This window comes from Rheinheimera sp. (assembly GCF_030824435.1).
GTDB lineage: Bacteria > Pseudomonadota > Gammaproteobacteria > Enterobacterales > Alteromonadaceae > Pararheinheimera.
In genome coordinates this window covers 1-90,491 of record NZ_JAVBXS010000008.1, presented here as the reverse complement: position 1 = coordinate 90,491, position 90,491 = coordinate 1, and the positions used below count along the sequence as shown (strand labels likewise).

The following is a 90,491-nucleotide window of genomic DNA, read 5'->3' as shown; positions in this document are numbered from 1 at the left end:
AAAGAGCGTGCTTCGACTTCGAAGCGGGAGGCGTATGTTACACTTCCCAGATTTTAAGTCAAGCAGAGAATTTTACTATTTAAATAAGCTTCTCTGCTTAACCTGACTTACTTCAGAAACCACTTCTGATTTCTGCTTCACTACAACTTTCAGAGCTTAGAGCCTGTCGTCGCTGCGAGGCGGCCATTTTAGTCAGTTTTCATTTCGTGTCAAGCGTCTTTTTATCGACATTTTCAACTTATTTCAAACTTACCCGGCTTGCTGCTTTCGCACCACCCCGTCGGCATGTGGCGCATTATAGAGACTTTCGCAGCACTGGCAAGCGCAAATTTGAGAAAACTTATGCTTTTGAGTGCGACAGCTTCTTTTTCAGCCGAAAGGTGCTTTTTTCCAACAATTGCCGCATACTTTCCACACAGCACAGGAGATCCATATGACAATTCGTACTTATAAAGGTATCAAACCCAGCCTTGCCCAAGGGGTTTATATAGATGAAAGTGCGGTAATAGTCGGAGATATCACTTTAGACACTGATGTCAGCATCTGGCCACTGGTTGCTGCGCGTGGTGATGTAAACAAAATCCGTATTGGTGCCCGAAGCAATATTCAGGACGGTACTGTTTTGCATGTGTCCCGCCCGAGCGGGAAGAACCCGGCAGGCTCACCTCTGATTATTGGCGAAGACGTTACTGTAGGCCATAAATGTATGTTACATGGCTGCACCCTGGGAAATCGTATTCTGGTGGGTATGGGTGCCATCGTCATGGATGATGCAATCATTGAAGATGATGTAATCATAGGCGCAGGCAGTTTAGTACCGCCTGGCAAAACTTTGGCTTCTGGTTATTTATATGTGGGTAGCCCGGTAAAACAAGCCAGAGCACTGAACGAGGCAGAACGAGCTTTTTTAGCTATCTCAGCCGCCAACTATGTGGTGCTGAAAAACGACTATCTGGCTGAAGGCTAGTTCGAAGGAACAAAGCAACCGCCTTTATATAGCTACCTTATATAAAGGCGCAGCCCCCACTCTATATAGCAGCAGAGAAAAACGACAAAGTCGCTTTTACAAACTGCCATCCAGCCTGACAATACCGTCCTCACCAAAAAGTTCAGCGGCAACAGCAGCTTCTATTTGTTCTTCCCAGAAAAAACAGTCTTCTTTTACCTGATACAGCCAGGCCTCTTTTTGCCAACCTTCCGGCATAAGGATCAGCACCTGAAGTCGAAGGCCTGCCTGCAATACGCTACAGGACACCGCCTGATGAATGGCATCAAAGTGATAGTCATCGTTAAAGATAAGCTGCTGATTCATGTTTTCACCAAAGCCGTCAGTTGTTCCAGCACAGGCTCAAGTTCAGGTTTGACACCACGCCAGATGGCAAAACTCTCAGCGGCCTGTGCCACCAGCATACCTATACCATCAGCACACTGGGTTACACCTTGTTGCTGACACCAGCTTAAAAAAGCTGTGGGTTCTTTGCCGTACATCATGTCATAGGCCAGTTCGCAGTGTTGTAAATGCAAAGCGCTGATATCCGGCCGCTGCTGGCTTAAACCCGACGATGTTGCGTTAATAATCAATGACCAGGACTGAGGCGGAATATCAGCAAAGCCAGAAGCCGTGACGCGGGTATCAAAAAGCCCGGCTATAGCTTGTGCTTTTTCTGCTGTGCGATTGGCGATATGAATTTGTCTGACTCCGGCTTCCAGCAAAGGCCCAACCACACCACGGCTGGCGCCACCAGCCCCTAACAACAACAGCTGTGCCTGATTGAGCTTTACACCCAGCCGGTGTAAATCTGCCACTAAACCAAGGCCATCGGTGTTGTCACCACAAAGCAGGCCGCTGTTATCTATATAAAGTGTATTTACCGCCCCGGCCTGTTTTGCCCTTTCACTGAGCTTTGCGGCCAGTGCAAAAGCCACTTCTTTAAAAGGCACAGTGACATTAGCGCCGCGTCCGCCAGAGGCGACAAACTGCTGCCAGCTGTCGGCAAAGCCATCGACCGGTGCTAGAATGGCGTCGTAACTCAGCTGCTGCGCCGTTTGTTCGGCAAAACAGCGATGGATCAGGGGCGATTTTGAATGCCCTATCGGATTTCCAAATACAGCGTAACGGTCCACACTACCACCATGATTAAGTTGCTGAAAAAGATGTTTAAAACCGACGATAGCAAGAGCCATCCGACACCACAAGTCACGCCTTATCAATTGATTGGCGGTGAAGAAGCTACCCGCAAGCTGGCCAATCGTTTTTACGACATTATGGCAACAGCACCGGAGGCGGCCGAATTGTACGCCATTCACCCTTTGCCACTGGATATGATCCGGCAGAAATTTTTTGAGTTTTTATCCGGCTGGTTGGGCGGCCCTTCTTTATTTGAAGAAAAATACGGCCATCCACGCTTACGCGCCCGCCATATGCCATTCCCTGTCAGCCCACAGTTGCGGGAGAAATGGATGTTTTGCATGAACAAAGCTCTGGAAGAAGTGGTGCAGGATAAAATGTTACGGATGGGATTAAGTGAAGCTTTGGGCCAGCTGGCCAGCCATATGATTAACCGCGATAACTAAAGCGCCACTGCGCAACCACTGATTTCAACAAGAAGGGGCCCTTTGGCCCCTTCTCTTTTAATTGTTTGATGTGTTTATTATTACTACTGTGGCAATGCCCGCTGCAAAATCTGCTGTAAAAACAAACCAAACTGATGACCATGATGTGCCAGCATTTGCGGGAACATTGAAATGGAAGTCATGCCAGGGAAAGTATTAATTTCGTTCAGTAAAATTTCGCCATCTTCGGTCAGGAAAAAATCCACCCGCGATAAATGCCGTAGTTTCAGCTGCCGGAAGGCTTTTAACGCCAGCTGTTGCATAGTGACAATCTGAGTTTCGGTTAAACCTGCGGGCTCCAGACTGGTGGTGGTGTGGCTGGCGTTGCTGTATTTTTCTTCATAAGAATAAAACCTGTCCTGCGGCACGCAAATTTCGCCGGGACGGGTGGCAATCAGCTCGTCGCCATATTGGTACACCGCCACTTCCAGCTCACGCGGTTTTAATGCTTTTTCTATCAGCACTTGCTCTGAATAACCAAAAGCATCATGAATTGCCTGCATCAGCTCAGCTTCGGTACTGGCCGCATAACACCCCACAGAAGAACCCTGACTGGCCGCCTTCACAAACACTTTGCCCCAATTGGTAAGCGCCTGTTTGGCTTGTTGCAGGCTGTCAGCTGAAGCTTCAGTTAAAAACAAATAAGGGGTATTTGGAATGCCCACTGCCGACAACCATAATTTGGTGCTGATTTTGTTAAAACACAAAGTGCTGGCTTCCGGCCCACAACCTAAATAAGGCAAACCGGCCAGCTCCAGCATAGATTGCAGATCGCCGGTTTCGCCCGGATAACCGTGAATACAAGGCACCACATAATCGACTAAACGGGTTTTGTCGCCCACCAGCAGCTGACGGTTTAAACCTAAACTGCATTCAGCACCATCCGCTGTCAGCCAACGATCTTTGTGCATCTCGACCCTGGTCACTACAACACCTGGCAAAGCGGTTAATTGTTGTTCGAGAAAATTAGCGCTGCGCAGCGACACTTCGTGTTCAGCACTACCACCACCACACAACAACAATACATGGATATTTTTCATTTCATTTTTCCTGAGATACAACAAGCAGACTCTAAACAGACCCTCTAAGTGGTTATCCGTTCAGGCCAAGCCAATCTTGTGGTGTTAAATAACGTTGATATAACAGCGCTTCCGGCGAACCTGCTTGCGGCTGATAACCATATTCCCAACGCACTAAAGGTGGCATCGACATTAAAATAGATTCAGTACGGCCACCACTTTGCAAACCAAACAGGGTGCCACGGTCAAATACCAGATTAAACTCAACATAACGGCCACGGCGGTACAACTGGAACTGCCGTTCATGTTCACCATAAGGAGTGTTTTTACGTGCTGCAACAATAGGAATATAAGCCTGGCAAAAGCCTTCACCGACGCTTTGCATAAAAGCAAAACTGCGGGCAAAACCCCATTCGTTGAGATCATCAAAAAACAAACCGCCCACGCCACGGGTTTCCTGCCGGTGTTTTAAATAAAAGTATTCATCACACCATTTTTTATATTCTGCATAAACCTCTGCGCCAAAAGGGTCACAACAATTTTTCGCCACCTGATGCCAGTGCACTACGTCTGCTTCTACCGGATAAAAAGGCGTCAGGTCAAAACCACCGCCAAACCACCAGACCGGCGCTTCACCTTCTTTTTCGGCAATAAAAAAACGCACATTGGCATGACTGGTTGGCACATGCGGGTTATTCGGGTGGATCACCAATGAAACACCCATGGCCTCAAAACCACGACCGGCCAGTTCAGGCCTGTGGGCAGTGGCCGAGCCCGGCATTTTATCGCCAAACACATGGGAAAAGTTCACGCCAGCCTGTTCAAAAACAGCACCATGGGTCAGAACCCTGCTGCGGCCACCACCACCTTCAGCACGCTGCCAGCTGTCTTCGACAAACTGCGCTTTGCCATCGGCTGCGGTTAACTGAGCACAAATCTGGTCTTGCAACGCCAGTAAAAAGGCTTTTACCTGTGCTTTATCAACCTGTTGCATTGCTGCTTGCATCAAACACTCCTGTTCTGCCGGCCTTGTGTATCCACCGGCATGTTATTTAGCCAGCACGAAAAATATGGCCGGTCTGAATATCACGAATTTCACTTGGATTTAACCGGCCACCGGTCGGTGCATCAATAATCACCTCCAGTTGCGACCCTAACTGAGCCTGCACATCAGCTGCACTTCTGCAGGCGGGCTGGCCTGATAAATTGGCGCTGGTGGAGGTAATGGGTTTGCCATAAGCCCGGCATAACTGCTGCACCAAAGGGTGATCGGATACACGGATAGCAATGGTGCTAAATTGCCCGGTCAGCCAGTCGCTGAGTCCGGCTTTTGCCGGTACCACCCAGGTGACAGCACCAGGCCAGCTCGCCAGCATCCGTTGTTTTTGTTCGGCATTAATCGCTGTTTCATCAATATAAGGTTGTAACTGGGCATAATCTGCCGCTATTAAAATCAGCCCTTTGCTTTTTTCCCGTTGTTTAATCTGCAACAACAAGGCGATAGCCTGCTGATTATCCGGATCACAACCCACACCAAACACAGCTTCTGTTGGATAAGCAATTGTTTTGCCTTCAGCTAAGGCATTGACAGCATTTAATATTTCAGTCTGATTCATCGTCTTTTCTATAGTTAAGCGACGCAATGAAGCGTACAAATGTTTTCCTGCCACCGGCCAGATGGCTATAATAGCCGCCTATTATGCCAGCAGCTGGCGGTTTTGAGGAAACAGCAATGAAAGTCGGTATCATTATGGGTTCAAAATCTGATTGGCCCACCATGAAAAATGCAGCAGAGATGTTAGACAAATTTGGCATCAGTTATGAGACCACTGTTGTTTCTGCCCACAGAACTCCACATTTGCTGGCTGAATATGCCGGCAACGCCGCCAGCCGAGGTTTAAAAGTCATTATTGCCGGTGCCGGTGGTGCAGCCCACTTACCTGGTATGGCCGCCGCTTTTACCAGTTTGCCGGTACTGGGTGTGCCTGTGCAATCCAAAGCACTGAAAGGTCTGGATTCTTTGTTATCTATAGTGCAGATGCCAAAAGGTGTGGCAGTAGGCACTCTGGCCATTGGTGACGCAGGCGCCGCCAACGCTGGTCTATTAGCAGCACAAATTCTGGCTACTTCAGATGCTGATTTAATGAAAAAAATTGACGCTTTCCGCCAGGAACAAACCGACTCAGTGCTGAGCCAGCCAAACCCGGCTGAGGACGCATAATGAAAAAAGTTCTGGTGATGGGCGCAGGTCAGCTGGCAAGGATGATGGCGTTGGCCGGCGCTCCGCTGAATATCCAAGTGCTGGCTTATGACGTAAACACCAACACTGTGTTGCATCCGGTCACCCAACAAACATTTGTGCTGACACTGGCAGAAGCCGTGGCTGACGCCGATGTGGTCAGTTCTGAATTTGAACATATTCCTTATCCGGTACAGGACATTTGTCAGGCCAGTGGTAAGTTTTTCCCCAACAGCACCGCCATTAAAGCAGGCGGCGACCGCCGTCAGGAAAAACAGCTGCTGGATGCGGCCGGTGTGGCCAATGCCGGTTATCGTATTGTCAGCACTGAAGCTGAGTTTCACGCTGCTATTGCCGCTTTAGGTTTGCCGCTGGTACTGAAAAGTGCACTGGCAGGCTACGATGGCAAAGGCCAGTGGCGGTTAAAACATGCTGAAGATGCAGCTGCCATCTGGGCTGATATCGCAGCTTTTATGGCGGGAGCCGACCACACTTTGCCTCAGGCGATAGTGGCCGAGCAGTTTGTACGTTTTGACCGCGAAGTCAGTTTAGTGGGTGCCCGCAACGCCAAAGGCGACACTGTGGTCTATCCGCTGACCGAAAACCACCATGTCAATGGTGTGCTGGCCGTATCTTTGGCACTGCCGGGTGAACAGCAACTGCAACAACAAGCCAAACAAATGTTTGATGCTGTAGCCGCCAAACTGGATTATGTTGGTGTATTGGCGCTGGAGTTTTTTCAGGTTGGCGACAAGCTGTTGGTCAACGAAATAGCGCCCCGCGTGCACAACTCTGGCCACTGGACCCAACAAGGCAGCGACACCTGTCAATTTGAAAACCATCTGCGTGCCGTTTGTGGTTTGCCGCTTGGCAGCACTGCTTTAGTGCGCCCTACTTTGATGGTGAATATTCTAGGTGAAGATGTGGTAGACCCTGCTGTATTGGCGCTGCCGTCCTGCCATCTGCATTGGTATGGTAAAGGCAAAAGGTCTGGCCGAAAAATGGGCCATATTAATTTGTCCGGCGAAACAGTGGCAGAACTGGCTGAACGTTTTGTGGTGCTGAGCAAGTTACTGCCAGAGCAGAGTTTCCCTGAAGTGGCCGATATGGCCGCCAAGCTGGCGGAGAGAGTTTAACTTTGCTCTTTCCACACTCAAAATAGCAAAAGGCCCATACAGGGCCTTTTTTATGTCGTGCTGTTATCAAATGGCGCTATTCTGCCTGCGGCAACTGGCACTTTTTGCTGGCACAAATCAGTTTGACTCCTGCAGCCGTTGGCTTTTCAGCCAGCAAAGCAAAACCACAATGGCGGCAGGTTCCGGCAACAGGTTTGAGATTCAGCACAAAATCGCAAACCGGGTACCCATCACAACCATAAAAGGTTTTGCCAAATTTGCTGGTGCGCTCCAGTAACTTGCCTTTGTGGCAGAGCGGACAGGAAACATCCGCCACTTCAGGCGCTTCTTCATGCACAATAAAATGACAAGACGGAAAGTTACTGCAACCGATAAACATGCCATAACGGCCGTTTTTTACCGCTAGCGGTGAACCACAGCTGGGGCAAGGTGTGTCCGTCAGCAGCTTCACTACTGTACTTTCATGTGGATGTAAATTCTGAATATAACCGCAGGCCGGATAATTGCTACAACCCAAAAAAGGTCCGTGTTTGCCCGACTTCATTACCAGTTCATGCTGGCATAAAGGGCAAATTTGTTTGTGTTCAGGAATGGCAAATAATGGCGCTTCAGACATTCAGTGGCAACCGACTAACAGAATAAATGGATTATCGCATAGTCCGAGGCTGCTGTAGCGACAATTCAATAGCGCTGAAATGCACAACGCTGTGCCGCAACGAACGTCAGAGCCGGGTAGAAAAAGGCCGCTAATGCAGCGGCCCTGTAGGTTCTTCAAAAATTAAATCTTCCATCTGGGCATAAGCGGTTTCATGGCCTGGTGCGTTAAACAACACCATCAATACCACCCATTTTAAATCTTCCAGATTTACTTCTTTACTGTCCAAATCCATCACCCGGTCTAACACCATTTCGCGGGTTGGTAAGTCCAGCACATTAATTTGTTCAAGGAACAGCAGGAATCCGCGGCACTCCGCATCCAGCTTACGTTGCTCATCAGCAGTAAAAATACGCACTGCCGTTGAATTGGTTTTGGTTAAGTAAGGTTTGACATGGCTTTCCTGCAACTTGGACAGATTTTCCAGCCAGCGCAGGGCTTTAAAAATATCATCATCATGAAAACCAGCTTTGACCAGCTCGCGGGTCAAATCGGCCTGATTTACATAAATTTCTGATTCATTATGGATATAGTTTTCGAACAGGTAGACGAGGATATCAAACATAATCAGGCCCTCCTCACTCGAATGTAGCCACCAGGTACTACAGCCACCTCACCGGACAATTCCAGCTCCAGCAGCATAATGGTTACGTCAGCGACCGCCATGCCAGCGCGTGATGCAATAACATCTATTGCAGTCGCCTCATCTCCTACGTTAGCCAACAAGCTGTGTTCGAACAAGCCTTGCTGACAATTATTTTTACGTTTTGCGCCTTTCGCTGGTTTGGTTGGCAGAAAAATCGCTAACTCTTCTATGATATCGGCCACTGAGCGGGTTAATTTAGCACCCTGTAATATTAATTGATGGCAACCGGCCGCCATTGGATTAAAAATAGAACCAGGCACCGCAAACACTTCCCTGCTGTATTCAGCCGCATAATTGGCGCTGATTAAAGAGCCGCTTTTTTCCGCCGCTTCCACCACCAGGGTGCCCAGACTGAGCCCCACCACAATACGGTTTCTCAATGGGAAAAACATAGTGCGTGGCTCTTCATCCGGCAGATATTCAGACACCAGGGCGCCACTTTCCCGCACCTGCGCCGTTAATTTGGCATGTTGTTTTGGATAAATGTGCGACAAACCATTACCAAGCACTGCCACCGTACTGCCGTTGACTGACAACGCGCCCTGATGAGCACAACCGTCAATACCCCGGGCCAGACCACTGACAATACCAAGGCCGGCACGACAAAGCCCGGCGGCAAATTCAAATGCAATTTGCCGGCCTGTTGGCGTTGGTTCCCGGCTGCCCACCATCGCCAGACTTGGTTTTGTTAGGGCTTCAGGGTTACCTTCGACAAAAAGTGCTAAGGGCGGCTGTTTAATTTGTTTTAATAAGGCTGGATAGCGCTGATCGAGGCAGGAAATAAAATGGCGGTTTGGCTGTTGTTCCAGCCAGCACAAAGCGTTGTTGATACGCTGGTGCTCTGGCGCCAGCAACATCTGGCTTTGTAGTTCAGTGAGACCAAAACTTTGCAATTGCGCCGGACTGGCGCTGAAGAATTCGGTAAAAGGTATCGACTGGATCAGACGTTGGTACCGCAGCAAATCCATGCCTGGTACCGACGCCAGAGCCAGCCATTGGCGCAGATCATCCATGATCCCCCCACTGGCTGTATTGGCCTGTTAAATATCGCCTATTAAGTCCCCAACCCGTATTGGCTGACGGGTTCCTGTGACAATGGCAAAACTGACGCGGTCTGACACTTTAAACACCATCAGATTACCGATTTTTTCTTTTGGCATTTGCAACACTTCACCATCAATACCACCGGTCAGCTTTTCATATTTGCTGGCGTCGGTCAGATAAACCGGACCCCGTTTGGTATCAACCACTGAAGGTGAATTGCGGTAAATTGAGAACATATGGCCTGGTGCAACATCGTCAATCAGCCCTTTGTTCAGCACAACAATGTCCCACTTGGAAAATTCACGCAGATCTGAAGTGGTGTCGATAATGACACCTTCAATCGATTTTTCCGGTTTTTTCATCACAAAAAACGCTGGTAAGGACTGACCTTCGGCCGCAGGTAACAGTTTGTCACCCTGACGAATTTCTTGTTTTACATCGATAACCTGCACAGAAGCTGGCTCATTATTTTCTTTGCTGCCCGGCCGGAAAACTTTAGCCGTTGCGACCAGAATGGTTTCGTAACCCAATAAGTCTTCAGTTTGCGGGTCGATATAAGCTTTACCCTGACGGTAGATACCATAACTGGCACCTAACTCAAGCTCACCACGCACATACAGAATATGTTCTTTAATCGAATTTTTAATCTGATCGTTGGCACCTAACACATAAGGCAGTTTGTTAATTTCACTTTCGCTGAGCGCTTGTTCATAAGTCAGGAAAGGCCGAATCATCTTCAGTGGCAAGGTTGTCACTGCTTTGGTCGACTTCATTGTTTTGCGTTGTTGCGGCGACAGTTTTTTATAACCTTCAGGCCGGCTCATAGCGGTGCTGTCTTCGCTGGCCGTCACTTCAGGCTCAGCTACCGGGGCGCTGGTGTCAGGAGAGATTTTTACCACTTTGCTGTCGTCATTGACTTCCAGCACAGGGTTGCCATCTGCGTCAAAAGTTAAACTCAATACATCACCAGGGTAAATCAGGTTCGGATTATCAACCTGTGGATTGAGTTTCCACAACTGTGGCCACAACCAGGGTTGCGACAAATACATACCGGAAATATCCCAGAGCGTATCACCTTCCTTCACAGTATAATTTTTCGGTGCGTCAGCCTTGAGCACTAATTCTTCCGCTGTTGATAAACTTGTATAACAAAGCAGCAAAGCGGCGAGTGAGGTTGTTATTGTTTTGAGCATGCCAGCTTCCTTGAGCCCGAACTTGTGGTAATTATTGCAGACTAAGCTGTTAATACAGCTGATTAATGGCTAAAATTAGACCATATCACAGATACTTAAACAAAGCATATTTTTGTAGGTGCCATGACAGTCTTAACCGTATTACATTATCCCGACGAGCGTTTGCGTACTATTGCCAAACCTGTTGCTGAAATAACAACCCAAACCCGTCAGCTGGTCGCTGATATGCTCGACACCATGTATGATGAAAATGGTATAGGCTTAGCCGCGACACAAGTCAATGTACATCAGAGGGTTGTTGTTATTGATGTCTCTGAAAGCCGCGATCAGCCACAAATTTTTATCAATCCGGAAATTATCGCTAAAAGTGGCGACACCACTTACGAAGAAGGTTGTTTGTCGGTACCACAAAGCTACGCCAACGTGGAACGCGCCGCTGAAGTCACAGTAAAAGCGCAGAACCTTGAAGGTGAATGGTTTGAACTGAACGCCGATGGTTTATTGGCCATTTGCCTGCAACATGAGCTGGACCACCTGCTCGGCAAACTTTTTATTGATTACCTGTCGCCATTAAAACGCGACCGCATCAAGAAAAAGCTGGAAAAAGAAGCCCGCAACGCGGCTCGTTAAGCCATCACAGGAATAACAGTGACTCCATTACGCATTATTTTTGCCGGTACGCCGGATTTTGCCGCCCGCCATTTACAGGCTTTGCTGAATTCAGAACACGAAGTGGTTGCAGTCTACAGCCAGCCGGACAGACCCGCTGGTCGTGGTCAGCAGCTACAAGCCAGTCCGGTCAAACAGCTGGCGCTGCAACAGGATATTCCGGTCTATCAGCCCAAGTCACTGAAAAAAGCCAAAGCACAGGCCGAGCTTGCTGCCTTAAATGCCGACCTGATGGTGGTGGTGGCTTATGGCCTGATTTTACCTGCTGTGGTGCTGAATACCCCTAAACTGGGTTGTATTAATGTGCATGGTTCTTTGTTGCCGCGCTGGCGTGGTGCTGCCCCTATTCAACGGGCTTTATGGGCAGGTGATGCCCAAACCGGCGTCACCATTATGCAAATGGACGAAGGCCTGGATACCGGCGCTATGCTGAGTATCGCCACTTTACCTATTGAACCTAACGACACTTCCGCCAGCCTGTACAACAAACTGGCTGAGATTGGCCCTCAGGCTTTGCTGGATGCCCTGAAGGATTTACCTGCATTACAACAACAAGCCGTAGCGCAGGACGATAGCCAAGCCAATTACGCCGAAAAACTCAGCAAAGAAGAAGCACAACTCGATTTTACCAAACCAGCAGCAGCACTGGAGCGGGAGATCCGTGCTTTTAATCCATGGCCGGTGAGTTACCTGCAACTGGGCAACCAGCAATTAAAAATCTGGCAAGCCAGGGTTGAACCTCTGACAGAAACAGCAACGCCGGGCACAGTGCTGAAAGTGGATAAAAAAGGCATTGTGATTGCCACCAGTGAAGGCGCTTTAGTGCTTGAGCAGTTACAACCACCAGGTAAAAAAGCCATGGCAGTGGCCGATTTTATTAATGGCCGCGCCGACTGGTTTCCTGTTGGGCAAAAATTGGGTGCTACAGCATGAGCGCTAACCTGCGAGCGGTAGCCGCCACTTGTTGTTATCAGGTGGTGGACCAGGGCAAATCTTTGTCTGATGTATTGCCCAAAGCCCAGCTGCAATTTGATAACCCGGCCGATAAAGCTTTGTTGCAGGAAATTTGTTTTGGTGTGCTGCGCCATTTACCTTTGCTGGATTTTGTCTGCCAGCAGCTGATGGCAAAACCACTGATTAAACAATTAAGACCGCTGCAATTCTTAATTTATGTCGGTATTTATCAGCTGAAGTTTTTACGGATACCAGACCACGCCGCAGTGGGCGAAACTGTAGAAGCCGCCCGTTATTTAAAAGGTCAGTCAATGACCAAACTAATTAACGGTGTGCTGCGTTCAGTACAACGTAAACCAGAGCTGTTTGATGTCAGTCAGGCGCCTATGCCGGTGCAAACCAACCACCCATCCTGGTTGGTGACGTCTTTGCAGAATGCTTATCCGGAACAGTGGCAACAAATTCTGGCGGCCAATCAGCAAAAAGCACCACTCTGGCTTAGGGTGAATGTGCAGCGTTGTAGCATTGAAGCATTTTGTCAGGCGTTAACGGCTGAAGGCATAGAGTTCAGCCAACCAGAACCCACTTTGCCACAAGCTATTTTACTGGCTCATGCCACTGATGTAGTGCTGCTGCCCGGTTATCTGGATGGCTGGTTTGCAGTACAGGATTTAGCGGCCCAATATGCCGCTGTTTTTCTGGCGCCGGAAAACGGCGAACATATTTTGGATGCCTGTTGCGCCCCGGGTGGCAAAACCGGTCATATCCTGGAAATTGCGCCAAAGGCTCAGGTATTGGCACTGGATAAAGACGCCAAACGGCTGGACAGAGTGCGCGACAATCTGGCGCGCCTTGGCCATCAGGCTGAGATCAAAGCCGCGGACGCCGCCACCCCACGCCAATGGTGTGATGGCCAGCAGTTTGACCGCATTTTGCTGGATGTGCCCTGCTCGGCTACCGGCGTGATCCGCCGCCATCCGGATATCCGCTGGCTTCGAAAAGCCGCTGATATTCAAGCGCTTGCCACCTTACAACAACAAATTCTGATCCAGATCTGGCCGTTATTAAAACCGGGCGGCACGCTGTTATATGCCACTTGTAGTGTATTGCCAGCGGAAAACCAATTACAAATCAGTCAGTTCCTGGCGCACCACTCTGACGCCGAAGCTGTGGCTTTAGGTGCCGGTATCAACAACAGTCAAATGCAAATTCTGCCGGGCGAACAACAGGCAGATGGCTTTTTCTACGCAAAACTCAGCAAAAAGGCAAATGGATGAAAATTATCATTCTGGGCGCTGGTCAGGTTGGAGCCACTTTGGCGGAAAACCTGGTCGGTGAAGAAAACGATATTACTGTGGTGGATATCAACGCCGAAAAACTGCGGGCATTGCAGGATAAATTTGATTTGCAGGTAGTGCATGGCCACAGCGCTCATCCGGATATCTTAAAAAAGGCCGGTGCTGAAGACGCCGATATGATTATTGCGGTCACCAACAGCGATGAAGTGAATATTGTCGCTTGCCAGGTGGCTTACAGTATTTTTAATACGCCAACCAAAGTGGCGCGTATTCGTACCAACCAATACATCAAATACCGTGACCAGTTGTTTAATAAAGACGATATGCCGGTCGACCACTTTATTGCGCCTGAAACTCTGGTGACCGACTATATCCGCCGTTTAATCGACTACCCGGGCGCCTTGCAGGTAGTGGAATTTGCCGGTGGCAAAGTCAGTTTAGTGGCGGTTAAAGCTTATTATGGTGGTTTGCTGGTAGGTCATGCACTTTCCACGCTGCGTGAACATATGCCACATATTGATGCCCGGGTGGCGGCTATCTACCGTCGTGGTCATGCCATTAAACCTATAGGCACCACTATTATTGAAGCCGACGACGAAGTGTTTTTTGTCGCGGCCACCAAACATATCCGCGCTGTGATGAGCGAACTGCAAAAGCTGGAAAACAGCTACAGGCGCATTATGATTGCCGGCGGTGGTAACGTGGGTTTTGGCTTGGCCAAAGCTTTAGAAAAAACTCATAGTGTGAAGCTGATAGAACGCAGCAAAGAGCGCGCCGAATATTTATCCAGCACCCTGGAAAACACTGTGGTGTATGCCGGTGATGCGTCCGACCCTGAGTTGTTGCAGGAAGAAAACATCGATCAGGTTGACGTGTTTTTAGCTGTCACCAACGACGACGAAGCCAACATTATGTCGGCCATGCTGGCCAAACGGATGGGCGCACAAAAAACCATGGTGCTGATTAAACGCGGCGCTTATGTAGATTTGCTGCAAGGTGGTGAAGTAGATATAGCGGTGTCGCCACAACAAGCCACTATCTCGGCCTTGTTAACCCACGTGCGTCGTGGTGACATTGTGAATGTGTATTCCTTACGCCGTGGCGCCGCTGAAGCTATTGAAGCGATAGCGCATGGTGATAAAACCACGTCAAAAGTTGTAGGTCAGGCCATCGGCAAAATTAAACTGCCGCCAGGCTGCACCATTGGCGCCATAGTGCGCGGTGATGAAGTGATGATTGGTCACGACGCCACAGTGATTGAAACCGACGACCATGTAATTTTGTTTTTGGTTGATAAAAAGTTTATTGGTGAAGTGGAACGTTTGTTCCAGGTTAGCGCTATTTTTATCTAGTTGTTTTAAAACAATATTTAAATTTTAATGCCGGGTTAAAACTAATGTTTAATCCGGCATTTTTTATTGCTGTTGGCTCATGCTTGTTCCGGTATTTAGCAGCTAAATGGCTGTAACAAAACATGGTTATGTTGCAGCAGCTGACACGGCAGCCTGATACAAAGCCGGCGTCAGGTAATAATGCACTTTATATTCGGTTTCACCGGCCGCATTGATATCTTCGACCTGATGCGAAAATACCCCACCAATTTTCTCGACGGCACGACGCGAACGGATATTGTCTGCACCAATATGCAACCAGACTTTATCGACATGCAAAAAAGCATGTTGCAGCATCAGTTGTTTCATTTCACCATTCACAACCCCGCCCCAATGGCTGCGCGCTAAAAAGCTATAACCTATCGCCAGTTCACGTTCTGGCAAATTGATATCGTAATAACGGCTGGAGCCAATGACTAAACCACTTTGGTTATCAATCACCTTAAAAGCGCTGCCGGAGGCTATGCCGCTGTCGAAAAAACGCTGAAATACCTCCCGCTGATAACGATTGGGTTCTGGGTGTAGCTGCCAAATCAAAGGGTCGCTGGCGGCAAGGTATAAGGCCTCAAAATCATCGGCTTGCAGCGGTAACAAACTGATTTGTGTACCGGTTAACAGCGGCTGTAATACAAAATCTGCCATTTTTATGCTTTTCCTATGCACCTTTTCCCAACCAGTTTTGCTGATGGCAAAAGCTCAAACTACCATTGGCAACGTCGTAATTATCATATCAGTCAATATGTTAGGTTTGTACTAAATACTGTTTAGCCGTCTGCTCTACCCGCTGTCGCAACAGTTGCAGCAGCGGGCTTTCACTTTGCCAATAATGCCAATACAAAGGGGTATCCAGAAAATAACCGGGCGATAAATCAATAAGTTGCCTTGAATCCAACAAATGTTGGCTTTGCAGCTCTGGCAATAAACCAAAGCCTAAACCCGCCAGCACAGCTCGGACAAAACCTTCAGAAGATGGGCATAAATGCACCCGCTGTGGTGTGGCGCCGGCAATATCGGCCAGATACTGATGTTGCAGCTGATCATGCTGACTAAACACCATACAAGGCAAAGCCGCTATTTTGGCCGGCAGGTTTTGCTCAAGCTGATGCCTTTTCACAAAATCCAAACTTGCTACAGCCCTATACCGCAGCGCACCCAGATACAACACTGCACCACCATTCACTGGCTGGGCAGCGTCACAAACACAGGCCATCACGTCGCCCTGCTTCATGCGCTTTAAGCCAACAGATTGATCTTCAACCACTAAATCAAACTGCACACCGGGGTGGTCCGGTAGCACCAAAGCCTGTGGCAACCAGGTTGCCAAAGAATCGGCATTAGTCGCCAACCGCACTACTAAATGCTCCGGGTCGTCGGTAAGCCCAAGCGCCGCTTCCATTTGCCGCACTTGTTGCAGATGATTCAGCAAACGTTGCCCTGCCACAGTAGCAACAGGTGGCGAGGTGCGCAGCAATACCGGCTGGCCCAATAAAGCTTCCAACTGTTTAATTCGCCGGCTAATAGCCGACTGGGTTAAACACAACTGCTGCGCCGCTTTTTCAAAACCCTGTTGTTCAATCACTGCCGCCAAAGCTTGTAACAGCCGATAATCAATCATGATTAAAACTCATGCAGGATAAAAATTATTCGTTGGATTCATTGTAGTGCGGTTCTTTACACTCTGACCAGAGTTGACTGACAGAGCTGAAACTGGCTTTTAGCTAGCCAATCGCAGCTTTTGCTGCAGTTGCCGCTACGACTTTTCACCCCGATATCAGCTTTGCTTTGCCCACGGCTTTTTTGAGGAACACCCTATGTTGTCATTTTTTACCGGTTTTACCGTGGGCCTGAGTTTAATTGTGGCCATTGGCGCGCAGAATATTTGGGTACTGAGCCAGAGTATGGCCGGCGCCAACCGGCTAGTAATAGCGCTGGTATGTATCAGCTGCGATGCGCTGCTGATTATCACCGGCGTTTACAGTGTGCAGTGGTTACAACAAATAATGCCACCGCTGGTGCCGGTGCTCACCTGGTGTGGGGTGTTGATGTTGTTGTGGTTGGCTTATGGCGCCGCCCGCCGTGCCTGGCAAGGCAGCCAAGGTTTACTGGCAAAACAACAAGTGCAGGTGCAGCCCTGGCCAAAAACCGCGCTCACAGCGCTTGCTATCACTTTGCTTAACCCTCATGTGTATCTGGACACTGTGGTGCTGATTGGTGGTGTTGGTACTTTGCAGCCACAACCGGGCTGGTTTACGGTTGGCGCTTGTCTGGCATCTTTTATCTGGTTTAGCAGCCTGACCGCTTTGGCCCCCAAGCTTAAAACTGTGCTGAGCTCCCCAAAACGCTGGCGGGTATTTGATGCGCTGGTGGCACTAACTTTGGCAGGTATAGCGCTGAAATTGGCGGTGGTATAACGCTGGCGGGTGTTTGATAAGGGGTGATGATATGACGACGATTGTGTTAAAGCTTGCCGTGGCGCTATAGCGCGCCACTTCATTGCAACTTGATGCAACATTCGCATTCGTCGCTGTTTATGATCGTTCACTGGATACATCACCTGCCGTTTTTGATCACGGGGTCGGTCCGGCATGCTGGCGCAAGCTCTTGATCAAAGTAGCATCGGCCGCCAACACCATAGTGTTGCAGCTTTCTATGCAAGCCAAAATAGCGGCCCGTGGCCCATTTTGCCAGGCGGCACTGGCATAAAACGCCTGCTGGCGTTGCTCACAATCCGCGAAACTGTGATAAGCCCGCACCAGCATGTAGGCGTCTGGCGTTTGCAAAGAGGCGGTGGCGAGAACCACATCAATCCCTGCGGCGGCCAACAGTGGCAAGGATTTTTCATGTAACAATTGATGGAACTGTGACCCGGTGCCTGGTTTTAATTGGTAACTGCGGATTTCAATGATATTTTGCATCGATGAGCATCTGCTAAAGTGGCAATAACAAGCCACTATGGTAAGTGGAAACCTTGTACCGACACAGTGCAAATCCCAGGCATTTGCACTGTTATAACCACTGAATTAAAGGTATTTCACCAGGTTTACTATGGCTTTTGAACTTGATAACTACGATCGTAAAATTATCGCTCTGCTGCAAAGCAATGCGCGCATCAGTTACACCGAAATTGGCCGGCAAGTCCATCTCACTGCGCCAGCAGTAACAGAGCGGGTGCGGCGTTTGGAAGAAGCTGGGGTAATTACGGGCTACCAGACGCGAGTCAATTTGCGCGCCTTGGGTTATAGCTTTGAAGCCTTTATCAACATTGTAGTGGATTCACATGCCGCCCTGGATGCCTGGGCCGCAGCACATCCCGAGGTGTTAGCCCTGCACGCGACCACCGGCAACCACTGCGCGCTGATGCACATCGGTGTCACCTCGCCGGAACATTTACAAGAGGTGTTAATGTCGTTGGGTAAACTTGGCAAAACCAGTACCTCGATGGTGCTGTCATCGCAGTTTGAAAACCGTCCGCGCTGCCATGGTGATCAACTGCCGAAATCCTCTTAACGCGCGCCTCAAAACTGGCGTCTGCCAACGGCAATTTGCAGCATCAGCGCCGCCTTGGATCAACCACTGCGCAATAAATGCGCAGCGTTTTTTCTAACTTAAATCCTGTACTTGCGGGGCAATTTAGCAAGCTCCTGCCGCTTAGGTGAAATCCAAAGTAAAACCGGTTTAAATCTGTGAAATCCGTGGTTCACCCAGGCCAATTTCTTGGTTTTGTCTATGTGCTGATAGAGGCCGGCGCCTTATGATCTCATTCGGCATTTGCCCTGCTGCACCATCTCTCAAGCAAGGAAAACAAAGTTTGAATAACCCTCAACATGATTTTGATTTTTTCGTCGGCCGCTGGCGGATAGAAAACCAACGGCTGCGTCATCGTTTGCAACAGTCCAACGACTGGGAGCACTTCGAAGCGAGCCAGGAGATGCGATTGTTGCCTGGTGGCATCGGCAACTACGACGATTTCCTCGCCCCCTGCTGGCGCCCGGGTTTTGTCGGCATGTCGCTGCGTTTGTTTAATCCGCAAACACAATTGTGGAGTATTTATTGGCTCGACAATATCAACGCTGGTCTTAATAGCGCCGGTAGTTTAATGCCACCCGTCGTAGGTAAATTTGAAAATGGCATTGGCATCTTCGAATGTGATGATGAACTGGACGGCAAACCTATTCGGGTTCGTTATAAATGGTTTGATACCGACACCGAAACCCCACGCTGGGAGCAAGCGATGTCAGCTGATCAAGGCAAAACCTGGGAAGTGAATTGGCGTATGCAAATGTTCCGGCAATAAATGTTTTGGCAACAACCCCGAATCTTCAAGGATGATGGGTATACCACCCACCGCTCTGGCACTCAAAAATTTAAGGAACATCATGTTAAGCACTAAATTAAAAAACAAAATCACGACATTCCGCCAGTTACACAGCCAAGGCGGTTTACTCCTCAATAATGTATGGGATCTGATGACTGCGCGGCTTGCCGAAAAAGCCGGTGCGACCGCAATTGCAACCACCAGCGCTGGCGTTGCATGGACAATGGGCTATGCCGATGGCCATACCATCCCACGCAAATGCGTGATGCAACATGCGGCTGCAATTGTAGCCAGCACCGAACTACCTGTGTCGATCGACGTTGAAAACGGCTTGCTTAGCGCCGGTGAAAGCATGAGCGATTTGGCGCAAGATCTGTTGGCAGCCGGAGTGGCGGGTGTAAATCTGGAAGATACACAGGACGGCAATATGCTCGATGTTGTTCGCGGCGCACAACGCATTCAACAATTGCGTGAAGCCTGCAAAGCATTGGACTACCCGTTATTTATTAATGCAAGGATGGATGTATTGCTTCGCGGCGGCAGCAAGGATGCCGACAACTTAATCAACCGGGCTCAGGCTTATATTGCGGCTGGTGCAGATGGGGTGTTTATTCCCGGTTTAATCGATTTGGCACTGTGCCAGCAAGTGGCCCGTGGTATCGATGGGCCCTTGAGTGTGATGGCATTACCAGGTGCGCCGAGCGCCAACGAAATATTCGCCACAGGAGTCAAACGTTATAGCGCAGGGTCCTTTATGGCTGAATCCGCATACGGCCATGTATTGGCTCAGATGCAAATATTTCAGCAAACCGGTTCTTTGCAACCAGCGGTGAGTCATTTGAGTTATGGCGAGATGAACCAGATGATCGACTGATTGCCGGTGTTGGCACTTTGCAAGCGCAGCCAGCCTGGTTTACGGTGGGCGCGCTTGTCTGGAATCCTTTATCTGGTTGAGCAGCCTGACCGATTTGGCGCACAAGCTAAAGACTGTGCTGAGTTCACCCAAACGCTGGCGGGTATTTGATGGCCTGGTGGCTATGACTTTAGCTGGGATTGCGGTGAAGCTGGCGGTTGCTTAAGGTCGCTTCTTTATCGTTGAATCTCTTGGCTTGTCACTTTCTATAAGTTTCCCGACCGGCTTGGGCGGCACGGGTAACAGCAACGCAGACACGCCGTAAATACATCCCTGTAGGCTCGATTGCGGCATCCATGCCGCAAACGGTCTGCTTTTGCTGTCACCCGGCCGCTTCAGTAACTTTAATGGCTTGTTCCGGTATTTCGCAGGCACAACATTCCTGTACCCTTAACTGAAATGTGTTATTGAACATAAAAACAAAAGCAGATAGTTTGAATCCCATTAAAGGCAATCAATGTAAGCCAATTAGAGGATATGCATGTCTCACAACATGATGCAAAAGGTAAACAGTTTTGCTCTGAGAGCTTATCGAGATACAGCTGATAAAGATTATATTCTCGCCCGCATCGCATATAAGACCGATCTATTCCCGCAGTTCCATTGGTCTGCGCTTCATGCTCTTGAAAAATATGCCAAATGTATTGCAATTCTCACCCGCATCCCAAAGCCTAAAAAAGATTATATAAAGCACGAAGTAAACCGGAGCTTGGAGCTTATTTCCGAGAAGCTAGATATAGCGCTATCGGAGCAAACAAAGAAATTCATAGCTCGTCTTGAAGAATATGGCGCAAGATTTCGGTATTTAGAGATCTCCTGGTTTATAAACGACTGTGAACTAGCAAAGCTAGATCGTGCTGTTTGGGAATTGCGCCGCTTTTGTAATGCTGAGTTATATGTTTATTCTGGAGACCATTTTGTTTCGGTATGCAACGACAAACACGAAGCTATTAGATCCATCGAAAAACCGAACAAAATAAATACTCTCGTGCCGGGCGGGTATCTTGAAAAAACACTGGAGAATCGAAAATCCAGGGCAAGACCTGATTTAGTTTGGTGCAACCTCTACTACACAAATTCCAACAGAAAGTCAGTACTTATGAAAAGTGGCAAAATGGCTGAAAATTCTCCGTTTTCTCTGCACCCGGAAATTATCGAGGAAGTGTCGAAATATACATTTGTCCCAGATGAAATAAAAAATGTATACAAAAGCGGCTAGCAACCATTGGATATCTGATGATTAGAGAAATTCCCCAACCTACAACCGGGAGCTGCGGAGTGAGCATTCAAGAGTGAGCGCGGGAGGCGCGAACGGGCGAACGCAGTAGCTGCCGGTGGTTGGTTGTCGGCAGCCCCACGGCACATGCCGCAACCAAAGCTGCTGAAAAAAATAACTCCCCCGGCGTACTGCCGCTTTGCGGCGGGTACGCCCTACCCATAAATAGCCACCTACTGAGGCAACGGTTTTAAATTGACCAATAAAAAAGGCTGATCAATCATCAGCCCTTTTTCGTTTCACCGGATAAAAGCCTAAACCCCTTATCCGCCAGCGCGTCTGCTAGTTAAGCATCAACGCGCTCAAATACAGTCGCAATACCCTGGCCTAAACCTATACACATAGTGGCTAAACCGTATTTGCCGCCTTTGCTTTCCATCACGTTCAGCAAGGTGGTGGAAATACGCGAGCCTGAGCAGCCCAGCGGGTGACCCAGTGCAATAGCACCACCGTTTAAGTTTACTTTGGTTTCTTTCACTTCCAGCAAACCTAAGTCTTTCATTACCGGCAGCGCCTGGGCAGCAAAAGCTTCGTTCAGCTCGAAGAAGTCGATTTGACCAATGTCTAAGCCAGCGGCTTTTAACGCTTTTTTCGATGCTGGTACAGGGCCGTAACCCATAATAGACGGGTCGCAACCGGCCACACCCATACCAATAACACGGGCACGGATCTTCAGGCCTAAAGCGCGGGCTTTGTCTTCACTCATCACCAGCATGGCAGAAGCGCCGTCTGATAAGGCTGAAGAAGTACCGGCTGTTACAGTACCGTTGGCCGGGTCAAATACCGGACGCAGTGCCGCCAGCGACTCCACTGTAGTTTCAGGACGGATCACTTCGTCAGTATCAAACAGCTTCAGCACGCCATCAGCGTCATGCCCTAAACACGGCAGAATTTCGTTTTTAAAACGACCTTCCAACGTAGCTTCATGGGCTAAACGGTGTGAACGGGCACCAAATTCATCCTGGTCCTGACGGCTGATGCCGTGCATTTTACCAAGCAATTCAGCAGTTAAGCCCATCATGCCGGCAGCTTTGGCCACTGAAACACCCAGGCCAGGGTGGAAATCAACACCGTGGGTCATAGGCACATGGCCCATATGCTCCACACCACCAATTAAATACACTTCACCCATGCCCATGGCGATAGAACGCACAGCGTCATGCAACGCTTGCATTGAAGAACCGCACAGACGGTTTACGGTAACGGCCGGCACAGAATGCGGAATACCGGCCAATAACGCCGCGTTGCGCGCTACGTTAAAACCCTGCTCCAGCGTTTGTTGTACACAACCCCAAATCACATCGTCGATGTCGCTTGGGTTCAGGCCAGGGTTACGTTCTAAAATGCCGCTCATCACATAAGCAGACAGTTGTTCAGCACGGACATTACGGAAAATACCGGCTTTGGAGCGACCCATTGGGGTCCGGATGCAGTCGACAATCACAGCTTGTTTCATGGTAATTCTCCGCAATTAAACCGGGTAAAACACCTGGCCGCTGGCAGCCATGGCGCGGGTTTTATCAGTCACCTGGTAAATTTCACCTAAGTGCGCGTATTGGTCAGCCAAAGCTACAAAGTTGGCCAGACCCATGGTGTCCACATAACGCAGCGGGCCACCGCGGAACGGAGGGAAACCTAAACCGTAAATCAGGCCCATATCAGCTTCCGCCGCTGAGGCCACTATGCCTTCTTCTAAACAACGAATGGCTTCGTTAATCATTGGGATCATAGTGCGGGCAATAATTTCATCGGCTGAAAAATCTTTGGCCGGAGCTGCTACGCCAGCTAACAAAGCTGCGCTTGCTGCGTCCAGGTCTTTTTTCGGTTTGCCTTTAGCGTCTTTGCTGTAAGCGTAAAAACCAACACCGTTTTTCTGACCAAAACGCTGAGCGTTATACATAGCGCTAACCGGGTCGTTATCGACTTTTGCCATGCGGGTTGGGAAACCAGCGGCCATCACGTCGGTACAATGATGCGCAGTGTCTAAACCCACTACGTCCAGCAAATACGCCGGGCCCATAGGCCAACCAAATTGTTTTTCCATCACTTTGTCGACTTTGGCAAAATCGGCACCATCCAGCACTAATTTGCTAAAACCAGCAAAATACGGGAACAACACGCGGTTGACGTAAAAACCAGGGCAGTCGTTCACAACAATTGGTGATTTACCCATTTTGGCAGCATATGCCACCACAGCTGCGATGGTTTCGTCTGAAGTGTCTTTACCTCGGATAATTTCTACCAACGGCATCTGGTGCACAGGGTTAAAGAAGTGCATACCGCAGAAACGACTTGGGTCTTCTAAATTCGCCGCTAAGGTATTGATAGAAATTGTTGAAGTGTTGGAGGTGATAATAGCGTCTGGGCCAACCACAGTTTCAATTTCTTTCAGCACAGCGCCTTTGATTTTTGGGTTTTCCACAACGGCTTCTACCACAATGTCGACACCTTTGACGGTTTCGTTCGACAGCGTAGGTGTAATAGAAGCAATCACTTTGGCCATACCGGCAGCGTCTAAACGTTTGCGCTCCACCAGTTTGCCCAACAGCTTAATGGCTTCACCCATACCCAGTTGCAGCGCTTTGTCGTTGATGTCTTTCATCACAACAGGCACGCCTTTAGAGGCTGACTGGTAAGCGATACCACCACCCATAATGCCGGCGCCTAACACAGCCGCTTTATTGATGGCTTTTTTCGCCATTTTGCCGGCTTGTTTGGCTTTGCCTTTAATCAGCTGGTCGTTCAGGAATAAACCAATTTGTGCAGTGGCAGCGTCAGTTTTTGCCAGTTTGGCAAAACCGGCATTTTCCAGCGCTACTGCACCGGCGCGGTCTAAACGTGCAGCTTTTTCAATGGTTTCTACGGCCAGCATAGGCGCAGGGTAATGTTTACCAGCGTTGGCAAACACCATGCCTTTGGCAGTGTTAAAGCTCATGATGGCTTCGGTTTTGTTCAGTTTCAGTGGTGCTAACTTGGCTGCGCGTTTCTGACGCCAGTTCAGCTTGCCGGCAATGGCGTCCTGCACCATCGAAAGAGCCGCCTCTTTTAATTTAGCCGGTGCCACTACGGCATCAACAGCACCTTCTTTTAAAGCTTGTTCGGCGCCACGTTCTTTACCTGTGGTGATCCACTCCATCGCAGTATCTGCACCGACAATACGAGGTAAACGGGCTGTACCACCAAAACCTGGCATCAGGCCAAGTTTTACTTCAGGTAAACCAATTTTGGTGCTGGTGTCGGCCACACGGTAGTCGGCCGTTAAAGACCACTCACAACCGCCGCCTAAAGCAAAACCATTTAATGCAACTACTGTTGGAACTGGCAAATCTTCAGCGAGGTCGAAGATGTCTGACGCTTGTTTAATCCAGGGGATTAAATCGGCTTCAGGTTTTTGGAAAGTGGCTAAAAATTCAGTAATATCAGCGCCAACAATAAAAGTTTCTTTGGCACTGGTGTAAATTAAACCTTTGAGGTTTGCATCTTTGTGCAGGATTTCCAGCGCTGCACGGCAATCGGCCAGCGTTTGCTGGTCAAATTTGTTTACCGAGCCGGCTGCGTTAAAGGTAAACTCGGCAATACCGTCGGCAATGTATTGCACGGTAATGCTGGAACTCTGGTAGATCATGGATGTTCTCCTTCGTCGCGTAGGTGACAAATGCTTTTTTATCGCAACAGGTCAGATGAGTCTTGTGCGGGTCCAGTGTGTCGCGGTTCAGAAAAAAATTCAACCGTTATTTAAACGCTTGTTTGAATTCGCCGTCGACAACTGTGTAACTATAGGTGGTATTTATACAGATGTGGCAACCGAAGTTCGGCATATCAGGAACAACTCTTTTAGCGTCGCTGCTGCTGACGTTCAGCTGCAACACTTTGGCAGCACCTTCTGATCAGGTGCTGCGTGAACGTTTTCTTAAAGCAGAAAAAAACATTCAAAAAGCCAGTCCACAACAGGCAGAACGTATGTTGCGGGACTTGCATCATTACCCGCTCAAACCTTATGTAGAGCTGGAGTATTTAAGCCGTTCCCTTGGCAATACGGCAGACGTGAAAGACTTTTTAAAACGCCATCAGGGCACTCCGCTGGAATGGCCAATGAAAAAACGCTGGTTAATGTATTTAGCCGGTGTTGGTTTAACCCAGCCTTATCTGAAAAACTATCAGATGGGGACAGACACAGTGCTGGACTGTTATGCGCTGCAACTGCGACTGATCAATGAACCGGCAAAAACCATCTGGCCTGAAGTTGCCAAATTGTGGACTGTCGGCAAATCTTTGCCCAAAGAGTGTGACTCCCTATTCAGCCGCTGGCAAAAAGCCGGCCAGCGCACGCCTGAAGTGGTCTGGGCGCGTTTAACCAAAGCCGCTGATGGTGGTGATGAACGCATTATTCCGTATTTACGCACCCTGCTGCCAAAAAACCTGCAGTACCTTGGCGATAAATGGAAACAAGTGATTGAAAACCCGGGCCTGGTGCAAAGACAAAAATTTCTGCCGTTAAAACACCGTTGGGAAAGGGAAATTCTGGCGTATGCGCTGAAAAAAATGGTGTGGAAGCAGCCGGAGCAAGCACTGCGGGTATGGCAAAGGTTTGAAGCTGACGCCCAGTTTACCAAAGCGCTGCGTACTGACGTCGCCCGCCAGTTTGCTATTGCACTTGCCAGTAAAGACGACCCACGAGCCGCCAAATTTATGCCGATGGTACCGGTGGAGCTAAAAGACGATTTATTTATTCAGTGGCAACTGGCCTGGCTGCTGCGGCAAAGCCAGTGGGAAAAAGTAAAACAAATGCTGGAGGAGTTGCCGGAAGAAAGCCGCAATAAAGATAACTTACGTTATTGGCAGGCCAGAGTGTTACAGGAGCTTGGGCAGCAGGAACAAGGCAAACAACTGCTGAGCAAACTGGCAGAAGAGCGCAGTTATTATGGTTTTATGGCGGCTGCTAAATTAGGGTTAAAACCCAGCCTGGCGCATAAACCAGTGCCTGTTACGGCCGAACAATATCAGGCCTTTAAAAAGAGCGCCGCTATAGCACGGATGTATGAATGGCAGGCCATTGGCCGGCCTAATGCCGCCAAACGTGAACTGACCTTCCTGCAAAAATACGGTACTGAACCAGAAAAACTCAGCGCCGCCAAATATGCTTATGACAAAGGCTGGTATGACAGAGCCATTTTTGCTTTGGCCGATGCCGGTTATTGGGATGATGTAGAAATGCGTTTTCCTATGGTGTTTAACCAGGAAATTCAAAAACATGCCAAAGCTGCTCAGGTAGACCCTGCCTGGGCCATGGCCATTACCCGGCGCGAAAGTACTTTTATTCCAACGGCAAAATCCCCTGTTGGCGCTCATGGTTTAATGCAAATTATGCCGCAAACCGCCAAACACATCACAGGGCGACGGGTTGCGGTACAAACCTTGTATAACCCCAATGTAAATATTGATATGGGCACCGACTATCTGAATTATTTAATGCGGCAAAACAACAATAATCTGGTGTTTGCTACCGCTTCTTATAATGCCGGTTACAGTAGGGTCAAAACCTGGTTGCCCAAAAACCGGCAGATGCCGCTGGATATCTGGATAGAGACTATTCCGTTTAAAGAAACACGGGAATATGTTAAAGCAGTGCTGGCTTATTATCAGATTTACAATATCAGGATGAACCAGAACCGGGATGTATTTGTGCCGTTAAGCAATATGCAGGTAGGTCAGGCAACCTGAAAGGCTTAAACACAGTTGGCTATATTGCAGCCGCTACAGCGGCTGATGTAACTTAAATTAATGAATCATCATAGGAAAAGCCATGCGACCAGCTTACCAATCTTTGTACGCCGCTCACCTGTTTGAACTGCAACAACGCACCAAAGCCGTGCTGGCACGGGAAAATCTGGATGCGCTGGTGATTCATTCAGGCCAGGCCAAAAGGCAGTTTCTGGATGACATGGATTACCCTTTTAAAGTAAATCCGCTATTTAAAGCCTGGTTACCGCTGGTCGACAACCCACATTGCTGGCTCATCGTCGACGGCGTCAATAAACCTAAACTGGTGTTTTATTTGCCTGTTGATTTTTGGCACAAGGTGCCGGATGCGCCTACCGACTTCTGGGCTGGTTTTTTTGATATTCAGCTTATTGATAAAGCAACCAAAGTTGAGCAAATTCTGCCGTACGATAAAGCGCGTATGGCCTATTTGGGTGAACAGCTGGAGCTGGCCAAAGCTTTAGGTTTTACCGAACTGAACCCTGAAGGTGTGCTGAGTTACCTGCATTATCACCGCGCTTATAAAACCGATTATGAACTGGCTTGTATGCGCGAAGCCAACCAGATTGCAGTGCAGGGGCACAAAGCAGCAGAAGCTGCCTTTCGTGCTGGCGGCAGTGAATTTGATATTCAGCTGGCTTATCTGGCTGCCGTTGGTCAGGGCGAAAACGAAGTGCCTTATGGCAATATTATTGCGCTCAACCAAAACGCCGCTATTTTGCATTACACAGTGCTGGAGCGGCAAAAACCACAACAACATCATTCGTTTTTAATAGATGCCGGTGCGTCTTTCCATGGATATGCCGCCGATATTACCCGCACTTACAGCGCCAAAAACGACGAATTTGCTGCGCTGATCCAGGCGATGAATGCCATTGAATTACAGCTGGTCGACAGCTTAAAACCCGGCATTAAATACACTGAAGTGCATTTAAAGTCCCATCAGCTGGTTGCCAATATTCTGGCCGACTTTGATTTAGTGCAGCTGGGCGCCGACGCTATAGTAGAAACCGAAATCAGCCGCACTTTTTACCCACACGGCATTGGCCATCATTTGGGGCTGCAGGTGCATGATGTGGGTGGTTTTATGGCGGACGAGCGTGGCACTCATGTTGCGGCACCGGACAATCACCCTTTCCTGCGTTCTACCCGTTTGGTAGAGCCCGGCATGGTATTTACCATAGAACCCGGTTTGTATTTTATTGATTCGTTGTTGGCCACGCTGAAACAAAGCGAAAACGGCAAATACGTGAACTGGCATAAAGTAGACGCCATGCGCAAATTTGGCGGTATTCGTATTGAAGACAACGTGATAGTGCATCGTGATCGTAATGAAAATATGACCAGGGATTCAGGTTTGGCCTAACTGCAGTTTCTGCATCTGGTGATATAAAAAGACGGCCTTGATGGCCGTTTTTTATATTTTGAATATCAGCAGCGGAGCCGTTACCATAAGCGCCTCTGCCACCACACCGGAACTGACGATGACTGACTTGTTTGCCAATGCCGATCAACAACTGGATGCTTTGGGTTTACGTTGCCCTGAGCCTGTGATGATGGTGCGGCTGACAATCCGCAAAATGGCTACAGGCCAGACCTTGTTAATTCTGGCTGACGACCCGGCGACTACCCGTGATATACCGGCTTTTTGCCGCTTTATGGATCACGAATTGCTGGCAATGGATACTTCAGAGTTACCTTATCGTTACCTGCTGAAAAAAAGCGCCGGTTAAACTTGTTATTTCAGCGATCCGGTCGCAGACTCTTTATTATTCAACAGCTTCGGAACTGCCGTTTTGCCACTGTCGCAAAGCCATCATAAAGCCGCTTCTATCGACCAACTCAGACGGCGTTATATTCTGTTGTTTGCCAGTTATATCAGCTCTTTCACTTTGCTGTTGATAGGCTTCCACCATTTATTCAGTGCCGATTTGTCGTTACAGCTGTTGTTATTCAGTGGTGCTTTGTTATTGCTGCTGATTGCTATCTGGTTTCAACGTTCACAACAACTGCAGCTGGCCTGCACTTTAGTGTCCATTTTTGCGTTATTTTTTGTCATCTTGCTGGTGTGGCACGGCGGCTCACAAAACACGGCTTTATATTGGGCTTTCCCTTTTCCGCTGATTGTTTTTGGCCTGCTGGGGTCAAGAACTGGCATCTTTATGAACTTATTGATGTTATTCGGATTGGTATTTTTATTGTTTGGACCAGAACTACAACAAGCACGTTACCAGACTGCAGAAGTGGCGCGTTTTCTGGCGTCTTTTGCCACTGTGTTGGCGGTCGGCTGGATCAACGAACATTTTCGCGAACGCAGCCACCATTCAATGAGTCTGCTGCAACACAGCAAAGAACAACAAGCCAATACCGATGTACTCACCAATCTGGCCAACCGGCGTTTTCTGGAAGAAGTGTTGCCAGAGCACGCAGAGCGGCAACCTGAGCTGTTCTTCCCTATGGCGGTGGTGATGACGGATATCGACCACTTTAAACATATCAACGATAGTTTTGGCCATGATCAAGGTGATTTAGTGTTACAACAGGCTGCGCTGTTATTCCGGCAAAAACTGCGAACTCAGGATATTTGCTGCCGTTATGGTGGTGAAGAGTTTTTATTATTGCTGCCCAAAACCAACCTGCAGGACGCCAAAAGAGTAGCCGATAAAGTCCGCGCCAGCATAGCGCAACAAAGGTTATTACCGCAGCACCCGGACCTCGTCATCACAGGCAGTTTTGGCGTTGCCGAAGCCGGGTCTGTGCCCGACATTCAGGCTGCTATTAAAAGAGCCGACCAACAGCTGTATACCTCCAAAGCCAATGGCCGTAATCAGGTGAATTAACCCCCCCCAAAAAAAGCAATAAAAAACCCGACAAAGCCGGGTTTTTCTATTTTATTTCAGTACCTTAATTATTGCAGCACAGAAATATCAGCCACATGCAGGAAAGCTAAACGCAGCTGATTGAGTAGCGCCAGCCGGTTTTGCCGTACGGCCACATCATCAACGTTGACCATCACTTCATCAAAGAACTGGTCAATCACCTGACGCAGTGACGACAAAGTACTTAAGGCAGTGTTGTAGTCGCCTTTGGCAAACAGTGTTTCCAGCTCAGTTTGTTTAGCTGATAAAGCCGCAAACAAGGCCTGCTCGGCGCCAGGCTGCAATAAAGCTGTATTCACCTGTTGTGGTAATTCACCTTCCACTTTCGCCAGAATATTGGCAACCCGCTTATTGGCAGCAGCCAAAGCTAAAGCAGCGTCTAATTTGCGGAATTCGGCAACAGCTTTGACTCTGCGGTCAAAATCGGCCGGATTGGTTGGACGACGCGCTAACACCGCCTGAATCACATCCACCGCATAACCTTCGCCTTCATACCAGGCACGGAAACGCGCCAGCATAAATTCCAGCACTTCGTCAGCAACAGTGGCTTGGGTCAACTTGTCGCCAAAAGTGCTTTGTGAATACGCAATGATATCCAGCAAATCTAACGGCAGCTGTTTTTCCACCATAATACGCAAAGCACCAATGGCTGCACGACGCAGTGCAAAGGGGTCTTTATCGCCTTTTGGCGCCTGACCAATACCAAAAATACCCACTAAAGAATCGAGTTTATCAGCAATGGCCACTGCACAGGCTTCCAGCTGGCTTGGCAGGCTGTCACCGGCAAAACGCGGTTTGTATTGTTCGTTCAGCGCAACTGCAACAGCCTCTGGCTCGCCGTCGATACGAGCATAATGCATGCCCATAATGCCCTGAGTTTCAGGGAACTCACCGACCATGTTGCTCATCAGGTCGGTTTTCGACAATAAACCAGCGCGCTCAGCGTGCTGCACGTTCGCGCCGATTTTGCCGGCTATATAAGCCGACAGTTTGGCAATTCGCTCTGATTTTTCACGTAAAGTGCCGAGCTTTTGCTGGAACAACACAGTACCTAAACTTTCCAGGCGCTCAGCCAGTTTGGTCTTTTTATCGACCGTAAAAAAGAACTGGGCGTCTGTTAACCGTGGCCGCACTACTTTTTCGTTACCCGAGATGATCTGGCTTGGGTCTTTGCTATTGATATTGGCCACAAAAATAAATTTATTCAGTAACTTGCCGTTGCTATCCAGCAGCGGGAAGTACTTTTGATTGTCTTTCATGGTGGAAATTAACGGCTCAGCCGGCACTTCGAGGAAACGCTCTTCAAAAGAGCCCACCAGTACCACTGGCCATTCCACTAAAGACGTCACTTCATCGAGCAGCGCTTCGTCAGTTGCCACCACACCATTCAATGAAGCTGCAGTTTTTGCCACTTCAGCAGCAATAAAAGCACGGCGTTTGGCATAATCGGCCACCACAAAAGCTTGTTCCAGTGTGCTTAAGTAAGCATCGGCATTGGCAATTTCTACCAATGCGGGGGCATGGAACCTGTGACCATGAGTCGCACGGCCTGAAGTTTTACCCAGCACAGTTGCCGGCACTATGTCGTTGCCATAAAGCATAACGATCGTATGCACAGGGCGGATAAATTCAGCAGTGGAATGTCCCCAGCGCATTGGCTTGGCAATAGGCAATTTAGCCAGCGCGGAGTTAATCACCTCAGGTAATAAACTAACAGTGGTTGCGCCCAGCACTTTGGCTTTATGTACCAGCCATGCGCCTTTGTCGGTTTCCAGCCGTTCAGCCTGATCAACACTAATGCCGTTGGAAGCAGCCCAGGCTTGCGCCGCTTTGGTCGGCAGACCTGCAGCATCAAAAGCACCAGAGAGCGCCGGACCACGTTTTTCCACCACTTTGTCGGCTTGTTGTGCCACCAGCTGATTCACGCGCACCGCTAAACGGCGTGGCGCCGCGTACCAGTTGGTGTTGCTGAATGACAAACCAAGTTTATTCAGCTCATCTACAATATTCTGTTCAAAAGCCGTTGCCAGGGTTTGCAGCGACTTTGGTGGTAACTCTTCAGTACCAATTTCTACAATAAAATCCTGTACCACTTAAGCCTCCTGCTGCGCTTGTTGGTTACGGCATAACGGGAAACCCAGCTTTTCGCGGGCGGCATAATAAGCTTCAGCACAGGCTTTGGCCAAAGTACGGACCCGTAGAATATAACGCTGGCGTTCCGTCACAGAAATGGCGTGGCGCGCATCCAGCAGGTTAAAGGCATGCGAGGCTTTCATTACTTTTTCATAAGCCGGCAACGGTAAACCCAGCTCAATCAGTTTGTGGCTTTCGGCTTCGTATTGGTCAAAAGCGGCAAATAAAGCAGGCACATCGGCGTATTCAAAGTTGTAGGTCGACTGCTCTACTTCGTTCTGATGGAACACATCACCATAGGTGACACGGCCCATAGGGCCATCGGCCCACACCAGATCATAAATACTGTCGACACCCTGGATGTACATGGCAAGGCGCTCTAAACCATAGGTAATTTCGCCTGTGACCGGACGGCACTCTAAGCCACCCACTTGCTGGAAATAAGTGAACTGCGTCACTTCCATGCCGTTTAACCACACTTCCCAACCTAAACCCCAGGCACCCAGCGTTGGCGATTCCCAGTTGTCTTCAACAAAACGGATATCGTGCACCAGGGTATCAATACCCATTTCGCGTAAAGAGCCTAAATACAGCTCCTGAATATTGGCCGGCGACGGTTTTAAAATCACCTGAAACTGATAATAGTGCTGCAAGCGGTTTGGGTTTTCGCCATAACGGCCATCGGTTGGACGACGGCACGGCTGCACATAAGCCACATTGCTTGGCTCTGGGCCTAATGAACGCAGGAAAGTCATAGGGTGGAAAGTACCGGCCCCAACTTCCATATCCAGTGGCTGAACAATAACGCAACCCTGACGGGCCCAATAATCCTGTAATGCCAGGATCAAACCCTGGAATGTTTTAATATCGTAATTGTGCATAGAAGGCGCACCTGTTCGCTGAATGACATACATGCAAAAATGACCGAAAAGTATACCCATTTACGTGACGTTTCTGTAGCGCTAAAGCGCGTTTTTTCTGGGTTTTTTCCGGTAGTTCCTGTCATTAAATTTGTTTATCTGCATTTGCTGTAATGTACCGTCGCATGCCGGACACAATACAGCTGCGATGTTATGGGCTGGCTTTATTTTGTTATGCAGCAAGGCTGTTTCAGCACAGACAGTGTTGTTTGTCGGATCTCATTTAGAGTTGATCAGGCCTAGACGCGGCAATCCTAGCTGGTTCATCATTAACGAGATTTTGCGTCAGATTGAATCTCTCATATGCCGTAGACTAATCCAGTGGTTATCTCGTTATCTCTGGATTAGGCAACTTAATTTTATGCGTGATTCGGGAGCTTTAAGTCGGTATAAATTTTAGTTAAGTTGCATTTTGGGCTTTTAACTCAAGTTTCCCCATACGGGGTAGCACACTTCACTTAGACTCTAATTTGCCCACTCCACACACTCATTTTTCAATTTGCCACTAGATAAAGAGTTAAAACCGCTGCGCCAAAACTAGTCGGGCACAGCAACCGTAACTGATTCAGAAACAGAAACCAAAGCGGCGGAAGAAGTGTAGGAAAAACAAAACAAGCGGCAATTTGACAGCATAAGATTGCAAAACGACATTTTCCAATAGAAAAAGGCAGCTTAACCTAGCTGCCTTTTTTGTCCGACAAGAATGCCCATTTCACTCACTGCCTAGTTTTGTTTACCTTCGTTTTTTTCGGGCAATTGTTCTTCCGCCTCCAAATCAGTAACAGTCACAGCTCCCTCTTGGTTTTGGCGGCGCATATTAAGCTCTTTAATTTTTAGCGCCTGTTCCGGAGAAAATCTTCCAAAACTGATCGCGCGATCAGCCAAGGTATTGCTGAGCATTCCCACATTCGCAACTTCGTTATTACTTCCCGCTTCCGAACTTCCCTTATGAATTCCCCCAACCGGCATTAAATTAGTACCATCACTAAGACCACTGGAATCTCGATCCATTTGTGCAAACGCATCCAAAAGTGCCGCCGAATTGACCGCCGCAGCGCTGCCAAAATTACGGGTAGTTCCGTAGATATCGGTAATAGTAAAGTCATCAATATTCGCAATCAATGTTGGCGCTTCATCCAAAGCCATTTCTTCACTGTCCCGGATGTGCTCCAATAAATGTTTTTTCAGATCCTCTTCGAATTCAGGAAAGAATGCAGCACTTCGCTGGTAAAAACTTGATACCCGATAACCACGTTTACCCGCCATATAGGTACCACGATTCGAGTTAACAAAATCATTGGCATTATTTGCCAAAGCCCGGAACACGTTTTCGCCTGTATAAGCATTTTTCCTGATATTCGGACTCCCGATATACCCTTGATGCAAACCATAAATAACTTCAGGTTGGTTCGGATAGTTTTTCAGTAAAATTTCAAATTGGATGTCATTCAGGCTAAGCTGAACTCCGGCGACTTTTAATAATTTTTTCTGCAACAGACCATCATCTTCATCGGTAATAAAATCTTCCAGGTTTTTCTTTTGAGGATAAATTTTAATAATTTCATCAATGACAGTGGCATTATAAAGGTTCAACCAATACGCCAGTTGTTCGCGTCGATTAAAATCAGACAAGGGTACTTCGCTCGGCAAATTTTCTAAGCTACTGCGAACACGACTGACAATCAGCTTCATTTGATCATTATTTTTAAATTCTTCATAAGCAAATCGATTACCGCCGGCAGCAGTCAACGGATTGCTGTTATTTTTCATTCGTGTGCCAACAACGGCAGTACTGACTGCGGCTTTTTTACGGCTTGGAAGTCCTGCAGGTAATACCGATGCCTTTAGGATCGCGTCCAGATCGTCATAATTGATTGTTAATGTTGAATCCGGCGTTTCCCCGAAAAAACTTTCTGGTAAGGCTGTTTGTGCCCAAGTCGCAAAACTGAGCGTTAATAAGGTCAGACTTACTGAAAAAAAAGCTGTTGCTCTAACTTTCATACATTCTCCTTGTATTCATTGTTATGTAGTTGTTGGCGGAAATTAGAGAGCATTTTCAATAATGCAACTTTTAATCTCAAAATTGATTTTAATACCGATTCTCACAACGGCAAGTTGTATCGTCAGTTAGATTTTTTTTCTATCGCCTGCGACAGCAATTCTGTGACTACCACAGTCCCCATTTGTTTTAGTCTGCGCAGATTCAGTTTCTTTAGTTGTTTGATTTGCTCAGGACTGAACGTGGAAACAGCGACAACTTTATCCATCGCCATAGATTCAAGGGCGGCGGGATTTGCAATTTCTTCCACCAGATGATGGGTCAAACCTATCCAGCAGCGCTGCCGCATTACTTGCTGCACCACCGCCAAATTTCCGTTCTGAGCCATAGACATCGGTCACCCGCCAATTGGCAATGTCGACCGATAACATCGGCTACGATACTTATTAAGGAATCTATGACTAACAAATCAGTTCAAAACTAACAAAAAAGCCCAGTCAATTGACTGGGCTTTTGCTTTTAGCTCACCTTAGATGAGAGGTAATTCACGAGGTTGAAACGCCGTGTCATCCTAAATGAGATCCGATAACTTACACGTCCAGGTTAGCAACCCGCAGCGCATTTTCTTCGATAAAAGCACGGCGTGGTTCTACGTCGTCACCCATCAGGGTATTAAACAGCTGGTCGGCGCCGATGGCGTCTTCAATGGTCACCCGCAACATACGGCGGGTGTTTGGATCCATAGTGGTTTCCCACAGCTGTTCAGGGTTCATTTCACCTAACCCTTTATAACGCTGGATATACAGGCCTTTTTTCGACTCTGTCATTAACCATTCCAAACCTTCAACAAAGTTGCTGATTGGTTTGATTTTTTCACCACGACGGATATAACCACCTTCTTCAATTAAATCGCGGATAGCATCGCCCAAAGCAGCAATACGGCCGTAGTCAATAGAAGTGATAAAGTCGTAATGCAACACGTATTCGTTGTCGATACCGTGTTGACGTATAACAATTTTTGGCAAGGTCAGGTTACGTTCACGGTCTTCAGTCACATCAAAGGTGTAACTTGAGCCATCACCTTCTTTGTCTTGCAGACGTTTGGCAAGTTTGGCAACCCACTCTTTGGTCAGAGTCGCGTCTTTTAACATCTCAACCGTAATACCAGGCACATACACCAGCTCGTTCAGCAGGTTCAGTGGGATTTTGCGGCCTAAACGTTCAATGGTGTTTTTGCACTTATGATATTGACCAACCAAAGCTTCCAGTGGTGCACCACCAATACCCGGCGCATCTGCATTGACATGCAAAGTTGCTTCGTCCAGCGCCAGCGTGGTCAGGTATTCAGTCATGGCAGAATCATCTTTGATGTACTGCTCTTGTTTACCTTTTTTCACTTTATACAAAGGTGGTTGGGCAATATAGATATAACCACGTTCAATCAACTCTGGTGTCTGACGATAGAAGAAGGTCAACAGCAGCGTACGAATATGCGAACCGTCGACGTCAGCATCCGTCATCAGGATGATGCTGTGATAACGGGTTTTGTCCGGATTATATTCTTCGCGGCCAATGCCACAACCTAAAGCTGTGATCAGAGTGCCAACTTCCTGAGATGAAATCATCTTGTCGAAGCGGGCTTTTTCCACGTTTAGGATTTTACCTTTCAGTGGCAAAATTGCCTGGTTTTTGCGGTTGCGACCCTGCTTGGCAGAACCACCCGCAGAGTCACCCTCTACCAGGTAAAGTTCTGATAATGCTGGATCTTTTTCCTGACAGTCGGCCAATTTACCTGGCAAACCAGCAATATCCAACACACCTTTACGACGGGTCATTTCACGGGCTTTACGCGCAGCTTCACGGGCACGGGCAGCATCAACAATTTTAGTGACAATGATTTTAGAGTCGTTCGGGTTTTCCAGCAGATATTCGTTCAGCTTTTCATGCATCACGCTTTCAACAGCAGATTTCACTTCGCTGGAAACCAGCTTGTCTTTGGTCTGAGAGCTGAATTTAGGGTCCGGCACTTTAACGCTGATAACAGCCGTTAAACCTTCACGGGCGTCGTCACCTGTTGCTGAGACTTTCATCTTCTTGGCATAACCTTCAGCATCGATGTAAGTATTCAGTACACGGGTTAATGCCGAGCGGAAACCTGCTAAGTGAGTACCACCATCACGTTGCGGAATATTGTTGGTGAAACAATAAATGCCTTCCTGGAAGGAGTCATTCCACTGCATCGCCACTTCAACCGAAATACCGTCTTCGCGGGTTGCAGAAAAATAAAATGCTTTAGGGTGAATCGCAGTTTTAGTGCGGTTTAAATACTGCACAAAAGCTTCAATACCACCTTCATATTTAAAGTGGTCTTTTTTATCGTCGCGTTCATCAACCAGAATAATGCTGACACCAGAGTTTAAGAACGACAATTCGCGTAAACGTTTGGCCAGAATATCGTAGTGATAATTGATGTCGGTAAAAATGGTGCCACTAGGCCAGAAACGAATTTCAGTACCAGTGCTGTCGGTTTCACCTATGACTTTAAGTGGTTCGTCCGGTACACCTAAACGGTAAATCTGGTTATGCACCTGGCCTTTACGGCGAATGGTCAGTTCCAGTTTGTCCGACAAAGCGTTTACCACAGACACACCTACACCGTGTAAACCACCTGACACTTTATAAGAGTTGTCATCAAATTTACCACCGGCGTGTAGTACCGTCATAATAACTTCAGCAGCAGACACACCTTCTTCGTGCATATCTGTTGGAATGCCACGACCGTTGTCGCGCACTGACACTGAGTTGTCGCTGTGAATAGTGACAAAAACATCACTACAATAACCCGCTAAAGCTTCGTCGATGGAGTTATCCACCACTTCGAATACCATGTGGTGCAAGCCTGAACCATCGTCAGTGTCACCAATATACATGCCCGGTCTTTTGCGGACTGCGTCTAAACCTTTCAGTACCTTGATACTGGAGGAGTCGTAATTATGTTCTTCGGCCATTGTCATCCGTCCGTACTATCTGCCCATGTTCCACGTGGAACAATCCAACCTCAGCGCCTGACACTAATGGCAAGACCTGAGCAGCTTCAATTGCAGTAATAAACACCTGCGAATTGATATGATGTAAAAAACTAAAAATATGGCGTTTGGAATGATCATCCAGTTCCGACGCCAGATCGTCAATAAGCAGCAGCGGCTGTTTATGGCCCCTGCTAAAAATCACGTTGCTTTGAGCAACCTTTAACGCAAACAACAACATCTTCAACTGGCCACGCGACAAAAACTCGTCAACATATTCACCACCAACTTTAATACGCAAATCGGCTTTTTGTGGCCCCAGCTGGGTGTAACCAAACTTTAAGTCACTGGCAAAATTAGCATTAAGCTGATTGAGCAGCTCTGTTGCATCACCTTGTTTTAACAACCAACCCGGCACCAGTTCCAGCTCCAACTGTTGCAAAGACGGAATGTCCTGCAACAGCGGTTGTAAAGCAGCACTCAGCTGGCTTATGTAAGCTTGCCTTAGTTGTTGCAAGCTTATGGCGGTATCGACCAGCTGTAAATCCCAAAACTTATAAGCTTCGCTATAAGGCTGTTTGCTTTTTAATAAGGCATTACGCTGTTTTAAAACCTTATTAAACAACACCCAGAGTTCAAAAAAGGAAGGTTCCACGTGGAACAATCCCATATCAAAAAATTGCCGGCGCTCTTTGGGGCCACCAAAAAACAACCTGAAACTCTCAGGTGTAATCAGTTGCACCGGCAACAAAGTGGCGATGTCGGCAACTCGTTGCACCTTCTCGCCATTTAGTTTTAACTGCCATTCGCCAAGCCGGTCGCGCAACATGCCCACACTCAGCAACTGTTGCGCCCACTGCACTTTGGCGTGTAACACCAGCTGTGTTTGCTGATGCGTTATTATTTTTTGCGCTTTGTTGGTGCGGAAAGACCGGCCATGCGCTAACAAATAAATGGCTTCCAGCAGACTTGTTTTGCCGCTGCCATTTTCACCATAAATAATATTCAGTTGAGGTGAAAACTGTACCGAAGCGTTTTCTATATTGCGAAAACCAGACAGCTGTAACAGCGCCAGCGCCATAACAAAAAAACTGTTACAGCCGCATTGGCATCACGACGTACAAGGCGCCCTGATTACCAACACCTTCCACCAGCGAGCTGGAATTGGCATCACTTAAATGCATAATCACCAGATCTGTGCCTAAGGTATTTAATACATCCAGCACATAACCAACGTTAAAACCAATTTCTAAAGTGTCGCCTTGATACTCTACTTCAATCACTTCTTCGGCTTGTTCGTGTTCTGGGTTATTGGCAACAATCTGTAACTCGCCGGAACTTAAAGTAAAACGTACACCACGGTATTTTTCGTTCGACAAAATAGAAGCACGCACACAAGCGTCTTTTAACACCGAGCGATGGGCTGTGACTTGTTTGGAACTGTTACGTGGCAACACGCGGCGATAATCCGGAAAACGGCCGTCAATCAATTTGCTGCTAAAGCTAAACTGGCTATCGAGCAAACGGATATGGTTTTGGCCAATAGCCAGGCGGATCATCTGGTCATCGTTGACCAACAAACGCATCAGCTCCAACACACCTTTACGCGGAATGATCACTTGTTTCTGCTGACCTGCTGTGACAGCCAATTCCATTGAACTGAGTGCCAGACGGTGACCGTCAGTAGCAACTGTGCGCAAAGTGCCGTTATCCACTTCAAACAACAAACCATTGAGGTAATAACGCACATCCTGGTTGGCCATCGAAAAAGCGGTGTCGTCTAATAACTTACGCAGTTGAGCTCTTGTTAAGTCAAACTCAACTTCACCTTGCCAGGATTCCAGATTAGGGTAATCGTTGGCACTTAAAGTAGATAAGGTAAATTTGCTTTTGCCGGTGCTAACAATACAGTTATCACCTTGCAGAGAAATATGCAGTGGTGATCCTTCAGGTAAAGAGCGGCAAATATCGAGTAACTTTTTCGCCGGAATAGTCACCCGGCCTGGCACCTGAACCTGGGTTAACGGCACTGCTGCCACCAGTTCAATTTCTAAATCTGTACCTGTTAACGACAAAGCGTCCGGTGTTACATCAAGCAACACGTTCGACAAAATAGGCAAGGTATGACGGCGTTCTATGGCACCAGATACCATTTGCAGTGGCTTCAGCAGCGTGTCACGGTCAATGAAAAATTGCATAACCTTTCCCTATTAAGACGACAATGTCCGAATTAAATTCTGAAAATCTTCTTTAATTTCATGAGTTTCTTCTTTCAGAGACTCAATTTTACGGCAAGCGTGCAACACTGTGGTGTGGTCACGTCCGCCAAAAGCGTCACCAATTTCCGGCAAACTGTGGTTGGTGAGTTCTTTTGAAAGTGCCATCGCCATTTGCCGTGGTCTGGCGACAGAACGGGAACGGCGTTTTGATAACAAATCTGCCACCCGGATTTTGTAATATTCAGCCACTGTTTTCTGGATGTTTTCAATGGTGACCAGTTTGTCTTGTAACGCCAATAAATCGCGCAAAGACTCCCGGACAAAATCTATAGTGATAGGCCGGCCGGTAAAATTGGCATTGGCGGTAATACGGTTTAATGCACCTTCTAATTCACGCACATTAGAACGCAGTCTTTTAGCGACAAAAAACGCCACTTCTTCCGGCAGGCGGATATTATTTTCCTGGGCTTTGCGCATCAGAATGGCAACCCTGGTTTCCAGCTCCGGCGGTTCAATAGCAATGGTTAAACCCCAGCCAAAGCGGCTTTTTAACCGCTCTTCCACACCGTCAATCTCTTTTGGATAACGGTCAGAAGTTAAAATAATTTGCTGATTACCTTCAAGTAAGGCATTGAAAGTATGAAAGAATTCTTCCTGAGAACGGTCTTTTTTCGCAAAAAACTGAATGTCATCTATAAGCAAAGCGTCGACAGAACGGTAATAACGTTTAAATTCTTCAATGGCGTTATTTTGCAGCGCTTTGACCATATCCTGTACAAAACGCTCTGAATGCATATAAATAACTTTGGCGTCGGGCTTTTTTGCCAGAATGCCATTGCCTACCGCATGCAATAAGTGAGTTTTACCTAAACCAGTTCCACCGTATAAAAACAGCGGGTTATAAGCAGTACCAGGATTGTCAGCCACCTGACTGGCGGCCGCACGCGCCAGCTGGTTTGATTTACCTTCAACAAAGTTATCAAAGGTGTAGTTAGCACGTACATTACTGCGCACTATGGTTTTTGGTGCAGGTTCCGGCACTTCTGGTGCAGAAACCGGCTGAGCTGGTGCGCTGTGGTTACGACTCACAGGCATGGGCGCGGATTTTAATGCTTTTTGGCTGCTGCCCACTTCAAAACGCAGACGCGGGGCATGATCACCACAATAATCGTGGATCAGCTCGTTGATCCGGTTTAAATATTTATCCCGCACCCAATCCAGCACAAAACGGTTTGGGGCGAATAATGTGAGAGCGTCATGGGAACTATCGGCCTGCAAAGGGCGGATCCACATGCTGAATTGCTGCGCAGGCAATTCTGACTGCAGTGCTTCTAGGCAATTTTGCCAGACTGACTGATACACCATATCTCCAACAGCCCCGAATAATTAGTATTTAGCAAGGCAGGCGTTTTTTAGCAAAGGTTGGCATTATGGGCTGATCTTATCCACAACTGCAATATTGACTTTCTTAAAAAAGCCTCATTTGCACAAAAAACAACGTATCCACATGTTTTAATTGAATTAATATCCATTATTCAAATTAATAATACCGCGAGTTTCAGCAAGGCAATTCGGAAATATCAAGCCCTTTGCGACCAATTCATGCACATTTTATTCACGAAAATTATTTTGCCTGTGGAAAACTCTGGCTGATCAGGAATATTTCGAGGATCGGATGGTTATTTAACCAAGGATCGCATTGACAAGCGTGTACTTAGTCCTTAAAATTCGCGCTCTTTTGAAATCGCTGCGTTTTGGTTTTTACTAAAACACAGATTACCTTAGTAAATATCGACCGGACGGACGAAGTTATGAAAAGAACATTTCAACCTAGCGTGTTAAAACGTGCTCGCGTTCACGGTTTTCGTGCACGTATGGCTACTAAAAATGGCCGTGCAGTATTAGCACGTCGCCGTGCTAAAGGCCGCAAGCGCTTAACAGTCTAGTCAGATTATAAAGCGCTGCGTGGTCAGCTATACCTTCAGCAGGGAGTTACGTCTGTTAACTCCCCGCGAATTCGACAATGTGTTCCAGAACCCTTTCCGGGTTGCGTCTCCCCTGTTTACCATCCTCTGTAAAGCTAATTCTTTAGCCACTCCGCGTATTGGTCTGACGATCGCGAAAAAACGTGTTAAATTAGCCACGCAACGCAACAGAATCAAACGTTGTGCCCGCGACAGCTTTCGTTTACATCAACATGATCTGCCTCCGGTAGATTTGGTATTGATGGTGAAAGGTGATATCAGCAACACGGATAATGCAGAGTTACATAAACAACTGGAGCGGTTATGGAGCAAGATCTCCCGCCAATACAACGCTATCCAGCCCAAGCCTTAATTAAGGTTGTAAAAGGCTATCAGCAATGTATCAGCCCTCTGTTCGGTCCAAGTTGTCGTTTTTATCCCAGCTGTTCGCATTATGCGGTAGAAGCCTTAACACGTTTTGGTCCGCTAAAAGGCAGTTGGTTAACAGCCAAACGTCTATTAAAATGCCACCCCTTACATCCGGGTGGAGATGATCCCGTTCCGGAAAAGCCAAAGAGATAAGCTCACACATGGAATCGCAACGCAGTTTTTTAGTTATTGCCCTGGCCCTGGTCAGTTTTTTAATGTGGCAACAATGGAATGTCGACTACGGTCCTAAACCTGTAGTGCCGGCCGCCACCAGCCAAACAACAACCAGCTCTGCTGATTTACAACTTTCTGCGGCAGGCAGCACCACAACTGCTGCGCCTGAAGTAAAAGCAGCGCAAGCACAATTAGTTGAAGTAAAAACCGATGTGCTGACAGTCAAAATTGACAGCCGTGGTGGTGACATTGTCGCACTGGAGCTGCCAGGTTTTACTGTATCTCAGGAAAACAAAGCCGCTTATCAGCTGATGCGTCAACAACCTGGTTTTGAATATGTTGCCCAATCAGGTTTATTAGGTGATGGTCCGGACGATAAAAAAGCGCCACGCCAAATATACCAGAGCGCCCAAAGCAACTATCAGCTGGCCAATGGTCAGATTGAACTGATTGTGCCTTTGACCATGACCCACAAAGGTTTAGTCATTGAAAAACGGTTTATTTTTACCGCAGGCAAATATGATGTCCGGGTAGAATATTCTGTCACCAACCAAGGTGATGGCAGCAAGGTAGTTCAACCTTATTTCCACTTTGCTCAGACCATCGACAACGGCGAAGGCACCAATATGATGATGCCGGTATACCGTGGTGGTGCTTATTCAACTGCAGACCAACGCTACGAAAAACTGTCATTTGATGACATGAAAGAAGCCAATCTGAACTTGGGCACTCAGGGTGGCTGGGTCAGTATGCTGGAACACTATTTTGTTGCCGCCTGGGTGCCACAAGGTGAAGGCAATAACCAGCTGTATAGCATGGTTGCCGACAACTTAGGTGTGATCGGGGTACAAGGCCCACAACAAAGTATTGCTGTTGGTGAACAAAAGACCTTCGGCGCTACTTTTTATGCCGGCCCGAAAGATCAGGATAACTTAGCGCAAATTGCCAATGGTCTGGATCTGACCGTTGACTACGGCATGTTGTGGTTTATTTCTCAGCCATTGTTCTGGTTATTGCAGCTTATTCACGGTGTAGTAGGTAACTGGGGTGTGGCCATCATTGCCATCACCTTGTTAGTGAAAGGTTTATTATTCCCGCTGACCAAAGTGCAATACGAATCTATGGCCAAGATGCGCAATCTGAAGCCAAAAATTGACGAACTGCAGGCCCGTTATAAAGACGACCGTCAGAAGATGGGTCCGGCCATGATGGAACTGTATCGCAAAGAAAAAGTGAACCCTATGGGTGGCTGTCTGCCGATGCTGATCCAATTGCCAATTTTCCTGGCTTTATACTGGGTATTTGTCGAAAGTGTTGAGTTACGTCAGGCGCCATTTATGCTGTGGATCACCGACCTTTCAGTGAAAGATCCATATTATGTATTGCCGGTGTTGTACGGTATCAGCATGTTTATCATGCAGAAATTAACGCCAATGACAGTAACAGACCCAATGCAGCAGAAAATTATGTTGTGGATGCCGGTAGCATTCTCAGTATTCTTCCTGTGGTTCCCAAGTGGTCTGGTGTTGTACTGGGTGATCAGTAACCTGATTTCACTGGCACAAATGCTGTATATCTACCGCGGCATGGAGAAAAAAGGCCTGTACGTGCGTAGCGCATAACAGCTCTTTGACGTATTGCCCAACAATGCCCATTCTTCCAATGGGCATTTTTTTATGACAAAACAGCACAAGCTGCTGCACAGAATTCGAGGTTCAGATGTTCGCCACAGATACCATAGCTGCACAAGCGACAGCACCAGGCAGAGCAGGCGTTGGCATTTTGCGGGTGTCAGGCCCGGCGGTGAAGGCGGTGGCACAAGCCATTTTGCATAAATTGCCTAAAGCCCGTTATGCCGAATATCTGCCTTTTTATGCCGCAGACGGTTCTGTGCTTGACCAGGGCATAGCCTTGTATTTCCCTGGCCCCAATTCTTTCACCGGTGAAGATGTGCTGGAGCTGCAAGGCCACGGCGGCCCTGTGCTTTTGGATATGCTGCTGCGCCAGTTATTGCAACTTGCAGATGTGCGTATTGCCAGACCAGGTGAGTTTTCCGAACGGGCTTTTTTAAATGACAAACTGGATTTAACTCAGGCCGAAGCTATTGCCGATTTAATAGATGCCAGCTCTGAGCAAGCCGCCCGCTCTGCGATGCAATCTTTGCAGGGTGAATTTTCCCGCCAAATCCACGATTTAGTGGAAAAGGTGATTTACCTGCGTATTTATGTTGAAGCAGCCATCGACTTTCCCGATGAAGAAATCGACTTTTTATCCGACGGTAAAGTGTCAGGTGATTTAGCCGACATCATCAGCGATTTAGCCGGTATTCAAAAACAAGCCACCCAAGGCAGCATTTTGCGTGAAGGCATGAAAGTGGTGATTGCAGGGCGCCCTAACGCCGGTAAATCCAGTTTATTAAACGCTTTAGCCGGCCGGGAAGCCGCTATTGTCACAGATATCGCAGGCACCACCCGCGATGTACTGCGCGAACATATCCATATTGACGGTATGCCGCTACATATTATCGATACCGCAGGTTTGCGTGAAGCCACCGACAAAGTGGAGCAGATTGGCATAGAGCGCGCCTGGCAAGAGATTGAACAAGCCGACCGGGTGCTTTTTATGGTGGACAGCACCACCACAACAGCTATTAGCCCGGCACAAATCTGGCCGGAGTTTATTGAACGTTTACCTAAAACTCTGGGTGTCACTGTAGTTCGCAACAAAGCTGATTTAACAGGCGAACAAATTGGCGCCAATAACGAAGGTGAAACGCCGGTGTTTCATATTTCCGCCAAAACCAATCAGGGCATTGACGCTTTGCGTGAACACCTCAAAGCCTGTATTGGTTTTGAAGCCAGCACTGAAGGCAGTTTTATCGCCCGTCGCCGTCATTTAGATGCGCTAGCGCGCGCTATGGAACATCTGGAAATTGGTGAATATCAGCTGCACAACCATCTGGCTGGTGAGCTGCTGGCAGAAGAGCTGCGTTTAACCCAACAACATCTGAATGAAATTACCGGTGAATTTAGCTCAGACGATTTGCTGGGGCGTATTTTTAGCTCCTTCTGTATCGGTAAATAACAGCTGCCGATAAAACACAACAACACTGCTATTCACAAAAACAGCTAAAAATAAAGCCAGCGCTAAAGCTGGCTTTATTGTTTTAACACCAGGCAATTATCAGAGCCTGTTAAGGCCTGAGTTTATCGGGCGTAAGTTGCGGTGATGGTCTTTTTCGCCAGCGCTTTGGCATTGAGTGTATAACCAACTACTGCCGCATTGGCATTGTCTGGTACCGGCAACTTAGCGTCAGGCAGAGCCCACACAGTAAACTGATACCTATGCATACCATGGCCAGCCGGTGGGCAGGCGCCACCAAAGTCTTTAATGCCATAATCGTTGGTAAAACTGCGGCTGCCAGCCGGCATTTTGCCACCGGCAGAACCAGCACCTTGTGGCAGACCGGTATTGTCCACTGCAATATCAGCCACTAACCAATGCCACCAGCCAGAACCTGTTGGAGCGTCAGGGTCATACACTGTGACGGCAATACTTTTGGTGCCTGCCGGTAAGTCTTTCCAGTTTAACGCCGGAGATTTATTGTCACCGCCACAACCAAAACCAGAAAATTCAAAGGTTTTGGCCATAAAGTGGCCTTCTTTGATATCAGGGCTGCTAACATCCAGTGCCAGTACCGGCATGGCCATTAATAAAGATCCTGCGATACAGAGTTGTTTTAACATAATTTTTCCTTCTTTTTATTGCAGTTAAACACGCACTTTCCAAATACTATAAAACCCAGCCGAACCATACGGCAAGGGAGTAAAAACCATCAGAACTGATAACCCAGATTCAGCCAGAGCGCAGTGTCTTTTGCTGCATCTTCAGCTGCCAGCCGGAACAAACCTAAATCGAGCTGTACATCATTCAGGCTAACAGGCCCCATACCAAAATTCAGCGGCAACTCCAAAGCGACACCATAACTATCAAGGGCAGCTTGGTTGGCAAACTGATGACGACGATACAATAACTGTAAAGGTTGCAACCGGCGGTGCGACAGGCTGAGCTGATAACGGCGATAATCCTGCCCCACCAGCTGCGAAAAAGGCAGCTCAGGCGAAACTATCCGGTTTGGATCAATAGCAGCCATCATAGCTGCAGAGCTAAAACCGCCTAACCTGAGCAAAGCGTCTTGTTGCCAGCGCCGCTGAAAACGCCCTTCCAATGCCAAAGTCCAGGCTTGCCAGCGACCTTGTAACTCAGGTGAAAAATCGATACCGCGCCAGCTATGACCGGCACTTTGATGGTAACCGGCGCTGTTGCTAAAACCCAAACCCCAGCTATTACGCTGATGTTGCCAGCTTTGTTGTAATACCAGACTGGCACTGCTGTTGTGATCTGCCGGCAGTGCATTGCCACTGCCAGGTTCGCCTGTTAAATCCAGCTCACGCAGTTGTAATAGTTGATCAAATTGCCAATCGCCAGCGTGCCACGGGTAACTGAACTGCAACAAAGCAGATCTTTGTTTTTCATTGCCCTGGTGGAAATTCCTTTGGCCACTCAATTCCAGCCTGGATTGTTGCAAAGCCAACATGGTTTTTACCGGCCAGCCCTGATAACGCACAGCGGCAAAAGCGGCACTAAATTGGTTGTGGCTGATGTCTTGTTGCACACCCAGCTGGTAATCCAGCCTTTTGATCGGATCACCGCCTTTTAAACCAATACCTATAACATCGGGCGCAAAGTTACTGATGTTGTAATGCAAAGTCAGACTTTGTTGTTGTGGTCCTAAACCATAAGGCTGTTGCCTGCCACCGACAATAGCAGCCGAGTGCACTTGTGCCTTAGGCATCGATAGCGGCTTTTGTGCAACTTTAACACCCATTGTTCTATTCAGATGAGTCTGGCTGACCACAGAACCGACTGCGGACTCTGCCGATACTGCAGCAAGTAACCAGGAACCTTTGGTAGCTGTTTTAGTGGCAAAGTGCCGCACTGGCACCGCTTTCATTTGATCAACTTTATATAAATCAGGCCCTTGTTGATTGACTAACTGCAATAACAAAACACCATTTTGCATCGGCACAGGCATTTGTACCATTTCAGCGCCTTGCGTCAGCTGCCACAAAGTTTTGTTTGGAAAATCATAACGATACAAACACAAACGGCCTTGCTGGCTGGCGACAAAAAACAAAGACCGGCCATCAGGACTCCAATTTGGATAAGACAAATATTGATAACCTGCAGGCATCGGCACTTGTTGTAGCAGCTGTCCAGCTAAATCACGCAACTGCAATTTCCAGCCGTTTTGCGGCGTAAAATACAGCACAGCCAATTGTTGTTGGTCCGGTGAAATACGCGGAAAATCAAAAATTTGTTCCAGCGCAGCTTCGGTTAAAGGCTGAATATCACCACTTTTAATATCAAGCCTGACCAACTCGGAATAACCGGCTTTTTGGCGTTCGGCAATAATAAACTGACCATCGGGGCTGACATCAAAACGGCGCAAAGACGCATTTTTACTTAAAGTTGTGACTTTTCCAGAAGGTAAATGCCACTGAAATAAATCCTGCTGCGAATTGCCATGTTCGTCTTTGCTATTGGCGCCAAAAATCAGCGTCTGGTTATTCAGCCAGCGTGGGTCACGAATACCGCTGAAATTACGTTGCTCCAGCACATACTTTTGTTCCGGGTTAAAACTGCCGGGTTCAGTGTCGGCAATATCTTGTTGATCCTCTGCCAGCAGCTCTTTTTGAGTTTGCTGAAACTTGTCACGGGCTTTGTGGTTTTCTGCCGTAGCAAACACCGCTAACAGATTTTGCTCCAGACTGTCTTCTGTGATCACTGCCAGCAAAGTTCCGTCCGGACTTAAAGCCGGACTTTGCTGGCGGCCTTTGCTATTGAGCCAGAGTTTGGCTTTTACAGGTGTCAGCTGTTGTTGCTGCTGCATACTGTAAAAACTATATTCAGCGACAAAACGCTGATACAAGATGCTGGCGCTGACACCATAGACCCCTTCAAAAGCTTGTTCAAAACTACGGTTTTTCAGTGCAACCTGGCGGGTCCAGACGCTGTCCAGTTTGTCGACGCCATAATTCTGTTCCAGCCAGGCCAAAAAACGGGCTCCAACCAAATAAGCAAAACCACGTGCCTGATAACGACCTTCAGCAGCATTCAGCTCGTTATAACCCGGTATTGCACCTTCTTGTGCTAATTGTTGCAACCAAGCTTCAGCATAAGCACTGTAAAGCCGGCCTTTGCCTGTCAGTTTGGATTCCTGCAAAGTGGCGTAACCTTCGGCCACCCAACGTGGGCTGTCGAGCCGGGATAAATCTGACCATTGTGCCAGCTGATTGAGTTTGTCGCGCCATGGGCTGCGATCCGGTTGTGCCAGATGCACCAGGTGGATGTATTCATGCAGCGCCACCAGTTGCATCCAGCCGGATAAATTATGTAAAGCGCTATCAGACTGAGGCGCAGTGGCAAAAAGCGCCATGGTGGGTCTGTGACTTAGCGGCAATGCAAAGCCATTTGGCGAGTTGTCGGGATCTATCAATACCACATCGGTTTTAGCAGCAAGGCTACGTTGTTGCTGTTTTAATACCAGAGTCCGGCTCTGTTCCAGCTCATGGCTGGCATTTTGCGCCAGTCCCTGAAATTCTTTGGCAAACATGAGTCGGAAATGTTCCGTTTCCAGCAACTGCCAATTCTGCTCCTGGGTTGTAGCTGCCTGACCATTGAGGCATACCAGCAGTGCTGGCCATACTAACCTTTTCATTTGTTATCCAGATCTAGTTTGTTGTAAAAACAACGGTCACTTTACTGCATCAGGACATCATGGCTCCACGCAAAAAGCTCTGGGTTAACATTTGAATTGTAAGCAGAATTTACCTGTTTCTTTATTCGGTTTTTTTCAGTTTTGGCATTTGTTGTTGCAACCACTGGTAAAACTGCTGCTTTGGTAAAGCACCGGATAACTGTGCTATCAGCTCACCTTGCTGAAACAACATCAGTGTAGGAATAGAACGGATCTGAAATTGTGCTGCCAGTTGTTGCTGTTGTTCGGTATTCACTTTACCAAAACGGAAATTTGGCTCCAGTTCACGCGCCGCCTGACTAAACACAGGCGCAAAATTCAGGCAAGGACCACACCAGCTGGCCCAGAAATCCAGCACTATCGGCAGTTCTGATTTTTGTACCAGATTGGCGAAATTGGCACCGGTGATCTCGACCGGCAAACCGGCAAATAACGGCGCTTTACATTTTCCACAAACAGGCGCGGCCGAAGTTTTATCAGCAGCAACCCGGTTCAGGCCAGCACAATGAGGGCAAGCAATAATCATCAGGATCTCCAAGCACAAGCGGTTTTATACTTCGGGATCTGAGGGGGTGTGACGGCAGTTTCAAGGGCACAACATCATCAATAAAAGCTAAGCAGCTGCAAACTTCATATTTGGCTGCACCGTCATCCAACTTTGGTCAAACCTGGTGTGCTGAAAAACTGCCTTGCTTGTGTTGGAGACCATCATTCAACGCCAGCACAGTAAAAATGAGCAAGCTGTTACAGGGCGCTCAGCATTTTTAGTCATAAAAAAACCACCCGAAGGTGGTTTTTTACAAACTAGCTGGTTTTTATTCGCGGGTACGGCGTTTTGGCGCTGCACCAGGACGTGGACCTGCACCAGCTGGCGCTGATGATGGACGACGATCACCGGCCGGACGTTCTGCACGTTCGCCGCCTGAGTTGCCGCCGCTGCTATTACCGCCAGTATCAACACTGATATTCAGCTTTTGCTTACGCACATACACTTTTTTCAGGTGCTGGAAGATTTCCGTTGGGATATCTGCCGGCAGCTCAACCGTAGAGAAATGATCAAACAGTTTGATATTACCGATAAACTGGCTGTCGATATTGGCTTCATTGGCAATAGCACCAACGATGTCACCGGCACGAACACCATGTTCTTTACCTACTTCAATACGATACGTATTGTAGTTGCCCTGCATTTCACGGCGCGGACGTGGCGCACGTTCCGGACGGTCGCCTGAACGCTCCGGACGATCACCACGTTCAAAACGGGCTGGACGCTCGCCTGAACGCTCCGGACGATCCGGTCTGTCACCACGGGCATGAGGTTCACGGATTTCCGGGAACTGTTTAGCCACATTTAACGGCTGATCTTTTTGCGCCAGGAATAACAACGCCGCAGCTAAATCTGCATCTGTTGTTTCCAGCTTTTCACGCCAGTCGTTAATTAAGTCCTGGAAGAAACTTAAGTTTTTCGCTTCGATGGTGTTAGCAAGTGAAGCACGGAATGACTCGATACGACGTTGTTCAATCACTTCACCTGTTGGCAACGACATTTTTTCAATCGGCTGACGGGTAGCGTGTTCGATAGTACGCAATAAACGACGTTCACGTGGCGACACAAACAAAATAGCTTTACCTAAACGACCGGCACGGCCAGTACGACCGATACGGTGTACATAAGCTTCGCTGTCGTAAGGAATGTCATAGTTGATAACCAGGCTGATACGTTCAACGTCCAGACCACGGGCAGCAACATCAGTTGCCACAATAATATCAATCTGACTGGCTTTTAAGCGGCGAATAGTTTGTTCGCGGTTGGCCTGGTTCATATCGCCATTGAGGCAAGCTACAGCATAACCGCGAGCACCTAATTTTTCGGCAATTTCCTCAGTGGCACTTTTGGTACGAACAAAAATGATGCTGGCATCATATTCTTCACCTTCCAGGACACGGGTCAAAGCATCAAGCTTCTGATTGCCATCCAGCATCACATAACGCTGAGTAATACGCTCAACTGTGCTGGTTTTTGATTCAATTTTGATTTCCTGAGCGTTTTTCAGGTGCTTCTGTGCAATAGCACGGATTTGTGACGGCATAGTGGCCGAGAACATTGCAACCTGACGGCCGGCTGGTGTGGCATCCATAATGGTTTGCACATCATCAATAAAGCCCATACGCAACATTTCGTCGGCTTCATCCAGCACTATGGCACGCAGTTTATCTAACTGCAGAGTGCCACGGTCTAAGTGATCCAGGATACGACCCGGGGTACCAACGATCACCTGAGAACCACGTTTTAATGATTTCAGCTGATTGGTATAACTCTGACCACCATATAAAGGCAGTACATGGAAAGCCGGCATAAAGCGGGCATAAGCCTGGAATGCTTCTGCAACCTGAATCGCCAGTTCACGGGTTGGAGCTAATACCAGAATTTGTGGTTCGTTTTGTGCCGGATCAAGCCGGGCTAACAGTGGCAGCGCGAAGGCAGCAGTTTTACCTGTACCAGTTTGCGCCTGACCCAGTAAGTCTTCTCCCGCTAACAGTTTTGGGATGGCCGCCGCCTGAATTGGCGATGGAGTTTCATAACCCAATTCCGTTACTGCACGTAACAAGGGTTCCGGCAGCGCTAGCTGGGAAAAAGTCAGGGACTCAGACATATATTGTATAAACCTCAATAACACGCAGGCGATAGGTGGTTGTGCTATTGTAGTTTTACAGAGCCTGCTTTGCTGTAAAAATACCCCAAACGTGCAAAAAGCGTGGCTTTGCACGTTTTTATTCCAGTAGTATAGCCAATCATTTTTCCTGACAAAGGTTTGACAGATGATTGAGATCCTCGTGGGCAGCCAAATGGGCGCAGCTGAATACACTGCTGAACAAGTAGCTGATACACTGGTACAAGCGGGTTATGAAGTCAGGCTGCATCTGACACCCGAATTAGAACAACTGACCAGAAACGCTATCTGGTTAGTGATCACCTCGACCTACGGTGCGGGTGATCTGCCCGACAATATCCAACCCTTTGCGGATCAATTAGCACAAGATCGAAGTGATCTTACCACAGTTTCTTATGCCGTGATCACTTTAGGTGACTCCAGCTATGATACTTTTTGTCTGGCGGGTCGCAAAATGGAAGCTTTGTTGCAGAAAAATGGTGCTCAGGCACTGGGTCTGGCATTAAATATTGATGTTTTAACAGCAGAGTTACCAGAAGATCAGGCATGTGCCTGGCTCACGGAGTTTATCAAAAAACTCAGCTGATTATTCGCCAGCTTCTTTAATACAAGTTTGTTTTTTTAATCTAAAAAATAACTAAAACTTAAATTGTCACTCTTCAGGCATAAAGATCCTGAGTGTAAAAACTCTCCCCTTAACTTTTTTATCTGAAAAAAAAGGCGGGCATTTCAGCCCGCCAACTACACAAGTCACTGTCCAGAAACTGGATATCTAACGTACTTCCATGTTGGCATCAGCAATGAAAAACCAACAAAACCAAGTATCTACATTTAAAGTATGCAATTCTTAATATCAATCTGATAAAAGCATGATAAAGCTCAGATCTGAGTTATGATCCAGCTATACAGTGTTATACACAATTTAGTCATTAAAAATCACACAGTGTGCATAAGTGCCGTATAAGCCGGTTAATAAGATGGTATTATCCTCTGAATTAAATAAACGCATTGGTGACCTGTGGATAAAACAGCTAGTTGATCACAGGATCAAGGTGGGTAGATCCGGATCAGATCACAGTTTAGATCTTCTGTAAGATCTTGATCCTTTTAAGCAAAAATTGGTTATCCACCTAAAAGTCTCTGCTTAGTAGTAAGAGTAATAAGAAGATCTCTTTAAAGATCCTTATATATATTTAAGCAGTGATAAGGATCCGGATTAGATTTTAGTCATTCCGTTTCAGGGGCGATCCAGTTACAATACGTGCCCTTTTTTCGCGTTATCCTTGAAGTTACAGAGGCAGATATGTTGTTCCAACAAAGTTACGATGTGATTGTAGTCGGAGGTGGCCATGCCGGCACCGAAGCCGCATTGGCGGCCGCACGCATGGGCATGCAAACTTTGCTGTTAACCCATAACGTTGAGACACTAGGCCTGATGTCCTGTAACCCGGCTATTGGTGGTATCGGTAAAGGCCATTTGGTCAAAGAAATTGACGCCCTTGGTGGTGCTATGGCCAAAGCAACAGATCTCGCGGGGATCCAGTTCCGTACTCTAAACAGCTCTAAAGGTCCTGCAGTACGTGCAACCCGAGCTCAGGCTGACCGTCAGCTCTATCGCGCTGCTATTCGTAACATTCTGGAAAATCAGCAGAACTTACAGATTTTCCAGCAAGCATGTGATGATCTGATTGTTGAAAACGATCAGGTTTGTGGTGTTGTTACCCAAATGGGCCTGAAATTTACCGCCAAAACAGTGGTGCTGACTGTCGGCACTTTCCTGGGTGGTCAAATTCATATTGGGTTGGAAAATTATTCAGGCGGCAGAGCCGGCGATCCGCCATCTGTCGCTTTGGCTAACCGCTTAAGAGCATTGCCTTTCAGAGTTGGCCGGTTAAAAACCGGTACTCCACCAAGGATCGACGCCCGTAGTGTTGATTTTGGCAAAATGCAGCCACAACCTGGTGACACACCACTGCCTGTGATGTCTTTTATGGGAAAAGTCAGCGATCATCCACAACAAATCCCTTGTTACATCACCTACACCAATGAAAAAACACACGATATTATTCGGGGTGGTTTAGACAGATCACCAATGTACACTGGTGTGATTGAAGGTATTGGCCCACGTTATTGCCCTTCTATTGAAGACAAGATCAACCGTTTTGCCGACAAAGACAAACATCAGATCTTTATTGAACCAGAAGGTTTAACCACCCACGAGTTGTATCCAAATGGTATTTCCACCAGTCTGCCTTTTGACGTGCAGCTGGCATTGGTACAGTCAATTCCAGGTTTGGAAAATGCCCATATCACCCGCCCTGGTTATGCCATTGAATATGACTTTTTTGATCCAAGAGATCTGAAAACTTCATTAGAAACCAAATTTATCAAAGGTTTATTCTTTGCTGGTCAAATCAACGGCACTACAGGCTACGAAGAAGCCGGTGCCCAGGGTTTGTTAGCAGGTTTAAACGCTGCACTTTTTGTGCAGGAAAAAGAGGCATGGGTACCAAGCCGCGATCAGGCTTATACCGGTGTATTGGTTGACGATCTGACAACAATGGGAACCAAAGAACCCTACCGTATGTTCACCAGCCGTGCTGAATATCGCCTGATGCTGCGTGAAGACAACGCCGATTTGCGTTTAACAACCAAAGGCCGTGAACTTGGTTTAGTGGACGATGCGCGCTGGGCGGCATTTAACATTAAAATTGAGCAGATTGAGCTTGAACGCCAACGGCTGAAGCAAAACTGGATCCACCCGCAACATGCAGCTCTGGCTCAAGTGAATACACTGCTGAAAACGCCTTTAAGCCGTGAAGCCAGCCTGGAAGATCTGATCCGCCGTCCTGAAGTGAATTATCAGGATTTGATGGCGATTGAAGGTGTTGGCCCGGCGCTTATCGACCCTGCAGCTGCAGAACAAGTTGAAATCCAGATCAAATACGAAGGTTATATCAACAGGCAGCAGGACGAAATTGCCAAGCAGGAGCGTAACGAGAGCACCCGTTTACCTGCCCAGTTTGACTATAGCGTTGTCAAAGGTTTGTCCAATGAAGTCATCGTCAAATTGAATCAGTCACAACCTGAAACTGTTGGCCAGGCATCACGGATTTCCGGTATTACACCAGCGGCGATTTCATTGTTATTGGTATTCCTGAAAAAACAGGGTTTGTTACGCAAGTCTGCCTGAGCAGACCATTATCAACTGATTTTACAGGATAAAAATGCTCGCAAAACTTAAAAAACTGGTCGCGCAGACCAGCCTGCAATTGTCAGAACAGCAACTTCAGCAGTTAGTGCAGTACGTACAGTTGCTGGATAAATGGAACAGTGCTTACAACCTGACGTCGGTGCGTGATCCGATGGAAATGTTAGTAAAACACATTATGGACAGCCTGGCCGTAGCACCTTTTATCAAAGGCCAACGTATTATTGATGTCGGCACTGGCCCTGGTTTACCTGGGATCCCACTGGCCATTTGTTTTCCCGATAAAGAGTTCACTTTGCTGGATAGCCTTGGCAAAAGGATCCGCTTTTTAAATCAGGTGAAATTACAGCTGGGCTTGAAAAACGTCACGCCATTACAAAGCCGTGTCGAAGAGCATCAGCCAGATCCTGGTTATGATGTGGTACTCAGTCGTGCTTTTGCTTCGTTAAGTGATATGATCGGCTGGTGTGCTCATTTGCCTGCCAATAACGGCCAGTTTCTTGCGATGAAAGGTGCTCAGGCTGCAGAAGAAATTGCAGCTTTGCCGGATTTTGTTAAAGTTGTCGCCAACGAGACTTTATTAGTACCGGAACTGACCGGGCAACGCTTTTTGGTCGTAGTGGAAAAAGTGCCAACCTGATTTACTTTTCGAGGGAATGCTGTGGGAAAAATCATCGCTATTGCGAATCAGAAAGGTGGTGTTGGTAAAACCACAACCGCAGTCAATCTGGCCGCTTCGATGGCGGCAACCAAACGTAAAGTATTACTGATTGATTTAGATCCGCAGGGCAATGCCACTATGGGCAGTGGTGTTGATAAATACGAAGTGCCGGCAACTGCCTACGAGTTGCTGGTTGATGAAAAGCCCTTGTCTGAAGTCGTGGTCAAAGAAACTGCCGGCGGATATCACCTGGTTGCTGCTAACTCAGATGTGACAGCAGCCGAAGTACGTTTGCTGGATGTATTTGCCCGTGAACTGCGACTGCGTAATGCACTGAAAAATTACCGCGACCAATACGACTTTATTTTTATTGATTGTCCGCCTTCTCTGAATATGTTGACGGTGAATGCCATGGCTGCTGCAGATTCAGTTTTGGTGCCGATGCAATGTGAATATTATGCGCTGGAAGGTTTAACGGCACTGGTGGAAACCATCAATAAACTGGCCGCAGTGGTAAATGCCGATCTGAAAATCGAAGGTATTTTGCGGACCATGTACGACCCGCGCAACCGTTTGGCCAATGATGTTTCTGAGCAGCTAAAACGGCATTTTGGTGAAAAAGTTTATCGTGCAGTGATACCCCGTAATGTTCGTTTGGCGGAAGCGCCAAGTTTTGGTACCCCTGTGATGTATTACGACAAAAGCTCAACCGGCGCAAAAGCTTACCTGGCACTGGCCGGTGAAATATTGCGTCGTTCGGATAAAAAACAAATAAAAACAGCAGCTTCTGTCTGAAATTTTTAAGGAATTAAGGCGCAATGTCGGTAAAAAAACGTGGTTTAGGACGGGGTCTGGACGCTTTGTTAACCTCAGGGCGGCCAAATGCCCAGGTGCAGGACGCTGATGTTGTTCAGCTTGAAAGTCATCCACACGAATTACAAAAATTACCGATAGAATGGTTAAAACCAGGTAAATATCAGCCACGTAAAGACATGTCACAAGAAGCGTTGGATGATTTAGCCAGCTCTATCCGCGCTCAGGGCATTATTCAGCCGATAGTGGTGCGCCAGCTGGCTGCAGAGTCCTTTGAAATTATTGCAGGTGAAAGGCGCTGGCGTGCTTCACAAATTGCCGGTCTTGCTGAAATTCCTTGTATTATCAAAAACGTACCTGATGAGGCCGCTGTTGCTATTGCGCTGATTGAAAATATCCAGCGGGAAGATCTCAATGCAATGGAAGAAGCCATTGCGTTGCAACGTTTGCTCACTGAATTTGAACTGACACATCAGCAAGTTGCTGATGCTGTTGGTAAATCCCGCACAACTGTCACCAATTTACTTCGTTTAAACCAACTGGCTGATGATGTAAAAACCCTGCTGGAACACGGTGATATTGAAATGGGCCATGCCCGCGCTTTGCTGGCGTTAACCGAGCAGCAGCAATCTGACGCCGGCCGTGTTATTGCTGCTAAACAGCTGACAGTACGTGAAACCGAAAATCTGGTGCGCCGTCTGTTGGAACCCACACCTGAAGTTCAGCCAAAGGTCAAAGACCCGGATGTCGCTGCACTTGAACAGCGTTTAAGTGAACGTTTTGCCGCGCCTGTCAGTATCAGTTACAGCAAAAAGGGCAAAGGTGAATTGGTGATCGGATATAGCAATCTGAATGAACTGGATGGCATTTTGGAAAAGCTTGGTCTGGCCTCGGCTGAAAACTAAGCAGTTGGATTACCAAAATACCGACAAATCAAGCCTTAGCGCCGCTTTTGGTTGCAAAAATAAGGCAGTTAAGTATACTTGCGCGAGTTTTTTGCGCTGTAGTTTGAGCATTCTACAGGTGGTATTCGTTGACTTTAACCACAACAAAACAGCGCTTTAGACTGATTTTTAAGACTTTTATCTGGCAATTTGTTGCTGCATTGTTAGTTGCAGCAGGCGTTTATGTGGCTTTTGATGCCTTAGGCGCTAAATCTGCCTTGTATGGCGCGTTATGTGTAGTTGTGCCCCATTGTGTCTTTACGTGGTATGTGTTTCGTTTTCGCGGGACTGATCAGCTGCAGCTGATTCTGAAGTCCATTTACCGTGGCGAAACCTTCAAATTTTTATTGATGGCATTGCTGGTAATGGCAGTGCTTAAACACGCTGTAATAGTCGATTGGCTATTTTTTGTCGGAATCGTTTCCGCTTTGATATTACAGGTGTTTTTACCGATTTTGATTAACTACGATAATTGGGACTAACGATGGCATCTGGTGCTGAGCTTACAAGCAAAGAGTATATTACCCACCACTTGACCAACTGGAGTGTCGGCGAGGGTTTTTGGACCTGGCACGTTGATACTTTAGGCTGGTCAATTCTTATGGGACTTGTGTTCCTGTTCTCCTTCCGTGCAGTGGCAAAAAAAGCCAACGCCGGTGTCCCGACCAAATGGCAATGTGCTGTTGAAATGGTCGTGGAGTTTATCAACGATACCGTCAAAGGTACCTTTCATGGCAAAAGCGATGTTATTGCGCCTTTAGCTCTGACTATCTTTGTCTGGGTATTCCTGATGAACCTGCTGGACTTAGTGCCTGTCGACTTTATCCCTTACGCTGCCCAGTTAATTGGTGGTGCTATGGGTTACGACCCTGCACACGTTTATATGAAAGTGGTACCAACCACTGACTTAAACCTGACTTTTGCACTGGCTATTGGTGTGTTTATTTTGATGATTGGTTATTCCATCAAAATCAAAGGCATCGGCGGTTTTATTAAAGAATTAACCACCCAACCATTTAACACCCCCTGGTTGTACTGGTTCAACTTCATTCTGGAAATTGTGGCATTACTGGCTAAGCCACTGTCACTGGCGCTGCGGTTATTCGGTAACCTGTATGCCGGCGAACTTATTTTCATTCTGATTGCTCTGCTGGGTGTATGGCAGTTACCACTGCACTTCCCATGGGCGATGTTCCACATTCTGGTTATTACACTGCAAGCCTTTATTTTTATGGTGCTGACAGTGGTTTACCTGAGTATGGCGCACGAGCATCATTAATATCGATTTCGTTTTAACTTTAACTTTAACTTTAACTTTAGAAACTCGGAGAAAATCATGGAAATGGTATTAGGTTTAAAATACATCGCTGTAGCTCTGTTAATCGGTTTCGGTGCTTTAGGTACTGCAATTGGTTTCGGTACTTTAGGTGGTAAATTCCTGGAGTCTGCTGCACGTCAACCAGAATTAGCTCCTTCTTTACAAGGTAAAATGTTTATCGTTGCTGGTCTGATCGACGCCATCGCGATGATCGGTGTTGCTATCGGTCTGTACATGCTGTTCGCTATCTAATTGGCAGCCAACAGAACATTTACTTTTTGTAATTAAGGAGAAGCGTTCGTGAATATTAACGCCACTCTCATTGGTGAGTTAATCGCGTTTTTGGTGTTTGTCATTGCCTGTATGAAATGGGTATGGCCACCAATTATCGGCGCCATTGAAACTCGTCAGCAAAAAATTGCAGATGGCCTGGCCGCAAGTGATCGCGCCGAACAGGATCTGCGTTTAGCGCAAGAGAATGCAAAAAAACAGCTGATTGAAGCTAAAGCTCAGGGCGCAGCCCTGATTGACCAGGCTAAAAAACGCGAAGCGCAGATTATTGAAGAAGCTGCGGTTAAAGCGCAGGCTGAGCGGGAAAAAATCCTGACTCAGGCCAAAGCTGAAGTCGACGCTGAACGCATCCGTGCGAAAGAAGATTTACGTAAGCAAGTTGCTGCTTTAGCAGTAGCTGGCGCTGAACGTATTCTTCAACGTGAAATTGATGAAGCTGCTCACAGCGACATCCTGGAAAAACTGGTAGCTGAACTGTAAGAGGAAGAGCCATGTCTGATTTGACGAATGTAGCTCGTCCTTATGCCAAAGCGGCGTTTGACTTTGCTGTTGAACAAAACGCTTTGGCGGCCTGGGCTGATATGCTGTTTTTTGCTGCTGAAGTAGCAAACAACGCTGTTGTTGCCGAGCGCTTACAAAGCAACGCTGGTGCAGAAGCACAAGCAGAGTTTTTTATCCAGGTTTGTGGTGCGCAACTCAATGAACAAGGCCAGAACTTCATTAAAGTGATGGCGGAAAACAAACGTTTATTGGCGTTGCCTGCTGTGCTGGAAGCTTTCCTGCTGTTAAAAGCTGAGTTTGAGAAAGAAGCAACAGTTGATGTTGTATCTGCAACTGTACTGAGCAAAGCACAACAGGAAAAGCTGGTCACAGCTTTATCACAGCGTTTAGCACGCAATGTTAAGTTGAACTGTAGCGTAGACCCGACAGTTGTCGGTGGTATGTTAATCAAAGCCGGTGATATGGTTATTGATGGCTCAGTTCGCGGTAAGTTAGACCGTTTAGCCACTGCGCTGCAGTCATAATTGGGGATTAGAGCATGCAACTGAATTCCACTGAAATCTCTGAACTGATCAAACAACGTATTGCTCAGTTTGAAGTTGTCAGTGAAGCTCGTAACGAAGGTACTATCGTGTCTGTTACCGATGGTATTATCCGTATCAATGGCCTTGCTGACTGTATGCAAGGTGAGATGATCGAGCTTCCTGGTAACCGTTACGCTATCGCACTGAACTTAGAGCGCAGCTCTGTAGGTGCCGTAGTTATGGGTCCTTATGCGGACCTGCGTGAAGGTATCAAAGTAAAAGCCACTGGCCGTATTTTAGAAGTGCCGGTAGGTCCAGCCCTGTTAGGTCGTGTGGTCAACACTTTAGGTGAACCAATCGACGGCAAAGGCCCAATTGCAGCCACTGCATTTGCACCGGTAGAAAAAATTGCACCAGGCGTTATCGACCGTCAATCGGTAGATCAGCCAATGCAAACCGGTTACAAATCAGTGGACGCGATGATTCCAATCGGCCGTGGCCAGCGTGAGCTGATCATCGGTGACCGTCAGACTGGTAAAACAGCGCTGGCCATCGACGCCATCATCAACCAGAAAACTTCTGGCGTGAAATGTATTTACGTTTGTATCGGTCAGAAAGCTTCGACCATCGCCAACGTAGTACGTAAGCTGGAAGAGCACGGCGCTTTAGCACACACTATCGTTGTTGTTGCTTCTGCTTCTGAAGCTGCTGCCCTGCAATTCCTGGCGCCATACTCTGGCTGTACCATGGGTGAATACTTCCGTGACCTCGGCGAAGATGCGTTGATCGTATACGATGACTTGTCAAAACAAGCTGTTGCTTACCGTCAAATCTCTCTGTTGCTACGCCGTCCACCAGGACGTGAAGCTTACCCGGGCGACGTATTCTATTTACACAGCCGTCTGTTAGAGCGTGCATCTCGTGTAAACGAGCATTATGTTGAGCGTTTAACCAATGGCGCAGTGAAAGGCAAAACCGGTTCTTTAACCGCACTGCCAATCATTGAAACCCAGGGTGGTGACGTTTCTGCATTCGTACCAACCAACGTGATTTCAATCACAGACGGTCAGATCTTCTTAGAATCTAACCTGTTTAACGCCGGTATCCGTCCAGCAGTAAACGCTGGTATTTCGGTATCCCGTGTTGGTGGTGCTGCTCAGACCAAAATCATCAAAAAGCTTGGTGGTGGTATCCGTCTGGCATTAGCTCAGTTCTCTGAACTAGCGGCATTTGCTCAGTTTGCTTCAGACCTGGACGACGCGACCCGTGCGCAGTTAGACCATGGTCAGAAAGTAACTGAACTGATGAAGCAGTTACAGTACGCACCAATGGGCGTAGCTGATATGGGCGTGTCGATTTTTGCCATCGAAAAAGGCTACATGAAAGACGTTGAAGTTGCGAAAATTCTCGACTTCGAAGCTGCCCTGCTGGCTTACATGCATGCAGAGCACGGCGCATTCATGGCTGATCTGAACAAAACCGGTAACTACAACGACCAAATCGAAGCCACTATTAAAGGCGCGATTGAGAAGTTTAAAGCGACTCAGACCTGGTAATTCAGGTATTGGCATCGGGTGGTGGTAACACCACCCTTCGTTGAAATTTTCGGAGATTAGTCATGGCCGGCGCAAAAGAGATAAAAAGTAAGATCGGGAGTATTAACAATACTCGTAAGATCACCAGCGCTATGGAAAAGGTTGCAGTCAGCAAAATGCGCAGAGCGCAAGAGCGGGTTGCACAAAGCCGTCCATACGCTGAAGGTATGCGCAAAGTGATCGGTAATATCGCTAATGGTACCCTCGAATATCGCCACCCGTTCTTAACAGAACGTCCGGTGAAAAACGTGGGTTACATTGTGATATCAACAGACCGGGGTCTTTGCGGCGGCTTGAATACCAACGAATTTAAACGTGTGATGATCGACCTCAAAGCGTGGAAAGAAAAAGGCGCCAATGCTGAGTTTGCCGTGATCGGTAACAAAGCCACTGCCTTCTTCAAACGTTTTGGCGGTAAAGTAGTTGCACAACAAGTGGGTTCAGGCGATACACCACGTTTGGCTGATGTCATTGGTACTGTGCGGGTGATGCTGAATGAATATTCTGAAGGCAAAATTGACCGTTTGTTCCTGGTATACAACAACTTTGTAAATACCATGAAGCAAGAGCCAGTGATTGAGCAACTCTTACCTTTGCCAAAAGCAGAGCTGTCAGCCAGAAGTCACAGCTGGGACTACATTTACGAGCCAGATCCAAAAGCTATCCTCGAGAAGTTATTGGACCGCTACGTAGAGTCTCAGGTTTATCAGGGTGTTGTGGAAAACGCAGCCAGTGAACAGGCAGCGCGGATGGTGGCAATGAAGGCCGCTACCGACAACGCCGGCAACCTGATGGATGACTTGAAACTGGTTTACAACAAAGCCCGTCAGGCAGCTATTACGCAGGAACTGAGCGAAATCGTCGCCGGTGCTGCCGCTGTTTAACGCTTAGGTTTACAGGTTTGAGAAATTAGAGGAATTAACATGAGTCAAGGTAAGGTAGTCCAAATCATTGGCGCCGTTGTGGATATCGACTTTCCACAAGAATCGGTACCTGGTATCTATGACGCGTTAAACGTAACAAACGGCGACCTGGCTGGTTTAGTACTTGAAGTACAACAGCAGTTAGGTGGCGGTACTGTTCGTACCATCGCGTTAGGTTCAACTGACGGTCTGCGTCGTGGTGCTGAAGTGGCAAACACTGGCAAAGCGATTCACGTACCAGTAGGTAAAGCAACACTCGGCCGTATCATGAACGTGCTGGGCGAGCCAATCGACGAAGCGGGCCCAATCGGTGAAGAAGAGCGTATGCCTATTCACCGTGCTGCACCAAGCTACGAAGATCAGGCTGCTTCAAATGCACTGTTAGAAACAGGTATCAAGGTTATCGACCTGGTATGCCCGTTTGCTAAAGGCGGTAAAGTTGGTCTGTTCGGTGGTGCCGGTGTAGGCAAAACCGTAAACATGATGGAACTGATCCGTAACATCGCAATCGAGCACAGCGGTTATTCAGTTTTCGCCGGTGTAGGTGAGCGTACCCGTGAAGGTAACGACTTCTACCACGAAATGAACGACTCTAACGTTCTGGACAAAGTATCACTGGTGTATGGCCAGATGAACGAGCCGCCAGGAAACCGTTTACGTGTAGCTCTGACCGGTCTGACCATGGCCGAGAAGTTCCGTGACGAAGGTCGTGACGTATTGTTCTTCGTAGATAACATCTACCGTTACACTCTGGCCGGTACTGAAGTATCAGCACTGTTAGGCCGTATGCCATCTGCTGTAGGTTACCAGCCAACGCTGGCCGAAGAGATGGGTGTACTGCAAGAGCGTATCACTTCAACCAAAACAGGTTCTATCACTTCTGTACAAGCGGTTTACGTACCAGCGGACGACTTAACTGACCCGTCACCAGCCACTACGTTCTCTCACTTAGATGCGACAGTAGTACTGAGCCGTAACATCGCTTCTCTGGGTATTTACCCGGCGATCGACCCACTGGACTCAACTTCACGTCAGTTAGATCCACTGGTTATCGGTAAAGAACACTATGAAGTGGCTCGTGGCGTGCAGTCAGTACTGCAACGTTACAAAGAGTTAAAAGACATCATCGCGATCCTGGGTATGGACGAACTGTCTGATGAAGACCGTACTACTGTATTCCGCGCTCGTAAAATCCAGCGTTTCCTGTCGCAGCCGTTCTTCGTTGCTGAAGTATTCACTGGTTCGCCAGGTAAATACGTTCCGCTGAAAGAAACTATCCGTGGTTTCAAAGGCATTCTGGAAGGTGAATTTGATCACATGCCAGAACAAGCCTTCTACATGGTTGGTTCTATCGACGAAGCAATCGAAAAAGCGAAGAAGCTGTAATTTTACAGCTTTAGGAGAGCGAAATGGCGATGACAGTACAGTTGGACGTAGTAAGTGCCGAAGAGAAAATTTTCTCTGGCCTTGTTGAGTCCATTCAGGTTACTGGTAGCGAAGGTGAACTGGGTATTTTACCTGGTCACATTCCACTGCTGACTGGCATCAAGCCAGGTATGGTTCGGATTGTTAAACAGTTTGGCGAAGAGCACCTGATTTATGTTGCCGGTGGCGTGCTGGAAGTTCAGCCGCACAGTGTGATAGTGCTTGCCGACGTAGCAGTCCGTGCTGAAGACCTGGATGAGCAAGCCGCCCTGGCTGCCCAGAAACAGGCACAGGAAGCGATGCAACATGCCGGCGCTGACTTTAACTACGCAGAAGCTGCGGCTCAATTGGCCGAAGCTATTGCTCAGTTACGTCTGATCCAGAAACTGCGCAAAAAGTAATTTTTGCTGAGTCTGAAAAAGCCACCGCAAGGTGGCTTTTTTTATGCTTTTTTATCATCCAGATCACTAACAGCAAGCAGTAGCTGCCGGACTGGCTGCTATTTTATAGCCGTTCAGTTAAAATCGGCCAATAACCACAAAAGGATTGGCAGATATGGCTTTAAACGTAGTGATCCTGGCGGCCGGTAAAGGCACGCGGATGAAATCCTCCCTCCCGAAAGTACTGCACAAAGTGGCCGAGAGGTCTATGGTGCAACATGTGATTGATACCGCCAATTCGCTTGGCGCAGCACAAATTAATCTGGTGTACGGTTATGGCGCTGAGCAGCTCAAAGCTGGCCTGGGTGAACAGCCATTACATTGGGTGTTGCAGGCCGAACAGCTGGGCACTGGCCATGCTGTGCAGCAGGCTGTGCCTCATATTGCTGACGACGACACTGTGCTCATTTTATATGGGGATGTGCCGTTAACCCGTAAAGAAACGCTGGAAAAACTGCTGGCGGCGCGCCCTGCCCATGGTTTGGCTGTGCTGACAGTGCTGCTGGACAACCCAACAGGTTATGGTCGTATAGTACGGGACAATGGTCTGGTGGTGGGCATCGTTGAACAAAAAGACGCCACACCTGAGCAGTTAAAAATTCAGGAAGTGAACAGCGGCATTATGGCGGTGCCGGGCAAACAGCTGAAACACTGGCTGGCCAACTTACAAAATAACAATGCGCAGGGTGAGTTTTATCTCACCGATATTATTGCCATGGCTCACCGGGACGGTGTGGAAATAGCAACAGCCCATCCGGCCAATGCAATTGAAACTGAAGGAGCCAACAACCGTGTACAACTGGCACAGCTGGAGCGGGCTTATCAGCTGCGTAAAGCTGAAGAGCTGATGTTAAACGGCGCCAATTTACGCGACCCGGCCCGTATTGATGTGCGTGGTGAAGTGACAGTCGGCAGCGATGTGATGATCGATGTCAACGTCATTTTTGAAGGCAAAGTGGTGCTTGGCAATGGCGTGGTGATTGGTGCCAACTGTATTCTGAAAGACGTGACTATTGGTGACAACACCGAAATTAAAGCCAACTCCATGCTGGAAAGTTCAGTTGTGGGTGCTGACTGTTCAGTCGGGCCTTTTGCCCGTATCAGACCGGATTCAGTACTTGCTGACGACAGCCATGTCGGCAACTTTGTCGAGCTGAAAAAAACCAAATTAGGCAAAGGCTCCAAAGCCAACCACTTAACCTATTTAGGGGATGCGGTAATTGGCAGCAAAGTAAATGTGGGTGCAGGTACCATTACTTGTAACTACGACGGCGCCAACAAATTCCAGACCACGATAGAAGATGGTGTTTTTGTTGGTTCCAACAGCTCGCTGGTGGCGCCTTTAACTTTGGGCGAAAACAGCACAGTTGGTGCAGGTTCAGTGGTGACCAGCAGTGTAGCCGCCAATGAACTGGTGGTTGCCCGCACTAAACAACGTCATATCACCGGCTGGCAAAGACCGGTTAAACAGAAAAAACCAGACTAAAACACTACTACAACAGTCCATCCGGGTGTTGTTGCAGTCAGATAGCCGCCTGATGTGGTTAAGGTTAAAACATCAGCGCGGCTTTTTAGTTGCAAGGCCTACCAGATAAACAAGGAGTTGGTTGATGAATATGCTCAAGTTCAGTCTGCTGTTATTGCTGCTGTGGCAAAGCCAGGTGTTGGCAAAAACCTCGGTGTGGCAAGTGAAAAAAGGTGATGATCTGGTGCTGCTGGGTGGCACTGTGCATTTATTGCCTGCCGCTGAGTTTCCGCTGCCTGCTGAGTTCGAAACCGCTTTTGCGCAAAGTTCAGTGTTGTATCTTGAAGCGCCGGTGCCGGATGCGACTGACAACAAAGCGATGCAGGCCATGATGCAACAGCTGCAATATCCTGCCGGTTCAGGATTAAAGCAGAAGTTGTCGGCTGCTGTGTATCAACAGCTGGTGGACTATTTAAAAAAGTTCGGCACTGACGCCGCGACGCTGGATAAATTTAAACCCGGTTTTGTTGCAGTGCAGTTAAGTTTGCTGGAAATGAGCGCAACCGGCATTTCCGGTGAAGGGGTGGACGCTTATTTTGCCAACAAAGCAAAACAACAGAATAAATCAGTGCAGTATCTGGAAACGCTGGATTTTCAAATTCAGCTGATTGCCACTATGGGCGAAGGTTATGAAAACGACTTTATCCGGCAAAATCTGGAAAACACTGCTGAACTTGGGCCTTTAATGCATCAGTCGATTAAAGCATGGCGGCTGGGAGATCTGCAGCAAATAGATGAGCTACTGCTCAAAGATGCCAGGGCAGAAGACCCTAAACTGTTTCAGCAGATGTTCACACAACGTAATCAACACTGGTTGCAACAGATTCAGCAGATGTTTGGTAACCAGCACAAAGAGCTGGTGCTGGTGGGGGCTGGTCATTTGCCAGGCAACGATGGTTTGCTGCAACTGCTACAGCAAGCCGGATATGAGGTGACGCAGCTGTAAAAGCTGCCGCTGTGTGATTCATGTTAAACAGGATTTTGTTGATGTTTAGTCGTTTGCGTTTATGCAGTCTGTTGTTGGTTTTTGTTGTGGTGAGTGGTTGCAGCCACACCAATCAGTTGGCGTTTTATCGTCTCAGTGATGCTGAATTAAATCAGCAGCTGTCTCAACAAATTCAGCAGCTTGCACAAAAGGTCACAGTTGCAGGTTTACCGCTGAAGTTACAGGTGAATCAGCTGGATGTGCAGATAGCGCCACAAGGCAAACCAGATGTTCAGCTGACGTTGGATACCGGCGCTCTGGTGCAGTTGGCTATGGTGCAGTTGCCGGTGCAGCTGAAGCTGTCATTAAGTGCCGAACCTTATTTTGACCAGCAGCGTCAGGCTGTGTATTTGCGCCGTTTTCAGTTATTAAATTCAGAAATGGCGGCCGGTGGGTTACAAGGGAAGTTACGGCCATTATCGGCTGAAGTGGCCCGGTTGTTACAACAACAGTTGGCTCAGATGCCGGTATATAAACTGGATCCGAATAAACTAAGTCACCGTATGTTGTTAAATATGCCGCTGCAGTTGCAGTTGACGCCCGGACAAATAAGGTTATCGCCGGCTTATAAAAGTGGCAATTAACCCAAAAGTTTACTTAATAACGGGAACTGGCTGAGCTGTTCAGGGTAATAATAACTAAGCAAACCTACTTTGCTTTCCAGTAATAACAGAAAAAAATGACTGAGCACCATCACCAATAAAAACCAAAACAACATTTTGCCCAACTGTTGCAGGTTGGGCAGTGTGATAAGGTCGTTTTGTTCACTGTTGTTCATTCGTTTTCTCCGTCAGGGCTGGTTATTAAGTTAAGTCGTAACCAGTTGCCAAAAAGTTTAACCTGCTTTCAGATTTTGCTGAGCACTTTGTGATAAACGGTGCTTTTGTTGTGAGTAACGGAGCTTTTTGGCGGGTGAGTCATAAAGGAAAAAATCAGATGTTACGTTGGTTACCCAGTTTTATGTTAATGGCCTTTGCCGGTTGGATGATTTATCAGGCCGACCGTGGTATTCCGAATCTGTTTATTCAGTTTGCCGATCAGTATGTTTATGGTGACAAAATTGGCCACGCCATGTTGTATGGAGGCCTGGCGTTGTTACTCACTGTTGCAACCCGGTTCCGGCAGTGGCGTATTGGCGGCAGGCGGTTTTTTATGGGGGCTGTGCTGGTGTTGATTGCCGCTTTACTGGAAGAAGGCAGCCAGTATTTTCTCAGCACCCGCAACTTTGATTTATGGGACGCTTTTGCCGATGTAGTTGGTGTTGTGTTGGCGCAGTTATTTTGTTTTTTATGGCTGGGCACAGGCAACAGATATCGGCAAATGCGGCGTAAATTGCGTTGAGTGTGGTCAGGCTGGCCTGAGCATCAAGGGCTTGAATCTTACAGCAGGCCAATAAAAACGCCGCTATTTAGCGGCGTTTTTGCATGTTAAAACATCAAGTTACTTAAAACATCAAGTTACTTAAAACGTCAACTTACCAGCCGCAGGTGCGGCCTTTGTTTTGTTCATCCAGATAAGTTTTCAGCGGCGCAAAATAATCCAGAATGGCAGACGAATCCATTTCCGGTTTGCCGGTGATTTTTTGCAAGGCATTTTGCCAAGGCTGGCTGGCGCCCATTTCCAGCATACTGTTTAGCGCAGTGCCGGCTTCTTTGCTGTTGTAAATAGAACAACGGTGAATAGGGCCATTGTCTTTGGCAATTTCACACAAAGCTTTGTGGAACTGGAACTGCAGAATATGCGCCAGGAAATAACGGGTGTATGGCGTATTGCCTGGTACATGGTATTTAGCGCCGGCATCAAAGTCGGTTTCAGTACGGGCAATTGGTGCTGCTACACCCTGATATTTTTCGCGCAGTTGCCACCAGGCCTGGTTATATTGCTCAGGTGTTACCTGACCGGAAAACACCTGCCAGCGCCATTGGTCAACCAATAAACCAAAAGGCAGGAAAGCGACTTTTTCCAACGCCATTTTCATTAACAAACCAATGTCTTTCGACTCGTCAGGTACCTGCTCCAATAAACCAATTTGTTGCAGATATTTTGGTGTCACAGATAAAGCGATAGTGTCGCCAATGGCTTCATGGAAACCGTCGTTGGCGCTGTCCTGATAAAACACCGGCTGGTTTTTATACGCGCGCTGGTAGAAGTTGTGCCCCAGTTCATGGTGAATTACCGCAAATTCTTCACCGGTTTTCTGGATACACATTTTAATGCGTAAGTCGTCTTTGCTGTCTAAATCCCAGGCGGAGGCGTGGCAGACTACATCTCTGTCGCGCGGTTTTACAAATAAAGAACGGCTCCAGAAAGTGTCCGGCAAAGGCGCAAAACCTAAAGAGGTAAAAAAGCCTTCAGCGCCCTTCACCATTTTCAGTTCGTCGTAACCTTTGTCGGCCAAAAGTTTAGTGACGTCATAACCCGGATCAGAGTTTTCCGGTGCCACTAAATCGTAAATATTGCCCCAGCCCTGTGCCCACATATTGCCAAGCAAATGGGCTGGAATAGGTTTATCCAGCGGCACTTTGTCGGCACCGTATTTTTCTGACAACTTGGCGCGCACGTGGCAATGCAAAGCTTCGTATAAAGGTTTTACTGCGCTCCACTGTTTATCCAGCTCAGTGGCAAAAGCATTGGCGTCCATATCGTATTTAGAACGCCACATAGCGCCTGTGTCGGCATAACCCAGTTCACGGGCACCTTCGTTAGCAAGCTCCACCTGACGCTGATACAAAGGCCGCATAGGCGCAGCTGTGTCGTGCCAGCCTTTCCACATTTCTAACTGTTCGTTGTAGTCGCGTGAGCTGGCCATTACAGACGACATTTCACCTAAGTCCATACACTGGCCTTCGGTTTTGCAATATTTGCCTTTGCCATACATGGCATTGAGTTTGGCAACCAGTTCCGCCAGCTCGGCGGTTTTGGCTTTGTCCTGTGGCGCGGCCAGCGTTAGTGCCAGTTTTAATTTATCCAGTTGACGTCTGGTGTCGGCGTCTACTGTGGTTTGATTAAAGCGGGCAGCTTCATTGGCCAGCCGTACCACAGTTTCAGTCATTTTCTGGCCTGCGGCTGCGGAAAGTGCTTCGGTATCTTCGGTAATAAAGTTGCTGGCGATCCAGTCGGCGCGGTTGACTTCCAGCAATAAAGTGGCCATTTCATCCGACGCTTTTTTCACAAAAGCAGTGGCTTCTGCGGCTGTCGGCGCACTAACGGCTGCTGCGGTGTTGTTTTCGACTGGTTTTTCGGCGGCTGGCTGGCAGGCGCTCAGTAAAAAGCCACCGGCAATCAGGGTTGCCAGTAAAGTTGGTTTAAATTGAGGTTTCATCTGAGGTTCCGGGCATTGTTATGGTTGTAAGGTGTGAAGTGCAGTTGATAGTGGCTGCACTTCACAATGCCCGGCTAGTATTGTCAGCTTGTAAAGGATTTGCAAATCAGATGAGTGCGCATTGGCTTAGATAAATTCCAGTGCCTGCGCTAAATCGGCAATTAAATCATCGGCGTCTTCCACACCCACACTTAACCGCACCAGTTTGTCAGTGACACCGGCTTTGGCTCTGTCTGCTGCTGTCATAGCGGCGTGGGTGGTGGAGGCCGGATGGCAAGCCAGACTTTCTAAATCACCTAAACTCACGGCCTGGGCAAATAATGTCAGGTTATCTAAGAACTTAGCGCAAGATTCAAAACCACCGGCCAACTCCAGCGCTACCATGCCACCAAAACCAGCGGCGGTGTCTTTAATCACCTGATGACCAGGGTGGGAAGCTAAACCAGGGAAAAACACTTTTTCTACTTTAGGGTGACTTGCCAAAAACTCCGCCACTTTGTGGGCAGCAGTTAAATGCGCGTCCATCCGCAGTGGCAGGGTTTTGACACCCCGTTGTAATAAATAAGCTTCCTGCGGGCCCATAGGGGCGCCAATATGTTTTAGCGCTATAGTGCGGATGCGCTGAATAAGCGGGCCATTGCCTGCCACCACACCGGCAATAATGTCACCATGACCACTCAGGTATTTAGTGCCGCTGTGCATCACAATATCTACCCCAATCGACAACGGCTGGAATAAATAAGGGGTTAAAAAGGTATTGTCACACACAGTGATGGCACCAATTTGCCGTGCCACCGCCACTATTTTGCGGCTGTCGATCACTTTTAACGTTGGGTTGGTAATAGGCTCCCACAACACCAACCGGGTGTTTGGGTTGTGATTGGCAACAAAATCATCGTCGCTGCTGTAGCTTTTGACAGTGACACCGGCGCGTATCAGCGTATTACGTAAAAAGGCATCTGTGCCACCGTACACAGGGTCAATAAAAGCCACTTCGTCACCCTGCTGGGTTAAGGCGTACACAATGCTACTGATGGCGGCCATCCCACTTGCCACTACCACAGCCTCATCAGCACCTTCCATGGCGGCCAGCTTTTGCTCCAGCGCCGTTGAGGTTGGGTTGCCAAAGCGGCTGTAAATAAAACCCGGGTTCTGGCCGGCAAATCGGGCCTGGCCTTCAGCGGCGGTGCCGTAGCTAAAAGTGCTGGTCAGATACACAGGTGTATTTAAAGCGCCTGTGCTGGCATCCGGCGCCTGGCCGGCGTGAATGGCTAAAGTGCGAAATTTCATCAGAATACCTGTTAATAAAGCGCTGCAGGCAGCGCCAGTGCTAAACAATGTCAGAAAAGAGTAGCGCTTTGCGCCGGAAAAACAGAGCCTTCCGGACGCTCAGCGTTATGGCGTGCTGGGCCTTTAACCACAGCAGGTGTGCTGGTAAAAACAGCGGTTAGCTGGCCACGGCCAAATCGGCATAGTGGCTGGCGGCCACGTCTTTATGTGAGCGTAAGCGGCCTTTTAATACGTTTTCTCCCACCTGATAAAACAATGGGTTGAGTGGGTCTGAAGCCGGGCCTTTGGCTTCTTGCGCCAGATGGGCCGGTAACTGCAATAAGGGCACAGTGGCGTCCAGCTGCGCAGCCATAAAAAAAGCACAGGAAAAGCGTTCTATACCGGCTTTGGGGCTGACCACTCTGTGTAAAGTGGCTTTGAGGTAACCGTTGGAGGCCAGCTCCAGCAGCTCACCAATATTCACTACAAAAGAGCCTGGTAAAGGTTCGGCGCTGACCCAGCCATCGTCGGTGAGTACTTCCAGACCTGATTGTTCACCCTGCAGCACCAACGTCAGATAACCCGGGTCTTTATGGGCGCCTACCCCTTGTTTGCTGTCGGTTGCGCTCTGTCCTGGGTAACGGATCAGTTTCATATGCTGATAAGGGCCCGCCTTGATGGTGTTCTGCAGTGCATCAGCCGGCAGTTCTAACGCCTGCATAAAAGCGCTGAGTAAAGTTTCGGTTAAATTAGATAACTGCTGTTGCCAGCTTAATAATTCGGTTTTCAATTCTGGCATAGCGGCCGGCCATTGGTTGGGCCCTATTAAGCGGCGCCACGGCTGTTTGGCTGTAGGCAAACCTGTGGCGATATCTTCGCGCATAATATCAAACTGTTCGCGCTGATCCGGCTGACCCAGCGTCAGCTCACCGGCCACGCCGGTATAACCACGAAAATGCGGTGAGTGGATCATCTGAATTTGTTGTTTGGCGGCAGCTGGCAACGCAAAAAACTGACGGGCTAATTGCAAAATTTGTTGCTGGCGGTTTTCACTGATGCCATGGCCAACCAGATAAAAAAAGCCAACATCACGCGCTGCAGCACGCAGCTGTGCAAAAAACTGCTGTTGTTGCTCTGCATTCCCGCCAAGCTGGCTTAAATCCAAAACGGGTAACTGCAATTGTTGTGGTTGGCTCATGGTTAAACTCCGGTATTGCTGCACGCTCTTTAGCGAATGTGCGCATTTAACCAGCAGTTATGAACATAAAACATGACTGAAACGCTCTTGTTCAGATGATTTGGTTATAACCGGATGTCTAGATTTTTAGCCGTTTTGAATTTGAAAGGGAATAAAAGACAGATTGATAATTTTTGGCCGGTAAAAAGCCGTTTAGTTGATGGCTGATTTTAATGATGAAGCTTTATCTGTTTGATATTTATAGTTAAAAATGAAAATCGTCGCTGATGTGGCAGATGTTCAGCGTGCTGGATATTTAGACTTCCGCTTACAACATTCAGATCTGAGATAGATAAAAATACTGCATAGCATAAAAATGGTTTTGTGCTGGATTGCGGCAAAACCACAGCCTTGTAGCCCACAACTTTCTTTTGCCGTTGAAAAGGCACCAGCGTTTAAATTGGCTTTTCTATATAAAAAAAGGCCCCGCTTTTTATGGCGGGGCCTGATTTTTTAACTCGCAGCTGATAAAGCCGGAGTTTTACATTTTGTAAGAAACAGTCGTATAGAAGAACTGACCTACGTTGTCATAACTGGCGCCTTCAGTGCTGGTGCCTGTGCTGACGCCCGGTAAACCACGGTCAAACAGGTTGTCGATACCTACTGACCAGTTCACGCCATTTGCAAACTGGTAACCCAGGCTGATATCTGTGATGACATAACTGCCATAACGCATTAAATCACGTGGATCCGGGTTTTTCGCCAGTTCCTGTTCAGTGTACAGGCTCACCCCATTGATATGACGGGTTTTCCAGCTGGCGGTCCAGGCGTCATAACTGTAGCTTAACGACAGGTTTTCCTGCCACTCTGCTTCACCTTCAGTGCCGGCACGTTGTTCAAACTGTGACGGATTGTTCTGGAAAGAGAAGGTTTTGCGTGAACCTAAATAAGTGCCGATTAACTTGGTTTTTAAGCGGCCACCCAGCAGATCCAGATCATAACCTGCTTCAAAATCCACACCTTCAGCAGTTTGAGCTGCCACGTTTTGCGAAGTTGAAGTAATCAACTTCAGCTCATGGCTGATTGGGTCCCGTTGAATAAGGTTACAGAACTGCGCAGATAAACCGTTGGTTGCATCCACACATTTGTTCAGGATGTCCTGCGCCGAAACTGTGTTAATGGCTTCATCAATTTCAATCGACCAATAATCTACAGTGACTGTGAAATCTTCAATCCATTCAGGTTGGTAGACAAAACCTACAGTGTGGCTGTCTGACTCTTCAGCTTGTAAGTTTGGATTACCGCCAGAGCGGCCTTCAATGCTGGCGCCTGTTGCTTTTGCTACAAAGTCAGCCGGAATTCCCAGTAATTCACAGTTCGCAGCCCAGATGGCGTTTTGTTTATAACGAATGTCACAAGGGTCCTGCAGCCGTGAGAAATACGTCTGGTTCAGTGGACGATACAGTTCACTGATATTGGGTGCCCGCAGCGCTACTGAATAGGTCGAACGAACACGCAGTTCATCGCTCAGAGTCCAGTCCAGACCGGTTTTCCAGCTGGTGGCATTGCCAATAGTGCTGTAGTCCGCAACCCGTACTGCAGCGTCAAAAGCTAAGTCCTGTACCAGCAGCATGTCGGTCAGCAGCGGCACTGACACTTCAGCAAAAGCTTCTTTGACGTTAAATTTGCCGTGAGTTTCCTGCAATGCGTTCAGGAAAGTGGCGCCAGTGGCGGCAAAAGCATCAGGCACACTGTCACTTTGTTCACGACGGTATTCCACACCACCTGCAACACCCACGCTACCGGCCGGTACATCAAATAAAGCGCTGTTGGATACACTGCCGCCAGCAACCTGTTGTTCAATGGCACTGGTGGAATACGACGAAGTATTAAACCAGTTGATGGCAGCCTGATTCACTGCACCATAACCAAACACCGAAGTTGGTACACAACCGGCAGCGCGCGCTGCTACATCGCGACAAACAATGTTGCCGTTTTGGTCTTTTACCGCGTCAATCGACTGGGCAAAGTTTTTCCGGATCAGGTTGTTGTGGTTGACCTGCTCCAGTCTGGTGCGGCCATGAGTTGCAAAAGTTTCAAAACTCCATTCGTCCGTCAGCATACCGTTTAAGCTCAGGTTGAACTGGTCGGTAATACGGCTGTTTTCTTCCAGACGACGGCCGGCATCTTTGTTAAAACGGTGAATGGCAATACTGTTTTTACCATTGGCATCCATTAAAGCGGCCAGATCTTGCCCGACATAAGCATTGTCACGCTTAATTTGTAAGGCGCTGCCGTATTCAAAAAAGCTCGGCTGACGCACTGAATCTGCTTTGCTGACCACATGTTTGGCCGAAGCGGCCAGATTCAGATCGGCGCCCAGATCGTAGTCGCCTTTCAGGTTAAAACTGTAACGGTCAAAAGCTGGTTGTAAGTCGGTGTATTCACGCAGGTTTAAAAACTCACAATCCACACAGGCGACGTCCATCGGAAACACTGTGCCCATATTTTGTGGTCTTACCGAACCGTCCGGATTAAAGGTGTACCAGACTTTATTCAGCAGGAAGTTACCGTTCACTGAGCTGTCGTAATAACCGGCATTGCCAAAAGTAATTTTGTCGGCGATACCGTCATGAATGGTGTTGCCATTGGCATCTTTGCTGTCTTTGCTGGCCGGGTTGGTCAAAGACATAAAAGAGTTACGGGTCTGGCGACGTTCAGTGGCATTAATGTCGTTTTGCGTGGCAAAGTCGGCGGCAAAAGCAATGTTGCCATCGCCATTGGCAATGTCCTGACCATAAGAGAAAGTGTATTTCTGGTTGGCCAGCGGGTTGTCATTGGCTTTACCCGCAGTGGCGCTCAGCTCCAGACCCTGAATGTCTTTTTTCAGTTTGAAATTCACTACACCTGTTACAGCGTCAGCACCATAAATGGCCGAAGCGCCGCCGGTGATAATTTCTACCGACTCAACCCATGCCGTTGGAATGGTGTTGGTGTCAACCGAAGCTGTGCCTGCGCTGCTGGACACATGACGTTTGCCATTGACCAGAACCAGAGTTCGGGCGCTGCCCATACCGCGTAAATCCAGCAGGCTTAAACCGGCAGTACCGATGGAGTTGCCAGAATTCGCCAGAGAATAAGTAGAAGCCAGCGCCGGCAGTTCATTTAAAGCTTCACCAATGTTGGTGGCGCCGGTGTCGATTAAATCAGCACCACTAATTGAGGTGACAGGAGAAGGCGCTATGGCACCTTCACGCAGAATACGTGAGCTGGTGACAGAAATACGTTCAACAGCAGCTGTGTTGTCGGCACTGTTTTGTTGAGCCTGTAACTGAAAACTGGTGAGTGCAGTGGCAGTAAGCACACTTAAGGTGACCGCCTGGGTCAATAATGAACGACGAAACATCTGTACCTCGAATTGCAGACGCTGAACCAGCAGACTGGAGCGCGCCATCGGTGTCGGATAAAAAGCGAATAAACCCCCCCAGCTGGCGGGGCGGCGCATTCTATAGAAAGAAAAGAAAAATCGGCACAAAAATCGGCAGAAAATGGACGTTTAGATAGCTAACTGCATATTTAGTCACCAATCTGGCGACAAAACAGTCAATAAAGCAGGGCGTGCTGCTGAAAACTCAGTGTGCTGCGCACCGTTGTCTGATGTGCTTTGATGCTTCTCAAATGCACAAAGATATCAATGCCAGGCTGGCTGCTGGCCAACTTGCGGTGTGGTTGATTCTGTGTAATTATTGTTTTTGAAACCGCTTACATTTTTTGTTGCTTGTGCTGTGTTGTACCTTGCTGATTTGGTGTAGCTGGCAATAGAAAGATGCTTTGTTGCTTTGCAGCAAGGGTTTCACGTGAAACTTTGTCCGGGTGTAACGAGCTTTGTTGGCGTTTCAACTGCTGATCCTGTGACCGTCTGGCTGTGGTGGCCTCTGGGGCGGTCGGGTAGCGGGATCAGCATTTTTCCGGATAAAACATGACTCTCCCACAGCTGCACTGTCGCCGTTTGTCGTCCTCGGCCGGCAGTTGCGGCTGGTTTTCTAGAATCGCAAAATCATCTCTGCCGCTGAGCAGTGGCAGTCAAAACCACAAAGTACACAGGCATAACCGTTCAGGCTGTCTTGCCGCCATTTATCCGGATGTTCTTTCACCAGCACACCACCGTGCTGACTAAAATATTTTACTGCGGCATTACCAGGGCTTTGTTGCCATAAATGGGCGACCCCGGCGCGGGCACCTTGTTGTTTTAACGCCGCTATAGATTGCAACAGCAACTGGCCGCCAATCCCTTGTCCCTGAAAATCAGGCGCTACCGTATTACATTTAAAATAGGCCACTTCTTCAGGCGACAGTTGCCATAACTCTGGGCTGCACCAGTTATCCGGCTGCCATTGGCCGGCGGCAAACGCCAGTCTGAAACCGGCCAGACTTTTACCACTGCGGGCGACCCAACCGGCATTGATGCCACCGGCGATGCCTTGCTGGTAATATTTTTCCAGCAGCGCCGCTGTTAAATAACCCTCACCATGCACCAGATTGCCAAGGGTAATCACTTCATCAAAATCAGCAGCTTGTAACGGTAAATATTGCATATAAATTTGGTTCACCCCGGACTCTGGATGGCTTGGCAACAAAGCCATATCTTGCCATGATGCAGCCAGAGAGCGCCAGTTGTTGCTGGTTTGCGGTTTTAGATGAGGTTTTTTATGTACGATCCGCTGCATGATGCTTTTGCCGGCCAGGGCGAACCTTACCCTGACAGTTATTGGGCACACAATTCAGGGCCTGCGCCTATGGATGACGGTGTGCTTCACTGTGATCTGGATGTTGACGTTGCCATTATTGGCGCCGGTTACACTGGTTTATCTACCGCTTATCATCTGGCCACTGAACATGGGGTAAAAGCCGTTGTGTTGGAGGCCAACCAGACCGCCTGGGGTTGCAGCGGCCGTAATGCCGGTTTTGTGCTGAAATCCAGTGGCCGTAAACCTTATGCCCAGATGCAAAAACAATGGGGTGATGAGGTGATGCGGGGCATTTATCGCGAATTTTGTGCTGGTGTCGACACTGTTAAAACACTCATTGATAAAGGCATTGACTGTGAAGTGCAGGCGCCGGGTTATTTACGCATGGCGCATAAACCAGCCATGGTCAAAGTCATTCAGGCACAAGCGGCGTTGCAACAACAAATGTTTGGTTATCAGGTGGAAGTTTTAAGCCAACAACAGGTGCGGCAGCACTATGTGGATGACCAGCAAGCTTTTGGCGCCTTGCGTTATGCCGACGGTTTTGGCGTGAACCCGCTGAAACTGGCCTGGGGTTATCAGCGGCTGGCGCGGGAAGCCGGCGCCCGCATTTATACCGGATCTCCTGTGCTCAGCATTCAGGGCGCCGCTGGCAAACAACAATTATTGACTCCGCAGGGCATAGTGAATGCAAAAAAAGTGGTGATAGCCACTAATGGTTACACCGCCAAAAATTTTCACCCCGGCATTTCGTCCCGCACCTTACCTGTGCTTTCGCAAATTATTGTCACTGAACCTTTAACCGAAACCCAGCTGGCCGCCTGTAACTTCCTCACCAGCCATGTGGTGATGGATACCAGAGCGCTGAAATATTATTACCGCAAGTTACCCGACAACAGGCTGCTGTTTGGCGGTCGCGGTGCCATTACCGGCAAAGATGCTGAAAACCCTTATTATGCTGAACGTTTATTGCAGGTACTGAAATTGAGTTTTCCGGCATTACAGCACATTCGTTACCAATATAAATGGGCGGGCTGGGTTTGTATGGCGCTGGATGATATGCCGCATATTTATCAGGCGGATGAAGCTGGTGATGTGCTTTATAGCATGGGCTATTGTGGCAGCGGCTTGTCGTTTTCAGTGCAGGCCGGCAAAAGGTTGGCCGAAAGGGTGATGGGTTTGCCGCAACCCGATTTACCTTTGTACCAAACAGCTTTGCCAAAATTTCCGTTGCCTGCTTTGCGCCGTTTGGGTCAGTGGGGTTATTTCCATTATGGAAAATGCAAAGATCGTTGGTTTTAACAGCAAATTAGGTAAATTTGTATAAATTATGTTTATTTATTTTGTTACATCATATTGATATTTTTGTTGTCCTTGCCTACCATTCCGCCGTCTGTCCAACAGGAATGGAGCAAGGACAAAAATGGAATTATTACCGGACTTTAATGCGATATTGGTGGCTATTGGGGTGTTGTATTTTTGGTATGCCCCTTTGTTATTTATTTTCAGTCGTGTCGACCTGAATTTGCGACAACGATTGTGCTGGAGCTGTGTTTGTTTATGCAGTTCCTGGTTTAGCTATTTATGGTTAAAACAGTATTATAAAAACAACAACGCGGAAAATTTAACCAATTAGTAGTCAAACTGACTGCTGGTGGTTTTTCTATTATGTATAAGTTGTTGATTTTGCTTTGTTTGACATCTGGCATCAGATTTGCTCTTTTGATTGATATCTAGTCAAAAGGACGAACAAACTGATGCCAAACTTTCCTGCTTTAGCCAGTCATTGTGTGTTACTGGCCCGTTTTGAACTGTATCGCCTGATTGGTAGCCCGCGTGGTTGGTTTGCGTTGGGTGCTTTTGCTGTCATTTGGTATTTCCTGCTGCGTTACCCCATTTTTGAAGCCAGTGTTCAGCTGCAACAACCTGATATTCAGGGCATGTTGGGCCGGGTTTTTGGCATGGTGGGTTTATATAACCTACTGAACTGGCCAGTGGCTGAACTGAGTGTGTATTGGCTTATTACTGTGTTGTTATTGCCTTTAGTTGCGGTGCTGACCAGTGCTGACCAAACCGCCGGTGATCGCTCCCGTGGCACCTTAAGGTTCCTCACCTTAAGAACCAGCCGCACAGCTATAGTGTTGGGTCGTTTTGCCGGTCAAATGCTGGTACAGGCGCTTCTGGTGTTGTTGTCTTTGCTGGCAACCCTGGCGCTTGCCTGGTGGCGGCTTGGATCTTTGCCTTTAGCTGCTGTTGAACATGCGTTGATTGTCTGGCTGAATCTGTTGATTGTACTGGCACCTTTTACTGCCATGATGGCTTTGTGCTCGGCCCTGGTTCGCTCTTCCAAGTTAGCCATTAGCCTGGCTATTGTAGGTTCAGGTGTGCTGGTTGGTTTATTAAGCACGCTCATCTGGTACCAACCGGACTTCCTCTGGTTGCTGCAATATCTGCCAGGCGCACAATTGCCGCTGTTGCTGGGTGAACAAGGCTGGGCAACATTCCAGCACGCCGGCTTGCCGCTGGCACAAACAATGGTGTTTCTGGTATTGGCCTGGTTAGTGATGAAAGGAAAATCGTTATGACACATTTAATTCAGGCCAAAGCTTTATGCAAAAAATTCGGCCAAAAAACAGTATTGGATCATCTCGATTTTTCTCTGGAAGCAGGTGAGCCTATCGCCTTGATTGGCCCGAACGGCGCAGGTAAAACCACCTTGTTTAGTTTGTTGTGTGGTTATTTAAGCCCAAGTTCAGGCCAGATTGAAATTCTGGGCCATAAACCGGGCAGCGACAGTTTGTTTGGCCGGGTCAGCGCCCTGCCACAAGACGCGCAGCTGGACCCGAACTTTTCAGTGCAAACCCAGCTGGAGTTTTACGGCAGGTTGCAGGGCATGAATAAAAACACCGCCAAAGCTGAAACTGCCCGGGTACTGGCGTTGGTGGATTTAGCCGAAAACGGCCAACAAAAAGCCACGGCGCTCAGTCACGGTATGCGTAAAAGAGTGGCGATTGCTCAGGCCTTGTTGGGCCAGCCTGAGCTCGTGATGCTGGATGAACCCACAGCAGGTTTGGATCCGGTGAATGCCATGCAGGTGCGTAAGCTGATAGCACAGCTCTCCGGCGAAGCCACTTTTGTCATCAGCTCCCACAATATTTTTGAACTGGAAAGGCTTTGCGGCACAGTGCTTTATCTGGAAAACGGTCGTTTGCAACAACAGCAGCCGAGTTATCAGCAAGGTGCTGCCGGTTATCTGGCATTGCAACTGGAACAAGGCGATAGTCACAAAGTTTTGGCTTTATTGGCGCAACTGGCCGGCGTGCAAAAAGTGGAACAACTGCAAAAAAATGAATATGGGCTGTTTTACGACCGTGAACTTTGCCCTGACATGGATTTAACAGTGCTGGCGATGTTACGCACTGAAGGTCTGGCGTACCGCCAACTGACGCAAGGGCGTTCGCTGGAACAACAGTTGTTTAGTGTGGTGAATGGTTAAGGCGGTTACACAGCGGGCGCTTGCCGGGCGTTTTAATCGGTTTGCAGATATTGCAACTTGTCCGGCACGCCGTTCCACTGATCAGCATCGGCAGGGGCGGCTTTTATTTCGGTGATATTAGGCCAGACCAGCGACAGTTCGGCGTTCAGTTCAACAAATGGAATTTGTTCAGCGCTTAAAGCATCTTGCTGAAAAATAGCATTGGCCGGGCATTCTGGTTCACATAAACCACAATCGATACAGTCGGTTGGGCTTATCACCAGAAAGTTTGGCCCTTCATAAAAAGCGTCGGCCGGACATACAGCCACACAGTCGGTGTATTTGCATTTGATGCAGTTGTCTGTGACTACAAAGGCCATGCGGTGCTCCGTTCTGAGGTTGTGGCTAAAATGAGTCGCGGATTGTACTGAACAACACTGAAATTACAAGATAGCGTGGATTTTTTGTGCAATTGCTTATTTGTCGCGCCAGTTTCAGCTAAATAACGTAAAATGGCCACCCAAAAACCATCTTGTGAGCCGGCAACGCTGTTGTTGGCTAAGACACCGATAGGAACCCGGCATGATCCGTTTAACCGAAATTAAGTTACCACTCAATCACGACGAAGCAGCTTTGTCCGCCGCTATTCTGAACAAACTAGCCATTTCTGCTGCCCAGCTCAAAAGTTTCAGCATGTTTAAGCGTGGTTACGACGCCCGCAAAAAAACCGATATTCAGCTGATTTACACTTTGGATGTTGAAGTAGAACAAGAAGCCGCTTTGCTGCAAAAATTTGCCAAAGACCCCCATGTAAAAGTGTCCCCTGACACCAGCTACAAATATGTGGCGCAAGCACCTGCCGTGCTTGCCCAAAGGCCGGTGGTGATTGGCCTTGGCCCTTGTGGTTTATTTGCCGGTTTATTGCTGGCGCAGATGGGCTTTAAACCCATTATTCTCGAACGAGGCAAAGAAGTGCGGGAACGCACCAAAGATACCTTTGGTTTTTGGCGGAAAAAACCGCTGAATACTGAATCTAACGTGCAGTTTGGTGAAGGCGGTGCCGGTACTTTTTCTGACGGCAAATTATATAGTCAGGTCAAAGATCCAAAACATTATGGCCGTAAAGTTTTGACAGAGTTTGTGGCGGCCGGTGCGCCCGACGAAATTATGTATGTCAGCAAACCCCATATCGGCACCTTTAAACTGGTGACTATGGTGGAAAAAATGCGCGCCCGTATTATTGAGCTGGGTGGTGAAATCCGTTTTAGCACCCGTGTGGATGATGTGCTGATTGAAAACAATGAAATCAAAGGCTTAACCTTATCCACCGGCGAAGTGTTACATAGCAATCATGTGGTATTGGCGGTGGGCCACAGCGCACGCGACACCTTTGAAATGTTGTTTAACAGAGGTGTGTATATTGAAGCCAAGCCGTTTTCAGTGGGTTTTCGCATTGAACACAAACAGTCGATGATTGACGAATGCCGGTTTGGCCCTAACGCCGGTAACCCTATTTTAGGTGCCGCCGATTATAAACTGGTGCACCACTGCAACAATGGCCGCACCGTGTACAGTTTTTGTATGTGCCCTGGTGGCACTGTGGTGGCTGCGGCTTCGGAAGAAGGCCGGGTGGTTACCAACGGCATGAGCCAATATTCGCGCAATGAACGCAACGCCAACAGCGCCATAGTCGTGGGGATAGATCCGCAGCAGGATTACCCTGGTCATCCGCTGGCGGGCATTGAGTTGCAACGTAAACTGGAAGCCCAGGCTTATGAACTTGGCGGCAGCAACTATGACGCACCGGCGCAGTTAATTGGTGATTTCCTTGCAGGTAAAGCCTCCACTGAGTTTGGTGACGTTGAGCCTTCTTATACGCCGGGCGTGAAACTGACTGATTTATCTAAAGTGCTGCCGGATTATGCGATAGCCGCTATCCGCGAAGCTATTCCGGCTTTTGACAGCCAGATCAAAGGTTTTGCCCGGCCTGAAGGTTTGTTAACCGGGGTAGAAACCCGCACTTCATCACCTATTTGTATTAAACGTGGCGCAGACTTCCAGAGTGTGAATATCAAAGGTTTGTACCCGGCCGGTGAAGGTGCAGGTTATGCCGGTGGCATTTTATCGGCCGGTATTGATGGTATTAAAGTAGCGGAAGCTGTTGCGCTGGCCATCACTGCGCAGGCAAACGCCTAAAGCCTGGTGAGCACAGCTTGTTCTGTGCACAGATGCTGGTTAATATGACGTAAATTATTGATAACAAACAGGGTCTTCAGACCCAATTTTGCACTGCAAAGACTCAGGTCTTGCAATGACCAACAGGAGTGGAAAATATGCGTAAGACCCTTATTGCAGTTGCCGTTGTTGCCGCCGGCGCTTTGGCTTATTACCAGTTTGCCGGTAAATCAGCGGCCGTACCTGAGCTGGCGGAACTGGCTTATGTACCGGCCGACACCGTTTTGTTTTCAGGCCAGTTTACCCCTATTGATTTGGGCAGTTACCTGACCAGCCTTGGTATGGGGCCACAATATTACAACGCCGATATGCAACAGGCTTTTGCCGATTTACTGGCAGAAAGCACTGAAGCACAAAGCAAATTTGTGCTGGCGCTGGCGCAGTCTTATATGCAGGCTTTGTCAAACCCGGCAACGCTGAGTTCAGGCACAGGTATTAAACCTCAGATGCGCAGCCTGATGTATATGGTCGGTATGTCGCCTGTGGTCCGCATTGAACTGGGTGATGAAGCTGCGTTCTGGCGTTTATTTGATGAAGCTGAAAAAGCCAGTGGTTTTAGCCATGTGGCGCAGCAAATTAATGACGTGAAATACCGCCAATACCGTCTGACCAAAGAAGAAGTGACGTTAGACTTATTGGTCACAGTGAAAAACGGTTTTGCCACTATGGCATTGAGTTCAGAGAAGTTTGATGCCCAGCATCTGGCTGTGGTGGTGCAAGCGGCACAACCTGAACAAAATCTGGCCAACACCACTTTACTGGCCGATCTGAAGAAAAAATATCAGCTGAATAACGATTCTGTGGGTTACCTGAGTTCAGAACAACTGCTGAAATTTGTCACCAGCAAAGACGGCAACCTGCTGGCGAAAGATGTGGAAGCTTTGTTTGGCAAAGAGCTGGATATCGCGCTGGCCGAATGGCGTAACGCCGCTTGTCAGGCCGATATTGCCGCTATCAGCAAAAGCTGGCCTGGTTTTTATATGGACAGCAAGTTTGACCTGAATGATGCCAGCAAAATTAAAGTAGCAGGCCGTTTATTGGTGCCTACGGAAAATGCTGAAACTGTCACGCAATTATCGGCGCTGCGTGGTTTTATTCCGTCGCCATTATTAACTGAAACTGCTCCAGGCATGTTCCACACTGCTGTGGGTCTGGATGTAGCGCAACTTGCCCCGGCGCTTGGTAAACTCTGGACAGGACTGACAGAGCCTGCATACAGCTGCGCGCCACTGGCACAAATGCAGCAGGAAGCCAAACAAAACAACCCGCTGGCAGCTTTGGCCATGGCCGGTATGGCCAGTGGTTTACAAGGTATGTCTGTCACTATTCATGACGTTGAGATGGATTTAACCAATGGCAGCCCAAAAAACGCCGACGCTTTATTAACCATTTCTGCCACTAACGCCCGTGCTTTTGTCGAAGGTATTAAGGCCTTTTACCCGCCGCTGGCTGCTGTGGCTTTACCAGCTGCAGGTGAAGAACTGGATGTTGCCTCTGTGGTGCCGGAAGTTGCCATGTTGGGTGTGGCGCCAAAACTGGCGATGACAGATTCACATTTGTTGTTATACGTCGGTGACAAAGCCAAAGCACAATCGGCTGAAGTGGGCAAAGAAAGCTTAAGCAAAAACGGTTTGCTGAGTTTTGGTATGGACTACGGCAGTTTCTTTAAAACGCTGAAATCGGCCATGGCGGCCAGCGGTGAAGAAATTCCGGCTGATTTTGAGTCTTTTGCCAACAGTGATATGAAAATGCAGATGAGTGTGAATGTAAACAATCAGGGTTTTGTATTGCAGTCACAAATGCAGGTCAGTGCCAAAGCGCCGGCAGCTGCCGCAGCTCCTGCCACCAGCGCAGGTAAATAAGCTTGAGTTGTTGATTTAAAACTAAAAAGGAGCTGATTTCAGCTCCTTTTTTTATGTTCAGGGCAATAGCTCTGCGGTTGGCTGGGGTACTGGGTAATGCAGCAGCAATTACCGGTGCTGTGCTGCGACTGCCGCTTTTAACTGTCGCTGTTGCCACTGTTGTTGCCAATAAAGTAGCGGTAAACCAAGCAGCACTATGAATAACGCATACAACATCGCCATACCGAGTGTACAGGCAACAGCAGCACAAATAACAAGGCTGAGCCAGGCCAAAGGCCGGTAACGGCGCGATAATAAACGTAAAGCGGCAGCCATGCTGCCAAGATAAATCAACACAAAAACCCCGTTGACCCAGCCGATTAAATCTTCCAGACCTGCGCCAAACCAGGCTGAACCCAGCAGCACCAACGCCATCAGACTTAACATAAAGATTAAAGCGTGTTCCGGCATCTGATAGGCATTCATCGGTTTTAACGCAGCGGGCAATACGCCCTGGGCACTAAAACTCTGACACAAACGGGCCACGCTGGCGGTGTAAACATTGACAGTTGCCAGACCGCTGGCTAAACCCAAAATACCAATCAACACTGCGCCGCCAGCACCAAAAAGCCGGTCAAACCCCTGCGCCATACTAAGGTTTTCGCCTGGGGTTGCCAGTACCAGCAATAAATAACTACAACCGAGATAAATCAGCCCAACCAGAATTAAACCTATTAACAGTGCCGGTAATAAATGTCGTTTGGGGTTGCGAAAATCCTGCGCCAGATGGGTCATGGCTTCCACCCCCAAAAAACTCCAGAAGCCTATCGCCAATGCTGCACTCAAACCGGAAAAATTGCTGCTGTCTGGCCAGAGTTGCAAAGGCACATGAGCAGCAGGCGCTGCTTTGGCAAAAGCAACCAACATCAGTAAAACTACTGCCACTATGGCCAGGGTCAGCCCCAGCTGTAATTTGGCCGATAGCTGAAAACCGCGTCTGTTCAGTTGCCACAGCAGCAACAATAAAAAAAGCTCGACCGGCAACGCGGCGCTTTTGGGTAACCAGGGCGCAATAAAAGAAAAAGTCATCATCATGGCGGCGGAAGCACCCAAAGGCACCACCAGCATAAACAACAGGCCAGTCAGTCTGCCGGCAACAGGGCCAAAAGCTTCAGCAACAAAATGAGCGGGACCTGCCGCATGCGGCAATACACTGGCTAAACGGGCAAAAACTATAGTGACAGGCACCGCCAGCACTGTTAATAACAACCAGACTGGTAATGCGCCTGTGCCGGCAAACTGAATGCTGAGCTGTGGCAAAATAAACACACCAGTGCCAAGCAAAGTGGTTGCCAATAAAGCCGCCCCTTGCCACATGCCGATACCTGTTGTGTTTGCTGTTGTTTTGGATGAATTTTTTTGCATCTTGCTCTGCTGAATCGCTCTGGTTTCCAGGCCAATATGATAACTTAACCGGCAACAACAAAATGACGCTTCTGCCCGACAAAACGCCGGTAACACAGTGAAAATGGCGACAACACGACGGCAGAACATCAGTAACAAGGAGAATGGCCATCAGCACTTTAGACAAATTTGACGAGCTGATTATTCAGGCCTTGCAACAAGACGCCCGCCAGACGGTTTCTGCTATAGCAGCTACCGTGAATTTATCCCGTAGTGCAGTGTCGGAGCGGTTAAAACGGCTGGAGCAAACCGGCGTGATCCGTGGTTATCAGGTGTTGTTGCAACCACAAAACAACAATCTGGTATCGGCTTATTTTGCCATTGAACACCGCAGCGCGCGCTGCGCCGAAATTATTCCTAAATTGCAGCTGATCCCGGAAATCCGCCGTTGCCATGGTATCAGTGGTGAAACCGACTTAATGTTGTTTGTTGAGGCCGCTTCAATGGCGCGGTTACATCAAATCCGTGAGTTATTGGACGCCGATCCGGCGATAGAAAAAATCACCACCCATATGGTGCTCAGTGAATGGATTAACCTTGGGCCTACAGAAAACACCTGAGCCGGTGTAAACCAGCTCAGGTGGATAAAGGCAGCTTAGAACTTATAGCTGACCTTGGCATACACATAACGGCCACGTGGGCTGTAGATGCTGGTGACATAACCGTACAGGTCGCCGTCACCGTCACCGGCGGCAAATGGCGGTTCTTCATCCAGCAGGTTGTTAACACCCAACATCAGTTTGGTGCTGGCATCCCAGTTGTAATACAGCTGGCTGTCTACTGTCAGTTGTGAATCGACCATTTTTGAGGTTTCGGTGTCAAAATCCAAAGTGCCGTCAAAATCAATATCCGGTGTATCTTCAAATTCGCCGATATAAGACAACGAACCTGCCACACCCCAATCGTTCATGCTCCAGTCGGCGCTGGTAACCCAGCGGTATTGTGGATAACGGTATTCGCCGGCATAAGATCTGTTGTCTTTTTCAAACTCATCCAGATAAGTCCATTCCAGATTCAGCTTCAGAACCCCGTTGTCGGCCATGTCCAGTTTGTAATTGGCCGATAAATCCAGACCACTGGCTTCCTGGGAACTGACGTTAAAATAACCGTTGTTGATGCGATCCAGTGTGCCTAAAGTTTGACCAGGAAGTGGGGCAAAACGGATACAGACGGTGCTGTTTTGTTTGCCACATTCAGCCTGATAAACCTCGCCAAATGGTACTTCATCAATTTTGTTGTCCTGGGTGATATTCCACAGGTCAAGACTGAAGTCCAGCGTGTCCGACACCTGCCACACCAAACCCAAATTCCAGCTTTCAGATTCTTCCGCTTTCAGGTTTGGGTTACCGGCAAAAATAATGGTGTAGTCGGTTGAAGCACAGGCCGGGTTGGCCGGATTGGCGGTTGGGCATAAAAAGGTATCCACAAAAAATTGTGACTCTTGGGAAGGGCCAAGGCCTATTTGCGCCAATGAAGGTGCGCGGAAACCCTGACTCCAGGAACCACGGACTGTCACGCTGTCTGATGGAGTGTAATGAAAAGCGACTTTGGGGTTGGCGGTGCCGCCAAAATCGCTGTAATGGTCATAACGTTCCGCCAGTTGTAGTTCCAGGTTGTCCAGCACAGGTACTGACAGCTCAATATAAGCGGCTTTTTGTGAACGTCCTGCAGCTGCGGATACAGATTCTGTCCCGTAAATTAAACCGCGGGTAAATTGATCGTCAGGTGTATCGCGGGCATCTTCTTTGCGATATTCCACACCGGCAGCCATGCCAATGGCCCCGTGGGTAATTTGCATCAACTCGCCGCTGATATGTGCGTCAACAGAAGTCAGATGGGATTTACCACGACGCACCAGACTGGTGGTAATAGCATCAATCACAGATTGTGGGTTTTGCACACCACCAAAGGGGTTGTAACGACCGGCATTAATTTCCTGTTGCAGGAAGTCGGTACGCACCCAACCCTGATCACGTTCACCGGTTTGTGTTGCCGCACTGCGGCCTTTTTGTGCTGCAGCCTCCCACTCCCAGTTGTTAATATTGCCGCGAACCCCTGCCAATAAGCGCAAAGTGTCAGAAGTAATATCCCAACGTCTGTTACCTGCGTCCACAGTACGGTAACGGCTGATTTGAATATCTTTTTTCCATGGGTTATTCGGGTGGCTGCCAGGCACTGTCAGGCCGGCACCTTCATCCAGTGGTGTTGCGGCGCCGCCTGCGGTAGAGCTGTTATGTTGCACCGCCATTTCCGAAAAAATCTCAATATCGTTGGCTAATTCGCGGCTCATATTCAAAATGGCGCCCAGCCGCTCAGCTGCAGGTACCGCAATAGAATGTGGACCATAGTCATAAACACAGGTTTGTCCGGCAATGCTGCCTGCCGGGCAATTTGGGTCCCGCAGTGTCACACCGTCCACAATAAAACGGCCCGGGAAACCGCGGGACGAACGGAAATCAGCGCCGCCATAAGGCGTTTGATTAGCGGTGCCAAAACGACCTAATTCTGAGTTGTCGATTTGACTATTGTTAAAATAATCCAGAATTAAGGTGGCGTTACTTTTGTCATCCCCTGTGCCCCAGACGGTGCTGAAGGTTTTTTCGTCATAACCTGGCCCTGTGGTGGCACCATAACCAAGCGACACATCAGTACCTGTGTAGTCTTTGCGTAACACCACATTGACTACGCCGGCAACAGCGTCAGAGCCATAAATAGCCGAAGCGCCATCTTTAAGAATATCGATACGCTCAATGGCAGCAACGGGAATACTGTTGATATCAACAAAAGAGTTCACAATACCTTCAGCAAAAGCACTGCTGGCCACACGACGGCCGTTGATCAGCACCAGCGTGGCGTCAGCACCAAATCCGCGCAAGCTGATGGCGGCTGCACCATTGGCGGTGGAGTCCTGACTGTTACCGCGGGTGGAAAAAGTACCGGCTCCAGTGACAGGCAGGCGTTCCAATAACTGCTGCAGGTTATCAAAACCTGATTTATCAATGGCGCTACGGTCGATAATAGTGACGGGCAGCGCCCCTTCAATATCGGTTCTTTTAATGTGAGAACCGGTGATTTGCATCCGTTCAACCGACTTGTCATCTTTAGTTTCGGTTGATGATTGTTGGGCCCAGAGTTGTGGGCTGCATAACACAGCAGCCACGGTAAGCGCACAGTAGTTGAGTTTATGTTGGGTAGTGTTCATAACAATCCTTTTATTCACCTGACATTTTTCTTGTTTTTTGCCGTAGACCGGCGTTTTATCTATAGTACAAATATCGAACTTCCGAGCCTTGCGACTTAAAAAAATCATGCTTTTTTGTAAACATAAGTGACATTCGCGCAGGCAGTTATGTTTAGTTACAAACTGGGCAAATTTGATTTTAAAAATCAACGGGGTTTGCGTTGTTGTGACACAGACAAGATGGCAATATTGCTGGAGATTTCACCT

At 48.1% G+C, this 90,491-nt stretch carries 83 protein-coding genes; 48 read left to right on the top strand and 35 right to left on the bottom strand.

The annotated features are described in order from the left end of the window. The first annotated feature begins 433 nt into the window (after positions 1–433). A complete protein-coding gene (locus tag RCH83_RS00575) occupies positions 434–967 on the top strand; it encodes a gamma carbonic anhydrase family protein (RefSeq protein WP_306518024.1) in 534 nt (177 codons plus the stop codon). Positions 968–1,063: 96 nt separating this feature from the next. On the opposite strand, the gene RCH83_RS00570 is transcribed toward RCH83_RS00575, so the two are convergent. Further along, positions 1,064–1,312: a hypothetical protein gene (locus RCH83_RS00570; protein ID WP_306518023.1), complete on the bottom strand. Its 249-nt coding sequence runs from the start codon at positions 1,310–1,312 to the stop codon at positions 1,064–1,066. Further along, positions 1,309–2,124, bottom strand: a complete 816-nt coding sequence (gene aroE, locus RCH83_RS00565; protein WP_306518022.1) for a shikimate dehydrogenase — start codon at positions 2,122–2,124, stop codon at positions 1,309–1,311. The genes RCH83_RS00570 and aroE overlap by 4 nt, the downstream gene beginning before the upstream one ends. Positions 2,125–2,133: 9 nt before the next feature. Between aroE and RCH83_RS00560 the strand changes: the two genes are divergently transcribed. Beyond that, a complete protein-coding gene (locus RCH83_RS00560; protein ID WP_306518021.1) occupies positions 2,134–2,574 on the top strand; it encodes a group II truncated hemoglobin in 441 nt (146 codons plus the stop codon). Positions 2,575–2,657: 83 nt separating this feature from the next. Here the strand turns inward: RCH83_RS00560 and RCH83_RS00555 are convergent, their stop codons facing one another. From RCH83_RS00555 to RCH83_RS00545, 3 genes are read right to left on the bottom strand one after another with little or no spacing between them, the layout of a single operon-like run. Next, the gene (locus RCH83_RS00555; protein WP_306518020.1) at positions 2,658–3,653 is read right to left on the bottom strand and encodes a D-alanine--D-alanine ligase; all 996 of its coding nucleotides are present in this window, start codon (positions 3,651–3,653) and stop codon (positions 2,658–2,660) included. Positions 3,654–3,705: 52 nt separating this feature from the next. Next, on the bottom strand, positions 3,706–4,638 hold the full coding sequence (gene hemF, locus RCH83_RS00550) for an oxygen-dependent coproporphyrinogen oxidase (RefSeq protein ID WP_306518019.1): 933 nt from the start codon (positions 4,636–4,638) through the stop codon (positions 3,706–3,708). Between the two features lie 46 nt (positions 4,639–4,684). Continuing rightward, a complete protein-coding gene (locus RCH83_RS00545; RefSeq protein WP_306518018.1) occupies positions 4,685–5,248 on the bottom strand; it encodes an L-threonylcarbamoyladenylate synthase in 564 nt (187 codons plus the stop codon). 116 nt (positions 5,249–5,364) lie between these two features. Between RCH83_RS00545 and purE the strand changes: the two genes are divergently transcribed. Next, positions 5,365–5,853, top strand: a complete 489-nt coding sequence (gene purE / locus RCH83_RS00540) for a 5-(carboxyamino)imidazole ribonucleotide mutase (RefSeq protein ID WP_306518017.1) — start codon at positions 5,365–5,367, stop codon at positions 5,851–5,853. After that, the gene (locus RCH83_RS00535) at positions 5,853–7,007 is read left to right on the top strand and encodes a 5-(carboxyamino)imidazole ribonucleotide synthase (protein ID WP_306518016.1); all 1,155 of its coding nucleotides are present in this window, start codon (positions 5,853–5,855) and stop codon (positions 7,005–7,007) included. The genes purE and RCH83_RS00535 overlap by 1 nt, the downstream gene beginning before the upstream one ends. Positions 7,008–7,083: 76 nt before the next feature. Here RCH83_RS00535 and RCH83_RS00530 read toward each other — a convergent pair whose 3' ends face one another. The 4 genes from RCH83_RS00530 to RCH83_RS00515 form a co-directional block, all read right to left on the bottom strand. After that, positions 7,084–7,623: a type I DNA topoisomerase gene (locus tag RCH83_RS00530; protein WP_306518015.1), complete on the bottom strand. Its 540-nt coding sequence runs from the start codon at positions 7,621–7,623 to the stop codon at positions 7,084–7,086. Positions 7,624–7,753: 130 nt separating this feature from the next. Beyond that, entirely contained in the window at positions 7,754–8,227 is a 474-nt protein-coding gene (locus tag RCH83_RS00525; protein ID WP_260657601.1) for a DUF494 family protein, read from the bottom strand. 2 nt (positions 8,228–8,229) lie between these two features. Further along, complete coding sequence (gene dprA / locus RCH83_RS00520; RefSeq protein ID WP_306518014.1) at positions 8,230–9,321, bottom strand: DNA-processing protein DprA; 1,092 nt, start codon at positions 9,319–9,321, stop codon at positions 8,230–8,232. Positions 9,322–9,348: 27 nt separating this feature from the next. Next, positions 9,349–10,545: a LysM peptidoglycan-binding domain-containing protein gene (locus RCH83_RS00515; RefSeq protein WP_306518013.1), complete on the bottom strand. Its 1,197-nt coding sequence runs from the start codon at positions 10,543–10,545 to the stop codon at positions 9,349–9,351. A gap of 123 nt (positions 10,546–10,668) precedes the next feature. On the opposite strand from RCH83_RS00515, the gene def reads away from it, so the two are divergent. Genes def through trkA form a run of 4 tightly spaced genes read left to right on the top strand, consistent with a single transcriptional unit; the run spans position 10,669 to position 14,818 of the window. Beyond that, the gene (gene def, locus RCH83_RS00510; RefSeq protein ID WP_306518012.1) at positions 10,669–11,175 is read left to right on the top strand and encodes a peptide deformylase; all 507 of its coding nucleotides are present in this window, start codon (positions 10,669–10,671) and stop codon (positions 11,173–11,175) included. A gap of 18 nt (positions 11,176–11,193) precedes the next feature. Beyond that, the gene (gene fmt, locus RCH83_RS00505; protein ID WP_306518011.1) at positions 11,194–12,147 is read left to right on the top strand and encodes a methionyl-tRNA formyltransferase; all 954 of its coding nucleotides are present in this window, start codon (positions 11,194–11,196) and stop codon (positions 12,145–12,147) included. After that, the gene (gene rsmB / locus RCH83_RS00500; RefSeq protein WP_306518010.1) at positions 12,144–13,445 is read left to right on the top strand and encodes a 16S rRNA (cytosine(967)-C(5))-methyltransferase RsmB; all 1,302 of its coding nucleotides are present in this window, start codon (positions 12,144–12,146) and stop codon (positions 13,443–13,445) included. Before fmt ends, rsmB begins: the two co-directional genes overlap by 4 nt. Further along, positions 13,442–14,818: a Trk system potassium transporter TrkA gene (trkA, locus tag RCH83_RS00495; protein ID WP_306518009.1), complete on the top strand. Its 1,377-nt coding sequence runs from the start codon at positions 13,442–13,444 to the stop codon at positions 14,816–14,818. Before rsmB ends, trkA begins: the two co-directional genes overlap by 4 nt. A 126-nt stretch (positions 14,819–14,944) precedes the next feature. Here trkA and RCH83_RS00490 read toward each other — a convergent pair whose 3' ends face one another. Next, positions 14,945–15,499 (bottom strand): GNAT family N-acetyltransferase, encoded by a 555-nt coding sequence (locus tag RCH83_RS00490; protein WP_306518008.1) that lies wholly within the window; start codon positions 15,497–15,499, stop codon positions 14,945–14,947. A gap of 100 nt (positions 15,500–15,599) precedes the next feature. Next, entirely contained in the window at positions 15,600–16,472 is an 873-nt protein-coding gene (locus tag RCH83_RS00485) for a LysR family transcriptional regulator ArgP (protein ID WP_306518007.1), read from the bottom strand. A gap of 196 nt (positions 16,473–16,668) precedes the next feature. Here RCH83_RS00485 and RCH83_RS00480 point away from each other — a divergent pair, with 196 nt between their 5' ends. Further along, a complete protein-coding gene (locus RCH83_RS00480) occupies positions 16,669–17,268 on the top strand; it encodes a LysE/ArgO family amino acid transporter (protein WP_306518006.1) in 600 nt (199 codons plus the stop codon). A 156-nt stretch (positions 17,269–17,424) separates the two neighbouring features. On the opposite strand, the gene RCH83_RS00475 is transcribed toward RCH83_RS00480, so the two are convergent. Further along, positions 17,425–17,772, bottom strand: a complete 348-nt coding sequence (locus tag RCH83_RS00475; protein WP_306518005.1) for an NIPSNAP family protein — start codon at positions 17,770–17,772, stop codon at positions 17,425–17,427. A gap of 130 nt (positions 17,773–17,902) precedes the next feature. Here RCH83_RS00475 and RCH83_RS00470 point away from each other — a divergent pair, with 130 nt between their 5' ends. From RCH83_RS00470 to RCH83_RS00455, 5 genes are all read left to right on the top strand, one after another. Beyond that, complete coding sequence (locus tag RCH83_RS00470) at positions 17,903–18,364, top strand: Lrp/AsnC family transcriptional regulator (RefSeq protein ID WP_306518004.1); 462 nt, start codon at positions 17,903–17,905, stop codon at positions 18,362–18,364. 301 nt (positions 18,365–18,665) lie between these two features. Continuing rightward, entirely contained in the window at positions 18,666–19,151 is a 486-nt protein-coding gene (locus RCH83_RS00465; RefSeq protein ID WP_306518003.1) for a hypothetical protein, read from the top strand. Between the two features lie 82 nt (positions 19,152–19,233). Next, the gene (locus RCH83_RS00460) at positions 19,234–20,046 is read left to right on the top strand and encodes an isocitrate lyase/phosphoenolpyruvate mutase family protein (RefSeq protein WP_306518002.1); all 813 of its coding nucleotides are present in this window, start codon (positions 19,234–19,236) and stop codon (positions 20,044–20,046) included. A 34-nt stretch (positions 20,047–20,080) separates the two neighbouring features. Further along, positions 20,081–20,251, top strand: a complete 171-nt coding sequence (locus RCH83_RS17620) for a LysE family transporter (RefSeq protein ID WP_373689723.1) — start codon at positions 20,081–20,083, stop codon at positions 20,249–20,251. Between the two features lie 315 nt (positions 20,252–20,566). Beyond that, positions 20,567–21,304, top strand: a complete 738-nt coding sequence (locus RCH83_RS00455) for a hypothetical protein (protein WP_306518001.1) — start codon at positions 20,567–20,569, stop codon at positions 21,302–21,304. A gap of 343 nt (positions 21,305–21,647) precedes the next feature. Here the strand turns inward: RCH83_RS00455 and fadA are convergent, their stop codons facing one another. Then, a complete protein-coding gene (gene fadA / locus RCH83_RS00450) occupies positions 21,648–22,832 on the bottom strand; it encodes an acetyl-CoA C-acyltransferase FadA (protein ID WP_373689722.1) in 1,185 nt (394 codons plus the stop codon). Beyond that, positions 22,833–24,986, bottom strand: coding sequence for a fatty acid oxidation complex subunit alpha FadB (gene fadB, locus RCH83_RS00445; RefSeq protein WP_306517999.1), 2,154 nt, complete (start codon positions 24,984–24,986; stop codon positions 22,833–22,835). Positions 24,987–25,231: 245 nt separating this feature from the next. Between fadB and RCH83_RS00440 the strand changes: the two genes are divergently transcribed. From RCH83_RS00440 to RCH83_RS00425, 4 genes are all read left to right on the top strand, one after another. Beyond that, a complete protein-coding gene (locus RCH83_RS00440; protein ID WP_306517998.1) occupies positions 25,232–27,082 on the top strand; it encodes a transglycosylase SLT domain-containing protein in 1,851 nt (616 codons plus the stop codon). A gap of 82 nt (positions 27,083–27,164) precedes the next feature. Next, positions 27,165–28,487 carry a Xaa-Pro dipeptidase gene (gene pepQ / locus RCH83_RS00435; RefSeq protein ID WP_306517997.1) on the top strand — a complete coding sequence of 441 codons (1,323 nt, stop codon included), beginning with the start codon at positions 27,165–27,167 and terminating at the stop codon, positions 28,485–28,487. 118 nt (positions 28,488–28,605) lie between these two features. After that, positions 28,606–28,854, top strand: a complete 249-nt coding sequence (gene tusA / locus RCH83_RS00430) for a sulfurtransferase TusA (protein WP_306517996.1) — start codon at positions 28,606–28,608, stop codon at positions 28,852–28,854. 63 nt (positions 28,855–28,917) lie between these two features. Continuing rightward, a complete protein-coding gene (locus tag RCH83_RS00425; protein ID WP_306517995.1) occupies positions 28,918–29,961 on the top strand; it encodes a sensor domain-containing diguanylate cyclase in 1,044 nt (347 codons plus the stop codon). Between the two features lie 68 nt (positions 29,962–30,029). Here the strand turns inward: RCH83_RS00425 and glyS are convergent, their stop codons facing one another. From glyS to dnaA, 8 genes are all read right to left on the bottom strand, one after another. After that, positions 30,030–32,093, bottom strand: a complete 2,064-nt coding sequence (glyS, locus tag RCH83_RS00420; protein ID WP_306517994.1) for a glycine--tRNA ligase subunit beta — start codon at positions 32,091–32,093, stop codon at positions 30,030–30,032. Continuing rightward, complete coding sequence (gene glyQ / locus RCH83_RS00415; RefSeq protein ID WP_306517993.1) at positions 32,094–33,014, bottom strand: glycine--tRNA ligase subunit alpha; 921 nt, start codon at positions 33,012–33,014, stop codon at positions 32,094–32,096. Between the two features lie 762 nt (positions 33,015–33,776). Beyond that, positions 33,777–35,054, bottom strand: coding sequence for a DUF547 domain-containing protein (locus RCH83_RS00410; protein WP_306517992.1), 1,278 nt, complete (start codon positions 35,052–35,054; stop codon positions 33,777–33,779). Positions 35,055–35,176: 122 nt separating this feature from the next. Then, on the bottom strand, positions 35,177–35,446 hold the full coding sequence (locus RCH83_RS00405) for a hypothetical protein (protein WP_306517991.1): 270 nt from the start codon (positions 35,444–35,446) through the stop codon (positions 35,177–35,179). A 196-nt stretch (positions 35,447–35,642) separates the two neighbouring features. Continuing rightward, complete coding sequence (gene gyrB / locus RCH83_RS00400) at positions 35,643–38,060, bottom strand: DNA topoisomerase (ATP-hydrolyzing) subunit B (protein ID WP_306517990.1); 2,418 nt, start codon at positions 38,058–38,060, stop codon at positions 35,643–35,645. Next, positions 38,044–39,159, bottom strand: coding sequence for a DNA replication/repair protein RecF (gene recF, locus RCH83_RS00395; RefSeq protein WP_306517989.1), 1,116 nt, complete (start codon positions 39,157–39,159; stop codon positions 38,044–38,046). The genes gyrB and recF overlap by 17 nt, the downstream gene beginning before the upstream one ends. 13 nt (positions 39,160–39,172) lie before the next feature. Next, complete coding sequence (dnaN, locus tag RCH83_RS00390) at positions 39,173–40,276, bottom strand: DNA polymerase III subunit beta (RefSeq protein WP_306517988.1); 1,104 nt, start codon at positions 40,274–40,276, stop codon at positions 39,173–39,175. Positions 40,277–40,288: 12 nt separating this feature from the next. After that, a complete protein-coding gene (gene dnaA, locus RCH83_RS00385; protein WP_306518025.1) occupies positions 40,289–41,659 on the bottom strand; it encodes a chromosomal replication initiator protein DnaA in 1,371 nt (456 codons plus the stop codon). 449 nt (positions 41,660–42,108) lie between these two features. Between dnaA and rpmH the strand changes: the two genes are divergently transcribed. The 5 genes from rpmH to mnmE all read left to right on the top strand — a co-directional run bounded on the left by rpmH (position 42,109) and on the right by mnmE (position 45,948). Then, positions 42,109–42,243 (top strand): 50S ribosomal protein L34, encoded by a 135-nt coding sequence (rpmH, locus tag RCH83_RS00380; RefSeq protein ID WP_082971935.1) that lies wholly within the window; start codon positions 42,109–42,111, stop codon positions 42,241–42,243. A 19-nt stretch (positions 42,244–42,262) separates the two neighbouring features. Beyond that, the gene (gene rnpA / locus RCH83_RS00375) at positions 42,263–42,634 is read left to right on the top strand and encodes a ribonuclease P protein component (protein WP_306517987.1); all 372 of its coding nucleotides are present in this window, start codon (positions 42,263–42,265) and stop codon (positions 42,632–42,634) included. Further along, positions 42,586–42,843, top strand: a complete 258-nt coding sequence (gene yidD / locus RCH83_RS00370) for a membrane protein insertion efficiency factor YidD (RefSeq protein WP_306517986.1) — start codon at positions 42,586–42,588, stop codon at positions 42,841–42,843. Before rnpA ends, yidD begins: the two co-directional genes overlap by 49 nt. Positions 42,844–42,851: 8 nt before the next feature. Continuing rightward, a complete protein-coding gene (gene yidC / locus RCH83_RS00365) occupies positions 42,852–44,486 on the top strand; it encodes a membrane protein insertase YidC (protein WP_306517985.1) in 1,635 nt (544 codons plus the stop codon). Positions 44,487–44,583: 97 nt separating this feature from the next. Next, positions 44,584–45,948, top strand: a complete 1,365-nt coding sequence (gene mnmE / locus RCH83_RS00360) for a tRNA uridine-5-carboxymethylaminomethyl(34) synthesis GTPase MnmE (protein ID WP_306517984.1) — start codon at positions 44,584–44,586, stop codon at positions 45,946–45,948. A 122-nt stretch (positions 45,949–46,070) separates the two neighbouring features. Here the strand turns inward: mnmE and RCH83_RS00355 are convergent, their stop codons facing one another. From RCH83_RS00355 to RCH83_RS00340, 4 genes are all read right to left on the bottom strand, one after another. Beyond that, positions 46,071–46,610, bottom strand: a complete 540-nt coding sequence (locus tag RCH83_RS00355; RefSeq protein ID WP_306517983.1) for a YbhB/YbcL family Raf kinase inhibitor-like protein — start codon at positions 46,608–46,610, stop codon at positions 46,071–46,073. A gap of 89 nt (positions 46,611–46,699) precedes the next feature. After that, positions 46,700–49,645: a hypothetical protein gene (locus RCH83_RS00350; RefSeq protein WP_306517982.1), complete on the bottom strand. Its 2,946-nt coding sequence runs from the start codon at positions 49,643–49,645 to the stop codon at positions 46,700–46,702. 121 nt (positions 49,646–49,766) lie between these two features. Then, on the bottom strand, positions 49,767–50,210 hold the full coding sequence (gene trxC / locus RCH83_RS00345; protein ID WP_373689721.1) for a thioredoxin TrxC: 444 nt from the start codon (positions 50,208–50,210) through the stop codon (positions 49,767–49,769). Positions 50,211–50,499: 289 nt separating this feature from the next. Next, positions 50,500–52,338, bottom strand: a complete 1,839-nt coding sequence (locus RCH83_RS00340; RefSeq protein WP_306517980.1) for a DEAD/DEAH box helicase — start codon at positions 52,336–52,338, stop codon at positions 50,500–50,502. Positions 52,339–52,504: 166 nt separating this feature from the next. On the opposite strand from RCH83_RS00340, the gene mioC reads away from it, so the two are divergent. From mioC to RCH83_RS00255, 17 genes are all read left to right on the top strand, one after another. Then, the gene (mioC, locus tag RCH83_RS00335) at positions 52,505–52,942 is read left to right on the top strand and encodes an FMN-binding protein MioC (RefSeq protein WP_306517979.1); all 438 of its coding nucleotides are present in this window, start codon (positions 52,505–52,507) and stop codon (positions 52,940–52,942) included. Between the two features lie 717 nt (positions 52,943–53,659). After that, positions 53,660–55,549 carry a tRNA uridine-5-carboxymethylaminomethyl(34) synthesis enzyme MnmG gene (gene mnmG / locus RCH83_RS00330; protein WP_306517978.1) on the top strand — a complete coding sequence of 630 codons (1,890 nt, stop codon included), beginning with the start codon at positions 53,660–53,662 and terminating at the stop codon, positions 55,547–55,549. 34 nt (positions 55,550–55,583) lie between these two features. Further along, complete coding sequence (rsmG, locus tag RCH83_RS00325) at positions 55,584–56,207, top strand: 16S rRNA (guanine(527)-N(7))-methyltransferase RsmG (RefSeq protein WP_306517977.1); 624 nt, start codon at positions 55,584–55,586, stop codon at positions 56,205–56,207. A gap of 21 nt (positions 56,208–56,228) precedes the next feature. Beyond that, on the top strand, positions 56,229–57,023 hold the full coding sequence (locus RCH83_RS00320) for a ParA family protein (RefSeq protein ID WP_306517976.1): 795 nt from the start codon (positions 56,229–56,231) through the stop codon (positions 57,021–57,023). Between the two features lie 23 nt (positions 57,024–57,046). Beyond that, entirely contained in the window at positions 57,047–57,946 is a 900-nt protein-coding gene (locus RCH83_RS00315; protein ID WP_306517975.1) for a ParB/RepB/Spo0J family partition protein, read from the top strand. Positions 57,947–58,074: 128 nt separating this feature from the next. Further along, positions 58,075–58,467, top strand: coding sequence for an ATP synthase subunit I (locus RCH83_RS00310; RefSeq protein WP_306517974.1), 393 nt, complete (start codon positions 58,075–58,077; stop codon positions 58,465–58,467). Positions 58,468–58,469: 2 nt separating this feature from the next. Beyond that, positions 58,470–59,264 (top strand): F0F1 ATP synthase subunit A, encoded by a 795-nt coding sequence (gene atpB / locus RCH83_RS00305; RefSeq protein WP_306517973.1) that lies wholly within the window; start codon positions 58,470–58,472, stop codon positions 59,262–59,264. Between the two features lie 57 nt (positions 59,265–59,321). Further along, on the top strand, positions 59,322–59,555 hold the full coding sequence (gene atpE, locus RCH83_RS00300) for a F0F1 ATP synthase subunit C (RefSeq protein WP_260657559.1): 234 nt from the start codon (positions 59,322–59,324) through the stop codon (positions 59,553–59,555). A gap of 48 nt (positions 59,556–59,603) precedes the next feature. Continuing rightward, positions 59,604–60,074, top strand: coding sequence for a F0F1 ATP synthase subunit B (gene atpF, locus RCH83_RS00295; RefSeq protein WP_306517972.1), 471 nt, complete (start codon positions 59,604–59,606; stop codon positions 60,072–60,074). Positions 60,075–60,085: 11 nt separating this feature from the next. Next, a complete protein-coding gene (gene atpH, locus RCH83_RS00290) occupies positions 60,086–60,619 on the top strand; it encodes a F0F1 ATP synthase subunit delta (RefSeq protein WP_306517971.1) in 534 nt (177 codons plus the stop codon). 14 nt (positions 60,620–60,633) lie between these two features. Further along, positions 60,634–62,175, top strand: a complete 1,542-nt coding sequence (gene atpA / locus RCH83_RS00285) for a F0F1 ATP synthase subunit alpha (RefSeq protein WP_306517970.1) — start codon at positions 60,634–60,636, stop codon at positions 62,173–62,175. Positions 62,176–62,237: 62 nt separating this feature from the next. Beyond that, entirely contained in the window at positions 62,238–63,098 is an 861-nt protein-coding gene (gene atpG / locus RCH83_RS00280) for a F0F1 ATP synthase subunit gamma (RefSeq protein ID WP_306517969.1), read from the top strand. Between the two features lie 39 nt (positions 63,099–63,137). Further along, the gene (gene atpD / locus RCH83_RS00275) at positions 63,138–64,523 is read left to right on the top strand and encodes a F0F1 ATP synthase subunit beta (protein ID WP_306517968.1); all 1,386 of its coding nucleotides are present in this window, start codon (positions 63,138–63,140) and stop codon (positions 64,521–64,523) included. Positions 64,524–64,546: 23 nt separating this feature from the next. After that, positions 64,547–64,963, top strand: a complete 417-nt coding sequence (locus RCH83_RS00270) for a F0F1 ATP synthase subunit epsilon (RefSeq protein ID WP_306517967.1) — start codon at positions 64,547–64,549, stop codon at positions 64,961–64,963. Between the two features lie 154 nt (positions 64,964–65,117). Further along, entirely contained in the window at positions 65,118–66,488 is a 1,371-nt protein-coding gene (gene glmU / locus RCH83_RS00265) for a bifunctional UDP-N-acetylglucosamine diphosphorylase/glucosamine-1-phosphate N-acetyltransferase GlmU (RefSeq protein ID WP_306517966.1), read from the top strand. Positions 66,489–66,612: 124 nt separating this feature from the next. Next, positions 66,613–67,473: a TraB/GumN family protein gene (locus tag RCH83_RS00260; RefSeq protein ID WP_306517965.1), complete on the top strand. Its 861-nt coding sequence runs from the start codon at positions 66,613–66,615 to the stop codon at positions 67,471–67,473. Positions 67,474–67,514: 41 nt separating this feature from the next. Further along, complete coding sequence (locus tag RCH83_RS00255; protein WP_306517964.1) at positions 67,515–68,096, top strand: DUF1439 domain-containing protein; 582 nt, start codon at positions 67,515–67,517, stop codon at positions 68,094–68,096. Here the strand turns inward: RCH83_RS00255 and RCH83_RS00250 are convergent. After that, positions 68,093–68,290, bottom strand: coding sequence for a hypothetical protein (locus tag RCH83_RS00250; protein WP_306517963.1), 198 nt, complete (start codon positions 68,288–68,290; stop codon positions 68,093–68,095). The genes RCH83_RS00255 and RCH83_RS00250 overlap by 4 nt on opposite strands. A gap of 158 nt (positions 68,291–68,448) precedes the next feature. Between RCH83_RS00250 and RCH83_RS00245 the strand changes: the two genes are divergently transcribed. Continuing rightward, positions 68,449–68,853, top strand: a complete 405-nt coding sequence (locus tag RCH83_RS00245; RefSeq protein ID WP_306517962.1) for a VanZ family protein — start codon at positions 68,449–68,451, stop codon at positions 68,851–68,853. A gap of 133 nt (positions 68,854–68,986) precedes the next feature. Here the strand turns inward: RCH83_RS00245 and RCH83_RS00240 are convergent, their stop codons facing one another. From RCH83_RS00240 to RCH83_RS00220, 5 genes are all read right to left on the bottom strand, one after another. Then, positions 68,987–70,834: a M2 family metallopeptidase gene (locus RCH83_RS00240; RefSeq protein WP_306517961.1), complete on the bottom strand. Its 1,848-nt coding sequence runs from the start codon at positions 70,832–70,834 to the stop codon at positions 68,987–68,989. A 126-nt stretch (positions 70,835–70,960) separates the two neighbouring features. After that, entirely contained in the window at positions 70,961–72,124 is a 1,164-nt protein-coding gene (locus RCH83_RS00235; RefSeq protein WP_306517960.1) for a PLP-dependent aspartate aminotransferase family protein, read from the bottom strand. 157 nt (positions 72,125–72,281) lie between these two features. Further along, positions 72,282–73,301, bottom strand: a complete 1,020-nt coding sequence (locus RCH83_RS00230) for an isopenicillin N synthase family oxygenase (protein WP_306517959.1) — start codon at positions 73,299–73,301, stop codon at positions 72,282–72,284. Positions 73,302–73,821: 520 nt separating this feature from the next. Further along, the gene (locus RCH83_RS00225; RefSeq protein ID WP_306517958.1) at positions 73,822–76,686 is read right to left on the bottom strand and encodes a TonB-dependent receptor domain-containing protein; all 2,865 of its coding nucleotides are present in this window, start codon (positions 76,684–76,686) and stop codon (positions 73,822–73,824) included. A 637-nt stretch (positions 76,687–77,323) separates the two neighbouring features. After that, positions 77,324–78,007 carry a GNAT family N-acetyltransferase gene (locus RCH83_RS00220; protein WP_306517957.1) on the bottom strand — a complete coding sequence of 228 codons (684 nt, stop codon included), beginning with the start codon at positions 78,005–78,007 and terminating at the stop codon, positions 77,324–77,326. Here RCH83_RS00220 and RCH83_RS00215 point away from each other — a divergent pair. The 4 genes from RCH83_RS00215 (at position 77,990) to RCH83_RS00200 (ending at position 81,524) form a co-directional block, all read left to right on the top strand. Beyond that, a complete protein-coding gene (locus tag RCH83_RS00215) occupies positions 77,990–79,330 on the top strand; it encodes an FAD-binding oxidoreductase (protein WP_306517956.1) in 1,341 nt (446 codons plus the stop codon). The genes RCH83_RS00220 and RCH83_RS00215 overlap by 18 nt on opposite strands. Positions 79,331–79,451: 121 nt before the next feature. Continuing rightward, positions 79,452–79,664 (top strand): hypothetical protein, encoded by a 213-nt coding sequence (locus RCH83_RS00210; protein WP_306517955.1) that lies wholly within the window; start codon positions 79,452–79,454, stop codon positions 79,662–79,664. Positions 79,665–79,785: 121 nt separating this feature from the next. Next, positions 79,786–80,613 carry an ABC transporter permease subunit gene (locus RCH83_RS00205; RefSeq protein WP_306517954.1) on the top strand — a complete coding sequence of 276 codons (828 nt, stop codon included), beginning with the start codon at positions 79,786–79,788 and terminating at the stop codon, positions 80,611–80,613. Then, positions 80,610–81,524, top strand: a complete 915-nt coding sequence (locus RCH83_RS00200) for an ABC transporter ATP-binding protein (RefSeq protein WP_306517953.1) — start codon at positions 80,610–80,612, stop codon at positions 81,522–81,524. Before RCH83_RS00205 ends, RCH83_RS00200 begins: the two co-directional genes overlap by 4 nt. A gap of 32 nt (positions 81,525–81,556) precedes the next feature. Here RCH83_RS00200 and fdxA read toward each other — a convergent pair whose 3' ends face one another. Continuing rightward, positions 81,557–81,883 (bottom strand): ferredoxin FdxA, encoded by a 327-nt coding sequence (gene fdxA, locus RCH83_RS00195; protein WP_306517951.1) that lies wholly within the window; start codon positions 81,881–81,883, stop codon positions 81,557–81,559. 202 nt (positions 81,884–82,085) lie between these two features. Here fdxA and RCH83_RS00190 point away from each other — a divergent pair, with 202 nt between their 5' ends. Together RCH83_RS00190 and RCH83_RS00185 are read left to right on the top strand one after the other, a co-directional pair. Continuing rightward, positions 82,086–83,699 (top strand): NAD(P)/FAD-dependent oxidoreductase, encoded by a 1,614-nt coding sequence (locus RCH83_RS00190; RefSeq protein ID WP_306517949.1) that lies wholly within the window; start codon positions 82,086–82,088, stop codon positions 83,697–83,699. 137 nt (positions 83,700–83,836) lie between these two features. Further along, entirely contained in the window at positions 83,837–85,600 is a 1,764-nt protein-coding gene (locus RCH83_RS00185) for a hypothetical protein (RefSeq protein WP_306517947.1), read from the top strand. 108 nt (positions 85,601–85,708) lie between these two features. On the opposite strand, the gene yjeH is transcribed toward RCH83_RS00185, so the two are convergent. After that, a complete protein-coding gene (yjeH, locus tag RCH83_RS00180; protein ID WP_306517945.1) occupies positions 85,709–87,004 on the bottom strand; it encodes an L-methionine/branched-chain amino acid transporter in 1,296 nt (431 codons plus the stop codon). Between the two features lie 143 nt (positions 87,005–87,147). On the opposite strand from yjeH, the gene RCH83_RS00175 reads away from it, so the two are divergent. Next, complete coding sequence (locus RCH83_RS00175; protein ID WP_306517943.1) at positions 87,148–87,603, top strand: Lrp/AsnC family transcriptional regulator; 456 nt, start codon at positions 87,148–87,150, stop codon at positions 87,601–87,603. A 35-nt stretch (positions 87,604–87,638) separates the two neighbouring features. Here the strand turns inward: RCH83_RS00175 and RCH83_RS00170 are convergent, their stop codons facing one another. Then, positions 87,639–90,245 (bottom strand): TonB-dependent receptor, encoded by a 2,607-nt coding sequence (locus RCH83_RS00170; RefSeq protein ID WP_306517941.1) that lies wholly within the window; start codon positions 90,243–90,245, stop codon positions 87,639–87,641. Positions 90,246–90,491: the final 246 nt, after the last annotated feature.

What these genes read in the sequence shown, in the direction of transcription:
- RCH83_RS00575 (WP_306518024.1), top strand. Translation starts at nt 434, where the DNA reads ATGACAATTCGTACTTATAAAGGTATCAAACCCAGCCTTGCCCAAGGG.
- RCH83_RS00570 (WP_306518023.1), bottom strand. Translation starts at nt 1,312, where the DNA reads ATGAATCAGCAGCTTATCTTTAACGATGACTATCACTTTGATGCCATT.
- RCH83_RS00560 (WP_306518021.1), top strand. Translation starts at nt 2,134, where the DNA reads ATGATTAAGTTGCTGAAAAAGATGTTTAAAACCGACGATAGCAAGAGC.
- RCH83_RS00555 (WP_306518020.1), bottom strand. Translation starts at nt 3,653, where the DNA reads ATGAAAAATATCCATGTATTGTTGTTGTGTGGTGGTGGTAGTGCTGAA.
- hemF (WP_306518019.1), bottom strand. Translation starts at nt 4,638, where the DNA reads ATGCAAGCAGCAATGCAACAGGTTGATAAAGCACAGGTAAAAGCCTTT.
- RCH83_RS00545 (WP_306518018.1), bottom strand. Translation starts at nt 5,248, where the DNA reads ATGAATCAGACTGAAATATTAAATGCTGTCAATGCCTTAGCTGAAGGC.
- purE (WP_306518017.1), top strand. Translation starts at nt 5,365, where the DNA reads ATGAAAGTCGGTATCATTATGGGTTCAAAATCTGATTGGCCCACCATG.
- RCH83_RS00535 (WP_306518016.1), top strand. Translation starts at nt 5,853, where the DNA reads ATGAAAAAAGTTCTGGTGATGGGCGCAGGTCAGCTGGCAAGGATGATG.
- RCH83_RS00530 (WP_306518015.1), bottom strand. Translation starts at nt 7,623, where the DNA reads ATGTCTGAAGCGCCATTATTTGCCATTCCTGAACACAAACAAATTTGC.
- RCH83_RS00525 (WP_260657601.1), bottom strand. Translation starts at nt 8,227, where the DNA reads ATGTTTGATATCCTCGTCTACCTGTTCGAAAACTATATCCATAATGAA.
- dprA (WP_306518014.1), bottom strand. Translation starts at nt 9,321, where the DNA reads ATGGATGATCTGCGCCAATGGCTGGCTCTGGCGTCGGTACCAGGCATG.
- RCH83_RS00515 (WP_306518013.1), bottom strand. Translation starts at nt 10,545, where the DNA reads ATGCTCAAAACAATAACAACCTCACTCGCCGCTTTGCTGCTTTGTTAT.
- def (WP_306518012.1), top strand. Translation starts at nt 10,669, where the DNA reads ATGACAGTCTTAACCGTATTACATTATCCCGACGAGCGTTTGCGTACT.
- rsmB (WP_306518010.1), top strand. Translation starts at nt 12,144, where the DNA reads ATGAGCGCTAACCTGCGAGCGGTAGCCGCCACTTGTTGTTATCAGGTG.
- trkA (WP_306518009.1), top strand. Translation starts at nt 13,442, where the DNA reads ATGAAAATTATCATTCTGGGCGCTGGTCAGGTTGGAGCCACTTTGGCG.
- RCH83_RS00490 (WP_306518008.1), bottom strand. Translation starts at nt 15,499, where the DNA reads ATGGCAGATTTTGTATTACAGCCGCTGTTAACCGGTACACAAATCAGT.
- RCH83_RS00485 (WP_306518007.1), bottom strand. Translation starts at nt 16,472, where the DNA reads ATGATTGATTATCGGCTGTTACAAGCTTTGGCGGCAGTGATTGAACAA.
- RCH83_RS00480 (WP_306518006.1), top strand. Translation starts at nt 16,669, where the DNA reads ATGTTGTCATTTTTTACCGGTTTTACCGTGGGCCTGAGTTTAATTGTG.
- RCH83_RS00475 (WP_306518005.1), bottom strand. Translation starts at nt 17,772, where the DNA reads ATGCAAAATATCATTGAAATCCGCAGTTACCAATTAAAACCAGGCACC.
- RCH83_RS00470 (WP_306518004.1), top strand. Translation starts at nt 17,903, where the DNA reads ATGGCTTTTGAACTTGATAACTACGATCGTAAAATTATCGCTCTGCTG.
- RCH83_RS00460 (WP_306518002.1), top strand. Translation starts at nt 19,234, where the DNA reads ATGTTAAGCACTAAATTAAAAAACAAAATCACGACATTCCGCCAGTTA.
- RCH83_RS00455 (WP_306518001.1), top strand. Translation starts at nt 20,567, where the DNA reads ATGTCTCACAACATGATGCAAAAGGTAAACAGTTTTGCTCTGAGAGCT.
- fadB (WP_306517999.1), bottom strand. Translation starts at nt 24,986, where the DNA reads ATGATCTACCAGAGTTCCAGCATTACCGTGCAATACATTGCCGACGGT.
- pepQ (WP_306517997.1), top strand. Translation starts at nt 27,165, where the DNA reads ATGCGACCAGCTTACCAATCTTTGTACGCCGCTCACCTGTTTGAACTG.
- tusA (WP_306517996.1), top strand. Translation starts at nt 28,606, where the DNA reads ATGACTGACTTGTTTGCCAATGCCGATCAACAACTGGATGCTTTGGGT.
- glyQ (WP_306517993.1), bottom strand. Translation starts at nt 33,014, where the DNA reads ATGCACAATTACGATATTAAAACATTCCAGGGTTTGATCCTGGCATTA.
- RCH83_RS00410 (WP_306517992.1), bottom strand. Translation starts at nt 35,054, where the DNA reads ATGAAAGTTAGAGCAACAGCTTTTTTTTCAGTAAGTCTGACCTTATTA.
- RCH83_RS00405 (WP_306517991.1), bottom strand. Translation starts at nt 35,446, where the DNA reads ATGTCTATGGCTCAGAACGGAAATTTGGCGGTGGTGCAGCAAGTAATG.
- gyrB (WP_306517990.1), bottom strand. Translation starts at nt 38,060, where the DNA reads ATGGCCGAAGAACATAATTACGACTCCTCCAGTATCAAGGTACTGAAA.
- recF (WP_306517989.1), bottom strand. Translation starts at nt 39,159, where the DNA reads ATGGCGCTGGCGCTGTTACAGCTGTCTGGTTTTCGCAATATAGAAAAC.
- dnaN (WP_306517988.1), bottom strand. Translation starts at nt 40,276, where the DNA reads ATGCAATTTTTCATTGACCGTGACACGCTGCTGAAGCCACTGCAAATG.
- rpmH (WP_082971935.1), top strand. Translation starts at nt 42,109, where the DNA reads ATGAAAAGAACATTTCAACCTAGCGTGTTAAAACGTGCTCGCGTTCAC.
- yidD (WP_306517986.1), top strand. Translation starts at nt 42,586, where the DNA reads ATGGAGCAAGATCTCCCGCCAATACAACGCTATCCAGCCCAAGCCTTA.
- yidC (WP_306517985.1), top strand. Translation starts at nt 42,852, where the DNA reads ATGGAATCGCAACGCAGTTTTTTAGTTATTGCCCTGGCCCTGGTCAGT.
- mnmE (WP_306517984.1), top strand. Translation starts at nt 44,584, where the DNA reads ATGTTCGCCACAGATACCATAGCTGCACAAGCGACAGCACCAGGCAGA.
- RCH83_RS00355 (WP_306517983.1), bottom strand. Translation starts at nt 46,610, where the DNA reads ATGTTAAAACAACTCTGTATCGCAGGATCTTTATTAATGGCCATGCCG.
- RCH83_RS00350 (WP_306517982.1), bottom strand. Translation starts at nt 49,645, where the DNA reads ATGAAAAGGTTAGTATGGCCAGCACTGCTGGTATGCCTCAATGGTCAG.
- trxC (WP_373689721.1), bottom strand. Translation starts at nt 50,210, where the DNA reads ATGATTATTGCTTGCCCTCATTGTGCTGGCCTGAACCGGGTTGCTGCT.
- RCH83_RS00340 (WP_306517980.1), bottom strand. Translation starts at nt 52,338, where the DNA reads ATGTCTGAGTCCCTGACTTTTTCCCAGCTAGCGCTGCCGGAACCCTTG.
- mioC (WP_306517979.1), top strand. Translation starts at nt 52,505, where the DNA reads ATGATTGAGATCCTCGTGGGCAGCCAAATGGGCGCAGCTGAATACACT.
- mnmG (WP_306517978.1), top strand. Translation starts at nt 53,660, where the DNA reads ATGTTGTTCCAACAAAGTTACGATGTGATTGTAGTCGGAGGTGGCCAT.
- rsmG (WP_306517977.1), top strand. Translation starts at nt 55,584, where the DNA reads ATGCTCGCAAAACTTAAAAAACTGGTCGCGCAGACCAGCCTGCAATTG.
- RCH83_RS00315 (WP_306517975.1), top strand. Translation starts at nt 57,047, where the DNA reads ATGTCGGTAAAAAAACGTGGTTTAGGACGGGGTCTGGACGCTTTGTTA.
- atpB (WP_306517973.1), top strand. Translation starts at nt 58,470, where the DNA reads ATGGCATCTGGTGCTGAGCTTACAAGCAAAGAGTATATTACCCACCAC.
- atpE (WP_260657559.1), top strand. Translation starts at nt 59,322, where the DNA reads ATGGAAATGGTATTAGGTTTAAAATACATCGCTGTAGCTCTGTTAATC.
- atpH (WP_306517971.1), top strand. Translation starts at nt 60,086, where the DNA reads ATGTCTGATTTGACGAATGTAGCTCGTCCTTATGCCAAAGCGGCGTTT.
- atpA (WP_306517970.1), top strand. Translation starts at nt 60,634, where the DNA reads ATGCAACTGAATTCCACTGAAATCTCTGAACTGATCAAACAACGTATT.
- atpG (WP_306517969.1), top strand. Translation starts at nt 62,238, where the DNA reads ATGGCCGGCGCAAAAGAGATAAAAAGTAAGATCGGGAGTATTAACAAT.
- atpD (WP_306517968.1), top strand. Translation starts at nt 63,138, where the DNA reads ATGAGTCAAGGTAAGGTAGTCCAAATCATTGGCGCCGTTGTGGATATC.
- RCH83_RS00270 (WP_306517967.1), top strand. Translation starts at nt 64,547, where the DNA reads ATGGCGATGACAGTACAGTTGGACGTAGTAAGTGCCGAAGAGAAAATT.
- glmU (WP_306517966.1), top strand. Translation starts at nt 65,118, where the DNA reads ATGGCTTTAAACGTAGTGATCCTGGCGGCCGGTAAAGGCACGCGGATG.
- RCH83_RS00260 (WP_306517965.1), top strand. Translation starts at nt 66,613, where the DNA reads ATGAATATGCTCAAGTTCAGTCTGCTGTTATTGCTGCTGTGGCAAAGC.
- RCH83_RS00255 (WP_306517964.1), top strand. Translation starts at nt 67,515, where the DNA reads ATGTTTAGTCGTTTGCGTTTATGCAGTCTGTTGTTGGTTTTTGTTGTG.
- RCH83_RS00250 (WP_306517963.1), bottom strand. Translation starts at nt 68,290, where the DNA reads ATGAACAACAGTGAACAAAACGACCTTATCACACTGCCCAACCTGCAA.
- RCH83_RS00245 (WP_306517962.1), top strand. Translation starts at nt 68,449, where the DNA reads ATGTTACGTTGGTTACCCAGTTTTATGTTAATGGCCTTTGCCGGTTGG.
- RCH83_RS00240 (WP_306517961.1), bottom strand. Translation starts at nt 70,834, where the DNA reads ATGAAACCTCAATTTAAACCAACTTTACTGGCAACCCTGATTGCCGGT.
- RCH83_RS00235 (WP_306517960.1), bottom strand. Translation starts at nt 72,124, where the DNA reads ATGAAATTTCGCACTTTAGCCATTCACGCCGGCCAGGCGCCGGATGCC.
- RCH83_RS00230 (WP_306517959.1), bottom strand. Translation starts at nt 73,301, where the DNA reads ATGAGCCAACCACAACAATTGCAGTTACCCGTTTTGGATTTAAGCCAG.
- RCH83_RS00225 (WP_306517958.1), bottom strand. Translation starts at nt 76,686, where the DNA reads ATGTTTCGTCGTTCATTATTGACCCAGGCGGTCACCTTAAGTGTGCTT.
- RCH83_RS00215 (WP_306517956.1), top strand. Translation starts at nt 77,990, where the DNA reads ATGTACGATCCGCTGCATGATGCTTTTGCCGGCCAGGGCGAACCTTAC.
- RCH83_RS00220 (WP_306517957.1), bottom strand. Translation starts at nt 78,007, where the DNA reads ATGCAGCGGATCGTACATAAAAAACCTCATCTAAAACCGCAAACCAGC.
- RCH83_RS00210 (WP_306517955.1), top strand. Translation starts at nt 79,452, where the DNA reads ATGGAATTATTACCGGACTTTAATGCGATATTGGTGGCTATTGGGGTG.
- RCH83_RS00205 (WP_306517954.1), top strand. Translation starts at nt 79,786, where the DNA reads ATGCCAAACTTTCCTGCTTTAGCCAGTCATTGTGTGTTACTGGCCCGT.
- RCH83_RS00200 (WP_306517953.1), top strand. Translation starts at nt 80,610, where the DNA reads ATGACACATTTAATTCAGGCCAAAGCTTTATGCAAAAAATTCGGCCAA.
- fdxA (WP_306517951.1), bottom strand. Translation starts at nt 81,883, where the DNA reads ATGGCCTTTGTAGTCACAGACAACTGCATCAAATGCAAATACACCGAC.
- RCH83_RS00190 (WP_306517949.1), top strand. Translation starts at nt 82,086, where the DNA reads ATGATCCGTTTAACCGAAATTAAGTTACCACTCAATCACGACGAAGCA.
- RCH83_RS00185 (WP_306517947.1), top strand. Translation starts at nt 83,837, where the DNA reads ATGCGTAAGACCCTTATTGCAGTTGCCGTTGTTGCCGCCGGCGCTTTG.
- yjeH (WP_306517945.1), bottom strand. Translation starts at nt 87,004, where the DNA reads ATGCAAAAAAATTCATCCAAAACAACAGCAAACACAACAGGTATCGGC.
- RCH83_RS00175 (WP_306517943.1), top strand. Translation starts at nt 87,148, where the DNA reads ATGGCCATCAGCACTTTAGACAAATTTGACGAGCTGATTATTCAGGCC.
- RCH83_RS00170 (WP_306517941.1), bottom strand. Translation starts at nt 90,245, where the DNA reads ATGAACACTACCCAACATAAACTCAACTACTGTGCGCTTACCGTGGCT.